General features: G+C 37.8%; 87 protein-coding genes, 7 tRNA genes and 3 rRNA genes (2 of these 97 running past the window's edge). 74 read left to right on the top strand and 23 right to left on the bottom strand.

What is annotated here, in order from left to right:
* The 12 genes from AC3B6B_RS08310 to AC3B6B_RS08365 form a co-directional block, all read left to right on the top strand.
* On the top strand, window positions 1-71 hold the 3' end of the coding sequence (locus AC3B6B_RS08310) for a WxL domain-containing protein (RefSeq protein ID WP_489758189.1). It extends 700 nt beyond the left edge of the window; 71 of the gene's 771 nt are visible here — the last part of the coding sequence; the start codon falls outside the window, past its left edge; the stop codon is at window positions 69-71.
* Window positions 72-110: 39 nt separating this feature from the next.
* Window positions 111-1,145, top strand: coding sequence for a DUF3324 domain-containing protein (locus tag AC3B6B_RS08315; RefSeq protein WP_489758190.1), 1,035 nt, complete (start codon window positions 111-113; stop codon window positions 1,143-1,145).
* A 16-nt stretch (window positions 1,146-1,161) separates the two neighbouring features.
* On the top strand, window positions 1,162-1,941 hold the full coding sequence (locus tag AC3B6B_RS08320; protein WP_489758191.1) for a WxL domain-containing protein: 780 nt from the start codon (window positions 1,162-1,164) through the stop codon (window positions 1,939-1,941).
* A 259-nt stretch (window positions 1,942-2,200) separates the two neighbouring features.
* The gene (locus AC3B6B_RS08325) at window positions 2,201-3,793 is read left to right on the top strand and encodes a helix-turn-helix domain-containing protein (protein ID WP_489758192.1); all 1,593 of its coding nucleotides are present in this window, start codon (window positions 2,201-2,203) and stop codon (window positions 3,791-3,793) included.
* Window positions 3,794-4,063: 270 nt separating this feature from the next.
* Window positions 4,064-5,341, top strand: coding sequence for a serine--tRNA ligase (serS, locus tag AC3B6B_RS08330; RefSeq protein ID WP_489758193.1), 1,278 nt, complete (start codon window positions 4,064-4,066; stop codon window positions 5,339-5,341).
* Between the two features lie 420 nt (window positions 5,342-5,761).
* A 16S ribosomal RNA gene (locus tag AC3B6B_RS08335) occupies window positions 5,762-7,328 on the top strand.
* A 96-nt stretch (window positions 7,329-7,424) separates the two neighbouring features.
* Window positions 7,425-7,498, top strand: a tRNA-Ile gene (locus tag AC3B6B_RS08340).
* Window positions 7,499-7,510: 12 nt separating this feature from the next.
* Window positions 7,511-7,583 (top strand) — tRNA-Ala (locus AC3B6B_RS08345).
* A gap of 108 nt (window positions 7,584-7,691) precedes the next feature.
* A 23S ribosomal RNA gene (locus AC3B6B_RS08350) occupies window positions 7,692-10,608 on the top strand.
* Window positions 10,609-10,681: 73 nt separating this feature from the next.
* Window positions 10,682-10,798: ribosomal RNA gene (gene rrf, locus AC3B6B_RS08355) — 5S ribosomal RNA — on the top strand.
* The 16S, 23S and 5S rRNA genes sit together here with 4 tRNA genes alongside, the layout of an rRNA operon.
* Window positions 10,799-10,807: 9 nt before the next feature.
* Window positions 10,808-10,880, top strand: a tRNA-Asn gene (locus AC3B6B_RS08360).
* A gap of 48 nt (window positions 10,881-10,928) precedes the next feature.
* A tRNA-Thr gene (locus tag AC3B6B_RS08365) sits at window positions 10,929-11,001 on the top strand.
* Between the two features lie 72 nt (window positions 11,002-11,073).
* Here the strand turns inward: AC3B6B_RS08365 and AC3B6B_RS08370 are convergent.
* The gene (locus AC3B6B_RS08370; protein WP_489758194.1) at window positions 11,074-11,511 is read right to left on the bottom strand and encodes a GNAT family N-acetyltransferase; all 438 of its coding nucleotides are present in this window, start codon (window positions 11,509-11,511) and stop codon (window positions 11,074-11,076) included.
* Window positions 11,512-11,680: 169 nt separating this feature from the next.
* Here AC3B6B_RS08370 and AC3B6B_RS08375 point away from each other — a divergent pair, with 169 nt between their 5' ends.
* From AC3B6B_RS08375 to AC3B6B_RS08400, 6 genes are all read left to right on the top strand, one after another.
* Complete coding sequence (locus tag AC3B6B_RS08375; RefSeq protein WP_489758195.1) at window positions 11,681-12,313, top strand: DNA-3-methyladenine glycosylase; 633 nt, start codon at window positions 11,681-11,683, stop codon at window positions 12,311-12,313.
* Between the two features lie 79 nt (window positions 12,314-12,392).
* Window positions 12,393-13,853 carry a peptide MFS transporter gene (locus tag AC3B6B_RS08380; RefSeq protein WP_489758196.1) on the top strand — a complete coding sequence of 487 codons (1,461 nt, stop codon included), beginning with the start codon at window positions 12,393-12,395 and terminating at the stop codon, window positions 13,851-13,853.
* Between the two features lie 166 nt (window positions 13,854-14,019).
* Window positions 14,020-14,102 (top strand) — tRNA-Tyr (locus AC3B6B_RS08385).
* A 5-nt stretch (window positions 14,103-14,107) separates the two neighbouring features.
* Window positions 14,108-14,179, top strand: a tRNA-Gln gene (locus tag AC3B6B_RS08390).
* A gap of 61 nt (window positions 14,180-14,240) precedes the next feature.
* Window positions 14,241-14,942, top strand: a complete 702-nt coding sequence (locus AC3B6B_RS08395; protein WP_489758197.1) for a GntR family transcriptional regulator — start codon at window positions 14,241-14,243, stop codon at window positions 14,940-14,942.
* 19 nt (window positions 14,943-14,961) lie between these two features.
* A complete protein-coding gene (locus AC3B6B_RS08400) occupies window positions 14,962-16,389 on the top strand; it encodes an O-antigen ligase family protein (protein WP_489758198.1) in 1,428 nt (475 codons plus the stop codon).
* 169 nt (window positions 16,390-16,558) lie between these two features.
* Here AC3B6B_RS08400 and AC3B6B_RS08405 read toward each other — a convergent pair whose 3' ends face one another.
* Window positions 16,559-17,272 carry a WecB/TagA/CpsF family glycosyltransferase gene (locus tag AC3B6B_RS08405; protein ID WP_489758199.1) on the bottom strand — a complete coding sequence of 238 codons (714 nt, stop codon included), beginning with the start codon at window positions 17,270-17,272 and terminating at the stop codon, window positions 16,559-16,561.
* Between the two features lie 79 nt (window positions 17,273-17,351).
* Between AC3B6B_RS08405 and AC3B6B_RS08410 the strand changes: the two genes are divergently transcribed.
* The 20 genes from AC3B6B_RS08410 (at window position 17,352) to dcuC (ending at window position 39,999) form a co-directional block, all read left to right on the top strand.
* Window positions 17,352-18,425: a glycosyltransferase family 4 protein gene (locus AC3B6B_RS08410; protein WP_489758200.1), complete on the top strand. Its 1,074-nt coding sequence runs from the start codon at window positions 17,352-17,354 to the stop codon at window positions 18,423-18,425.
* 27 nt (window positions 18,426-18,452) lie between these two features.
* Window positions 18,453-19,271 carry an NAD(+) synthase gene (gene nadE, locus AC3B6B_RS08415; protein WP_489758201.1) on the top strand — a complete coding sequence of 273 codons (819 nt, stop codon included), beginning with the start codon at window positions 18,453-18,455 and terminating at the stop codon, window positions 19,269-19,271.
* A gap of 12 nt (window positions 19,272-19,283) precedes the next feature.
* Complete coding sequence (locus AC3B6B_RS08420) at window positions 19,284-19,712, top strand: hypothetical protein (RefSeq protein ID WP_489758202.1); 429 nt, start codon at window positions 19,284-19,286, stop codon at window positions 19,710-19,712.
* 146 nt (window positions 19,713-19,858) lie between these two features.
* Window positions 19,859-19,944 (top strand) — tRNA-Leu (locus AC3B6B_RS08425).
* A gap of 407 nt (window positions 19,945-20,351) precedes the next feature.
* The gene (locus AC3B6B_RS08430; protein WP_489756232.1) at window positions 20,352-20,552 is read left to right on the top strand and encodes a cold-shock protein; all 201 of its coding nucleotides are present in this window, start codon (window positions 20,352-20,354) and stop codon (window positions 20,550-20,552) included.
* A gap of 91 nt (window positions 20,553-20,643) precedes the next feature.
* Entirely contained in the window at window positions 20,644-21,285 is a 642-nt protein-coding gene (locus AC3B6B_RS08435; RefSeq protein ID WP_489758203.1) for a glycoside hydrolase family 73 protein, read from the top strand.
* A gap of 65 nt (window positions 21,286-21,350) precedes the next feature.
* Window positions 21,351-21,926 carry a xanthine phosphoribosyltransferase gene (locus AC3B6B_RS08440; protein ID WP_489758204.1) on the top strand — a complete coding sequence of 192 codons (576 nt, stop codon included), beginning with the start codon at window positions 21,351-21,353 and terminating at the stop codon, window positions 21,924-21,926.
* A gap of 13 nt (window positions 21,927-21,939) precedes the next feature.
* Window positions 21,940-23,055, top strand: a complete 1,116-nt coding sequence (locus AC3B6B_RS08445) for an ATP-grasp domain-containing protein (protein ID WP_489758205.1) — start codon at window positions 21,940-21,942, stop codon at window positions 23,053-23,055.
* A 43-nt stretch (window positions 23,056-23,098) separates the two neighbouring features.
* Window positions 23,099-24,397: an adenylosuccinate lyase gene (gene purB, locus AC3B6B_RS08450; RefSeq protein ID WP_489758206.1), complete on the top strand. Its 1,299-nt coding sequence runs from the start codon at window positions 23,099-23,101 to the stop codon at window positions 24,395-24,397.
* Between the two features lie 330 nt (window positions 24,398-24,727).
* A complete protein-coding gene (pcrA, locus tag AC3B6B_RS08455) occupies window positions 24,728-26,974 on the top strand; it encodes a DNA helicase PcrA (RefSeq protein WP_489758207.1) in 2,247 nt (748 codons plus the stop codon).
* Between the two features lies 1 nt (window position 26,975).
* Window positions 26,976-28,976 carry an NAD-dependent DNA ligase LigA gene (gene ligA / locus AC3B6B_RS08460; RefSeq protein ID WP_489758208.1) on the top strand — a complete coding sequence of 667 codons (2,001 nt, stop codon included), beginning with the start codon at window positions 26,976-26,978 and terminating at the stop codon, window positions 28,974-28,976.
* Window positions 28,977-28,978: 2 nt separating this feature from the next.
* Entirely contained in the window at window positions 28,979-30,127 is a 1,149-nt protein-coding gene (locus tag AC3B6B_RS08465) for a CamS family sex pheromone protein (protein WP_489758209.1), read from the top strand.
* Window positions 30,128-30,176: 49 nt separating this feature from the next.
* Window positions 30,177-30,473: an Asp-tRNA(Asn)/Glu-tRNA(Gln) amidotransferase subunit GatC gene (gatC, locus tag AC3B6B_RS08470; protein ID WP_489758210.1), complete on the top strand. Its 297-nt coding sequence runs from the start codon at window positions 30,177-30,179 to the stop codon at window positions 30,471-30,473.
* A gap of 1 nt (window position 30,474) precedes the next feature.
* A complete protein-coding gene (gene gatA / locus AC3B6B_RS08475) occupies window positions 30,475-31,917 on the top strand; it encodes an Asp-tRNA(Asn)/Glu-tRNA(Gln) amidotransferase subunit GatA (RefSeq protein WP_489758211.1) in 1,443 nt (480 codons plus the stop codon).
* Window positions 31,917-33,347 carry an Asp-tRNA(Asn)/Glu-tRNA(Gln) amidotransferase subunit GatB gene (gene gatB, locus AC3B6B_RS08480; protein ID WP_489758212.1) on the top strand — a complete coding sequence of 477 codons (1,431 nt, stop codon included), beginning with the start codon at window positions 31,917-31,919 and terminating at the stop codon, window positions 33,345-33,347. The genes gatA and gatB overlap by 1 nt, the downstream gene beginning before the upstream one ends.
* 11 nt (window positions 33,348-33,358) lie before the next feature.
* Window positions 33,359-34,348 (top strand): diacylglycerol kinase family lipid kinase, encoded by a 990-nt coding sequence (locus AC3B6B_RS08485; protein ID WP_489758213.1) that lies wholly within the window; start codon window positions 33,359-33,361, stop codon window positions 34,346-34,348.
* A gap of 97 nt (window positions 34,349-34,445) precedes the next feature.
* Window positions 34,446-35,804: a 23S rRNA (uracil(1939)-C(5))-methyltransferase RlmD gene (gene rlmD, locus AC3B6B_RS08490; protein WP_489758214.1), complete on the top strand. Its 1,359-nt coding sequence runs from the start codon at window positions 34,446-34,448 to the stop codon at window positions 35,802-35,804.
* Between the two features lie 41 nt (window positions 35,805-35,845).
* Window positions 35,846-36,487 (top strand): SAP domain-containing protein, encoded by a 642-nt coding sequence (locus AC3B6B_RS08495; protein WP_489758215.1) that lies wholly within the window; start codon window positions 35,846-35,848, stop codon window positions 36,485-36,487.
* A 384-nt stretch (window positions 36,488-36,871) separates the two neighbouring features.
* Window positions 36,872-38,557: an adenine deaminase C-terminal domain-containing protein gene (locus AC3B6B_RS08500; RefSeq protein ID WP_489758216.1), complete on the top strand. Its 1,686-nt coding sequence runs from the start codon at window positions 36,872-36,874 to the stop codon at window positions 38,555-38,557.
* A 32-nt stretch (window positions 38,558-38,589) separates the two neighbouring features.
* Window positions 38,590-39,999: a C4-dicarboxylate transporter DcuC gene (dcuC, locus tag AC3B6B_RS08505; protein WP_489758217.1), complete on the top strand. Its 1,410-nt coding sequence runs from the start codon at window positions 38,590-38,592 to the stop codon at window positions 39,997-39,999.
* A 111-nt stretch (window positions 40,000-40,110) separates the two neighbouring features.
* Here the strand turns inward: dcuC and AC3B6B_RS08510 are convergent, their stop codons facing one another.
* From AC3B6B_RS08510 to AC3B6B_RS08540, 7 genes are all read right to left on the bottom strand, one after another.
* Entirely contained in the window at window positions 40,111-41,193 is a 1,083-nt protein-coding gene (locus tag AC3B6B_RS08510; protein ID WP_489758218.1) for a M42 family metallopeptidase, read from the bottom strand.
* A gap of 25 nt (window positions 41,194-41,218) precedes the next feature.
* Window positions 41,219-42,061, bottom strand: a complete 843-nt coding sequence (locus tag AC3B6B_RS08515) for a M55 family metallopeptidase (protein ID WP_489758219.1) — start codon at window positions 42,059-42,061, stop codon at window positions 41,219-41,221.
* Window positions 42,062-42,089: 28 nt separating this feature from the next.
* Window positions 42,090-43,694 carry a peptide ABC transporter substrate-binding protein gene (locus tag AC3B6B_RS08520; protein ID WP_489758220.1) on the bottom strand — a complete coding sequence of 535 codons (1,605 nt, stop codon included), beginning with the start codon at window positions 43,692-43,694 and terminating at the stop codon, window positions 42,090-42,092.
* 357 nt (window positions 43,695-44,051) lie between these two features.
* A complete protein-coding gene (locus AC3B6B_RS08525; protein WP_489758221.1) occupies window positions 44,052-45,656 on the bottom strand; it encodes a peptide ABC transporter substrate-binding protein in 1,605 nt (534 codons plus the stop codon).
* A gap of 217 nt (window positions 45,657-45,873) precedes the next feature.
* On the bottom strand, window positions 45,874-46,992 hold the full coding sequence (locus tag AC3B6B_RS08530; protein WP_489758222.1) for an iron-containing alcohol dehydrogenase: 1,119 nt from the start codon (window positions 46,990-46,992) through the stop codon (window positions 45,874-45,876).
* 24 nt (window positions 46,993-47,016) lie between these two features.
* Window positions 47,017-48,660 carry an acetolactate synthase large subunit gene (locus tag AC3B6B_RS08535; RefSeq protein WP_489758223.1) on the bottom strand — a complete coding sequence of 548 codons (1,644 nt, stop codon included), beginning with the start codon at window positions 48,658-48,660 and terminating at the stop codon, window positions 47,017-47,019.
* Between the two features lie 26 nt (window positions 48,661-48,686).
* Window positions 48,687-49,610 (bottom strand): AEC family transporter, encoded by a 924-nt coding sequence (locus AC3B6B_RS08540; RefSeq protein WP_489758224.1) that lies wholly within the window; start codon window positions 49,608-49,610, stop codon window positions 48,687-48,689.
* Window positions 49,611-49,901: 291 nt separating this feature from the next.
* On the opposite strand from AC3B6B_RS08540, the gene AC3B6B_RS08545 reads away from it, so the two are divergent.
* Window positions 49,902-50,351, top strand: coding sequence for a MarR family winged helix-turn-helix transcriptional regulator (locus AC3B6B_RS08545; RefSeq protein WP_489758225.1), 450 nt, complete (start codon window positions 49,902-49,904; stop codon window positions 50,349-50,351).
* A gap of 203 nt (window positions 50,352-50,554) precedes the next feature.
* Here the strand turns inward: AC3B6B_RS08545 and kduI are convergent, their stop codons facing one another.
* From kduI to AC3B6B_RS08560, 3 genes are all read right to left on the bottom strand, one after another.
* Window positions 50,555-51,400: a 5-dehydro-4-deoxy-D-glucuronate isomerase gene (gene kduI / locus AC3B6B_RS08550; RefSeq protein ID WP_489758226.1), complete on the bottom strand. Its 846-nt coding sequence runs from the start codon at window positions 51,398-51,400 to the stop codon at window positions 50,555-50,557.
* Between the two features lie 125 nt (window positions 51,401-51,525).
* Window positions 51,526-52,602 carry a mannonate dehydratase gene (gene uxuA, locus AC3B6B_RS08555; RefSeq protein WP_489758227.1) on the bottom strand — a complete coding sequence of 359 codons (1,077 nt, stop codon included), beginning with the start codon at window positions 52,600-52,602 and terminating at the stop codon, window positions 51,526-51,528.
* Window positions 52,603-52,640: 38 nt separating this feature from the next.
* The gene (locus tag AC3B6B_RS08560; RefSeq protein ID WP_489758228.1) at window positions 52,641-54,272 is read right to left on the bottom strand and encodes a mannitol dehydrogenase family protein; all 1,632 of its coding nucleotides are present in this window, start codon (window positions 54,270-54,272) and stop codon (window positions 52,641-52,643) included.
* Window positions 54,273-54,716: 444 nt separating this feature from the next.
* Between AC3B6B_RS08560 and AC3B6B_RS08565 the strand changes: the two genes are divergently transcribed.
* The 4 genes from AC3B6B_RS08565 (at window position 54,717) to AC3B6B_RS08580 (ending at window position 62,100) form a co-directional block, all read left to right on the top strand.
* On the top strand, window positions 54,717-55,385 hold the full coding sequence (locus tag AC3B6B_RS08565) for a GntR family transcriptional regulator (protein ID WP_489758229.1): 669 nt from the start codon (window positions 54,717-54,719) through the stop codon (window positions 55,383-55,385).
* 337 nt (window positions 55,386-55,722) lie between these two features.
* Window positions 55,723-57,135 (top strand): glucuronate isomerase, encoded by a 1,413-nt coding sequence (gene uxaC / locus AC3B6B_RS08570; RefSeq protein ID WP_489758230.1) that lies wholly within the window; start codon window positions 55,723-55,725, stop codon window positions 57,133-57,135.
* 300 nt (window positions 57,136-57,435) lie between these two features.
* Window positions 57,436-58,926: an MFS transporter gene (locus AC3B6B_RS08575; RefSeq protein WP_489758231.1), complete on the top strand. Its 1,491-nt coding sequence runs from the start codon at window positions 57,436-57,438 to the stop codon at window positions 58,924-58,926.
* Between the two features lie 39 nt (window positions 58,927-58,965).
* On the top strand, window positions 58,966-62,100 hold the full coding sequence (locus tag AC3B6B_RS08580) for an alpha-mannosidase (RefSeq protein WP_489758232.1): 3,135 nt from the start codon (window positions 58,966-58,968) through the stop codon (window positions 62,098-62,100).
* Window positions 62,101-62,307: 207 nt separating this feature from the next.
* Here AC3B6B_RS08580 and AC3B6B_RS08585 read toward each other — a convergent pair whose 3' ends face one another.
* The 4 genes from AC3B6B_RS08585 to AC3B6B_RS08600 form a co-directional block, all read right to left on the bottom strand.
* Window positions 62,308-63,333, bottom strand: coding sequence for a sugar kinase (locus AC3B6B_RS08585; protein ID WP_489758233.1), 1,026 nt, complete (start codon window positions 63,331-63,333; stop codon window positions 62,308-62,310).
* A 2-nt stretch (window positions 63,334-63,335) separates the two neighbouring features.
* The gene (locus tag AC3B6B_RS08590) at window positions 63,336-63,989 is read right to left on the bottom strand and encodes a bifunctional 4-hydroxy-2-oxoglutarate aldolase/2-dehydro-3-deoxy-phosphogluconate aldolase (RefSeq protein ID WP_489758234.1); all 654 of its coding nucleotides are present in this window, start codon (window positions 63,987-63,989) and stop codon (window positions 63,336-63,338) included.
* Between the two features lie 228 nt (window positions 63,990-64,217).
* Window positions 64,218-65,336 (bottom strand): DUF8462 domain-containing protein, encoded by a 1,119-nt coding sequence (locus AC3B6B_RS08595; RefSeq protein ID WP_489758235.1) that lies wholly within the window; start codon window positions 65,334-65,336, stop codon window positions 64,218-64,220.
* A gap of 168 nt (window positions 65,337-65,504) precedes the next feature.
* Window positions 65,505-66,506 carry a choloylglycine hydrolase family protein gene (locus AC3B6B_RS08600; protein WP_489758236.1) on the bottom strand — a complete coding sequence of 334 codons (1,002 nt, stop codon included), beginning with the start codon at window positions 66,504-66,506 and terminating at the stop codon, window positions 65,505-65,507.
* 427 nt (window positions 66,507-66,933) lie between these two features.
* Here AC3B6B_RS08600 and AC3B6B_RS08605 point away from each other — a divergent pair, with 427 nt between their 5' ends.
* Window positions 66,934-68,268, top strand: coding sequence for an RNA-directed DNA polymerase (locus AC3B6B_RS08605; RefSeq protein WP_489758237.1), 1,335 nt, complete (start codon window positions 66,934-66,936; stop codon window positions 68,266-68,268).
* 126 nt (window positions 68,269-68,394) lie between these two features.
* Here the strand turns inward: AC3B6B_RS08605 and AC3B6B_RS08610 are convergent, their stop codons facing one another.
* Genes AC3B6B_RS08610 through AC3B6B_RS08620 form a run of 3 tightly spaced genes read right to left on the bottom strand, consistent with a single transcriptional unit; the run spans window position 68,395 to window position 71,932 of the window.
* A complete protein-coding gene (locus tag AC3B6B_RS08610) occupies window positions 68,395-69,684 on the bottom strand; it encodes a PTS sugar transporter subunit IIC (RefSeq protein WP_489758238.1) in 1,290 nt (429 codons plus the stop codon).
* Window positions 69,681-71,090: a 6-phospho-beta-glucosidase gene (locus AC3B6B_RS08615; RefSeq protein ID WP_489758319.1), complete on the bottom strand. Its 1,410-nt coding sequence runs from the start codon at window positions 71,088-71,090 to the stop codon at window positions 69,681-69,683. The genes AC3B6B_RS08610 and AC3B6B_RS08615 overlap by 4 nt, the downstream gene beginning before the upstream one ends.
* Window positions 71,090-71,932: a MurR/RpiR family transcriptional regulator gene (locus AC3B6B_RS08620; RefSeq protein WP_489758239.1), complete on the bottom strand. Its 843-nt coding sequence runs from the start codon at window positions 71,930-71,932 to the stop codon at window positions 71,090-71,092. Before AC3B6B_RS08620 ends, AC3B6B_RS08615 begins: the two co-directional genes overlap by 1 nt.
* Window positions 71,933-72,758: 826 nt before the next feature.
* On the opposite strand from AC3B6B_RS08620, the gene AC3B6B_RS08625 reads away from it, so the two are divergent.
* From AC3B6B_RS08625 to AC3B6B_RS08645, 5 genes are all read left to right on the top strand, one after another.
* Window positions 72,759-74,738 (top strand): DUF262 domain-containing protein, encoded by a 1,980-nt coding sequence (locus tag AC3B6B_RS08625; RefSeq protein ID WP_489758240.1) that lies wholly within the window; start codon window positions 72,759-72,761, stop codon window positions 74,736-74,738.
* 97 nt (window positions 74,739-74,835) lie between these two features.
* Window positions 74,836-76,773 (top strand): site-specific DNA-methyltransferase, encoded by a 1,938-nt coding sequence (locus tag AC3B6B_RS08630; protein WP_489758241.1) that lies wholly within the window; start codon window positions 74,836-74,838, stop codon window positions 76,771-76,773.
* A gap of 1 nt (window position 76,774) precedes the next feature.
* Window positions 76,775-79,735 carry a type III restriction-modification system endonuclease gene (locus AC3B6B_RS08635; RefSeq protein ID WP_489758242.1) on the top strand — a complete coding sequence of 987 codons (2,961 nt, stop codon included), beginning with the start codon at window positions 76,775-76,777 and terminating at the stop codon, window positions 79,733-79,735.
* Between the two features lie 2 nt (window positions 79,736-79,737).
* Complete coding sequence (locus tag AC3B6B_RS08640) at window positions 79,738-81,051, top strand: hypothetical protein (RefSeq protein ID WP_489758243.1); 1,314 nt, start codon at window positions 79,738-79,740, stop codon at window positions 81,049-81,051.
* Window positions 81,032-82,912: a DEAD/DEAH box helicase gene (locus AC3B6B_RS08645; protein ID WP_489758244.1), complete on the top strand. Its 1,881-nt coding sequence runs from the start codon at window positions 81,032-81,034 to the stop codon at window positions 82,910-82,912. Before AC3B6B_RS08640 ends, AC3B6B_RS08645 begins: the two co-directional genes overlap by 20 nt.
* 268 nt (window positions 82,913-83,180) lie before the next feature.
* Here the strand turns inward: AC3B6B_RS08645 and AC3B6B_RS08650 are convergent, their stop codons facing one another.
* Entirely contained in the window at window positions 83,181-83,606 is a 426-nt protein-coding gene (locus AC3B6B_RS08650; protein ID WP_489758245.1) for a transposase, read from the bottom strand.
* Window positions 83,607-84,394: 788 nt separating this feature from the next.
* The gene (locus tag AC3B6B_RS08655; protein WP_489758246.1) at window positions 84,395-85,231 is read right to left on the bottom strand and encodes a hypothetical protein; all 837 of its coding nucleotides are present in this window, start codon (window positions 85,229-85,231) and stop codon (window positions 84,395-84,397) included.
* A 352-nt stretch (window positions 85,232-85,583) separates the two neighbouring features.
* On the opposite strand from AC3B6B_RS08655, the gene AC3B6B_RS08660 reads away from it, so the two are divergent.
* The 7 genes from AC3B6B_RS08660 to AC3B6B_RS08690 all read left to right on the top strand — a co-directional run bounded on the left by AC3B6B_RS08660 (window position 85,584) and on the right by AC3B6B_RS08690 (window position 92,293).
* Window positions 85,584-86,042, top strand: a complete 459-nt coding sequence (locus AC3B6B_RS08660; protein ID WP_489758247.1) for a NanQ anomerase/TabA/YiaL family protein — start codon at window positions 85,584-85,586, stop codon at window positions 86,040-86,042.
* Between the two features lie 2 nt (window positions 86,043-86,044).
* Complete coding sequence (locus AC3B6B_RS08665) at window positions 86,045-87,277, top strand: MFS transporter (protein ID WP_489758248.1); 1,233 nt, start codon at window positions 86,045-86,047, stop codon at window positions 87,275-87,277.
* A gap of 22 nt (window positions 87,278-87,299) precedes the next feature.
* Window positions 87,300-87,767 carry a YhcH/YjgK/YiaL family protein gene (locus tag AC3B6B_RS08670; protein WP_489758249.1) on the top strand — a complete coding sequence of 156 codons (468 nt, stop codon included), beginning with the start codon at window positions 87,300-87,302 and terminating at the stop codon, window positions 87,765-87,767.
* A 197-nt stretch (window positions 87,768-87,964) separates the two neighbouring features.
* Window positions 87,965-88,417 (top strand): PTS sugar transporter subunit IIA, encoded by a 453-nt coding sequence (locus AC3B6B_RS08675; RefSeq protein ID WP_489758250.1) that lies wholly within the window; start codon window positions 87,965-87,967, stop codon window positions 88,415-88,417.
* A 21-nt stretch (window positions 88,418-88,438) separates the two neighbouring features.
* Window positions 88,439-89,839, top strand: coding sequence for a PTS galactitol transporter subunit IIC (locus AC3B6B_RS08680; protein WP_489758251.1), 1,401 nt, complete (start codon window positions 88,439-88,441; stop codon window positions 89,837-89,839).
* A 24-nt stretch (window positions 89,840-89,863) separates the two neighbouring features.
* Entirely contained in the window at window positions 89,864-90,160 is a 297-nt protein-coding gene (locus AC3B6B_RS08685; RefSeq protein WP_489758252.1) for a PTS sugar transporter subunit IIB, read from the top strand.
* A 33-nt stretch (window positions 90,161-90,193) separates the two neighbouring features.
* Window positions 90,194-92,293, top strand: coding sequence for a BglG family transcription antiterminator (locus AC3B6B_RS08690; protein WP_489758253.1), 2,100 nt, complete (start codon window positions 90,194-90,196; stop codon window positions 92,291-92,293).
* A 226-nt stretch (window positions 92,294-92,519) separates the two neighbouring features.
* Here AC3B6B_RS08690 and AC3B6B_RS08695 read toward each other — a convergent pair whose 3' ends face one another.
* Together AC3B6B_RS08695 and AC3B6B_RS08700 are read right to left on the bottom strand one after the other, a co-directional pair.
* Window positions 92,520-93,461: an NAD(P)H-binding protein gene (locus AC3B6B_RS08695; protein ID WP_489758254.1), complete on the bottom strand. Its 942-nt coding sequence runs from the start codon at window positions 93,459-93,461 to the stop codon at window positions 92,520-92,522.
* Between the two features lie 155 nt (window positions 93,462-93,616).
* Window positions 93,617-94,507, bottom strand: a complete 891-nt coding sequence (locus AC3B6B_RS08700; protein WP_489758255.1) for a LysR family transcriptional regulator — start codon at window positions 94,505-94,507, stop codon at window positions 93,617-93,619.
* A gap of 195 nt (window positions 94,508-94,702) precedes the next feature.
* On the opposite strand from AC3B6B_RS08700, the gene AC3B6B_RS08705 reads away from it, so the two are divergent.
* From AC3B6B_RS08705 to whiA, 18 genes are all read left to right on the top strand, one after another.
* Window positions 94,703-95,566, top strand: a complete 864-nt coding sequence (locus tag AC3B6B_RS08705) for a phosphate ABC transporter substrate-binding protein PstS family protein (protein ID WP_489758256.1) — start codon at window positions 94,703-94,705, stop codon at window positions 95,564-95,566.
* A gap of 1 nt (window position 95,567) precedes the next feature.
* Entirely contained in the window at window positions 95,568-96,491 is a 924-nt protein-coding gene (pstC, locus tag AC3B6B_RS08710; protein ID WP_489758257.1) for a phosphate ABC transporter permease subunit PstC, read from the top strand.
* Window positions 96,488-97,372 carry a phosphate ABC transporter permease PstA gene (pstA, locus tag AC3B6B_RS08715; RefSeq protein ID WP_489758258.1) on the top strand — a complete coding sequence of 295 codons (885 nt, stop codon included), beginning with the start codon at window positions 96,488-96,490 and terminating at the stop codon, window positions 97,370-97,372. Before pstC ends, pstA begins: the two co-directional genes overlap by 4 nt.
* Before the next feature lie 4 nt (window positions 97,373-97,376).
* Window positions 97,377-98,174: a phosphate ABC transporter ATP-binding protein PstB gene (pstB, locus tag AC3B6B_RS08720; protein WP_489758259.1), complete on the top strand. Its 798-nt coding sequence runs from the start codon at window positions 97,377-97,379 to the stop codon at window positions 98,172-98,174.
* 11 nt (window positions 98,175-98,185) lie between these two features.
* Window positions 98,186-98,944: a phosphate ABC transporter ATP-binding protein PstB gene (pstB, locus tag AC3B6B_RS08725; protein WP_489758260.1), complete on the top strand. Its 759-nt coding sequence runs from the start codon at window positions 98,186-98,188 to the stop codon at window positions 98,942-98,944.
* A gap of 12 nt (window positions 98,945-98,956) precedes the next feature.
* A complete protein-coding gene (gene phoU, locus AC3B6B_RS08730; RefSeq protein WP_489758261.1) occupies window positions 98,957-99,610 on the top strand; it encodes a phosphate signaling complex protein PhoU in 654 nt (217 codons plus the stop codon).
* A 275-nt stretch (window positions 99,611-99,885) separates the two neighbouring features.
* A complete protein-coding gene (locus AC3B6B_RS08735) occupies window positions 99,886-100,950 on the top strand; it encodes a 2,3-butanediol dehydrogenase (protein WP_489758262.1) in 1,065 nt (354 codons plus the stop codon).
* Window positions 100,951-101,174: 224 nt separating this feature from the next.
* A complete protein-coding gene (locus AC3B6B_RS08740; protein WP_489758263.1) occupies window positions 101,175-101,519 on the top strand; it encodes a phage holin family protein in 345 nt (114 codons plus the stop codon).
* Window positions 101,520-101,540: 21 nt separating this feature from the next.
* Window positions 101,541-102,470, top strand: coding sequence for an HPr(Ser) kinase/phosphatase (gene hprK, locus AC3B6B_RS08745; RefSeq protein WP_489758264.1), 930 nt, complete (start codon window positions 101,541-101,543; stop codon window positions 102,468-102,470).
* A gap of 2 nt (window positions 102,471-102,472) precedes the next feature.
* A complete protein-coding gene (gene lgt / locus AC3B6B_RS08750; RefSeq protein ID WP_489758265.1) occupies window positions 102,473-103,306 on the top strand; it encodes a prolipoprotein diacylglyceryl transferase in 834 nt (277 codons plus the stop codon).
* 69 nt (window positions 103,307-103,375) lie between these two features.
* The gene (gene trxB / locus AC3B6B_RS08755; RefSeq protein ID WP_489758266.1) at window positions 103,376-104,314 is read left to right on the top strand and encodes a thioredoxin-disulfide reductase; all 939 of its coding nucleotides are present in this window, start codon (window positions 103,376-103,378) and stop codon (window positions 104,312-104,314) included.
* Window positions 104,315-104,486: 172 nt separating this feature from the next.
* Window positions 104,487-105,656 (top strand): alpha/beta fold hydrolase, encoded by a 1,170-nt coding sequence (locus tag AC3B6B_RS08760; RefSeq protein ID WP_489758267.1) that lies wholly within the window; start codon window positions 104,487-104,489, stop codon window positions 105,654-105,656.
* A gap of 226 nt (window positions 105,657-105,882) precedes the next feature.
* On the top strand, window positions 105,883-107,604 hold the full coding sequence (locus AC3B6B_RS08765) for a phospho-sugar mutase (protein WP_489758268.1): 1,722 nt from the start codon (window positions 105,883-105,885) through the stop codon (window positions 107,602-107,604).
* 223 nt (window positions 107,605-107,827) lie between these two features.
* A complete protein-coding gene (gene uvrB / locus AC3B6B_RS08770; protein ID WP_489758269.1) occupies window positions 107,828-109,840 on the top strand; it encodes an excinuclease ABC subunit UvrB in 2,013 nt (670 codons plus the stop codon).
* The gene (gene uvrA, locus AC3B6B_RS08775; protein ID WP_489758270.1) at window positions 109,840-112,686 is read left to right on the top strand and encodes an excinuclease ABC subunit UvrA; all 2,847 of its coding nucleotides are present in this window, start codon (window positions 109,840-109,842) and stop codon (window positions 112,684-112,686) included. Before uvrB ends, uvrA begins: the two co-directional genes overlap by 1 nt.
* A gap of 196 nt (window positions 112,687-112,882) precedes the next feature.
* Window positions 112,883-113,779 (top strand): RNase adapter RapZ, encoded by an 897-nt coding sequence (gene rapZ, locus AC3B6B_RS08780; protein ID WP_489758271.1) that lies wholly within the window; start codon window positions 112,883-112,885, stop codon window positions 113,777-113,779.
* On the top strand, window positions 113,776-114,804 hold the full coding sequence (locus tag AC3B6B_RS08785; protein WP_489758272.1) for a gluconeogenesis factor YvcK family protein: 1,029 nt from the start codon (window positions 113,776-113,778) through the stop codon (window positions 114,802-114,804). The genes rapZ and AC3B6B_RS08785 overlap by 4 nt, the downstream gene beginning before the upstream one ends.
* 36 nt (window positions 114,805-114,840) lie before the next feature.
* Window positions 114,841-115,343, top strand: partial view of a DNA-binding protein WhiA gene (gene whiA / locus AC3B6B_RS08790; protein WP_489758273.1) — the 5' portion only. The gene runs 448 nt beyond the window's last position; only the first 503 of its 951 coding nucleotides appear in the window; the start codon lies at window positions 114,841-114,843; its stop codon lies off the right edge, out of view.

Here is a 115,343-nt window from a genome sequence, read left to right on the forward strand (position 1 = left end):
CCACGGTTAATTGGAATCTGTCTATTGATCCGACGACAACACCAGCTCCAGCAGGCGGCGCCGGCGCATAGTATTAATAACTAAAAACTTCTAGTTTAGAGGATACGATTTTGCGAAAATTATTACGTCCATTGATTTTTTTAATGGCTTTAATAGGTAGTTTCTTTATTATTCATCCCGTATCAGCGGCAATTACTGGTGCAGCTGGTTTTTCCGTTGAACCTGAGGGCAGTCAAGGTGCTGCACAATCGGATTACTTTTTGTTAAATGTGGAATCTGGTAAGAGTTATCCACTAAACTTAAAGATTACTAATAGTAAAAAATATCCCATTGACGTGGTAGTAAAACCGACGGTTGCTGGGACGACTAATCAGGGTCAGATCAATTATGCTAATGTAACTAGTGTTCGTGACTCTAGTTTGAAGTATGACTGGACCAAAATGGGTCCAGTTAAGCAAAAAGTTACGATTCCAGCTAAGGGCTCTCAGACGGTTTCAGAAACCATCAATGTGCACGCACCCAAGTTTAATGGTGTACTGTTGGGTAGTTTTTATATCTATTCACCAACTATTAACCATAAGATGCATCATAAGAAGTCTAAAGGCATGAGTTTAACTAATAACTATTCTTATTCAGTTAGCACATTGTTTAAAGTTGGTAATGTTGATAAAGTGCAACCAGATCTGCGCTTAGTTCGGGTTCGGCCGACTTTATTAGGCATTCAGCCTGCTGTGAATATTAATTTGCAAAACTTTGAACCTAAGTACATTACTAATAATGATATGCGGGTCAAGGCGAAGATTTATCCGGCTAGGAGTAACAAACTACTCTTCCAGAATAGTCAAAAGCAAATGAATTTTGCGCCGAATTCTAACTTCAACTTTCCAGTTAGCTGGGGTAATAAGCCGATGAAAGCTGGTAATTACCAAGCTCGCGTGCGGATTAATACTTCAGGTAAGAGTTGGTATTTCAAGAAGAACTTTACGATTTCGCCAGCGGATGCTAACCGGTTGAATCGCAATAATCCGAATACAAAACGTAATTATTGGCCATTAATTATTACGATTATTGTCATTGTTTTACTATTGATTGGCGTATTATTCTATTGGTTCTATAAGCGAGGACAAAATCAAGCAACTAAATAGTTATGGGGGGGATAACTTGAAAGTAGCAAGATTTAATGTTTTATTAATAAGTTTAATTGCTGCCATCTTCATCTTTAGTACTCCCACTATGGCTGCGGATGATGCGAATGTCGTTAATCGACCGGCGGATGCTAATTCAGGCGCAGTAGAAGCCAACAGCTCAGCAAATGTTGGCTTTGCGCCAGGTAAGCTGGATTTACGAGTTCCTAATCCCGAGAATGTTGGTTTTCCAAATTTTGGTACGCAATATGTATTTACCAAAAGCATCTGGAAATATCGACCAGTAATCCAAGCCGGACAAACCGAAGCTAAACCGATGCTAGATAATACGATTATTGTGACTGATACTCGGGGGGCTGAGAGTGGCGGTTGGAATTTGAGTGTTTCTTGCTCTAAATTTCATAATACCGACACGAGTGTTGCTCCTGATGAACAAGTGCAGCCCATTTCGTCGCTAGATTTTACTAGTGCTAAAGTTGTACAAGCCAATGTAGATAGTGCCGATAATTTTTCCTTAGCGCAAGATTTTGATTCGAGCTCATCAGGAATTACTGGTTTGAATACTTTAACGGGTTCGCAGAATTATCCTTGGGTTTATCCGAGTGATGATATCAATGATCCTAATACGACAACCACTTTATTTACGGCACAAAAGGGGACCGGTTTAGGTTATTGGGGCTTATTCTTAACAGGAGCGCAGTTAGTAACTCCAAGTCAGAATGGGCAAGTTGCTGGTAATTTTAAAGCAACGTTAACTTGGACACTCAATGGTGGTAATCCTACGACACAAGCGTAAACTTCTCGTGTTAATTTAACTTAATAAATGAAAAAGGACATGTTTCATGTCCCTTTTTTGTATAGAACATTTTTTATAAAAATCTGTTTTAAATTATTTTTTATTGATTGTTTTTAGTAATAATAGTTGAAATCTGTGTTATCTTGGATTACATTAAAATTGGTTGTACATTATAATATTTATTATATAATGATTATTATTTGTTAATTTTAAATGCTTAAATCTTAAGTAATGAAATTAATTAATGGGGGGTATCACATTGGAAAAAGAACAAGACTTATTTTTGTCAGTTTCTGATATGGAGAAGTTACGCTTGTTTGAGCGGGTCAGACAATTAAAGATTATGGAGATTTCTTATCGCGATGATCTCAAAGCTCATCAAAGTCTAGATTTTGATATTAAAGATATTAATTTTCGCCAAGCAGCTGCACAAATGAATAAAAGTTACGGCAGTATCTATAATACTTACGATGGTATTATTCAAGATATGAAGGAATTATTGGGGAAAGATGATCCAACAATCGAAGAAATTTTTTCTGTTGACAATGATCAGTATCACTTTTTTTTAGTTTCCCATTCGGATGCTTACAACTTTATGATGGCGATTTTGGAAGATACTTGTCAGTCATTTGATGATTTTTATCAAGAGTGTGGCAATAGTAAAGCAACTGCTTTGCGCCATTTAAAACCGATGCGTTTATTTTTGAAAACTTTTAACGTACGAATTACTTATGAAAAGATGCGCTTTGTCGGGGAAGAAACAGATGTTAGATTAGCAATATCCGCAATGTTTTGGGAAGCAACGCGGGGATTTGCTTGGCCTTTTAAGACTATTTCTGAGGAAGAAAGCGAGTGGCTCGTCAATCAAGGCTTGGAGGCTTTTCAAGTAGTAGCGCAACCGAATCCGATGACTTTTCGGGTTTATCAAATTTATGCCACTGTCAATTGCTTACGGATTTATCATGGCCATTTTGTGGAACGCAATGCGAAAATCGACTGGGTACGTTATCCAAATCTGAATGTTTATGAAAGCTTCATGACCGAAGATAGTTATGAACGATTTGCGGACAGTGACTTTGCTAAAATCATTCAGTACTATCGAGATTTGACGCCCGCCCGTTTAATGAATGAATCTTATAATATGTATAATTTGGTTAACTGTTCATTATCCATTGTTCCTTGTGGTAATGAAAAAGCCGATGAAATTCTTGACCATATTCAAGAGTATGATACTAAGATTTACGACTTTGTGGGGGCATTCTTACAATCGATGCCTTATAATATTCAGCGACAATTTAATTTATCCGATGAAATTGTTAAGCTCTATCGCATTGCCTTGATGCGGGTCTTAATCGGGGGCTTGGCATTTGGTAATAGCTATTACCAAATGGTAGAAGTCTACACGGGAGAAAAATCAGGGCTATCCAGTATTGATTTGCCAGAGTTTAAGAAGACCATCCGGAATATTTTACAGCATTTATTTGAACAAAATGAATTTCAAGATTTTCAAGATAAAGTTAATTTGCTGACCAATGCGGTTTACAAGATTTTGCTTCGAGTCGTGGTCATGTTTTCTGATCATTTTGCAGTTCAAGTCTACCTCAGTATTGAAGAAAATCAGTTATACCGTTTTGATATGGTAGAAACAATTGATAGTTTGCCTTACGTGCAATTAGTTCAAGATCCTAATGATGCAGATTTGATTGTGACGACTTCGAGTCATTATACGTTAGATCCTACACAACATGACATTTATATCTTTAAGTGGGAACATGATGCTAATAGTGCCCAATATGGCCAGTTGATAAGTTTAATTCGGGATATTTGGACGGAGAAAAAGATCTCCAAATAAAACTTGCCTTTTAATGTTAGTTATATTACTATCAACCTAGATAACGTAGATATCTTACCGACTTTACAGAGAGCTAGTGCAGTGCTGAGAGTTAGCAGTTGGTGTTCCAATATCGTTTCAAACGGATAATGAATAAATTATACGGTCAGCCCCGTTATAGCTGTTAGAGCGTAGTGTGAAACACTAAAATTGGGTGGTACCGCGATGAAGAGTTGATTCGTCCCTTTAATGGGGATGAAGACAACTCTTTTTTATTTAAAGGAGGAAATTATGTTAGATTTAAAAGTGATTCGCAATAATCCTGATTGGGCGAAAAAAAAGTTAGCTGAGAGAAATATTGCAGGGGAAGAGATTGATCATTTACTAGACTTAGATGTTAAGCGCCGCCAAGTGATGGCGCAAACTGAAGATTTGAAAGCTAAGCGCAACGAAGTTTCGAAGCAAATTGCTCAAACTAAGCGACAAAAGCAAGATGCTACTGCCGCGATTGCTGCCATGAAAGAAGTTGGCGCGCAAATTAAAAATTTGGATGAGCAATTAGCAAAGCTTAATGACCAAACGGATTATATTTTAGTCCGCTTGCCCAACTTTCCCGATGATTCAGTGCCTGTTGGCAAAGATGAGTCTGCCAATGTGGAAGTTCGTAAGTGGGGCGAAATTCCGCACTTTGACTTTGAAGCCCAAGCTCATTGGGATATTGGTGAACAATTGGGAATTTTGGATTTTGAACGGGCTGCGAAAGTTTCAGGTAGCCGCTTTGTCTATTATTTAGGTGCCGGTGCGCAATTAGAACGGGCGTTATACAACTTTATGTTAGATGAGCATCAAAAAGATGGTTATACAGAAGTTATTCCACCTTATTTGGTCAATAGTGATTCCATGTTTGGTACTAGTCAGTTTCCTAAGTTTAAAGAAGACGTTTATACCATTGTTGATGAAGAACGGCCATTGACTTTAATTCCTACTGCTGAAGTTCCCCTAACTAACTATTATCGTGGCGAAATTTTGAGTGAAGACCAATTACCAACTTATCTTACGGCTTTGACACCATGTTTTCGTTCTGAAGCCGGTTCTGCTGGCCGTGATACCCGCGGTTTGATTCGCATGCACCAATTTAACAAGGTGGAAATGGTTAAATATGTTAAGCCGGAAGATTCTTGGGATGAATTAGAAAAATTAACCGCAAATGCGGAAAATATTTTACAGAAGTTGGAATTACCATATCATGTCATTACTTTGTCCAGTGGTGATGCTAGTTTTAGTTCTGCAAAGACGTATGATTTAGAAGTTTGGATGCCCCAGCAAAATATGTATCGGGAAATTTCGAGTTGTTCTAATTGTACAGATTTTCAAGCACGGCGCTCACAAATTCGTTATCGTGATAAAAATGGTAAGTTACAATTTGTTCACACCTTAAATGGTTCCGGACTTGCAGTTGGTCGAGCAGTGGCGGCCATTTTAGAAAATTATCAAAATGCTGACGGTAGTGTCGATATTCCTAAAGTTTTAGTTCCATATATGAATGGTAAAACTAAAATTACTAAGTAATATGTAGGCAATTGAATCCTAAGAGAAGATGAAATATCTTTTTTTAGGATTTTTTTATATCGTAAAAAAGCAGTCATACCAAGGAATAGAGCAATATGTAGCAAAAAAGAATAAAAAAAGATGGGCAAAGGGGTTGCAAAAGGGTAAAAAAGTTGATAATATATTTTCTGTTGTCAATGAGTCATGCGCGTCACTGTTAAGCAAATAAAAAAAACAGTTGACAAGCTCATGATAAGATGATAAACTAAATAAGCCGCTTAATCAAGTGGTAATCAACAAAAAGTTAAGTAGATCTTTGAAAACTGAACAAAGTTTCTTTAAAAGCCAAGTGCTGGGTTCTTGAAAAAGAACCTGTCAATTTAAAAGTAATAAAGAAGACAAAGAACGTTAGAGTTCTAAGTCTGAGTCAACAAACTAACAAAAAATGAGAGTTTGATCCTGGCTCAGGACGAACGCTGGCGGCGTGCCTAATACATGCAAGTCGAGCGAGCAGAAGTAACGGAATACCTTCGGGTAGGAAGATATGGACGCGAGCGGCGGATGGGTGAGTAACACGTAGGTAACCTGCCCTTTAGCGGGGGATAACAATTGGAAACAGTTGCTAATACCGCATAAAGTGCTTAATCACATGATTAAGGAATGAAAGACGGTTTCGGCTGTCACTAAAGGATGGACCTGCGGCGTATTAGCTAGTTGGTGAGGTAAAGGCCCACCAAGGCGATGATACGTAGCCGACCTGAGAGGGTAATCGGCCACATTGGGACTGAGACACGGCCCAAACTCCTACGGGAGGCAGCAGTAGGGAATCTTCCACAATGGACGAAAGTCTGATGGAGCAACGCCGCGTGGATGAAGAAGGTTTTCGGATCGTAAAATCCTGTTGTTGAAGAAGAACGTGCTTGAGAGTAACTGCTCAAGTAGTGACGGTATTCAACCAGAAAGTCACGGCTAACTACGTGCCAGCAGCCGCGGTAATACGTAGGTGGCAAGCGTTGTCCGGATTTATTGGGCGTAAAGGGAGCGCAGGCGGTTTGAAAAGTCTGAATGTGAAAGCCCTCAGCTTAACTGAGGAAGTGCATCGGAAACTGTCAAACTTGAGTGCAGAAGAGGAGAGTGGAACTCCATGTGTAGCGGTGAAATGCGTAGATATATGGAAGAACACCAGTGGCGAAGGCGGCTCTCTGGTCTGTAACTGACGCTGAGGCTCGAAAGCATGGGTAGCGAACAGGATTAGATACCCTGGTAGTCCATGCCGTAAACGATGAGTGCTAAGTGTTGGGAGGTTTCCGCCTCTCAGTGCTGCAGCTAACGCATTAAGCACTCCGCCTGGGGAGTACGACCGCAAGGTTGAAACTCAAAGGAATTGACGGGGGCCCGCACAAGCGGTGGAGCATGTGGTTTAATTCGAAGCAACGCGAAGAACCTTACCAGGTCTTGACATCTCCTGAAAGCTGTAGAGATACAGGGTTCCCTTCGGGGACAGGAAGACAGGTGGTGCATGGTTGTCGTCAGCTCGTGTCGTGAGATGTTGGGTTAAGTCCCGCAACGAGCGCAACCCTTGTTACTAGTTGCCAGCATTAAGTTGGGCACTCTAGTGAGACTGCCGGTGACAAACCGGAGGAAGGTGGGGACGACGTCAAATCATCATGCCCCTTATGACCTGGGCTACACACGTGCTACAATGGATGGTACAACGAGAAGCGAACTCGTGAGGGCAAGCAGAACTCTAAAAACCATTCTCAGTTCGGATTGCAGGCTGCAACTCGCCTGTATGAAGTTGGAATCGCTAGTAATCGTGGATCAGCATGCCACGGTGAATACGTTCTCGGGCCTTGTACACACCGCCCGTCACACCATGAGAGTTTGTAATACCCAAAGCCGGTGGGGTAACCCTTCGGGGAGCTAGCCGTCTAAGGTAGGACAAATGATTAGGGTGAAGTCGTAACAAGGTAGCCGTAGGAGAACCTGCGGCTGGATCACCTCCTTTCTAAGGAAAAATAAACGGAAAGCAGTTGGCAAGAAACTTTGTTTAGTTTTGAGAGGTCTACTCTCAGGGCACCAAGAGACAAGCGCGAAAGAAATCGGGCCTATAGCTCAGCTGGTTAGAGCGCACGCCTGATAAGCGTGAGGTCGATGGTTCAAGTCCATTTAGGCCCATAGAAATAGTACGGGGGTTTAGCTCAGCTGGGAGAGCACCTGCTTTGCAAGCAGGAGGTCATCGGTTCGATCCCGTTAACCTCCATTGACAGGAAACTGTCAAGGACATTAGTACTTTGAAAACTGAATATTATGAGAAGAAAGACACCGAGAATCGAGAGATTCGAAGAAAGTAAGAAACAGTAGTAAATAAGGTTAAGATAATAAGGGCGCACGGTGGATGCCTAGGTACTAGGAGCCGAAGAAGGACGCAACGAACAGCGAAATGCTCCGGGGAGTTGTAAGTAAACGAAGATCCGGAGATATCCGAATGGGGGAACCCGGCTAAGGTAAAGCTTAGTCACACTGCGACGAAAGTTGTAAGTGAGGAAGACATGGTGAACTGAAACATCTAAGTAGCCATAGGAAGAGAAAGAAAAATCGATTTCCTGAGTAGCGGCGAGCGAAACGGAAAGAGCCCAAACCAGAGAGCATGCTCTTTGGGGTTGTAGGACTGGGACGTGAGATAGTCGAAGATAGCTGAATCAGTTGGGAAGCTGAACCAGAGATAGTGATAGTCTAGTAGGCGAAATCAGAGACACTCTACCAGTATCCTGAGTACGGCGGGGCACGTGAAACCCCGTCGGAAGCAGGGAGGACCATCTCCCAAGGCTAAATACTCCCTAGTGACCGATAGAGAACAAGTACCGTGAGGGAAAGGTGAAAAGCACCCCGGAAGGGGAGTGAAATAGATCCTGAAACCGTGTGCCTACAAGTAGTCAGAGCTCGTTAAAGAGTGATGGCGTGCCTTTTGTAGAATGAACCGGCGAGTTACGATTGCGTGCGAGGTTAAGTTGAGAAGACGGAGCCGTAGCGAAAGCGAGTCTGAATAGGGCGAAAGAGAGTACGTAGTCGTAGACCCGAAACCAAGTGACCTACCCATGTCCAGGTTGAAGGTGCGGTAAAACGCACTGGAGGACCGAACCCACGTAAGTTGAAAATTGCGGGGATGAGGTGTGGGTAGCGGTGAAATTCCAAACGAACTTGGAGATAGCTGGTTCTCTCCGAAATAGCTTTAGGGCTAGCCTCGGAGAAGAGGATCTTGGAGGTAGAGCACTGTTTGGACTAGGGGCCCAACATGGGTTACTGAATTCAGATAAACTCCGAATGCCAAAGATCTTTCTCCGGGAGTCAGACGGTGAGTGATAAGATCCATCGTCGAAAGGGGAACAGCCCAGATCACCAGTTAAGGTCCCAAAATCCATACTAAGTGGAAAAGGAAGTGGAACTGCACAGACAACTAGGATGTTGGCTTAGAAGCAGCAACTCATTTAAAGAGTGCGTAATAGCTCACTAGTCGAGTGGTTCTGCGCCGAAAATGTACCGGGGCTAAGTATGGTACCGAAACTGTGGATGTGCATCGAAAGATGTACGTGGTAGGAGAGCGTTGTAAGCACGAAGAAGCCAGATCGAGAGGACTGGTGGAGAGCTTAGAAGTGAGAATGCCGGTATGAGTAGCGAAAGACCAGTGAGAATCTGGTCCACCGGATGACTAAGGTTTCCTGGGGAAGGCTCGTCCGCCCAGGGTTAGTCGGGACCTAAGATGAGGCCGAGAGGCGTAATCGATGGAAAACAGGTTGAGATTCCTGTACTGTTCAGTGTTGTTTGAACGATGGAGGGACGCAGGAGATGAATTGTGAGCATGCAGCTGGAAAAGCATGTCTAAGCAGCGAGTCTGGATATGAGTCAAATGCTTATAACCGCGAAGGATGAGTTGTGATAGGGAGCGAAATTAAAGTAGCGAAGCACAATAGTCACACTGCCGAGAAAAGCTTCTAGTGAGACACTGAATACCCGTACCGCAAACCGACACAGGTAGTCAAGGAGAGAATCCTAAGGTGAGCGAGAGAACTATCGTTAAGGAACTCGGCAAAATAGCCCCGTAACTTTGGAAGAAGGGGTGCTGGTGTAAGAGCCAGCCGCAGTGAAAAGGCCCAAACAACTGTTTATCAAAAACACAGGTCTCTGCAAAATCGTAAGATGACGTATAGGGGCTGACGCCTGCCCGGTGCTGGAAGGTTAAGAGGATGAGTTAGACTTCGGTCGAAGCCCAGAATTGAAGCCCCAGTAAACGGCGGCCGTAACTATAACGGTCCTAAGGTAGCGAAATTCCTTGTCGGGTAAGTTCCGACCCGCACGAAAGGCGTAATGATTTGGGCACTGTCTCAACGATAGACTCGGTGAAATTATAATACCCGTGAAGATGCAGGTTACCCGCGACAGGACGGAAAGACCCCATGGAGCTTTACTGTAGCTTGATATTGAGTTTTTGTGTAACATGTACAGGATAGGTAGGAGCCGTAGAGATCGGTACGCTAGTATCGAAGGAGGCGCTGGTGGGATACTACCCTTGTTATATGAAAGCTCTAACCCGCGCCGTTGAAGCACGGCGGGAGACAGTGTCAGGTGGGCAGTTTGACTGGGGCGGTCGCCTCCTAAACAGTAACGGAGGCGCCCAAAGGTTCCCTCAGAATGGTTGGAAATCATTCGTAGAGTGTAAAGGTAGAAGGGAGCTTGACTGCGAGACAGACAAGTCGAGCAGGGACGAAAGTCGGGCTTAATGATCCGGTGGCACCGTATGGAAGGGCCATCGCTCAACGGACAAAAGCTACCCTGGGGATAACAGGCTTATCTCCCCCAAGAGTTCACATCGACGGGGAGGTTTGGCACCTCGATGTCGGCTCATCGCATCCTGGGGCTGTAGTCGGTCCCAAGGGTTGGGCTGTTCGCCCATTAAAGCGGTACGCGAGCTGGGTTCAGAACGTCGTGAGACAGTTCGGTCCCTATCCGTCGCGGGCGTAGGAAATTTGAGAGGATCTGTCCTTAGTACGAGAGGACCGGGATGGACATACCACTGGTGTACCAGTTGTCTTGCCAAAGGCATAGCTGGGTAGCTAAGTATGGAAGGGATAAACGCTGAAAGCATCTAAGTGTGAAACCCACCTCAAGATGAGATTTCCCATTCAGTAATGAAGTAAGACCCCTCAAAGAAGATGAGGTAGATAGGTTGCGAGTGGAAGTGTAGTGATACATGGAGCTGAGCAATACTAATCGGTCGAGGGCTTAACCAAGGGTGTCGAGTAAGAACATAATATTCAGTTTTGAGAGGACTAAGGTTCTTTCAGAAGGTAAGAAGAGAGCAAGTGTGGTGGCGATAGCGAGGAGGAAACACCTGGAATCATGCCGAACACAGAAGTTAAGCTTCTCAGCGCCGAAAGTAGTTGGTGGGAAACTACCTGCGAGGATAGGTCGTTGCCATGCTGCTCTTATTCCGGTTTAGCTCAGTTGGTAGAGCATCTGACTGTTAATCAGGGTGTCGTCAGTTCGAGTCTGACAACCGGAGTTATAGTCGGATGTTTAACCGGCTTTTTTTATTAGTTTCGGATTGTTCGCCAGCTTAGCTCAGTTGGTAGAGCATCGGTATCGTAAACCGAGGGTCACAGGTTCGAATCCTGCAGCTGGCAGTATTATTATAAACAAAATAAAAAACGTTATATTAAGTTATAGCGTTTTTTATTTTGTCCATATTTATTTGATTAAACAGCTTTAACCATTTTATGGTGTTTGATACCAGCATCTAAAAATTGATTGCCTTCGACCTGATATCCTAAATTAGTATAAAAATTTTGAGCTTGATCTTGCGCATTTAAGACGAGAGTTTTAATTCCTTGCGTTTGAGCGTGTTGTTCAATCATCTGCATTATTTGACTGGCAAATCCTTGATGCCGAAAATTTTGGCGAACAGCAACTCGTTGAATATGCCATTGGGTTGGCGTTCCTTTTAAAACGCGCGCTGTGGCAATTGGCTGGTCGTTATGTTCATCGTAACCTACATAATATTGACAATTTGCTTCATCCTGATCAATTTCTAGATCAGCCGGAACATGTTGTTCTTGAATAAAAACTGTTTTTCTTAAAACTAAACTATCTTGATAAATTTGATCATTTAAATCGTCCGTGAATTTGATAATCATTTTTTCTTCCTTTCTTAACGCAAATTAGTTGACGAATTTGTTTTTTTAGCTCAATAATTTAATTGGATATTAAATTGCAAGACTTAATAATATTAGTTCTGTTTAACCATTGTGAAAATAGAGCTAATGTTTTTAATTTTACCATAAAGTATTTAGAAAGGAGGTTCTTATGAGTTCAATTACAGCATTTTTAACCAGTCAATCAACGATTCAATTAGCTCAAGATTTGTTAGGACATGAATTACAGTATCACTCTGCCTATGGTTTAACTGCTGGTTTGATTGTTGAGACAGAAGCATATTTAGGTACGCCGGATTCTGCTTCACATGCATATCGTGGTCATCATTCTCGCGCTAATCAAGCACTTTATCAAGATCCAGGAACCATTTATATTCATTCACAGCGCGGACATTACTTATTGGACATTGTTGTTCAAATGTCAGGACAACCAGAAAGTATTTTGATTCGGGCTCTGCAACCGACCAAGGGGTTAACTATTATGCGAGAACTACGGCAACAGACAACGACGACTAATTTAACGAATGGACCTGCTAAGTTGACCCAAGCGTTAGGAATTACGTCGCGTGATTTAAACCAAACCCCCTTGAGTTTCAAGACGCTGAGTTTAAGTGATCAACGAATTAAAACGCCCAAAATTATTAAAACTTCTGCGCGGATTAATGTTAGTCAACGTGGTAATTGGGCACAAAAACCTTTACGTTTTTTTGTTGCGGGTAATCCTTATGTTTCTAATTGTCGCAAAAAAGATTGTTTATTTACTAGTTTGGGCTGGAATCGCTAAATTGGGCATTGTTTTTTGACATTATCTATTAGAAAGATTAAAATGTTAGGGCATTGTTTAATATTTAGGGAGAATATTTATGGATACAAAAAAGGAAAAGACGTTCTTTGGTCAGCCTATGGGGTTAAAGACCCTATTTATGACTGAATTTTGGGAACGATTTAGTTATTATGGCATGCGGGCAATTCTGTTGTACTACATGTACTATGCGATCAAGCTCGGTGGCTTAGGCTTTAAGCAAGAAACTGCTGCGTCCATTATGTCTATTTACGGGTCATTGGTTTATATGACCAGTGTTTTAGGAGGTTATATTAGTGATCGTATTCTAGGTAGTCGGCGAACCGTCTTTTGGGGCGGGGTTTTGATCATGTTTGGTCATATCTTCTTGTCGTTGCCGCTAGGTTCTACCACGTTATACTTGTCGATTTTGTTCATTACAATTGGTACTGGTTTGTTAAAACCCAATGTTTCGGACATGGTCGGTGATTTATATAGTGCTGAGGATAACCGCCGTGATGCTGGATTTAGTATTTTTGTCATGGGAATTAACTTAGGTTCCTTAATTGCGCCCGCAGTGGTTAGTCAAGCTTGGAAGAGTTTTAACTTCCATGTTGGCTTTTCACTAGCTGCGATTGGGATGTTCTTTGGTTTAATCACGTATTATATTCAAGGAAAGAAATATTTACCAGCAGAAACGTTGAAACCCACTGATCCTATTACTGATGCTGAAAAAAGTAAACTTTATAAAAAGGTCATTGTCTTTGTCATAGCAATTGTCGTTATTGTTTTATTAATGATGGTCATGAAGTTAGCTAGTTTACAGAACTTTATTAGTTTAATCAGTATTTTTGGCATTATTTTACCAATTGCATACTTTATTATTATTTTAAGTAGTAAAAAGGTGACTAAGATTGAAAAATCGCGCGTTTATGCTTATATTGGCTTATTTATCGCTGCGGTAATCTTCTGGGCCATTGAAGAGCAAGGTTCTTCTATTTTGGGCTTGTTTGTTGCTAATAATACGCAATTGCATTTGGGGAGCTTTGAATTGAATCCAAGCTGGTTCCAAATGTTAAATCCATTCTTTATTATTATCTATACACCATTATTTGCTTCACTTTGGACTAAACTAGGTAAAAAGCAGCCTTCGTCACCGACTAAGTTCTGGTTAGGCTTAGTCTTTACCGGTATTTCCTATTTAGTTTTGGTTCTACCGTTAATGGGCGGTTCACACGGCAAAGTTAATCCATTATGGTTAGTTTTGAGCTGGGGCATTGTAGAAATTGGTGAAATGTTAATCTCACCAATTGGTCTTTCAGTTACGACTAAATTGGCGCCCAAAGCTTTCTCATCCGAAATGATGAGTATGTGGTTCTTAGCAGATGCTGCGGGACAAGCTATTAATTCCCAATTAGTTAGATTTTATCCACACCACGAAATGGCTTACTTTGGTGTAACGGGGTTAGTAGCAATTGCCTTTGCTATTCTCTTGATTTTCTTTACACCAAAAATCAAAAAATTAATGTCCGGAATCAATTAATAAAAGTTCACCTTTTGGTGAACTTTTTTCGTTTTTTAAAAGAATTATTGGTATAATATTCGTGGAATGTTTCGGAAGTTATCAATAGAAAAATAAAAAATTTGTTATAACCTCTTGCAAAATGGAACAAAATTGGTTATTATATTTAATGTCCTATTGATATGTTGGAAGGGTAGCGAAGTCTGGCTAAACGCGGCGGACTGTAAATCCGCTCCTTCGGGTTCGGTGGTTCGAATCCACTCCCTTCCATTGATTGGGTTATAGCCAAGTGGTAAGGCAATGGACTTTGACTCCATTATGCGCTGGTTCGAATCCAGCTAACCCAATAATTGACTGAAACGTTGGTTTCAGTCTTTTTTTATTTTTAATTTGAGGGGGGTAATCTCCGTGTCCGAAGTACCAATTTATGTTCAGATTCATAACCAAATGAAATCCGAGATTGCCCAAGGAAAGTGGCAAGTAGGCCAAAGAATTCCGTCAGAGCGCTGGTTAGCACAGCATTTTGCTGTGAGTCGCATGACCGCACGGCAAGCCATTCAGACCTTGGTTGATGAAGGAATCTTGTCACGTAAGGTTGGTTCTGGGACTTATGTTGCTAGTCAAAAAGTTCAAGAAAAAATGTCCGGAACGACTAGTTTTACAGATATTATGAAATCACAGGGCAAAAAGCCGGCTAGTCGCGTCGTCTCCTATCATCTTGCCGAACCAACGCTCAGTGAGAAAGAGCATTTACAATTAGCCGATAAAATTGATGTTTTACGAATGGAACGCATTCGCTTAGCCGATGGCGTGCCCATTTGTTTTGAAATCACTACTGTACCGTGGAATCTCGTTCGGGATTTAAGTCAACAGCAAATTACACAATCGCTGTATCACGCTTTAGAGCAAAAGGGCTTAAAGCTCGGACATGCTCAACAGAATGTGTCAGCAATGTTAGCCTCAGAAAAAGTAGCTGAGCTTTTAAAGGTCAAGCGGGGTGCTCCTGTGCTAAGATTACGGCAGGTTACCTTCTTAGATGATGAGCAACCGTTTGAATATGTTCGTTCACAGTATGTGGGTGAGCGCTTTGAGTTTTATTTAGAAAGATAAAAGATAATGGAGAATTATTGTGAAATCTAGTTCAATTCAACGTTTTAGTTGGTATTTAATGATTTATTTTTTAATACAACCAATTTTGGATGTGATTACCGGTTGGCAAATGAAAGTATTGCCTAACTTTAGTTTGACACTGGGCGTAGCGATTCGTGCAATTATGCTAGTTTTAATTGTTGGCTTTATTTTAAAAGTTGCGCACCAGCGTGATGATTGGCTGGATCGTTATGTGCCGTGGTTCTTAGGACTATTATTAGTATTAGTTGTGATTAATTTGGTGGTTAATTATTTCAATAAGCCCGCTTTTTCGTGGTTTACAGAAATTTCGGCGTGTTTTAAAAGTCTGCATTACTTAATTATTATTTTGGGCATGTACTACGCGTTTAAGAATTTATCAGCACAGCAATTAAAGCGTTCGGTGCCGGTTTTTGTTTATTGGGCACAAATGATGATTAACGTGGTCATGATTGTAGCAGTTATGACCAACACGGCTTTTCATACCTATCCCCAGGGAAAACTAGGAACGAGTGGTTGGTTTAATGCTGGCAATGAGTTAAGTGCAATTTTGGCAATTGCCTTTCCGATTGTTTTGCTATATGCGCTAGAAAAATCTCAGCAGCAGCATAATTATTGGTACTTTGGCGGCGTGATTCTATCCGTCAATTCTATTACAATGCTCGGAACGAAAAGCTGTTTCTATGGGATGATTTTAGCGCTCATTTCGGCTTTCTGTTTGCAGTTAATACGAATCTTTGTGACGCATGAAAAAAAAGCTGTCAATATCATTAATACGGTTCTAATTGCCGTTTTATTGGGGGGAGTTTTAGCAATTTATCCGCATTCACCAGTTCATGATAATAGTGTGATTCAAAATCGAATTATTCGCGAAAATCAACAAAATAAAAAGAAAATGTTGTCTGATAAAAAGCACAGAAAGCATATGGATCATTACGAGCGTTTCTTATTGCAAAATAAGGAATTAAGTAATCCGCTACTAGCGAAGTTATTAAGCGGCCGGACCAATTATTATCGCCTAAATAGTTATGAATATAAAAAATCTGCCTTGGCCCAAAAATTATTTGGGATGGGCTACGGGGGTAATTATCGTAAGCATCCGCGAACTGTGGAGATGGATTGGTTAGACTTCTTCTTCCAATTTGGAATTATTGGTTTTGTGATTACCATTTTGCCGTTAGTCGGCATTATCTTCTATTTATTGTTTGAATTCTGCCGTTACTTTTTCCAACCAAAAATTCAAACCAATTTATTATATTTTGTGGCCTTTGGCTTGGGAATTTTTATGTCAATCTTTTCAGGGCATGTTCTCAATGCGCCCGGAGTTAGCATGTATTTTGGTTGGGTCACAGCATACTTGTTGTTTGTCTTACAAAAACCCAAACCACAACATCTAGCTTCTCGAAAAACTAAAGTTATGTTTCCTTAAAGCTAAAACTTTTTCTAAGTAATCAAAAATTCCGTTCTTAAAAATTAATTTAGGAACGGAATTTTTTTGCGTCGTTGGCGTAATTTGAAAGGTAATGATGCTGTTACAAAAATTAAAAAGATATTATTAGGACACTATTAAGTGCGGAACTACTCAAAGATTTTTAGGGTTAATGTTGTTTCTTAACTAATTTTAAAAAGCGCGGTAAAGCTAAGAAACGTTTAAAACGACTAGGATGGCTTAATAAGCGATAGAGCCATTCTAAGTGCCAGTTTTGAATTAATTGCGGGGCGCGTTTGACCGTTCCAGATAAGACGTCAAAACTGCCTCCCACGCCAATCCAAATTGCAGGCGTCAGTTGGCGGTGGCGATAAATAAATTCTTCCTGTTTGGGAAATCCTAAAGCGACAGCCACGATATCAGGTTTAGTTTGTTTTATTTCTTGGACAATGGGTTGTTCATCTTGAAAATACCCGTCATGTGATCCGACAAGTTTTAGTTGGGGATATTTTTGGTGAATATTTTGGACGGTTTTAGTAATAATTTCGGGTTTAGCACCTAATAAATATACTTTTAGGCTACATTTATTGGCAATTTCTAGTAAACTAGTAAGTGTATCAAAGCCAGTAATTCGTTCGGAGAGTGGTTGATGCATCATTTGTCCTGCTTTAATAATCCCGATACCATCAGGAGTGATGTAGTCGGCTGTTTGAATTAATTTGCGATATTCTGGATGATCGTAAGCATAAACTGCAATCTCAGGGTTAGCAGTAACAATAAAGGTATTTTGATGATTAGTGATACGTTGCTGGAGTAACTTTATAAAATTTTGATTAGTAGTACTAATAAAAGGCAAATCTAAGATTTTAATTTGTTTTAGCAATTTTTCTAAACTCCTTTTTTAATACCTTTAGTTTACGATAACTAGATTTGTTTAACAATTTATTGTGAGGATTTAATTTATGAAAACTTTACACGTGAACGCCGGGAATGAAAATGGCGGCGGACGAACGATTATTATTAATATTCTACGGGGCTTGAATCAACGAGATATTGATTCGCAGCTCTTAGTTTTTGAACGGGGTCCAGTTTCTGATCTAGCAAATGAATGGCAAATTCCCACTACTATTATGAACCAAGATGGGCAGTTGGATTTGCGGGTGCTCGGGCGTCTCAAGAAGTTCATTAATGATAATCAAATTGATATTGTGAATACGCATGGCCCCCGGGCTAATTTTTTAATGAGTTTGATTTATAAACATGTGCATGCGAAGTGGATCATTACGGTTCATAGTGATCCTTATGTGGATTTTGCTGACAATTTCAAGGGGAAGTTAATGACTTCTTTAAATTTACGGGCCTTGAAAAAAGCTGAGCTATTGATGCCAGTAACTGCTAAATTTAAGCCAATTTTAGAACAAGTGGGGATTGCCTCAGACAAAATCAAGCCGGTCTTTAATACAATGTATTTTCGCGAAAAAGCGCCCCAAACGACGCGACAAGATCCGTTTACGCTATTGAATGTCGCTCGTTTGGTGCCTGTGAAAAACCAACAATTACTCTTAAAAGTTTTAGCAGAGCTAGATTTTGACTGGCGCTTAAAGCTAGTGGGCGATGGAACTTCGCGGCCCCAATTGGAACACTTAGTACAAGAACTAGATTTGGCACAAAAAGTCGAGTTTATTGGCTTTCAAGACAAGACAGAGCAGTATTACCAAAACGCGGACTTATTTGTCCTACCATCATTATCGGAAGGCTTTCCACTAGTTTTACTAGAAGCAGCTAATAATGGTTTACCCGTGGTCGCTAGTGATGCTGGTTCGGATGCGCAAGCTGTTCAACCGGGTCTGGGGTGGATTACCCCTATTAATGATTTTGAAAGCCTAAAACAGGCGTTAATTCAAGCTCATGACTTGTGGCAAAAAGATGAATTACGCGCTTTGGGCCAGAAATATTATGAATATTGTGCTGCCAATTTTTCTAACGAACGTTTGGCTCAAACAATCAGTGAAATTTATCAAACTGTGTTAAAGTAATTGTATTTGAGAAATGAGGTTTTAAGATTGCGTCCATTACAAAAAGAAATTATTGCTTTTGAAAAAGTTGCGCCCCAGATTGATCCTGAACAAGAAGTACGGCGGAGTGTGGACTTTTTAAAGCATTTTTTACAAAAAAATCAATTAAAAACATTAGTGTTAGGAATTTCTGGTGGTCAAGATTCGACTTTAACAGGTCGCTTAGCCCAGTTAGCTGTTAGTGAATTACGAGCAGAACAACCCCAATCTAGTTACCAATTTATTGCCGTTCGTTTGCCTTATGGGCAACAAGCTGATGAATCAGATGCTTTACAGGCTTTAGATTTTATTCAACCGGATAAGACTTACCGGGTGGATATTAAGCCAGCGGTAGATGCAGTCGTGGCTAGTATCACACCTAATGGCTTAGCCATTAGTGATTTCAATAAGGGCAATATTAAAGCGCGTCAACGCATGATTGTACAATATGCGATTGCTGGTGAAACTAAGGGCGTTGTAGTGGGAACCGATCACGCCGCGGAAAATATTACGGGTTTTTATACTAAATACGGTGATGGCGCCGCCGATGTTACGCCTTTATTTAGGTTAAATAAGCGCCAAGGCCGTCAATTATTGCAATACTTGCAAGCCCCGGCCAATTTATATACTAAAACCCCGACGGCTGATTTAGAGGATGGTCGGCCAGGTTTAGCTGATGAAGTTGCTTTGGGGGTAACGTATCAAGAGATTGATGATTATTTGGAAGGCAAAGAAGTCACAGCAGCAGCGGCCCAAAAGATTGAAAACTGGTATTTGAAGACTGCTCATAAGCGGCAGTTGCCGTATACAGTTTTTGATCAATTTTAAGGAGGCAAAGACATGGTTAATAAAGCACAACAGCGGGCGATCAAGTATGCACAAACGTTAAATGATGTTTTACAACGGACGCAGGAAATTCAAGAAGAGTTGAATCCTAAGTTTCAAGAAATTAAAACGGCTTTGCAAAAAAACGAATTAGAGCAAATGCAATCCGCTCATTACTTGGCAATTCAGGGTGATTTTCAGCATGGAACTGATGAATATGCTCAATTAACCCAACAATTAGCCGATTTAAGAGCTCCAGCACGTTTTATGGGCATTCATATGAATTTAGTTCAAGCCTATCAAGCTTATGTTCAAGCTTGTCAGCAAATGATTGATAGTATGAAAGATAATCGTACGGTGGACTTGGATCAATTTCAACAGTCTGAACAAGATCAAGACCAAGCAACGGCTGAGATTGCTAAGTGTTTACAGCGCTTAGGTTAAAATTTTTTGTTCCAGCTCCCAATTGGAGTTAGATGCCAGTTGCCTCATAAAAATAAAAGATTTGTGTTAATTGATGCTAATTTATTTTTGCCGCAGTTGCTTGCAAAATTTGCCCATTCATATTATGATGAATAAGTATTGTTTTTGCGGGCATGGCGGAATTGGCAGACGCGCAAGACTAAGGATCTTGTGGAGAATTATCTCCGTGGAAGTTCGAGTCTTCTTACCCGCATCTTAATTAAAGTAGCTACGGCTACTTTTTTTGTTGTCATATATGAAAATGATTGAACAAAAATCGCTTAATACTCAATTTTTGGCGAATATTTAAACAAGTGGCACTACGACAATTTGGATAAGAATATTATTCACTTTACTAGATTTTTTAATTTTTTGATTGCTGGTTTCTTAATGTGAAGAAGTGGTTCTTGTTAGGATCTAGGAGCGCAAAGCGCTGTTTAAAGTATGCTTTCCATATTAAAATAAATTTAATAAATTTAGCAAAACTTGATTGATTATCTTTTGTTAGCATGTTAATATAAAGACGTGTTTTTGAATGGTTATGGTTCGATGGTTCATGTGTAACTAACTTCCATATCGGCCACAAAGAAATGCAAAAAGTGTTTTGAGGAGGATGTTCACATGGAACATGGAACAGTAAAATGGTTTAACGCTGAAAAAGGTTATGGTTTTATTACTCGCGAAGATGGTAGTGATGTATTCGTACATTTCTCCGCTATCAACGGTGAAGGCTATAAGACTCTTGAAGAAGGTCAATCAGTTACTTTCGATATCGAAGAAAGTGATCGTGGACCACAAGCAGTTAACGTTAACAAAGACTAAGCTTAAACTCTTAGTGCTGACCAGCCCACGGGCTGGTTTTTTTTTACATAAATCTTGGGTGCATGTTATCATAATTATGAGAAAGATATCGGTGAAAAATTTGGCAAAAAGGCGTAGCCGGGCAACTCAGCAAAATAATTTTGCGAATGGCTTGGTGGCAATTTTAATCTTAGGTTGTGGATTTGTTTTAGCGGTCATAATGATTAATCATTGGCGACAAGAAGTTGTGAACTCGCAGCCGAATATTCAAGTACAGAATCAATTTCGGCAAAAACAGCAATTTATTAAAAAGTTAGCACCAGCGGCTGTGAAATACGGGCAACAGTATCATGTATTACCAAGTGTGACGTTGGCCCAAGCTGTTTTGGAAAGTAATTGGGGGCAAAGTAGTTTGGCTAGTGATTATCATAATTTGTTTGGCGTGAAAGATGACAATCCCCAAGAGTCGCAAGAACTGCAAACTCAAGAGTACCAAAATGGACAGTGGGTCACAGTGACCGCCCGTTTTAAGGTTTATACTAATTTTGAAGCATCCATTGCCGATCATGATGCATTGTTGGCAAACGGTACTACTTGGAATAAGCAGCAGTACCAGCACGTACTAGCGGCTGACAACTATGTCGAGGCGGCGCGAAGTTTGCAAAAAGATGGTTATGCTACAGATCCAGATTATGCTAAAAAACTAATCAAAATTATTCAGACTTATAATTTAGATGAATATGATACCAAATAAATTAAGGTATTTCACTAATGCAGTGATAATGGTAATCTTAAAGTAAAGCTTAGGGAGGCACCACAATGCGTGAACTAGAAGAACGAATCAAGCAGGACGGTCGAGTTTTAGGCCAAGATGTGCTCAAAGTTGACAGTTTCTTAAATCATCAAATTGATCCGCTGTTAATGCAAAAAATGGGTCAGGCTTTTTATCAGCATTTTCAAAAATTGCCGATTACCAAAATTTTAACTGTTGAATCTTCGGGAATTGCGCCCGCCGTTTTAACGGGCGTTGCTTTTCAAAAGCCAGTGGTTTTTGCTCGGAAGCATCGTTCTATTACAATGAGTTCGGATTTATATGTTGCGGATGTTTACTCCTTTACTAAAAAAGAAACTAATCAAATTAGTATTGCTAAAAAGTTTTTGACTGCTCAAGATCACGTTTTAATTGTGGATGATTTTTTGGCTAATGGACAAGCAGTTTCCGGCTTGACCACGATTATTCAACAAGCAGGGGCGACGTTAGAAGGAATTGGGATTGTCATTGAAAAGACTTTCCAAAAAGGGCGGCAGCTGATTGATGAACAGCAGATTCCGATTCTGTCCTTAGCTAGAATCAGTGGTTTTGAGAACGGAAAGGTAATTTTTGCAGAAGAATGAGGCAGAATTAAGCATGGAATTTATGGAACCGAACAGTAAATTAGGAATTATTCATGGTGGTAGTAGTGATCAGCAATTGGCCATTCAAGCGCAAAATATGGGCTTTCAGGTGACAGTTTTGACTGACCAGCCGAAGCAATGGACTAATGTTGTTAGTAAATTAATCGTGGGTGATTACCACAACTTAGAATTGTTAGAACGCTTGTTTCAAGCTGTGGATTTAGTTTTATATAATGATAGTCAGATCGAATTACCTGATCCGCAACAATTAGCCCAGCCGGAAAAATTAGTTCAAGGTACTGAAATTCTTGATTTGATGCAAGATCGTTATTTAGAACGGTGCTTTTTGAACGAACATAATTTGAATATTACTCCGTATGTCACGGTTGTGAATAAAGCTGACTTACAAATGGCTGTATCAGAAATTGGGTTTCCATGTCTTTTAAAACCGATTCAACGCGCGGTGGATCCTGATTTTCAAGAAACATTTTATAATCAAGCACAAATTGACAATTATCAATTGCCACAAGGCTCCTTTATTTTGGAATCATTGGTCGATATTCATCAAGAAGTCTTTGCCATGGTTACGAAAGATTACACGGGCGACATTAAAACTTATCCGTTGATCAAGGTTACACGCCCGCAAGGCTTGAAAACGGCTTTAGTTACGAAAACTGATGAAGTCGCTTTGAAACAAGAAGTGCAAGAAATTGCCCAAACCATTGGCAGTCATTTGCATTATCAAGGCTTGTTTGCGATTAAATTGTGTACTACCCAATCGGGAATGCTCTATGTTGAACGGTTATATCCGGGAACCGTGTTTTCCGCGCAAATTTTTGCAGCGGTGACGCAAACCTCTCAGGAAGAATTGTTAATCCGCAGTTTGTGTAATTGGCCCCTGCCCAACTTAACTCCCTGGATGAATGGCTGTGAGTTACAGGTGACTAAACAGCATTTGTCCACAGCGGTGGCTTTGATTCAGCAACATCCACAATGGCAATTAAAATTTAATCATCGTGACTATTCGTCTGCCACAGACCAAACAGAAGTTGGAACTTTAGTGGTTTTTGCGGAAAATGAACAACAATTACTCAATTATGTGAACGCCACAGAGTTGTGGCAGATTTAAAAAATAGTGGTAGCTTTACAACCAAGGGATAAAGGAGAAGTTCATGGTTATCAAACGGTATCAGAATCCAGCAATGGCCCAAATTTGGAGTGAGCAAAATAAATATCAGGCGTGGTTAGAAGTGGAGATTGCCGTTGGCCGAGCTTGGAATCGTCTCGGAAAAATTCCGGATGCTGATTTAGCTGCCATTGAACACAACGCTAGCTTTCAAGTAGCAGATATTATCGCCATGGAAAAAATTACGAAGCATGATGTGGTAGCTTTCACACGGACTGTTTCCAAAAGCTTAGGTCCAGAAAAAAAGTGGATTCACTTTGGAGTTACTTCGACAGATGTTGTTGATACAGCGTATGGCTATTTGTTAAAACAAGCTAATACTTTGTTGCGCCAAGACTTAGTGGAGTTGTTACACGTAGTGGCTCAAAAAGCGCAACAATATAAAACAACGGTGATGATGGGCCGGACTCATGGTGTTCATGCTGAACCCACCACCTTTGGCTTAATATTGGCCAATTGGTATTCAGAATTAAAACGCGATTTACAACGGTTTGATCATGCTGCTCAAGGTGTTCAAGCCGGGAAGATCAGTGGTGCGGTAGGGACCTTTGCTAACGTGCCTCCCGAAGTCGAACAAATGGTGTGTGCCCAGTTAGGTTTGACAGCGCAGGAAATTTCTACACAAGTGTTACCGCGTGATTTGCATGCTGAATATATCATGACATTGGCTTTGATTGGGGCTTCCTTAGAACGTTTTGCCTTAGAAATTAGACACTTACAACGCACTGAAGTGCGCGAAGTCGAGGAGCATTTTGCGCCAGGACAAAAAGGTTCCTCAGCGATGCCTCATAAGCGTAATCCGATTGGTTCAGAAAATATTACGGGTTTAGCGCGTGTTTTAAAAGGACATGTGTTTACCGCACTAGAAGATATTGAATTGTGGCATGAGCGGGATATCTCGCACAGCTCAGCGGAACGGATTATTTTGCCAGATTCCACGGAAATTTTGGACTATATGTTACAACGTTTTACTAAAATTTTAAGCAATTTAACCGTTTTTGAAGATAAAATGGCTGCTGATTTAAATGTTACGCATGGCTTGATTTATTCACAACGCGTGTTGTTGAAGTTAATTGATGCGGGGTTAAGTCGGGAGCAAGCCTATGATTTGGTGCAACCCAAGACGGCTCAAGTTTGGGAAGAGCACGTGGACTTTCGGCCATTACTAGAAGCTGATGAGCAAATTATGCAGTATTTGAGTCCCGCTGATTTAGATGAAGCCTTTGATTATCACTGGCATTTAAAACATATTGATGAAATTTTTACCCGGGTGGGCTTAAACTAGAGCGTTGTTTGACAAAAATTACTTGTTTGAAAATAAAAAATAATAAATCAAGGTTGGGGTCAATCAGCTTAATGATTGTATGTGATCATTAAGCTGATTGAATTGAAAAAGCCAGCAGTTCAGCTTGAACTGTCAGCTGACTTTTAGCCCAACCTCTTTGTTTGGCATTAACAGCTGCAGAAGATGCTAAATATCGGGAGTTAGACGCACTGAAAAATTTGTGGATAATTTTTGCGATTGTGTGATAGATATTCTTTTCGTGTGGCTGGATTGTCCGCAAGAGTTTGCTATAATTGAGACTGTAATTTAGAAAAGAAAAGGAAGAATTTAATGTCAGAAACAGCTATTTTACAGGGACTAAACGATAAACAAAAACAGGCAACAACGACAACAAATGGTCCCTTGTTGGTTTTGGCTGGAGCTGGTAGTGGTAAAACGCGAGTTTTGACGCACCGGATTGCTTATTTAATCGAAGAACAAGAAGTTTTGCCGTGGCACATTTTGGCGATTACGTTTACCAATAAAGCCGCGCGCGAAATGCAAGAACGGGTTCAAAAATTGTTAGGTGAACATGCACAGGGAGTTTGGGTCTCGACCTTTCATTCGATGTGTGTGCGAATTTTGCGCCGTGAGGCAGAAGCAATTGGCTATAGTCGCGCTTTTACAATTACGGGTTCATCAGAGCAATTAACTTTGGTGAAGCAAATTTTAAAGCAGTTAAATCTTGATCCCAAAAAATATGATCCGCGGGCTTTATTGAGTGTGATTAGTGGTGCCAAAAATGAGTTACTAACGCCTAAAGCTTATGCTCAACAAGCTAATAGTCCGTTTGAAAAAGTCGCTGCCCAAGTTTATGAACAATATCAGGCGCGCTTACAAGATAATCAAAGTATGGATTTTGATGACTTGATTATGCAGACGACGATTTTATTTGAGCAAAATCCGCAAATTTTAGATTCTTATCAAGAAAAGTTTCATTACATTCACGTGGATGAATATCAGGATACGAATGATGCTCAGTATCGCTTAGTTAGTTTGTTAGCAGCCAAATACCAAAACATTTGTGTCGTGGGTGATGGCGATCAGAGTATCTATGGTTGGCGCGGTGCTAACATGGATAATATTTTGAATTTTGAACAGGATTATCCTCAAGCACAAACAATTTTATTGGAACAGAATTACCGCTCGACCAAAGTGATACTACAAGCAGCTAATGATGTGATTGCCAATAATAATAATCGGCAACCGAAGAAATTATGGACAGATAATCCGCAGGGTGAAAAAATTGCTTATTATCGTGCTGCTTCCGAACGGGATGAAGCGTTGTATGTAATTGACCAAATTGTCAAATTACGCCAGGCGGGAGATTATCAGTTAAAGCAAATGGCCATTTTGTACCGGACTAATGCACAATCGCGAATTTTTGAAGATCAATTGTTAAAGGCGAACCTACCGTACAAAATTATTGGTGGGCACAAATTCTATGATCGCAAAGAAATTCGGGATGTTTTAGCCTACCTACAATTGGTTGCCAATCCTAAAGATTCTTTAAGTTTTCAACGAGTAATTAATGAACCTAAACGCGGGATAGGACAGGGCTCTTTGGCGAAGTTGCAGCAAGCTGCCGATCAAAAACAAATTAGTTTGTTAGAAGCAGCTTTCAATGCCGATACCATTACAGGCTTATCAGGTAAAGTTAAACTCAACCTGCAAAATTTTGCGCAGATGATTCACAAGTTGCAACAACCCAAGGCTTATGCCAATATGACTGATTTAATGCAAGCGGTGCTTGAACAAAGTGGCTATGTGGCTAACTTAGAGCGGCAAGATAGCCTTGAGGCTCAAACACGTTTAGAAAATATTCAAGAATTATTAACGGTGACACAAGATTTTGATCAAAATTATGAGCCAGAGGATGAAGCAGCTGATTTTCTGGTCGATTTTTTAGCAGAATTAGCGTTAGTGAGCAGTGAAGATACGGAAGCTGACCAAAGTGATCAGCTGACGTTGTTAACATTACACGCGGCAAAAGGTTTGGAATTTCCAGTAGTCTTTTTAGTGGGCATGGAAGAAGGAATTTTTCCTTTAAGTCGCTCACTGAATGATGCTGAGCAACTGGAAGAAGAACGGCGGTTGGCTTATGTCGGCATTACCCGGGCACAGGAACGGCTATATTTGACCAGTGCCTGGTCCAGAATGTTATATGGTCGTACCCAGAGTAATCCTCAATCGCGATTCGTTGACGAAATTACCCCTGATTTATTAGAACAAAAAGCTGTGCAACCGCAAGCTAATACGACGCAATACCCGTTTGATCAACGTCGCTCTATTCGTCGGCCACGTAAACCCCAACAACACCCACAAGCTCCGAGTGTGGCGAATCAAAGTGCTGCTGGTCAAGTTCATTGGCAAATTGGTCAACAGGTACAGCATAAAGCTTGGGGCATTGGGACGATTGTAAAAGTTACGGGACAAGGCGAAAGCGCCGAGTTAGATATTGCCTTTGAACAACCGACCGGCATTAAACGCCTATTAGCTGAGTTTGCCCCGATTAAAAAAGTTGAGTCAGGAGAATGATATGGATCAATCCACAGCTCAAGAGCAATTAACCAAATTACGCACACAACTGAATCAGGAGCGGGCAGCTTACTATACTAAAGATGCCCCCTTAGTTGAAGATTATGTTTATGATCAACAATATGAACAATTATTACAATTAGAACAGCAGTTTCCCCAATTAGTAACGCCAGATTCTCCTAGTCAATTGGTGGGTGATGTTGTTTTACCAGAATTTTCAAAAGTTAATCATGCCATTCCGATGTTATCAATGGGTGATGTTTTTTCGTTTGAAGAGCTGCAAACTTTTAATAATCGTTTAAAAATGGCTTTGGGTCATCCTGTAGATTATTGTGTGGAGTTAAAGATTGATGGCTTGGCGTTATCACTGCGCTATGAACAAGGAAAATTAGTCCAAGCTTCCACCCGTGGTGATGGTCAAGTAGGTGAAGACGTGACAGCTAACGTGCGAACAATTAGTGATATTCCACAGACTTTAGCCCAGCCTTTGGATCTGGAAGTTCGTGGTGAATGCTACATGTCCAAGGCTGCTTTTCAACAATTAAATCAAAAGCGTGATCAAAACGGCGCTAGTGCTTTTGCCAATCCGCGCAATGCTGCTGCGGGTAGCTTACGGCAATTGGATGCACAAGTCACGAAACAACGGCAATTAAGCACTTTTATCTACACTTTGATGCAACCGCAAGCTTTAGCTGTGAATAATCAAGCCCAAGCTTTGACGACAATGCAAGATTTGGGCTTTCAAACGAATCCTGACCATTTTGTCAGTCATGACTTAGAAGGCGTGCAAGATTTTATTGCTAAATACCAAGAATTACGGACTGATTTACCCTATGGCATTGACGGAGTAGTTTTAAAAGTCAATGATCTCCAAGCCCAAGCAACTCTGGGTAATACGGTCAAAGTTCCACGGTGGGAAATTGCTTATAAATTTCCCCCCGAGCAAGCTAAAACGCGGATTAATGAGATTGTCTGGACTGTGGGGCGGACAGGTGTGGTGACACCGACTGCTGTGATGGATCCTGTACAATTGGCGGGCACGACAGTGGCGCGGGCCACGTTGCATAATCCAGATTTAATTAAACAAAAAGATATTCGCTTGCATGACGTGGTATTGCTTCATAAAGCGGGGGACATTATTCCCGAAGTTTCGCAAGTTTTGGTTGATCAGCGTTCTCGTGATAGTCAACCATACGTCATTCCACAACAATGTCCTTCTTGTCAATCACAACTGGTGCATCTGGAAGAAGAAGTAGCTTTACGTTGCATTAATCCGATGTGTCCGGCGCAGGTGCAAGAGGGCTTAACTCATTTTGCATCACGGAATGCCATGGACATTACAGGTTTAGGCCCGAAAATTATCCAACAGCTGTGGCAAAAACACTTAGTACGTGATGTCGCTGATTTGTACCGGCTAACAGCCAGTGACTTGACGGAAATTCCGGGTTTTAAAGATAAATCCATTCATAATTTGTTAACAGCTATTGACCGCTCGAAAGCTAATTCCTTAGAACGCTTATTATATGGTTTAGGGATTCGCCATGTTGGTGCGAAAGCAGCGTTATTATTAGCACAAAATTTTCAAACTTTAACCGCGTTGATGGCTGCTTCCAAAGAGCAAATTGCGCAGATTGCAACTTTAGGGGAGATTATTGCGGACAGTGTGACTGTTTATTTCCAAAATCCGAAAGTGCAACAACTAGTTACAGAATTAGCCAAGTTACAAGTCAATTTAACTTATCAAACTGCTGGTGCTTCAAGTGATAATACCATCTTTAATGGTAAAACAATTGTCTTGACGGGCTCTTTGCAACACTATACGCGGGCGCAATTGACGACACAACTAGAACATTTGGGAGCGCATGTTACTAGTTCCGTTTCCAAAAAAACCGATATTTTAATTGCTGGTGCAAAAGCGGGTAGTAAATTAACAAAGGCTCGGCAATTAGGAGTAGCTATTTGGGATGAAAGCCAATTACAACAACAACTTGAGGAAGTGTAAATATGCCAAAAAATAAGATTGCGGGGATTATTACTGTCGTTTTGACAACGTTATTATTAGCTGGTTGTGGTAACTTAAATAATTCCACTTTGTCTTCACATAGTAATGAAAAAAGCAGTAAGATGACGACTACCGGGGCTTCGAAAACCGGACAATATAGTACCTTACTGAACAATGGCAAGTATCATACCAGCCCGATTACGGGTTTAACGGCTGATAGCGATAGTGATAATGATGGTAATCAAGCAGCCTTTGAAAGTGGCCTACTGGATATTTCGAAGAAGGAATTTTCTACTGACCGTTATTCTTTTCAAGAAGGTAAAATTATTTCAGCCAAAATGGCCCAGAATTGGTTAGATCGTAAATCAGCCAAAAATCCGACGGGATTAAATCCGGAAGATAATGGTTCACTAGAGCCCGATAAGCGCAATCCTATTTATCTGCAGCAATTATTGGAACAGGATTTTTATACACAAAATGATAAAAGTTATACTTTATCCGGTGTGACAATTGGCTTGGCAATGAATGATGTCGATTATTATACTAAGGAAAAGTATGGCGCTCAGTTTGAAACGAAAATTACCCCGGAACAGCGTTTGGCGCAGGGGAAGAAAATGGCTGATGAGATTGTTACGCGCTTACGCCAAAAAGCTAGTTTAAAAAATGTGCCTATTACAGTTGGTTTGTATAAACAAAATGTGAATGACTCGCTAGTCGGAGGGACTTTCTTTAGTTATGGTGTGAGTCAGCCGAAGCAAAAGCAAGTTGCTGACTGGAAAGCTATTAAACAACAAAATCAAGTTTGGCCGGTGGTTAATGATGAATCACCAATTAATAGTAGTGATGCCGATAGCTTCTCTAACTTTAAGAACCATGTGCAAAGTTATTTCCCTAATTTAAGTGGGGTAACTGCGCAAGCTCATTACCAGGATGGTTCTTTACAAGGATTAGCTATTACAATTACGACTCAATTCTACGGTGTGGCACAGATCAATAGTTTCACGCAATTTGTCCAAGATTCAGCTAATCGATATTTACCACAACAACCAGCCGTAGAAATTAAAATTCAAACCGTTCAGGATTTGCAGTCGTTGTTAACAAAAGATTATAATAGTAAACAGTATAGCAGTCATGTTTTGACTTCTTATTAAAGTTAGAGAGCTCATTTATTAAATATTGTGTTTATGAAGGGATGATTTAATGCTTGATAAAGAATTAGTGCGCCATGTGGCTGACTTATCAAAGTTAGAATTTGATGATGCCAGTTTAGAACATTTTACGGTGCAGTTAGACGACATTATTCGAATGGAAGATGAATTAAGTCAAGTGGACACGGCAGGAGTTGCGCCAACGACGCATATTGCACGGCAAGAGAGTACTTTTCGACTTGATGAGCCTCAAGAAGGTCCGGGTCGCGACACACTTTTAAAAAATGTTCCAGAACAAGAGAGTGGCTTTATTAAAGTGCCATCAATGTTAAATCAGGGGGACAAGTAACGTGAATTATTTTGATGAAACAATTGCGACGCTCCATCAAAAACTGGCTACGAAACAAATTAGTAGTCAAGAGTTAGTACAAGCAACTTTAGAAAATATCCAGGCACTGAATCCACAGTTGAATTCCTTTATTACTGTCAATGACGCTGCAGCCCAATTGGCACCAGTAGCGGTGGGTCCTGATGAAACCTTAAAGGGAATTCCGTTGGCCATTAAGGATAATATTTTAACTAAGGGCATGACCACGACTGCTGCTAGTAAAATTTTAAATAATTTTGTGCCAACTTATGATGCCACGGTGACGCAAAAAGCGTTTGAGGCTGGTTTAATTAATATTGGTAAAACCAATATGGATGAATTTGCGATGGGTTCTTCCAGTGAAACATCTTATTTTGGACCCGTTAAAAATGCTTGGAATACGCAAAAGGTTCCCGGCGGTTCTTCTGGTGGTTCGGCCTCGGCAGTGGCTTCAGGTCAAGTTATTGCTGCTTTAGGAACTGATACTGGTGGTTCCGTGCGCCAGCCGGCTTCCTTTAATGGTGTTTTTGGAATTAAACCGACTTATGGTCGCGTTTCGCGTTGGGGCGTGATTGCCTTTAGTTCAAGTTTGGATCAAGTGGGCGTTTTGTCACGCCACGTGGCTGACTCAGCTCAAGTTTTACAAGCGATCAGTGGTTTTGATCAACATGATAATACAAGTACCCAACAACCAGTGCCTGATTGGAACATTCAAGCTGATGTGCGTGGCTTAAAAGTTGCCGTTCCCGAAGAGTTTATGGGTGAAGGTGTCGATGAACAAGTCAAAGCGCAAGTTGAACGGGGCATTCGCATTTTAGAACAAAATGGTGCCACGATTGATACCGTCCAATTACCACATGCGCAATATGCGGTGCAAGTTTATTATATTATTGCATCAAGTGAAGCTTCTTCTAACTTACAACGCTATGATGGCATTCGGTATGGTTATCGAGCACAAGATGTTCATAACCTGGATGATGTTTACGTTAAGTCACGTAGTGAAGGTTTTGGTGATGAAGTTAAGCGCCGGATTATGTTAGGTAGTTTTGCTTTATCAGCTGGGTACTATGATGCTTACTTTAATAAGGCGGCACAGGTGCGGACATTAATTATGGATGATTTTAATAAAGTCTTTCAAGATTATGATTTAATCGTGGGACCGACCGCACCAACAACAGCCTTTGATTTAGGGAGTCGGATTGAAGATCCAGTAGTTATGTACATGAACGATATTTTGACTATTCCGGCCAACTTAGCTGGTTTACCAGCAGCTTCAGTGCCAGTGGGCTTAGCTGAAGGAATGCCAGTGGGCTTACAGATGATTGCCAAGCCTTTTGCAGAACAAACTATTTTTAATGCTGCCCAAGTTGTCGAAGATGAATCAGCATTTTTACAGCAACGTCCACAGTTAGGAGGCAATAATTAATGAATTTTGAAACGACAATTGGCCTAGAAGTGCACGTGGAACTCAAAACAAAATCCAAGATGTTTAGTCCCGCCCCTGTTTCCTATGGTGCTAGTCCCAATACGATGACTAATGTGATTGATTTTGGGATGCCGGGAACCTTGCCGACCGTTAATCAAAATGCTTACCGTCTAGGAGTTATGGTTGCTCTAGCTTTGAATGCGGAAGTTGAACACCATACGCATTTTGATCGGAAGAATTACTTTTATCCAGATAATCCCAAAGCTTATCAAATTACGCAAAAAGAAAAACCGTTGGCTCATGATGGCTGGATTGAAATTGAAGTTAATGGACACAAGAAAAAAATTGGTATTGAAGAAATGCATGTTGAAGAAGATGCTGGTAAAAATACCCATGCGGATGATGGTTACTCGTATGTTGACTTGAATCGGCAAGGTACACCATTAATTGAAATTGTGTCCAAGCCTGATATTGCTTCACCAGAAGAGGCTTATGCTTATTTAGAAAAATTGCGGCAAATTGTCCAATTTACTGGTGCTTCAGATGTCAAAATGGAAGAAGGCTCCATGCGGGTGGATACTAATATTTCTATTCGCCCCATTGGCTCAGATAAATTAGGCCAAAAAGTTGAATTAAAGAACTTAAACTCGTTTAGACATGTGTTAAATGGTTTAGCTTTTGAAACCAAGCGGCAATCCGAGATTTTAATGGCGGGGGGCTCAGTGGCGCAGGAAACGCGGCGTTACGATGAGGCCACAGCTTCAACGATTTTGATGCGGGTCAAGGAAGGCTCCGATGATTATCGTTATTTCCCAGAGCCAGATTTGCCAGATTATCATATTACTAGTGAATGGATTGAACAAATTAAACAAGCCATTCCAGAAATGCCTGATAAAAGACGGCAACGCTATATTGACGAATTGGGAATTCCAGAATACGATGCGGGTGTTCTAACAGATACCAAAGAAATGTCAGATTTCTTTGATCAAACCGTCGCTTTAGGTGCTGATGCCAAGCAAGTTTCTAATTGGTTGATGGTCAATGTCAATGCTTATTTGAACGAAAACGATTTGGATCTGGTGCAAACGAAATTGACGCCGCAAAACTTAGCGACAATGATTAATTTAGTTAAAGATGGCACGATTTCTTCGAAAATTGCGAAGAAAGTTTTTGCAGAAACGATTGCTAACGGAACCGAACCGAAGGCATTCGTTGAGGCTAAAGGAATGGTTCAAGAATCTGATCCTAACGTGTTGACACCAATTATTAATCAAATTTTGGATGATAATGAACAATCAATTATTGATTTTAAAAATGGTAAAGATCGGGCTATCGGCTTTTTAGTTGGTCAGATTATGAAACAAACGCGAGGTAAGGCTAACCCTAAGATGGTGAACCAAATTTTAAATGCAGAAATCAAAAAACGCTAAGAGGTTAATGAATGAAAGCTCGGTTGATTTATAATCCAACCTCGGGAAATGAAACAATTTTAAAAAGTGTTGCGGGCATTTTAAATGTGTTGGAAGAAGCGGGGTATGAAGCGAGTGCTTTTCAAACGACGCCAGAACCGTTATCGGCCCAAAAAGAAGCCCAGCGGGCAGCTTTAGCAGGGTTTGATTTAATTGTGGCTGCTGGGGGCGATGGAACCTTAAACGAAGTGGTGAACGGCATTTCACCATTAGATAAGCGCCCGCCCATGGCAGTGATTCCTGGTGGGACAACGAATGATTATGCGCGGGCTTTGAAAATTCCCCGCAATGATCCCGTAGCTGCGGCCCGCGTCATTTTAAAAAAGCAATTATTGCCAATGGATATTGGCAAAGCAGGCGACCACTATTTTATGAATATTGCTGGTGGAGGCTCCATCTCGGAAGTGACTTATGAAGTACCGTCAGAATATAAGTCCATTTTGGGGTATTTAGCTTACTTAGTTAAAGGCGCTGAGATGTTGCCCCGAATCAAACCAATTAACATGCATATTGAGTATGACGATGGCGTCTATGATGGTGATGTAACACTGTTCTTATCGGGATTGACGAATTCCGTTGGTGGCTTTGAGCAAGTTGCTCCCGATGCAGAATTGGGTGATGGTAAGGCATCTTTGTTAATTGTTAAAGGCGCCAATATTGCCGAAATTCTAGTGTTAATTGCCAAAGCTTTGAATGGCGGTAAGCATATTGATGATCCAAAGATTATTTATACTAAAACCAAAAAGCTTTTTGTTCGCCCCAATGATGATCAGCGGATTATGATTAATTTGGATGGCGAATATGGTGGTGACGCACCGATGGAGATCAAGGTTTTACGGCACCATATTCAAATTTTTGCCGATATTGATGCCATCCCGGATCACTCGTTAAATACAGAAACGCCTGATGAAAAGCAAGCTGAAGAACAGTTTGTTCAAGGTGTTAATTCATTAAAAGAATAACTATTAAAGTTGTCTCGAAGTTGTTAGACTTCAACTCAGCAAATGTTTTTGTTGGGGGAGACAACTTTTTTAGTCAAATTAGGTAAAAGGAAAAATTATGCAAACAACCAATTTAAAAAAGAATCAAGTCGTGACGTTGGAGATTTTAGATTTATCCTATGAAGGCTTAGGCGTGGCTAAAGTTGACGGTTACTCGTTATTTGTGGAAAATGCTTTGCCACAAGAGCAGGTTAAAGCAGTAGTCACGAAGGTAGGTCGCAAGTTTGGTTTTGCTAAAACTTTAGAAGTGTTACAAGCTTCACCAGATCGGGTGAGCCAATATGATCCCAAATATATCCAAACGGGTATTGCACCGCTCATTCATTGGCGTTACGAGCGGCAGTTAGAATTTAAACGGCAACAAGTGGTGAATAATTTTCAAAAGCATCATTTAGACATCGCCGTTCAACCGACCGTGGGGGCGACGCAGCCGCTAGGTTATCGCAATAAGGCACAGATTCCAGTACGGACGCTTCAGGGTCAAGCCACGACCGGTTTCTTTCGCAGTCGCTCCCATGATTTAGTGCCATTAGATGATTATTTGATTCAAGCGCCAGCAATTGATGCGGAAATTAATCAAATTCGGGACTTATTACGACAATTTGGTTTACAAGGCTACGATGAGATACACAATCGTGGTCAAGTGCGCCATATCATGGTGCGGCGCTCTGCAACAACTGGTGAGCTGTTGGTAGTGTTGGTCGTTATGTCTGATGAAATTAAACAGTTGCCACAGTTATGTAAAGCAATTATGCAAAATGCTACTGTTAAGTCTCTGTATTTAAATATCAATGCGAAGAAAACGAACGTGATTTTGGGTTCGAAGTTTGAATTAGTAGCAGGTCAAAGTTATATTACGGATCAAATTTTAGGAAAAGAATTTCGCATTTCGCCGCAATCTTTTTACCAAGTTAATCCGGAGCAAACGCAAAAATTATATCAATTAGCGATTGACGCAGCAGCTTTAACGGGACAAGAAATCGTTGTGGATGCTTATTCTGGGATTGGAACGATTGGTTTGAGTTTAGCCGACAAGGCGCAGCAAGTGATTGGCATTGAAGTAGTCAAACAAGCCGTGCACGATGCGCAAGTTAATGCCGCGATTAATCAAATTGATAATGCCCAATTTATTGTTGGTAAGACAGAAGATGTCTTACAAAAATGGGCACAGGAACAACGCCCAATTGACGTGTTAGTGGTGGACCCACCACGCAAAGGCTTAGATGCTAGCTTAATTGAGAGTATTCACAGCTTAAAACCCCAGCGTATCGTTTATATCAGTTGTAACCCAGCTACGCTGGCTCGCGATGTTGATTTATTACGTACGGATTATCAAGCCAAAACTAGCACTCCAGTCGACATGTTTCCAATGACTAAGCACGTGGAAAGTGTTACCCGGTTAGAGCGAATTAATTAATTGGGTTAGGTTCAAAAGTTCTGTATGAGGAGGAACAATGAATGGATCAACGACCAGAATTTAGTTCCCAGTTAACTAGTACAACTTTTTTGCAATATTATTGGTATAAGCAAGAATTACAATCTTTTTGTCGTCAATATCACTTACCGACTTATGGGACTAAGGCCGAATTAACCCAATATTTAGTCCAATTTTTATATGGAATACCAGTAGCACTGATTAAACCGCGACGTAAAGTTCAATCTAATAATTTAAAATGGCAAGATTTGCAGCCGACGACTAAATTGTTAGATAGTGGTTTTACCTTGAATAATGAAGCCCGAAAATTTTTTGCGCAGTATTTTGGAGTGGCAAAGTTTTCGTTTAAAAAGGCGATGGCTATTAAGCTGCGTTCTGTTCAGCTTGAGCAGGATCATGAGGCAACGGTTCAAGATTTAATTGATGCTTATCAATCTCCGTCTTGTACGGTTGCTACGGCTGAAGAGCAGACCTATCAATGGAATAACTTTGTAAAAGATTTTTGCCAAGATCCATTAACAAAAGATTACCAGCCTAAAATGAAAGTAGCCGCCATTTTGTGGCAACACGTTAAACAACGGCGGGGTTCTAAAAAATATCGGTCAAAATTATTGGCAGAATTTGCGGCGGAAATTAAGAATTATCAAAAGGCTGGAACAGCATAAAAGAGAAAAAATTGCGCCCTCAAAAATCTTTAACTAGGGTGTAACAGTTACTACGTCGATAAAAAATGTAAAGCAATGACACAAAATTTTGGCGTAAAAACTCTGGATTTATCAAAATAGAACTAATTAATTAAATTTAACAAGTAAATTTAAAGACCAAAGTCAGATAAATAAAGTTTGAGATGGTAGTTAATCTATTTCAAAGTTCATATTTATTTTGATTTGAGGTCTTTTTTGCTTTTATTAGATAAATACGTACTATATAATAGATAATACAATTTATAGTTCTGTATATACGAATTATATTCTGATTTTATACTGATATAGTTCTTGAATTAGTAGTATAATAAGATTGAATTATAAAAAATAAAGGAGATTGTTATCATGACAGTTGTTGATCAGCTTTTTATCAATGCACAGGTTTTTAATGTTTACTTAAAAAAATTTCAAAAAGTCAATATTGCCGTGAAGGACGGGCAAATTTATTGGGTAACGAAGGAACAGCCACAAGCCCAGCAAGTGATTGATTTAAACGATAAATTTGTGATTCCCGGCTTAGTTGATGCACATATGCACATTGAAAGTTCAATGACCACCCCTACGGCTTTTGGCGCCCAAGCTGCCAAATTTGGCACCACGACGATTGTGGCGGACGACCATGAAATTGCTAACGTGGCTGGATTGAGTGGCTTGAAAGAGTTTATGGATCAACCGAGCTTAATTGATATCTTTTTTGCTATTCCGTCCTCGGTGCCGTCAACTAATTCTCAGATGGAAACGACGGGAGGAGTCATTGATGAACAAGCAGTCAGTCAATTATTAGATGATCCGCGGGTGGTAGTTCTGGGCGAAGTTATGAACTTTAAAGGCGTAGTGGCGCAACCGGATTCTCTGATTAATAAGTTAATTGCCGTGTGTCGCAAGAAACGACCGACGATGCCGCTGGAAGGACATTGCCCCAAGTATTTAGACGAAGATTTAGCCCGCTTTATTGCCGGTGGGATTACATCGGATCATACTCAGCAGACACCCACGGGGATGTTACAGCGCATTGCTAACGGAATGTTTGTGGAGATTCAGGCCAAGTCGTTGAAGCCGGAGATCATTCAAACGATTATTGATCAGCAACTGTACGAACATGTTTGCTTTGTAACCGATGATGTAATGGCTGATGATTTACGCGAAGGCCATTTAAATAAATTGGTGGCACAAGCAATTAGTTATGGTCTCAGTCCAGAAATGGCTATTTATATGGCAACTTATACACCTGCTCGTCGTATGGGACTATGGGATCGAGGTGCGATTGCCCCGGGCCGGGTGGCCGATTTAATCGTTTTAGACGACTTAGCAACTTTTAAAATTAATTCAGTGTATAAAAATGGTCGCTTGGTTCAAGATATTAAACCCCAACCAGTGCATTTTAGTGAACAATTAAGCCATTCAGTACAAGCTAGTCCCTTAACGGTCAAGGATTTAGATTTAACAGTTGCCCAAGAAAATGGGCAAGTAACGGCCAATGTCATTGCAATTGAACCAACCAGTACCTTTACTAAATGTGAACCCACTACCCTCACAGTCAAAAACCATCACGTACAATGGCAAGCGGCTGGTTTAGCTTTATTAGTAGTGCAAGAGCGTTATGGGCACCATTATCCATTACAATTTGCTCTGATCAAAGGTGCTATTAATCAGCCCGGAGCAATTGGAACCACATGGGCACATGATCACCACAATTTATTAGTTTTGGGCACTGATTTAAAAGATATGGTCGTAGCACAAAATCAATTAATACGACAGCAAGGTGGTTATGTAGTAGCTAAAAATCAACAGATCATTGCTAACGCGCCACTACCAATTGGTGGGGTGGTATCTAATGCTCCGATTCCAGAACTGGGGCAACAACTAGCGGAGGTGCGTCAAGGAATGCAAAGCTTAGGCTATCATCATTTTAATGAAATTATGTCTTTGTCGACGTTATCGCTCTTGGTTTCACCGGCATTAAAGATCTCTGATCAAGGAATGTTCGATGTTAAATCACAAAAACCAGTACCGTTATTTCCGGCTGAATGATTAATATTTAGTTTTTATGGGGGATAGACTTAATGCAAACTATTCTAATCTTGTTAATTAGTTTAATCGCAGTCAGTATTTTAGTTTATATGTTGATTAAGAAGAACGATATTAAAATGACATTATTACTGTTGGGGCTAATTTTGATGTATGTTGCCCTTATATTGGGACAAAAAGTCAAAGTTACTGTGCCAACGGGAAATGTGTGGCTCAATCCGTTTCAATCATTAGCTGATCAATTTAGTAACACTTTGGTGGGTCCAGGATTTGTGATTTTGTTATTGGGTGGCTATAGTTCTTATATGAACCAAATCCAAGCTAATCAAGTAACGGTTGATGCCTTAAGTAAGCCCATTAAAAAGATTAAATCTGTGTATATCTTAGTACCAATTGTCTTTTTATTAGGCACCCTCATGTCCTTAGTTATTCCCAGTGCTGCTAATTTAGCCATTATTCTGTTAGCAACTTTATATCCAGTTTTAAGAACTGCGGGCATGTCCAGGTTTAGCGCAGCGGCTGTGATTGCTACTTCTGCGACCATTGTCCCCACGCCCTTAGGGGCCGATAATGTGGCTGTAGCAGCTCAGTTGCACTTACCGGTTAGTACCTATGTCTTTAAGTACCATGCTATTATCTCTATTCCAACTATTTTAGCGATGGCAGTCGTGCATTACTTTTGGCAAAAATATCAGGATAAAAAGTATCCAGAAAATTTATCTTATTCAGCGGAATTGGCGCAAAGTTCAGATCCCAACCAGGCCAAAGAGGTTCAACAAGTTCCAGATTATTCTGGGGGCTGGCGCTTGATTTATGGAATCTTACCATTATTGCCAATTATTTTATTATTAGTTGTCTTTTTTATCAATTTAGGACTGAAACATCAATTGACTTTAAGTGTTCAGGTCGTCTCAATTATGAGTTTTATAATTGCGGTTTTTGTTGAATTTTGTAAAAAGCGGCAAATAAAAAGTGTGCTCAAGGAGACTAATGCGTTCTTCAATGGGATGGGCAACGTAATGAGTGTGGTAGCTCTGTTAGTATCAGCACAGGTCTTTGTCCAAGGTTTGACTTCCATGGGCTTAATCAATCTGATCCAAACGATGATGCACCATTTAACAGGAGCTGGTTTTATCCTGCCAGTCGTTATGGTTATTTTTACAGCAGTAATTGTTTTACTAAGTGGCAGTGGTATGGCCTTAATCTTTGCGATGATTCCCTTAATTGTGCCATTAGCTAAAGCCGCTGGGATTGCGCCAATGGCATTATCGGTACCGATGCAATTAGCAGGTAATTTGTTTCGAGCAGTTTCGCCCGTAGCGGCAGTAGTCTTAATTGTTGCAGGTGAAACTCAGTTGGCACCTTTACAAATTATTAGACGCACTTGGGTACCAATGATTTTTGGTGTAATAATGATGTTGATTTTGTCGTTAATCATCTTGTAAAGCAATAATTGGAACAATTACAAATAAAAAATATCCATTAATTGAATTTCATTAGTATTAACTAACTCAGAACATTCAATCATGGATATTTTTTTAGAGGGATCTTACAATTTATTCGCCTTTAAAACTGTTAATTGTTGATTCATCAATTGATTCAATAATCTTGACGGCTAGTTTAACGGCGTTTTCAAAATCATCAAGATTGGCCCAGTTGAAAGCTGTGTGTTCATAGCGCACTGGGATGCCAATGACAATAGTTGGAGCCCCGCGATAGTATAAAATCGGAGCGCCATTAACACCGCCGCCGGTCCGAACCGAACGAGTATGTGGAATATGATTTTTGGTAGCTAAATCATCAGCGTATTGTTCAAATAATGGATTGGCAATAAAGGATGTGTCCATATCGCGGAGCATTGGTCCACGTTTGAGACCAGTTTGTGCTAACCAATCAGGCGTAAAAGTATCATCACATGGACAACCTTCAAAGACAATTGACAAGTCAGGGTCAATGTTACGCACAGTAACTTCAGCTCCGCGCGTTCCAACTTCTTCTTGAGTTGACAAAGCCATGGTTAAATCAACATTTAAATCTTGATCAGCTAAATCAGATAAAGTGGCAACTAAAGCAGCGGCACCAACGCGATTATCAAAGTCTTTGCCGAAGAACATGCGGGTGGTGTCAAAGTATTCGCAATCAGCATCCACCACAATCGGACAACCAGTGTTAATTTTGAAGTCATTAATAGTTTCTTCACGACTAGTGGAACCAACATCAACCGATAAGTCGGCAATTTGGGGCACAGCGTTACGTTCGGCGTCAGTCATAAAATGTGGTGGCTTAGTGGCTACGACACCTTTGATATATTGACCGTCTTGATTGCGAACCCGCACCCGCATGGCTGGAATATTAGTTGGAGCCCAACCGCCTAACGGTACGAATTTAATTAAGCCGTTTGGTCGGATGGCTTGAACAATAAAACCGACCGAATCGGCATGTGCATCCATTTGAATCATTGGGCGTTTGCCAGTATTTTGCTGGCGACTGACGTAACTATTAAACATTCCGTCAATTTTGGTTTGTCCAAAGGGTTTAGTTTGTTCTTGAAAATATTTAGCGACTTCCATTTCAAAACCGGAAGCACCATTTAAATTGGAAAAATGTTTAATTAGTTCAATTTCTTGATTTTCTTTCATTTGCACTACTCCTAATTAGTCTTGATTAGTCTTGAGTACCAGCTAACATAACAATGGCAATAATTTCATTTAACAGAGCTTTCATGGATGGGCATTGAACTTCCACTGTGCGCCCATCAACGCGTGTTACATCTTGCATTTGTTCAACGGCATCTGCCTTAGCAGTATTAGCTAATTGAATCTTTAAAGTTAAAGGTGTGCTTAATGGTTGCACAGCAGTATAAGGCGCCGGATTGTCAATTACTTCTTTGGCACCATTGATAATATCAGCTTTAACTTGTTTTCGCGGATAACTCATCGCGGAGAAGCGATTTAAGGATTTTTTTGTAACAACTACTTTAGGAGTCGGACACATTTTTTCGTCAACGAGTTGTTCTTTAAGTGCCGAGTCACCAATGACTAAAGTTACCGGAACACCCAATTCGTTAGCATAAGCGACATTAATAGTCGTTTCGTTTTGATATTGACCATTAATCCAGACATTATAAGCAGAACGGGCACTGTAACTATGATCCATATTGCCGTGTAATTTACCAATGCCTGAGTGGTAACCAACAAAGAAAATTTGGTCAAAGGAATCATCCAAGCCACTCATCATATAATCTTCACGCGGATAACCACTAATTAAAGAGATCCGGTCGTCAATATCTGATAAATAGTCATAATCTAAGTTCGTACCTCTGGCGTGCGAATCAGAAATCAAAATTTCATCAATTTGACTGTTGTTCGTTGCTTGTTGAATGCCTTGGAGAGTCCAAGCAACTTGTTCGTTATAAAGCTTCCGGAACTTGACAGTATCGTGATCGTCCATGTTCCAATCAGTAATACCTGCTAAACCTTCGACATCAGTAGAAATATAAATTTTCATAATTGAATTTACTCCTAATAGTTATTTTTTATTTCATGTAGGCATTTTTATAATATGGGAAGCCCATGGGACCCATGACAACATTCTTTAATTTTGGATTAATTAAATAGACCATTGAGATATAATACATAGGAACGACGGGCGCTTTTTGAACCACCATCTTATTAGCAGCTTGCAAACTATCCCAGCGTTGTTGTGGTTGTGTAGCATATTGTCCGTTAGCATTGTCGACTAACTGATCATATTGACTATCGCTGAATTTGCCTTCATTGTTCTTGTTGCCGGTCTTTAAGAGGTTCAAAAAGTCAGTAGGGTCATTAAAGGTTGGTGTCCAACCATTAATGACGGCATCAAAATCTCCGGATTGACTGGAGGATAACCGACTATTAAATGGGACTGATTTGACCGAAACTTTGAGACCAGGCAGATGCGTCTGCAGTTGTGACTGTAAGAATTCATCGACTTTCTTAGTTTGATCATCGTTGCTGGAAAGAATGGTGAAGTTAGCCGATTTGAGTCCCAATTCGCTCAACCCACTTTGCCAGAGTTGCTTAGCTTGTTTAACATCATATTGGTTTAATTGCCCTGCTTCTTTGGAGAAATCTTTACCAGTCTGTTCGTTTTTAAAACCTGTTGGCACAAAGCCAGAAGCTGGAACCGATTTATCTTGTAAAACTTTGCCGGTCAGTTGTTGGCGATCAATAGCCATGGACATGGCTTGGCGAATTTTTTCATTACTAAATAATTTGCGTTTAGTATTGAATTCCAGATACATAGTTCCCGGAAGTTTACGAACATATAATGATTTGCTCTTAGCGTGATTTTTAATCTCCTGCCCGGTTAAAGGCACCATTGCCAATTCTTTGGATTCAAATTGGTAAGCACCGGTATCCTGACTTTTAATAACGGAGACTTTGATTTTGTTCAAGTGGACGTGCTTTTTATCCCAATAATGGGGATTCTTGACATAGGACCAAGTGTCACTAGTGCCATCCCAATCTTTTAAGACAAACGGTCCATCATATAAAGTATGTTTGGCATCGGTACCGTATTTCTTACCTTGAGCTTGAACATACGGTTTATACAATGGGAACGAAGCACTCATCGCTAAAACGGATGGGAAGTACGGCACGGCTTGATTTAACTGAATTTGCAGTTGATACTTACCAGTGGCTTTGATGCCGAGGTTACTCGGGGCTAACTTACCACTATTAACTTCTTTATAGTTTTTAACGTTTTCCAAAAAATAAGATTGCTGTGATTTAGTTTTGGGATCAACAGTCCGTTGCCAACCATAAACAAAGTCTTGCGCGGTCACAGGCTTGCCGTTGCTCCAGTGACCATTATGTCTCATGTTAATCGTATAAGTAGTTTGATTGTTTGACAATTTCGGCTTACTCGTGGCTAATGCTGGAATAATTTCACCTTTTTTATTGAAATTATATAAGCCTTCATTGACTTGCTCGGCAACTTCGGCAGATTCATTATCCATCGCCAGTGAAACATCGGCAGTGCTTAACTCTGCGGAAGTCCCAATGGAAATGTCTTTTTTGTTGGTGGCATTATTATGACCGCAACCAACAAGGCTTAGGCTACTAAGTAAGGTCAAACCCATTAAATAGATTTTCTTCATGAACATCCCTCCTTAAATAATTTAGAAATTAATTTTATTCTAATTCGACATTAATTTAATTGCAAACTAAAATTAAAAATGAATGTAAAAAGTTTTTAAAAATTAAATTCAGAAATTTAAAAAATAATAATAATAATTTGGCTAATAATTTTTTGACTAACTGACTGAATATTCATGCCTAGACGACCTTAATTCGGCATTATGTTTCATAAAAAAACTGCGTTTCAGCTAATCGGATTGGATAATCAACAATCTTGATTGTGTGCTAAAACGCAGTTAAATTAATTAAAAATAGTCTTGATTATTAATAACTTTTGGTCAATTGGTAATTTTATTTTAATTAACCAATGAATTTAATTAGTTCATGATGGCATTTTTGTAATATGGAAAGCCCATAGGTCCCATCACAATACCTTTGAGTTTGGGGTTAATCAAATAAACAAGAGATAGGTAATACAAGGGAACGACCGGCGCTTTTTGAACAACTAGTTTGTTGGCGGCTTGCAGATTATTCCAACGTTGTTGTGGCTGCGTAGCATATTGATTATTAGCAGTCTTGACTAACTGATCATATTGACTGTCGCTAAATTTGCCTTCATTATTTTTGTTACCTGTTGTTAAAAGATTTAAGAAATCTGTCGGATCGGCAAAAGTTGGTGTCCAGCCATTGATGACGGCGTCGTAATTGCCCGCTTCACAAGAGGCTAGGCGACTGTTAAACGGGACTGGTTTGACGTTAACTTTGAGTTTGGGTAAGTGGGTTTGTAATTGTGACTGCAAAAATTCGTCCACTTTCTTAGTCTGATCATCGTTACTAGATGTAATAGTGAAACTAGCCGATTTCAATCCCAGTTCGCTGAGTCCACTTTGCCATAATTGTTGCGCTTGCTTGACGTTATATTGGGTTAATTGTCCAGCCTGTTTGGCAAAATCTTGATGAGTTTGCGGATTTTTGAAACCGGTAGGAACGAACCCCGTGGCCGGTACTGATTTATCTTGTAAAACTTTGCTAGTCAATTGTTGGCGATCAATGGCCATGGCCAGGGCTTGGCGAATTTTTTCGTTACTAAAGAGTTTACGCTTATTGTTGAATTCTAAATATTGCGTGCCGGGTAACTTGCGGACATATAAAGCTTTACTTTGGGCGTGATTTTTAATTTCTTGACCAGTTAAAGGCACCATGGCTAATTCTTTAGATTCAAATTGGTAAGCACCAGTATCCTGACTCTTGATCACAGAGACTTTAATTTTGTCCAAGTGGACGTGCTTTTGATCCCAATAATGCGGATTTTTGACATAAGACCAAGTATCGCTGGTGCCGTCCCAGTCTTGGAGAGTGAAGGGACCGTTATATAAAGTATGTTTGGAACTGGTACCGTATTTTTTACCTTGGGCTTGGACATATGGTTTGTAAAGAGGGAAGGAGGCGCTCATGGCTAAAACTGATGGAAAATATGGTACGGCGTGTTCTAGTTGAATTTGCAGTTGATACTTGCCAGTAGCTTTAATGCCAAAATTTTGTGGGCTCATTTTGCCGGAATTAATTGCTTGATAATTTTTAACATTTTCTAAAAAGTAAGATTGCTGTGATTTGGTTTTGGGATTGACAGTTCGTTGCCAGCCATAAACAAAATCTTGGGCGGTGACAGGTTTACCATTACTCCAGTGGGCGTTATGGCGCATGTTAATGGTATAAGTAGTTTGATTGTTCGATAATTTAGGCATTCCGGTGGCCAGTGCGGGGATAATTTTGCCTTTTTTATTGAAGTTGTAAAGTCCCTCATTGACTTGTTCGGCCACTTCGGCAGATTCATTATCCATGGCTAATGAAACGTCGGCGGTACTTAATTCAGCTGATGTTCCAATGGCGATTTCTTTTTTAGCATCTGCATTCTTATGACCACAACCGACTAATCCAAAACTGGTGAGTAAAGTAAGGCCAATTAAAGCTATTTTTTTCATAAGTAGCACTCCTTTAACTTTAAATTAATGCAATTCTAATTTAAAACTAATTAAAAAGCAAGGAGTTAGTCGCGAAAACTTTGATATAACAATGTTGATTATTGCAGCCTAAAATTAAAATGCTTTTAAATTAATTTTAATTATTAGCTATATAAGATCAAAAAAATGCTCGGAAATCATGTTAGATTGCCGAGCATTGCTGAAATTAATTAGAAAATTAAAGTAATTGAGTATAAATATCACAGACATCTTGTTGAGTTAAAGTGATGGGGGAATTAATCATTAATCGTTGTTGATTGTCCATCACTGATTGGGCAAACTCTTGGCAAGTTGGTTCAGTCATGCCAATTTGACTTAAACTTTGATTGGGTAAAATTTGATCAATTAGTTTTTCTAGTTCAGAGAGCGTAGCTTTAGGAGCAACAGGTAGAATCGTTGCTAAAATATTTTCTAAAGCAGATAAATCAGCTCCCAATTCTTGATATTTTCTGAAGGTGCCACTAAATACTAAATAATTGGATTGGCCATGAGCGATATGATAAGTTGCCCCAATCGGGTATGCTAGGGCATGAACGGGGCCGCAACCAGCATTGCCGAAGGCTACACCGGCCATAGTACTGGCTTCTAAAAAGTCTAAGAGTAATTGACCTTGAGGTGTTTGCCCGACTTGTTGTTGGATAATAATTTGATTGTAACCTTGAATAATTGTTGTCATAGCCTGCACAGAAAACAGTTTACTAAAGCTAGTAGCTTTGGGTGACAAGTAAGATTCAATTGCGTGGACTAACGCATCAATGGAACTAGTAGCGAACACTTTATAAGGCATAGTTTTCGCTAATTGTGGCACTAGATAAACTTGATCGGCATACATTTGCGGGTAGGCTAAGCCAACTTTAGTTTGTTTAGCTAAAAAGTTGAAGACGGCAACATTGGTAACTTCGCTGCCGGTACCAGTGGTCGTTGGCACAATAATCAATTGCCGCTTTTTAGTTAAATTAGCGCCATTTGCAGCAATTTGCTGCATATTAACTCCAGTACCGTAAACCAGTAATTTAGCATTATCAATCACGGAACCACCGCCAATAGCCAGAATGCGATCATAATCTTTGGTATTGACTTGTTGTAATAGTTGATCGGCCGCTTGATCAGTGGGTTCACCCTGAATATAATTTTCGAGATAAACCACGTCGAGTGGAAGTTGATCGAGGTCCAAATGGGGTTCAATAATATACTGATTAGTTAAGAGCAAATCATGTTGACCCACTTGTAATTCTTGAAATAAAGTGGGTAAATCAGGCACACTAGTAATTGCGGGTTTGATACTAAATTCATTCATAAAACTTTGCCTACTTTCTGTTTATTAAAGAGAAATCGTAACTTGACCGAGTTTGTCAATTAACTTCATATTTTCGGAGTAATCAACGGGACAAACAATAACATTGACTTGTTGATTATTTAAGCTAGCTTGTAAGGTTTGCACTAAATCTTGCCGGCTTTGGACTAGATGAGCATTGGCACCAAATGATTGGGCGTAACTAATCAAATCGGGATTTTTAAAATCAACCTCGGAGTGATGACCTAATTCCATATCCATCTTCCATTTGATTAAGCCGTAAGATTGATCAACCCAGACTAAGTTGGTCATTGGGACTTGATAACGTACGGCAGTTTCGAGTTCTTGCGAGTTCATCAAAAAGCTACCATCGCCCATAACCGCTAAAATATTTTGGTCAGGACAAGCAAGTTTGGCACCAATAGCTCCTGGTAAAGTCCAAGACATTGTCGATAAACCATTATCAATTAACACAGAGTTTGGCATGTAACTTTGATAGAGACGGGCCATCCACATTTTGACAGCACCAGTATCTACTAACACAATGCCTTGGTCATCGACGGCTTCACGAGTAGCAGTGACAATTTGTTGGGGAGTGAGGGGAACTTGACTTTCTTGTTGACCAAAAGTTAATTCAGCTTGCACAGCTTCTTTGATCGTAGTTTTTAAGGCAGGTACTTGAAAGTTAGTGAGCTCAGCCTGTAATAACGGAACAGTAGCTTTTAAATTACCGATTAAATTTTGACTAACGGTATAATGCGCATCAGTATCTTCTTGAAAATCGTTCAAATGAATAATCTGTTTGTCACCCTGTGGATTAATCCGGCTAGGATCAAATTCTGATAGTTCATAACCAATCGTAATGATAACGTCGGCTTGATCGTAAGCAAAGTTTTCATAGTCGTGGCGCATGAAACCAATGACACCGAGAGCTGATGGTAAACGATCATCAATTGCTCCCTTTCCCATAAAAGTGGTGGCTGCTGGTAAATTAGTTTGTTTGATGAAATCATTGACGACTTGACTAGCGTGATCGCGAATGACCCCCATGCCAATTAAGGCAATCGGATGTTGAGCTGTTTTGATAATAGCAGCAGCGGCCTTTAAATCGGTTGTTTGTGGGATAGTTTGATTAGCGGGAGTGGAAGCAGCTAAAGGAATGTTAGGCACGGCCTTTTGTGGCTCAATATCCTGGGGAATGCCCACATAAACTGGACCGGGGCGACCATTGACAGCTTGATTAAAGGCTTTGTTGATGATTTCTGGAGCGGCCTGAGCTTCATAGATGTTTTCGGACCACTTGGTCACTGGCTGAAACATAGTTCTTAGATCAATCACTTGGTGCGATTCTTTATAAATCCGATTCAAACCACCTTGGGCAGTGATTGCAATCAGTGGTGTCGAGTTGGTTTGGGCGTCAGCAACACCTAAAAGTAAGTTAATTGCGCCCGGTCCTAAGGTAGCGGTAGCAACGCCTGGTTGCCCTGTTAAGCGGCCGTAGACGTCAGCCATAAATGAAGCACCTTGTTCATGGCGAACCAAAATAAATTGAATTTTATCTGAATCATGGATAGCATCGACGATGCGAATATTTTCTTCACCCGGGATACCAAAAACATATTTGACGCCCCGATCTTCTAAAACTTGAACGATTTGTTGTGCAATATTCATTGGAATAAACTCCTTTATTGATTAAATTAAATGCCTAAAAATACGATAATAAAACCTAAGGTGATGACTGATAAAACGGTACTTAAGAACAGTGTTGAAGCCATCTCGCGCTCGGCTAAGTGATATTGGTTAGCAAAGATTGTACAAATAGCAGCGGTAGGGATGCCCAAGGAAACTAGAGATTCTTTTAATGTCTGCGGTGCTACTTGGCACCATTTCATGAGTAGATACATAATTGCGGGGATAATCACGATTTTAGTTAACGTGTTGCCCCAAACCGGTAATGATAGTTTAGGCTTTTTCTCAAAGAGCACAATTCCTGAAGAAAAGAGTGCTAAACCACCAGTAGCTTGACCTAAGACAGAGAAGCAACGTTCCCAATCAGGAGAAATAGTGAGGCCACACATGACTAAGATAAACGCCAAAATTGGGGCCCAGACCACTGGTTTTTTTAAGGCATTTTTTAAGTTAGTGCCTAAGCTGATCTTTTGATTAGAATCACTTGAAAGTAAAATTACGGTTAACGGCACTTGAATAATGTTCATGACTAAACCACCAATTGAAACTAAAAGGGCGCTTTTGTCTGGAAATAAAGCTCCCAAAACAGTGGGACCCACGAAGGGAATTGCCGGTCCAGTAATAGCTAAAGTTCTCAGTGCTGCAAGTGAGAGGCTATTTTTAAACAAGTAGCGTAATACTAATAGGACAATTACATAACCGCCAACCATTCCGATAAAAATCCATAATGCAACTTGCACATTTTGCAATAAAATGTGGCCATTAGTGGCTACAATGCCGCCAAATAAGCTGAGCGGCAAAGTATAACTCATGACTAATTTGTTAATTTCAGTCGCACTGTTACCGTTAAAATCTTGGCGAAAGCCGGCATAATAGCCCAGCATTAAAGTGACAACTACAGGTAATAAGGCGCTAATTAAAGTAGAAATCACTAAGGTCATCTCCTTTTGTTTGTAAAAGTTAAGTAGTGAACGTTCACAATGAAACAATAGTTCTTTGTGAAAAAATTGTCAATCACTTTTTGCAAAAAATATTTAATTTAATTAGTGAAATAGTATTCAAAAAAATTGCCAATTACTTGTAACAAAAGTGGTTAGCTAAATTCACATTTGGCTGTAATTTTTTCTTTAAAAAATTTCAAATTAAGTGAGCTAATTCAAAAATCTGTCAATAAATCGTGAAAAATCTGGTAAACTAAATTTAAAGGTAGGTAATTAAAAAAGATGACTGATAAATTTTATCCGGGAGATTTAGCACAATATTTTTCTGTGATTCACCGGGCATTTTTACGAGATACACATGCGGCCTATCAACAATTACATTTGAATGCCACGAGTGCTTATATTTTAGTTTTGTTATGTAAAACCGGCTCCCAAAGTCAAAATGATATTGCCAAAACATTATTGATTAGTAAGGGCCAAATTACCCGGGAAATACAACGTCTAAAAGCGCTGGAATATGTAACACAAGAAGTTTCCAATCAAAACCATACGCGAAATATTATTTCGATAACTAAAGCAGGACAGCAGGTTTTGTCACAGGTGCAAGTGATTCGAAATGATTGGTGGCAGCAACAAATTACTCAAAACCAAATTACGGAACAATCGCTGTTTGAACCCACTTTGAAGCAAATTACCCAAAAATTAATTGCACGTTCACAAAAAGAAAAGTAATTAAAAAAGTCAACTTCAAAAGCTTGCCATAATTGGTAGACGTTTGAAGTTGGCTTTTTTGATTTAAAGATAGTTAAAATAAAGTTCCTATGATCCAGAATTAATGAAAAAAGTTATTGCTAATTTGTGTAAAGATTCAGATGCTAATTGTTTACAATTGTATTATTGCAATACTTTCTTACAAAACGTTTTATATTGCTCAATTAACGTAAATCATGCATTTTAATTTGATCCATATCATCATACGTTTGATTTTCGCCACACATAGCCCAAATAAATGAATAGTTTTCAGTTCCAACACCGCAGTGAATGGAGTAGCTAGGATTAACAACAGCTTGTTCGGATTCTAACCAAATATGTTTTGTATTAGCAGGTGTCCCCATAATATGCATAACACGTGTATCTTTTGAGGCAAATTCGCAATAAAAGTAGGTTTCCATACGCCGAGCGTGAGTATGAGCAGGCATTGTGTTCCAAGAGCTTCCAGGTTCAAGAACTGTGTAGCCCATTTGTAGCTGGCAGGTCTTCATTTGCGATGCATCAATATATTTATGAATAATCCGCTTGTTCATATGTTGTTGATCACCTTTAGGCAAAGCAAGAGAATCTGCATAAGGCAGCTTTTTATTGGGATAAGCATGATGGGCTGGGGTAGAAACTACGTAAAACTTAGCAGGATTATTTGGATTACCTGACGCAAAGATAATTTGCTTAGTGCCCATTCCAATGTAATAACCATCATGAGGGGCAATATTTTCCTGTTGACCATCAATGGTGATTGAACCGCTACCACCAATATTAATAAAGCCCAGTTCACGGCGTTGCAAAAAATATTGAACGCCCAATTCTTTGCTTAGAACGATTTCTAAAGGTTTATTGGTAGGATAAACGCCACCAAAAATCATTCGGTCATTGTAAGTGTAAGTTAGATGAATCTCTCCGGGAGCAAAAATTTTTTCGGTTAAAAATTCCGTTCGCATTTGTTCGGTATTGTAATGGTCTATATCTTGTGGACTATGTGCATATTGAATTTTTAGGTCTGGTATCATAATATTTTCTCCTTAATAATTTTTATAAAATTAATGATTTTGAGTTTTGGGTTCTGAAAATAGCAAAAAGTGGTGAATAGTAATCCTTAAGAATTGTCTATCCACCACTTTTAGTAATCAGTAAATTATTTGTGATCTTTATTAATTGCTTCCCATAAGCCATTGAGATAGGTAATCCCCAAAGCACGATCATATAATCCATATCCAGGGCGTCCTTGTTCACCCCAAATATCGCGACCATGATCCGGTCTGATATAACCATCAAATCCCGTATCGTACAAAGCTTTCATAATTTGATACATGTCTAGAGAACCTTCAGAAGACAGGTGCGGTGATTCATGAAAATCACCGTTGTTCCCCATAAATTTAATATTACGTGCATGAACGAAAGGCACACGATCTTTGGGAACAAATTCTCTAATAATGGCAGGAACATCATTGTTAGGATTCTCACCTAAACTGCCTGTACAAATAGTAAAGCCGTTATATTTTGATTCATATAGCTGTTCAATGGTTAACATATCGTCCCGGTTTTTAAAGATCCGCGGTAGTCCAAATAATGGGCGGGGAGGATCATCTGGATGCATGGCCATACGAACATCATATTGTTCACAAACAGGAATGATAGCATCTAAGAAATATTTCAAATTGTCAGTTAACTTTTGCGTGTCCACGTCTTTATATAATTCGAAGAGATGCTTAACTTCCGCTAAACGCTCAGGTTCCCAGCCGGGTAAGATATAACCGTTGGAGTCTTTTTGCACAGCAGCTGCAATTTCATCGGGACTACCTTCGACGTATTTTTGCTCAAAAGCTAAAGCATGAGAGCCATCTTTTAATTGATAATGAAGGTTAGTTCGTACCCAATCGAAGATGGGCATAAAGTTATAACAAATAACTTTGATACCATAGTAAGATAAATTTTTAATGGTTTCTTTGTAGTTCTCAATATACTTATCTCTAGTTGGTAAACCAATCTTGATATCATCGTGAATATTAACCGATTCTATCACTTCTAATTTTAACCCAGCAGCTTCGACTTCGTCTTTGAGATTTTTGATTTTGTCTTTTGGCCAAACTTCACCTACGGGCACATCATATAACGCTCCAACTACTTGAGTTGTTCCGGGTATCTGACGAATATCTTGTAACTTAATTGAATCATCATCAGAACCAAACCAGCGAAAACCCATATTTTTCATTTATATCAAACATCCTTTGTCATATTATATTTTACAAATTAATAACTTTTATTAGTGACTGTTTCATGCAACGTTTTTCTAATTGCTCCTTGGGAACTAATCATTTCTGTAAAGTAATTTTCAACTTTATCGCCCAAGCCAATTTTGTATAAATTGTTACCAAAAATACTCTGATTCTCTAAAATTGGTTTTAAAGCTTGATGAACATCATTATTTTGGCTACCTAATTGAATTTTAACTAAATAGTGTTTTAAAGTTTCCAATAATGGATCACGACTTTGTTCGAAAGCTTTGCCTTGGTCATCAAGTCCCATTAAATAACGACACCAACCAGCTATGATGAACGGGATAAATTCCAAATCCCGCGGATCACGATCAGGGTCATCAATGTAGCGTTGTAATGTCACACCATAACGAATTGGAATTTTTTGGGAAGTATCACTAGCAATCCGTTGTGGAGTATCTGGAATATTTTTATTTGGTAAACGCTTATTAATTAATTCATCGATGAATTGTTTGGGATTGATAATTTTAGGATCTGGAACGACTGGTAAGTCCTCACCATAACCTAAATTTTTAATTAAGGCTTTTAAATCAGCATCAGTTAATTCACTAGAAATGGAATTAAAACCTAGTAAGCAACCAAAAATTGCTAGTGCAGTATGCAGTGGATTTAAACAGGCCGTAACTTTCATTTGATCAGCATCATTTACCGTTTCACGATCCGTTAAAATTACACCCGCTTGCTCCAGAGGAGGACGACCATTAGGAAAATTATCTTCAATCACAAGATAATGGGTTTCTTCAGTATTCACAAAAGGAGCAATATTAGTGTGTTTGGGTGTGTGGATGATGTTGGTATCTTCAAAACCCTCTGCTTTTAATTGTGCTGCTACCTTTTCGGATGGATTAGGAGTAATTCGATCAATCATCGTCCATGGAAAAGATACTTTCTGTGGATTTTTTAAATAGTCAATAAAACCGGAATCCACAAATTTGTTATTTAACCAGCCGTTGGCAATTCTTAAAATTTCAGTTTCTAATTTTAGGCCATTTTGTGAGAAATTATCGGTACTAACCATGGCTATCGGTAGTTGGCCGGCTTGATAACGAGCCAGTAGTAAATGAGCCACAGCGCCCATATTAGTAGTGGGATTACTTGGACCATTTTGAATATCTAATTTGGCCTCTGGTGTTAATTCATCATTAATATCGGTTAAAGAATAGCCTTTTTCTGTAATAGAAAAGGTCGCTAATTGTAGAGATGGTTTGGTGAAAATATCAGTTAATTGTTCCCAGCCACTTTGATTATTTTGATTAAAATACAATGCTTTGGCGACACTGGCAAGAACTTCTTGTTCTAAACTTTCATCAGCTTTCATGGTAACGCTCAAAATCCGATTATGATATTTGTCGTAAACTTGGTCAATTACATTTTCATCATAAGTTTCTGCCACAATAATACCACTATTAAGTTGATCTTGATTTAATAAATCTTGGGCAATTTTAGCATGAAAGCACCGAAAAAGATTACCACCACCAAAATGCACCCAAGTTGGCTTGGCTAAAGTGTTATGGGTAATGGTTTGAGAATCATAATTTGGTGTTTTGATATTTTTTTCAATAAATAAATGTTTGTCTGTGAGATAATCATCTAATAATTTAACCATATTAATCACTCCTTTAATAATAGTAAAAAATTGCTTTTGGTATACTAATATATCACTTACTTTTTCTACTAATGTATTCGTTTTATGTATTGTTGTCAAGCCATATGAAAGTTGATTATCAAGTTATCTGGTAACGAAATTTCACATCAATGTTTATTTTTATCATAATTCTTGTCAAAAATAATTTATGATTATTGTGGTTTTATATATAATTATAATAAATTTTTTGTAGGATTCATTTAAGCATTAAACGGTATGTGATCAAATCTCAATTTGAAAATTTAATGTAACTTTTTATCTACAGTGAGATTAAAATGATGTTAAGATTATTATCGATAGTGAAGTATTTACTTATTAAGTAATGAGTCGGTTTAGGTATTAATGCTTATTTTGAGATACGAATTAATTTGGACTTGTTTTATTTTTAGAATAGGAGTTAAAGAATTGATAGCAATTCAAACGATGAAAGATCAAGTGTATAACATTATTTTGCATAGAATTATCAATTTATACTACATTCCTGGTCAAAAAATCTCGGAAAAAGATTTAAGTAAGGAGTTAAAAGTTGGTAGAACCCCCATTCGAGAATCTATCTTGCAATTAAGACAAGAGGGCTTGGTTAATGCAGTTCCACAATCGGGTACGTACATTTCAAAAATAAATTTGAAAATGGCTAAAGATGCTCGTTTTATGAGAGAAAGTGTGGAAGTTAAGGTTATTAGTGAAGCTGTGAAAGTTTTGAAAGATTCGGATTTTACTTTGCTAAAACAAAACATTGAGCGGCAGACATTGGCTGAAAAAGAAAATAATAAATTAGAAAAATTTTTTAACGAAGATGAAGCTTTTCATCATTATTTTTATACCATTACTTCTCATGAACAATTGTGGGTATGGTTACAACTGATTAACATGAATTTAAATCGATTTAGATTTTTACGTTTAAAAAATAAAGATTTATCTTGGGATTCATTAATTAACGAGCATTTAGATTTAGTTAATGCATTAGCGGCTAAAGATGAATCTAAGTCAGTCAAATTGGTTTCTTTGCACTTGCATAGAATGTTAGATGAAGAGCCCAAATTACTCAAAGCTTTTCCAGAATATTTTGAATAGCAGAAAAATTATTGATTAGGTGAATAATTTTAAAAAACTGTTTTTATTAATTCTATATTAATTCTATTGGATTATTAAAAACAGTTTTTTTATGCTTTGAAAGATCACTTTGTTTAGTAAATCGGTCTAGAAAGTGATGTTAAAAAACAACTCATAATCGAAATACCATCTTCTGAAATTGTATAAATAAAGAAATGATTAGTCCTAAGCAAATTACTTGACTATTGACAGATTGATTTTTGTAAGATATTATGAAACCGTTTTAAAGATATACTAATATATTACAGCTTGAAATTGGTAAACTTTCTGACGTTTGATTTTTGAAGGAGGATTAACAATGGTTTTATTGAATAAAGATTTTTTGTTAACAAATGATTTTGGAAAAAAATTATTTCATAATTATGCCGCTAAAATGCCGATTATTGATTTTCATTGTCATTTAGATCCTAAAGAAATTTACGAAAATAAAAATTATCCTAATCTAACTAGAATTTGGATCAATGATGGTTCAGCTGGAGACCATTATAAATGGCGTTTAATGAGAGCCAATGGTGTGCCAGAAGAATTAATTACCGGTGATGGTGATGATTATCAGAAAATGTTGGCTTGGGCTAAAACTATTGAAAAGGCAATTGGTAATCCATTGTATGAGTGGACCCACTTGGAATTACAAAGATTTTTTGGAATAAAAGCTCCTTTAACCAGTAAAAATGTTCAAGAAGTTTGGGATAAAGCCAACAAAATGTTAGCAACTGCTGATTTTAAGCCACGCAATTTGATTAAAAACTCGAATGTCAAAGTAGTATGCACGACTGATGACCCTGCGTCTGACCTCCATTATCATGAATTGTTAGCAAAAGAAGAAAAAAGCAATGGTTTTAAAGTTTTGCCAGCAATGAGACCAGATAAAGCCTTTGATATTCAAAGTAGTTCTTATAAAGATTATCTTCAAAGTTTAGGAACTGCAGCTAACGTGACGATTAATGATTTTGCTAGTTTAGTTACAGCTTTAGAACAGCGGTTTGAATACTTTTCAAATCATGGCGGAAAATTATCAGATCATGGTCTAAATACCTTCCATTTTGTGAAAGTTAGTGCAGAAGAATTAGATCAGATTGTTGCTAAGAGACTTACAAATCAACAATTATCAGCTACTGAGGTTGATGCTTATACTACAGGCTTAGTGGAAGCTTTAATGCGCTTAAATAAAAAATTTAATTGGACGATGCAATTTCATATTAATGCGGTGCGCAATGCTAATAAACCAATGTTTCAAAAGGTTGGTCCGGATGCTGGCTTTGATTCTATGGGAACTCAACCCGATATTGCTGGACAAATGATGAACTTATTGAGCGATATGCAGAATGAAGATAATATTCCTAAAACAATTTTATATTCTTTAAATCCGAACGATTGGATGCAGTTAGCAACCGGTATGGGCGATTTCTATGAAGGCAATGTGCAGAAGATGCAATTAGGTTGTGGCTGGTGGTTTAACGATACACGTGAAGGAATGATTAACCAACTCAATACGATGGCACAGCAAAGTTTATTAGCCAATTTTGTTGGAATGTTGACAGATTCACGGAGCTTTTTATCATATCCACGACACGAATATTTCCGTAGAGTTTTGTGCAATTTAATTGGTGAATGGGTAGAACGCGGCCAAGTTCCAGAAGATTACGATTATTTGGGGAAAATTGTCGAAGATATTTCTTATAACAACGCTAAGACGTATTTTGATTTTTAACAATCTAATCATTAGCTATTGAATTTTAAGTGAAATTTGTGTTTTGAAAATTAAGTTGAATGGTCAAACTGCTAAAGCTTGGGTTCAGATTTTAGCGACTAGTAGTTGAGATTTTTTCAGTTTAACTTTTGTTTTTAAATGAGATCAAGATTTAAAAAAGATTGTCGTTAACAATTAATTGTAATCGCTTTTTTGTGTTTTGAACGAAAAGTACTCTAAATATTTAGGAAGGAAACTAAATTAAATATGAAACTTTCTGAGAAAATTTCAAAAAGAATTTACACTCCACGAAAGATTAATATGTGGACATCTTTAGGGTTTGGAATTAATGATTTTGTCGGTGGTGGTGGAATGACCATCATGGGCGCGTGGTTACTGTATTTCTTTACCACTTTTTGTGGGTTAACTGCGACGCAAGGTGGTATAATCATGGCCACTGCTCGGGTGCTCGATGCCATCTTAAGTTTATTCGCTGGTGCTTTGACCGATAATTTTTATAAAACTAAGTTGGGTAAAAAATATGGTCGTCGTCATTTTTGGTTAATCTTTGGTGCACCATTTCTATTTATTTTTGCCATCATTTGGATTCCTAAAATGAACTTTTGGTATTACATGTGTATTTACTGTGCTTATGATTTATTATCTAGTTTTTTGTTAATACCATGGGAAACTTTACCTACAGAAATGACTAAAGATTACAATGAAAGAACTAAATTGTCATCTACAAGAATGTTCATTTCTGCTGGTGGAACTTTTTTGGCTACATTTATTCCGGGACAATTATTCAAGATTTTGGGTCAAGATTCTCCAAGTCCCTTCTTTATTAATGGTTTAATTTTTGCAATTATTTTTGTGATTGGAATGTTTATTTCAAGCTTTTCTACTTGGGAAAAACCAGTTAGTGAAGTGGAAGCGGAAGCTAAGGCTGCTAAGCTTAATTCTGATAATACTAATGAAGGTAATAGCATTAAGAAAATGCTTAAGGAAACCTTTGGTGGTTATGTTGATGCCTTAAGAATCAAAGCTTTTCGGCAACACTTATGTATCTATCTATTTTCATTCACAGGTAAAGATGTTTACAATACAGTCTTTACGTACTTTGTTGTTTTCTGTTTAGGTGCTACAGCAACATTATCTGCTAATTTGTTATCGCTTTCGATCGTTGGTGTTTTAATTCCATTAATTGCGGGACCGGTTATGATTAAGTATGGTCCACGAGTACTTTATAGCTTTTCTTATATTACTATGATAGTGATGCTTGGAGGCTATTACTTCTTGTTCAAATCTAATATTAAAATTGTAGGAGTGATGGTAATTGTCATCTATATAATGTCCTTTATTTATCAGGCAGCACGGGCTACATTGGAGTTTACACCGTGGAATGTTTTCCCATTTGTTCCGGATTTAGATGAAATGGTTACAACTGAAAGTCACTCAGGAGCTTTTGCTTCACTAATGAATTTTGCTAGAAAATCAACTGTTGCATTGTCAACAGTGGTCGTAGGAATGATTTTAGATCACAACGGCTTTGTTAAGAACAACTTACACCAAACTATGCAAGCACAAAATACGATTGCTAATATTCTTTTGTTTGGTGCTGGTGGGTTATTGTTAATTGCGTTAATTATTTCTTGGACGTTTCATTTAAATAAAGATACCCATAAGATCATTACGGACGAAATTGAACGTTTGCGTAATGGCGGTTCCAAGGATGATGCTACAGAATTAACCAAAAAAACTGTTAAAGATTTGACTGGTGTTTCCTATGAAAATGCATGGAAGAAAAGATAATTTTTAATTGGCTTTTGGGCAATTGTTGAGGAGATAATTATGATTTTTACTGTTGAAAAAATACAAAAAATTGCTGATGATTTGGGAGAATATCGCTATAAAAATAGAAAGCATATTTCTGGTTGGAAATGTTTGAATGCTTCTCCTCAAGTAGGAAATGAGATCCCTGATGACAATCAAAATTGGAAGGAAATTGTTTTAGGCCATATTTGGAGTGGAATTGATCAATATTTTTGGATTAAGTCTCAAGTAGAAATTCCAAATAGTTCTGATGACCAGGTTTTGTTATTTGATTTAGGCTTGTTGGGAAATTTAAAGCATACTGGCATTGAAGCACAACTTTATATCAACGGTGAGATGTATCAAGGAATTGACGCTCATCATAAAGAAGTTTTTTTAGATCAACAATATAAGGGTACTGTGATTCAGTTAGCTTTAAAGTTATGGACGGGCTTGCCAGGGAGAAAAGGCGATTCTTTAGATCCAATGTTGCACATTTTTAAAATGGCCGATTTAGTTTCTTTGGATAAGCAAGTAGATAATCTGTATTTCTTAGCTAAAAATGGTATAGAGACTGTTCAACTATTAAATGATGATGATCCCCGCAGACAAAAATTGTTGAATTCTTTGGACTTTTCCTTAAAAAAGCTAGATTGGTCCAATCCAGGTTCTGATGAATTTTATAATAGCTGCTATCAAGCTCAAGAAACATTAGAACAGCAATTACAATCTCAAAAAGAAGATAAAGACAATTATACGGTCAACGGCATTGGACACACGCATATTGATTTAGCTTGGTTGTGGCGTGTTAAAAATACTAAAGAAAAAGGTGCTCGTTCTTTCAGTACAGTGCTTAAATTAATGGACAAATATCCAGAATATACATTCTTAGCATCAACGCCACAACTATATGATTATATTAAACAGGATTATCCTCAGTTATATGCTCAGATTAAGTCAAAAGTTGCAGAGGGACGTTGGGAACCTGAGGGTGCAATGTGGGTGGAAGCCGATTGTAATATTTCTTCGGGAGAGTCTTTAGTTCGTCAAATTTTCTATGGAACTAGATTTTTTAAGAAAGAATTCGGTAAAACATCACATACTCTCTGGCTGCCAGATGTTTTTGGTTATTCTTGGGCTTTGCCACAAATCTTAAAAAAATCTGGGATTACAACTTTCATGACAACTAAATTGAGTTGGAATGAATTTAATCGGATGCCCCACGACACCTTTTTGTGGAAGGGGTTAGATGGAACTAAGATTTTAACGCATTTCATTACCACTCCGGATCCCAATGATAGTAAAGGTCCATTTTATTACACTTATAATGGAACGATGACTCCTGAAACGGTTAAGGGAATTTATAAGAGTTACCAAGATAAAGATGTTAATTCTTCGTTGTTGTTGGCTTACGGCTATGGTGATGGCGGTGGTGGTACAACCCGGGATATGATAGAAAATATTCGGGCCATGAATCAATTGCCAGGTTTACCGAAAATTACAACTAATGCCACTGGCAAATATTTTAAAGAATTGCACCATAATATTGATAATGCTCTACAAAATGGTCAATATGTTCATACTTGGGATGGAGAATTATATTTTGAATATCATCGGGCAACATATACTGGCCATGCAGCTAATAAAAAAAATAACCGTAAAATAGAAATTCTCTTGCGTAAATTAGAATTATTAGAAGTTATTATGATGTTGAATAATGATAGTTGGCAATACCCATCTGAAATTCTTGAACAGTCTTGGAAATTACTTCTGAAGAATCAATTTCATGACATTATTCCAGGATCAGCAATCCATTCGGTTTATGAAGATAGTCAAAAAGATTATCAACAAATTTATGATAACTTGTCATTGTTATTGAAGGATATTTCTGGTAAATATCAAACTCATCCAAATGAATATTCTATTTTTAACTCTACAGCTTGGAGTATGAACGATCTTGTCACAATTTCTGAACCTAATAGCGGTTTGTTTTACGATGAATCAGGTCAGCAATTAGTTAGTCAAAGAGTTGGTGACAGTTATTTGGTGGCGACACCAAATATCAGTCCGTTTAGTAGTCAAAAAATTAAATTTGTTAATCAGTCAAAGGAAGCTTCCGTTCAGCAGTATGATGAAGCTCAAGTTAAAGATAATGTCTTGAAAAATAAATTTTATCAAATCGCATGGAATGCTGATGGTCAATTATTAGAAATATTTGACATTCAAAATAATCGCCAAGTTTTGGCTCCCCATGAATTAGGAAATGTTTTAGAAATTTTTGAAGATCGACCGCGCGAGTATGATGCTTGGAATTTGGATATTTCATATAAAGAAAAAAAGCAGGAATTAAAAGCTAACAAAATAGAAATTATTTCCCAAGGACAATTATGTACGATTGTAAGATTTTATTATCACTTTAATCAATCTAGTTTGAAACAAGATATGATTGTTTACAATAATCAACAGCGGATTGATTTTAAGACGCATGTTGATTGGCATGAACGGCAAAGAATTTTAAAAGCATCATTTTATACCAATGTTAGATCGACGGAAGCCACTTATCAAATTCAGTACGGTAATGTTAAGCGGCCAACTAATTGGAATAATAGTTGGAATATGGCAAAGTTTGAAACTGTTGGTCATCAATGGGCTGATTTGTCGGAATACGGCTATGGTATTGCCTTAATGAATGAAAGCAAGTATGGTTATGATATTTTTGACAATAAGATGAGCATTTCACTGTTAACTGGAAGTGTTAGCCCAGATAAAACAGCAGATATTGGGGAACATGATTTCACATATAGTTTATTGCCACATCGAGGAAGTTTTGTAGCTGGCAATGTCGAAAAAGAAGCTTGGCTATTAAACGATCCATTAACTGTTTTCCAGGGCACCGATTTGAATAAGGATTCTTTAATTAATATTTCTAATTCAAATACTGTGTTTGTTGATGCTGTGAAGAAAGCCGAAGATAGTGATGATGTAATTGTTCGACTACACGAGTACGCTGGTGGTTCGGAGCAAATTTCTTTAACGCCACACTTTAAAGTCAGTTCAATTAGCGAAACTAACTTAATGGAAGAAAAGGAAGCTTCACTTTCACTGGCTGCTGATGATACGGTTAAGTTAAGCTTTAAGCCTTATGAAATTAAAACTTTGCTGTTGAAACGATAAAGTTTGACTTCAAGTATCAAGACGTTCGTATCGAATACGAACGTCTTTTTTAGTGCAATAGATTGGCATTTGAACTGACGTTATTAGAGGTAACATTGAAGAAAAGAAAAAACTAACTGGATCAATTTACTGATCTAGTTAGTGAATGAATCGTTCTTACTAATTGATAACAATTTTATTTAAGTGAGTGAAGTTGCTATTCCTAAATTATCTAACGACCCGCATGCCATCTTGTTGGTTCATAACGGACATGATTTCCGAATCTGTGACTAAGTTTAAGTCGCCACTAATAGTGAGTTTTAAAACACTAGCAGCGAGTGCATAGTTTAATAATTTTTGAGTATTAAAATCATGTATCAACCCATGAATTAAACCAGCGGCAAACGCATCGCCACTAGCCACGCCTTCCCAGACATGCATGTGATAACTAGGAGTCTCTAACACCCCATTTTGATTGACTAAAAGAGCCATCCATTGAGAATCTTCGACAGAATGAACGTTTCTTAAAATGCTAGCCACAGTTTGACAGTTAGGATATTTTTTCATAATTTGCTGCATACCGTGAATAAAATCAGCTTTTTGATCAATACCATGAGCCATATTACCATCAAAAGCCTTAATGCCTAGAGCGGCCTCAAAGTCTTCATCATTAGCTAAACAAATGTTTACATAAGGCATTAATTGATTCATCGCTGTTTGCGCAGCTTCTTTACTCCACATCTTAGCGCGATAATTCAAATCGCAAATGACGGTAATGTGATTTTTTTGACAAAAATCTAAAGCAACAAGTAAAGTTTGGTATATTTCTGACGAAACTGCTGCTGTGATACCAGAAAAATAAAAGTAGTCAGCATCTTTTAAAATATCTGGCCAATGATATTCGTTAGCCTGAGAAGTGGCAAAAGAACTATTTTTACGATCATAAACAACACTAGTATTGCGAATGCTGGCACCTTTTTCAAAGAAATATATTCCTAAACGCGGGCCACCTACCATAATATTAGTCGTGTCTACACCATAGCGGCGTAAGGTTCCCAAAGCTGCCTGCCCGAGGGCATTATTCGGAACTTTGGTAACAAATTGTGAGTGATCACCTAAAAGAGCTAAAGATGTAGCAACATTGGCTTCAGCTCCACCATATAATCCAGAAAATTGATCAGTTTGAATAATTCTTTGGTTTTCAGCCGGTTTGAGCCTGAGCATTATTTCGCCAAAGGTGACTATTTTTTGCATTGTTAATCACATTCTCCTTGAATACGCAAGATTTCTTGATGATAAGCTTCAGCCCGCTTTTTAACGGAAGCAAAATCTTGTTGACGAGCAGCACCAGTTAAATCACTACCAGTTCCAACTATCACGGCGCCTGCTTTAAACCAACTACTCATGTTGTCTAAGTTGACACCACCGGTAGGCATGATATTGACATAAGGTAAGGGAGCTTTAACGGCTTTGACAAAATCCCAGCTAACAGTACTTCCGGGAAAGACTTTAACAACTTCGGCACCATAACGCATGGCAGTTTGAATTTCGGTAATTGTCATACAGCCCGGCATGTAGGGGATTTGGTATTCGTTACATAATAGAGCAGTTTCTTTGTCAAAGGCAGGACTAACTATAAATCTGGCACCTGACATGATAGCAATCCGAGCTGTAATAGCATCTAAAACAGTTCCTGCACCAATAATGACATCCTTATCAAGAGAATACTTTTTATTTAATTCGGCAATAATTTGATCAGCTGCGGGAGCTGTAAATGTTAATTCAATTGATTTGACACCACCATCAATACAGGCTTCCGCGGTCTTATAAGCTTCATCTTTGGAATCACCTCGAACAACGGCAACAATTTTTGCAGTTTTTAATGCTAATACAGTCTCAGTTTTTTGCATAATGTCCTCCTTGAAATATTAATATATTACTTTTACCACAATTATGGTAAACCTTTACTTCGTTAGTTTCAAGTGTTTTGAAGACTATCAATTAATGAATAGTTATGGTCAGAACTAAAAAAACTCCTTCAAAATAATTTTCTTCAATCGAAATGTCTTTGAAAGAGATTTATTGATTTGAAACGGTCAATTTAAACGTGATTTGCTATTGTAATTAACCTTAAGGTGTTAAAGCAAATGACTATTATTATAACTGCGAATAAAATCTTTAAAATAAGGTAATGAAAAAGTGACCTTGCCGCGCTCAGGGATTGTGATTAATTGCGAATCTTTTAATCGCGCACGATAAACAGAGAGGTAATTCTTGGGCTTGCCCAATGTGGTTTGAACAAAACTAATCGGTACAATTTTTTGTGTATAACTAGCCATAGCTTGTAAAAATTTTTGATCAGTGGGAGACAATTCAGTGTAGAGTTTTTCATAAGAATTACGGTAAAGGTCTTGTTTAGTGGCAGATAGAGTTTGTTCAATTACTGTTTGGTTAATAACGTCTTTACTGAAGCGCCAAGCATAATAACCAACTGTTTGAAACGCGTAAGGATATCCGCCAGCACTTTTTGCTAGCAATTCTAAGTCTAGTGGGTCAATTAATTTATTTCCCTGTTGAAAAGTCATCTGGTATTTATTGATCACATCATCTTGCGCTAATTGGCTGAGGTAAATGCGATTACTTCTCAATAAAAAGGTTAAGACTTGATCGTTTTGCAATTTGGATAGACGATTAGGTAGTCCAGTCATTAATAAAGCTAAATTATATTCTTCATCAATCAACATTTGGTACATGGAAGCAAATGCTCGGACATCGGAACTGACTTCCATCTCATCTATTTCAATTAAGACGAAGATATTCCTTTTCTTAAGAGAACTCAGCATTTGTTCTAAAATTCCTTTATAGTCAATTACTGGCGTTGAGCTGTTACTTTTAAATGTAATACCAAACATACTAAAATTTAATTCTGCAGAAAAATGTTTCAAAACTTGTTTCCAATTAATACCCTCAATTTTTTGTAAACCCAGAATTAATTGCATTATTAAATTATCCTGGCTGAGAGTTAATCTGAGACAATACCAGTTTTTTAGTAACTTTAAATTTTGTTCAACATTAAGTAAAAAAACAGTTTTGCCTGATCCGCGAACACCATAGACCAAGGAAGTTTGGTATTTGCCATCTTGACTAGTTAGTCCAGCCAAATAATCATGTAGGATGCTTTCTTGGTTTAAAAGGATTGTGGGTAAACGGCCAAAACTAGGAACAAATGGATTTTGAGATATTTGGGTATTACTCAAGCTTAAAACCTCCAATTTTATACTTTCTTTATACTTCTAATTTATATTTTATACTTCTTTTATACTTAAGATAAAAGGTATTTAACTTGGATGTACATTTTGTTCTATTAAAAATTGACCAAAAAAATAACCTGCAGCCATCTTAGCCACAGGTTATTTGGTTTGACGTTAATTTAGATAAGCGATATCTTCATCATCTTGAACTTTGAAAGTCCGATAATCAGTTTCTTGCAACAGTTCCGGTGTTAAACGAACGCAATTAATGCGTTGATTGCCATAAGTGGAGTAGTAGTAACTGCGTGATTCTGCACAGATGTAAGCACTGTAACAAGTGTAATCAAAGGTATCATCAGTGGTTACCACAATTCCGCGCGGAATGCTGACAGGTTCTAACATATGATGAGCGAGGCTGACACCGGCAGCTTCATCAGCAGCTTGTTCGACATTTTGCTTCATAAAAGCAGTCCGGACAAAGCGACTGACAGGTGTGTAGTCACCAGGTAAACCGAAAGTACCAGAACCTTGACTAAATGGCTTGAGAGTCTTGCCTAAGAAGTCCACATCTTCATGTTGCTTAGGCGTGACAGATAAGTAATTACGTAAGTTAGTTTCATGCCAGTGGTAATCAGGACTATTAGTCATGACACCAATTGAATTATCAATCAAATGCACGCCGTCAGCTTGAGGTTCGACGATTAAACTAGCTCCGGTCGTATCGGAGAAGATATAGTGCAGTGGTGACACAACTTTCAAAGTTGGATTGGCATCATTTAAAATGGTAATTTGTTCTTGGAATAATTGTTTGATATCAGCTAAGTTAGCAGCTTGTGACAAAATAACAGAAATCACTTTGTCAGGGGAAACGCCCCAAGTATTAGCAGCAGCTTCGTCGTGATAGCTACAATAACCAGGAAAATAAAGGGTGCCACCCATCACGCCTTGATCATTAACACCATCAAAGGTAATTGGTGCTTGATTTTCTAAAGTCCCCATACCTAAGAAGGCATGCTTACTAGTAACCTGTTGGTCACTGCTGTAAGCCGAAGCAAACGTTTTGTTCTGCGGAACGAAGACGACTTCTTGAGCCATCTCCATCATAAAGTCCATGGTGCGCGAAAAGAAGTGTTTCTTATCTTTAGTTTCCATGGTAAAACTACTACAACCGATCATGTTATCACTCCATATTCAATTAGTTGGTAAGCATTATAAGCGTGTCAAAGAGAGAATGCAATCGTCAATTTGAAATAATTTTACAACCTTAATTATACTTGGTACAACTGCAATTGAAATTCATAGTTAATGAATTTCAATTAAAAAGCATGACCGTTTTATAGTATAATTACTTGATAATTTCTTTTGTTAGATGGAAAGAAGGATACATATTGTCAAATAAAAGAGTTTCCGTTATTGATGTAACTTATAAAGAAGCTGAAAATTTTTTCTTAAAACCTGAATCTTATATAACCATAGACTTACCAGTTTATTTTGATTTTAGTAATGTATTAAAACAAGTTACAAAAAAATTTAAAAATGAAAATACCACGATCTTAAACTTGTGTAATAAAAAAAGCTTATTAATACTGATGTTAATTACACAATGCTTCTTAATAAAGATGGTTTATATGATTGGCGCCCTATAAAAATTGTTAATCCATTTTGCTATGTAGATTTAGTTAAATTACTTACAAATGAAGAAAACTGGAATGAGATAATTAAAAGGTTTATAGATTTTAGGAGTGATGAAAATATAATTTGTATCAGCTTACCTGTAATTTCGAAAAGTGAAGAAAATGATAAAGCAGAAACAATTTTAAATTGGTGGGAAAATTTAGAACAGGCGTCTATAAAATATGCTTTGAATTATAAGTATTGTGTTAAAACTGACGTTACTAATTGCTATGGTTCGATCTATACCCATAGTATTGCTTGGGCAATAATGGGTAAGGAAAAAGCTAAAGTAAATAGAACAGATGATTACCTAGGAAATAAAATAGACCATTGTATACAAAGAATGCAATGTGGCCAAACGAATGGTATTCCTCAAGGAGGGACTGTTTTTGACTTTATTGCTGAAATAGTTTTGGGATATTCTGATCTGCAATTATCTCACAAACTGAATCATGAAAAAATTTCTGATTTTAAAATCATAAGATATAGAGATGACTATAGAATATTTACTAATTCCAAAGATTTAGCCAATCAAATAATGAGATACTTATCAGATATTTTAGCTGATTTAAATATGCATTTTAATTCAAAAAAAACCATGATTACTACAGACATAGTTGGAACCGCTGTCAAACCTGATAAATTGTTTTGGACTAAACAACGTTCGTTGATTCAATTCAAAAAAGGTAAGAAAAAAATTTATAATTTATCTATACAAAAACATTTATGGCAAGTCTATGAATTGGCTAAGAAGTACCCTAATTCAGGTAGTGTTAAAGTTGCATTGCAAGAATTCACATATAGAATATCTAAAGATGACAGTTTTACTAATGAACAATTAGATAAAAACTTTTTTGCGTTAATTGGAATATTAGTTTCTATAATTGAAATTTCACCTAATTCGATTCCTCAAGAAGTATCTGCCATTAGTATTATTTTAGATAAATGTAAAGGAGAGATTAAGGTAGGAGATGTTATTAAGCAAATATTGAAGAAGTTAAAGGACATACCTAATACTAGCTATATAAATGTTTGGTTACAGAGACTTAGTATAACAGATAGTATTTGTAATGAAGAAAGTGAGCACATTGATAAAGATCTTTTATGTCAATCTGTTAAAAAAAATACGTCTATATGGAATTTTAAATGGCTTAATGATGAAGAATTTAAATGTGATAGCATTATTAATGCGAAAAAGCTACACGGTTTGTCTTCATCTGTAATACCTTATGATGAAATTAAAGTTTTTAACGACAATTATTAGTATGTAATTTTGTATGTTGGACTTATAAATAAACAAGCTGAAATCAACTTCAAAACATGTATAGTATTTTTGAATATTGCTTTCAGCTTGTTTTTGTGTAAAATTATTTCTGATCTGTAACTCTTTTTATATTTGTTCTTGTTTAGCGAGCAAATCCAAATCAACTTTGCGAATAAATGGATAGTAAACAATCGTTGATAAGATAATGATAATTAATTGCCATAGAGCTGTTTTCCAGCCACCAATTAAAAAGCCTGAGATGATGGGCGGCGTGGTCCAAGGAACCATCACTCCAGAAAACAACGGTAAGACTCCCCACGCCATTAACCAATAGCTGGCGGCACCAACAATCATTGGAAAGGCAATAAAGGGAATAATGAGATATAGATTTAAGACAATCGGTGTTCCAAAGATGACGGGTTCATCAATATTGAAGACATTAGGCAGGATAGATAATTTACCTAATTCTTTGAGCATGCTTGACTTGGCAAAAAAGGTCATATAAATGACCATGCCGACGACGATCCCGGCTCCCGTCATGCAGAGATAATTATCCCAAAATTGCTGGGTAAAAATGTGACCACCATTCGCAATCGTTAACTTTTTGCCAGCATCGAGTAATGCTTGGTTGGCCGACATATTAGATTGGAGAATGGGGGCTAAAATAGCACCACAAATTGCACCACCGTGCACGCCACACCACCAAAGCAAAGACATGACCATCGACATGATTAAGACACCACCAAAAGAATCGGTGACGCCTTGCAGGGGCGTTTGAATAACAGAATAAATAATTTCAGTAAAACTGATGTTGGCAGTAAATTTAAAGATCGCGTAAACAATACCGGCAACGATTAAAACAACACCTGATGGAATTAGGGAAATAAATGAATTAGAAACTGCTGGTGGAACACCAGCTGGCATTTTTATTTGCCAATTTTTGCGGATGCAAAAGCTGTACAACCAGCCAGCCGCTAAACCAACGATGATAGCAGTGATCATACCTTGACCAGCAGTCCAATCTTTGGAAATAGCATTGGTAACCACGACGCCTTTAGCAGCCTTAATTTTGAAAGGCATGAGTAAGATAAAAGCTCCTAAGGCGCTTAAACTGCCGGCAAAGGCGGTTTCAATTTTGTCATTTTTTAAATAAACATAGGTAATTCCGGTTACCGCAAAGAAAGACATAAGGGCAAACGAACTAGCATAAATTTGATTGAAGACGTTAGCTAAACCACAGTTGGTGATGGCTTTGGCAACTGCTGGAATAGGAATGTTGGCTAATAACAGAAAAAGTGATCCGACAATTAGAAACGGTAAAACAAACATCATGCCATCTTTGAGAGCCTGAATAGCTTTAGTATTAGTAAACTTTACGACAAGGGGAACTAACTTTTCATTGAGAAATTTTTTCATTTTTGCGCCTCATTTTTAACTCCAAGACAAGCACCATTGGTGGCAATGATATTTTTGTACCAATAAAATGATTGCTTTTTATAGCGCTTGAAAGTTTGAGCATCGACATAAATAAAGCCATAACGTTTTTCAATTTCTCCAGTCGATGCACTAATTAAATCAATCGCGGACCAAGGGGTGTAACCGAGCACGGCAACACCGTCCAGTTCAATGGCTTTGAGCATTTGGGTGATATGCTGTTGTAAATAGTTGATGCGATAGTCATCATTAACTTGACCGTCAACTAATTGATCATAAGCACCAAAACCATTTTCTACGATAAATAAAGGTTTTTGATAACGTTCATAAACGACGTTTAAGATATAGCGTAAACCAATCGGATCAATGGCCCATCCCCAATCACTTTTGGGGACATTGGGATTAGCAACTTCGGTAAAATCTTTGGTGGCGTTAAATTTGGCAGTGGTTGATTTGTAATAACTAAAACCAATATAGTCCACAGTTCCGTGCTGAATTGCAGCTAAATCTTGTTCTGTAATATCTAAGTTGAAATGTTTACGCTCCCATAATTTGTTAACGTAAGTAGGATAAGAACCACGAACTTGTACGTCACTAAAGAAAAAGCGCCGGTCCATCGCCTTGACACTGGCCATGACATCTTGGGGCTGACAAGAATACGGGTAAATGGGACCAAAGTGGAGCATACATCCGATTTGCAACTGTGGATTGATTTTTTTGGCGGCTTGAACAGCTAAGGCACTAGCAACGAATTGATAATGACTGATTTGATACATGGTTTCTTCGGCATTTTCATCAGCTTGATATAAGACACCGGCGCCAGTCCAAGCGTTGAAGGGATTATCAATATCAATCAGGTTATTAATTTCGTTAAATGTCATCCAGTATTGAACTTTATTAGCGTAACGGTTGAAACAAGTGGTAGCGTAGTGGACAAAAAAGTGAATCAGTTTACGATTACGCCAGCCGCCGTACTCTTTAGCTAAATGGTAGGGCATTTCAAAATGCGAGAGGGTAACCACTGGCTCAATACCATATTTATGGCATTCGTCAAAAACGTGGTCGTAAAACTCTAGCCCCATTTCATTAGGATATTGTTCATCGCCTTGCGGAAAAATGCGTGACCAAGCAATACTTAGCCGAAAACATTTAAATCCCATTTCGGCCATTAGTTTAATATCTTCCTTATAATGATGGTAAAAATCAATTGCTTGGTGGTTAGGATAGATTGCGTCATCTAAGACACCAGCAGTGATTTGACGAGGATGCTTGACGTCGCCTTTGGTCATGACATCAGTGACACTAACACCTTTGCCCGCTACATTCCAAGCACCTTCGTATTGGTTGGCAGCAACGGCGCCACCCCATAAAAAATTATTTTGCAAAATTATTTTCCTTCCTTTGACTGATCAACTTGGTGTGAGATACATTGGACTGATTGATAATTGGCTAACATTTTAAAAGAAACCAGAACATCAAAGAGATACTGTAAGGCAGCCACGTAGACCACGTTACTTAAATCCAGTGTTCCTTTGGTAGTCATAATGACAATTGTTTCATCACAAAATTGGCAAATTGAGCGTTGCGTGCTATCACAAACAACTATGGTGCGATAATTTTGTTGGCGCAATTGTTGAGCAACTTGATACATTTGCTCATTGTTGCCCGTGTGTGTCAAAATAAAAGCGACTATTGGTTTTTGATTAGCTTGAGCCGTATTAGTGTGCATCGGATTGGGCGCATTATAGGCATTGGCATTACAACCAACTTCTTCCAATTCCCAACAAAAACCCCGCGCTAATTCATAATTTAAACCTTGGCCGTAAATTTCAATACGCTCAGCTTGTTGAACCAGCTTAATGACGCGTAAGATAGTTTGGGCATCTAGTAAACTGTTGGTATATTCAATAGCGCGTTGATGAATTTGCTCCACGCGTTGAAAGACGTCCGTGATAGATACACTAGTATCCAGTGGTTTGACATCTAAGTCTTCCCGTAATTTGATAATATTGGGCAGTTCTGAAGCAAAATGATACTTGAATTGAGAATAGCCACTAAACCCCGCCTTTTGACATAAACGAACCACGGTTGCTGCACTGGTATAACTAGCCTTGGCTAGTTGATTGATGTTTAATTCCAAAATTTTTGTAGGATTGTGGATAATATACTCTAAGACTACTTGTTCCTGTGCTGTTAAATTAACAATTGCTTGCATCTCATCTAAGATCATAAAATTTCAAGTTCCTTTCCAGTCGACATGGAAGAGAGGCTGCAGCTTTAAGACAACCTCACAAGTATTATAAGAGGGTAAAAATAGCGATTCAATGCTTATTGGTTATATTGGTAATCGTTTTCAAAAAAGGTACGATTTTTATTTTAAAATTGGAAGATAATTTCAAAAAAAGGCTGAGACACAAAAGGATTAGTCGATGAATGTAACCTAATCTCTTGGCCTCAGTCTTTTGTGCAATAAAGAATTAAACTAAAATGTTGGTTTTGATGTTGAAAAATCAATTGATTGACTGGTTAATAAGAAAGTAATGATTAAAAATGGAGGGATTACTGCACCAAAGCATACACAATAAAAAAGCTAGTCATTAAGATTAGCTTTCGGTTAGTCACTACAATCCTAATTAAGTATGTTCAGTACTACTTTCAAATTGGATTAGCGACTAGTTATAGACATATGGTTTTTTAAATAAAATAATTTGTGGATTTATACAAGATTTATTCGACGTCTCGAATAAATGGTATGAACTCACGACGAAATTTTTTCTGTTGCTAAATCTTTAAGGGTACAAAAACATATACCATTTGTTTACAACAATTAATAAATAATGGTAAATATGTACTGTAATAATAGCTTGTTTTATATGATTTGTCTATATACCATTTAGTTTACACTAAATTTGATTTGTAGCATACAAGAGCCTCCTTGACTTTTGATTTTTAATAGGTAATATTAGATTAAAGGTTATGAGGACTTTAACATCTTTTATTGATATGATATCACTTTTATGGACTTATATAGCAATCAAAATCGAGGACCTGATTTTATGCGAACAGAAGAAGAACCGATTATTAGAAATTTAGATGGTACTGGTAAAAGACTGGTCATACCTGTTTATCAGCGAAATTATGATTGGCAACGAGCTAATTGTCGGCAATTGTATCAAGATTTGTTAACAGTTATTAAAGAAAAACAAAGCAATCATTTTTTTGGCAGTATTGTCCAAATTCATGACGAAGGCTCGTCTGGTGATGAGGTTATTATTGATGGCCAGCAACGAATGACAACGGTTTATTTACTATTATTAGCAATCGTTAATCTTTTAGATGCAAAAAAAGTTGAAAGTCATGATTTACAATTGTTACCACGAATTAGAGAGAGTTATTTAATTGATAAATATGCACCTGAAGGAGCACGTTTAAAACTTAAACCGATTTATGATGATGAATTGGCGTTACAAAAGCTAGTAACAGGACAAGTCGGTGACTATATTAAAGCGTCTAATGTTACAACTAATTACTTATATTTTTACGATACTATTTTACAAAATAAAGTCGATATTGATGAACTATTTGCAGCTATTAATAAGTTACGGATTGTTAAGATAACTCTAGATCCACGCGAAGATAATGCTCAATTGATTTTTGAAAGTTTAAATTCAACGGGAGTAGATTTAACCGAAGCTGATAAAATTCGTAACTATGTTTTGATGAATCAGTCCCAAAGACTGCAAGAAAAATATTATCAACAATACTGGCACAAAATGGAGCAATTAACGCAGTATCAAGTGTCTGATTTAATTCGTGATTTTTTGACCTTGAAGTTAAAGCGTGTTCCTAAAATTAATCAAGTTTATCCTGAGTTTAAAAAATACGTTCAAAAATCTAAGCTTGAAATTGAACCAGTTTTACAAGAATTGACGCAATTGGCTAAATTTTATCAAGCAATCGTTGCTGCTGATACGCCCGATGATACTGTTAATACTATTTTAAACCGGCTTAACGTTTTGGAAATGAATGTTACGCGGCCATTTTTATTAGCAGTATTTGCTGATTGGCAACAGAATAAATTGACGGCTACTCAAATTGTGGCAGTTTTACAAACGATCGAAACGTTCATTTTTCGGCGACTGATTTGTGACTTATCAACAAATTCACTCAACAAAGTTTTTGCCACTTTATATAATGATATTACTAAGTTGGCTGCTAGTGCTGAACAGTTTGTGCCTGTCCTTAATTATATTTTACTGAATAAACAGGATTCAGGACGCTTGCCAAATGATCATGAATTTTCTAATGCTTTAGCAACTAAAGATATTTATCGCATGCAATCTAAAAATAAGCGTTACTTATTTAATCGGTTAGAAAATCAGAATTCACGTGAACGGGTTAATGTGCTGGAAAATATGAATAATGGTACTTATACAATTGAACACATTATGCCGCAAACTTTATCTACGACTTGGAAGAAGGAGTTGGGAACCAATTATCAACAAATTCACGATCAATGGCAAAACCGATTGGCTAATCTAACGTTAACGGCCTATAACAGCAATTATAGTAATCGCTCTTTTGCAGAAAAGAAGACCATGCCAGATGGGTTTAATCACAGTGGTTTTCGAATGAGTGAGTTTATGAAAAACTGTGATCATTGGACGGAAAAAGAATTATTGGAGCGAAACGATTTATTAAAGCAGCAGGCTTTAAAATTATGGTCTTATCCAACAACGAATTACGTTCCACCGGTTAAGATATATGAACAACATACTATTGATGAAGATTATCAGTTTACCGGTAAAAAATTAGTATCCTATACTTTTCAAGGTACGACGTATCCAGTTAAGTCTTGGCGGGAAATGTATCTTGCTATGATTCATAATTTTATGGAAATTGATCCAACCCCTGTTTATAAATTAGTCGCTAGCAAAGCTACTAAAGGTTTGGGATTGCATTTTACTAGTGAGCCTGTTTCTGGAACTAAAGAAGTCACAGATGGAGTTTATGTCAACGTTAATACTGATACTTGAAATAAAATTCACATGTTGCGCAAACTATTTGATCTGTATCAGGTTGATATGGATGAGTTAGTATTGGAAATTAAATGAAAATATATTGGAGATTACTATGATTACAGACAATCAGAAATTTAATGATCAATTAGAGCCAAATTCTGCTTTTTTGAAAGAACTAAAGGAAAAGTTGCCAGAATTTTTTGACAAAAATGGAGCATTTGACTTAGGTAAATTTAAAGATGCTATTTCCGAAAATAATATATCAGAATTAACTGATGGCTATCAATTAAATTTTATTGGTAAGGATTATGCTCGTCGTCAAGCTGGCGAAATGCCAACTAGTGTGGTTGTACCTGACGAAAAACAAAATAATGGTGAAGGTAAAGATAGTCATAATTTGTTTTTTACTGGTGATAATCTTGAAGTATTAAGACATTTGCAAGCTTCATATTCTAATGAAATTGATGTCATTTATATTGATCCACCGTATAACACAGGTAATTGCGATTTTGTTTATCCAGATAGTTTTGAATATTCAGATGATAAATTAAAAGAGATGTTTGGGCTTGATGATGATCAAGTTGAACGCTTAAAGAGTATCCAGGGTAAATCAAGTCATTCAGCTTGGCTAACTTTTATGTATCCTAGATTAGCTTTGGCTAAGAGATTGTTGTCTGAAAAAGGAACTATATTTATTTCTATTGATGATAATGAACAGGCAAATTTAAAAGAAATATGTGATGAAATATTTAGTGAATATAACTTTATTAGTAATATTATATGGAATTCAAGAAAATCTGTTTCTAATGATGCAATAGTTTCTTTAAACCATAATAGTACGTTAGTTTATTCAAAAAATTTTGGAGTATTTAACAAGAATAAGGCTAATTTCAAATTACAAATGTCTGAAAAAGGATTTGAAAACCCAGATAATGATGTACGAGGTCCTTGGAAAGCAGATCCATTTGATTCTCCTGGAGTTCGACCGAACTTAACTTTTCCAATAATTAATCCTAATACAGGCGAAAGTTACCTTCCTCCTCAAGGACGTTGTTGGAGAACTGGTCAAAAAGAATTTGATCAATTAATGGCTGATAATCGAATTATTTTTGGTAAATCGGGTAAATCTAAACCGCAGTTAAAACGTTTTTTATCTGAAGCAACAAGTAAAGGCTTAACTCCAAAATCTGTATGGGATGATGTTGGAACCGCTACAGACGGTACAAAAGAAATTCAAAGAATATTTGGAGATAAGGTTTTTGACACACCTAAACCAACGAACTTTATTAAGAAAATATTAGAACTAGGAACGTATAAAAATTCAACAGTTCTCGATTTTTTCGCCGGTTCTTCTACTACTGCCGATGCAGTGATGCAATTAAATGCTGAGGATGGTGGGTATCGTAAGTTTATTATGGTGCAATTACCTGAAAAAACTTACCACGTTAATAAAGATGGCCGTGAAGTGTCAACTAAAGGTGGAAAAGCTGCTTACGATTCGGGTTTTAAATCAATTGATGAAATATCTCGTGAACGTATTCGTCGTGCATCTAATAAAATTAAAGAAGATAATAGTTTAACTTTACCTGAAGATTTTGATGGTAATTTTAAGCATTATCGCGTTGTTAAGCCAACTAGGAAAACTCTAGAAGAAATTGAAGACTTTGATCCTAATAATGTTGATTTATTTGCTAATATGCTTGACTCATATTCAAGTGAAAAATTGAGAATTCCGGGAGATGCAACAGGCGCGCAAACTATTTTGACAACTTGGCTTGCTAAAGACGGTTATACTTTTGATGCAGAAGTGAAAGAGATTCAGTTCGACCAATATACTGCTCATCTTGTAGAAAATACTCGTTTATATTTAATTAATGAGGGTTGGACTTGTCAAAATACTAAAGAACTGATTAACAAATTAGGTTTACATCAATTGGATGTGCAAAGCGTGGTTCTCTTTGGATACTCTTTCAATATTGCAAGATTACGTGAATTAGAAATTGGACTAAAAGAATTGGATCAAACAGTTAGTTTGTTAAAGAGGTATTAGTATGAGGATTAAACTTGAGACGTTACAGCACCAAACAGAAGCATTAAATGCCATCAATCAATCGTTTCCTGGAATTGATGAAAATTCAAGTGATCTTGATGCAAATTATATCTATGCTAATCCTTTGGTTAAGGGACGTTACAATGATAATAAAAACATTGATATAAAAATGGAGACAGGGACTGGAAAAACTTACGTTTATACTAGAATGATGTATGATCTGCATCAAAAATATGGCTTATTTAAGTTTGTTATTGTCGTTCCTAGTCCTAGCATTAAGGAAGGCACACGTAGTTTTATTGAAAGTGATTATGCTAAACAACATTTTAATGAATTTTATGAAAATACGAGAGTTCAATTAAATGTAATTAGTTCGGGAGATTTTCAAACTAAGTCAGGTAGAAAAAATTTTCCTGCACAATTATCAGAGTTTGTAGAAGCAACACGCCAAAATACTAATCAAATTGAAGTTTTACTAATTAATGCAGGAATGCTGCATTCTAAATCAATGAAACGTAGCGATTATGATCAAACACTGCTTGGTGGAGAAACTTGTCCTATTAAGGCAATTTCATCAACTCGCCCAATTGTAATTATTGATGAACCCCATCGTTTTCCAAGAGACAAGAAATTTTATGCCGATGTTGAATTAATGAAACCACAATTAATTGTTCGATTTGGTGCAACTTTTCCTCAAACAAGTACTGGGCGTGGAAAGAATAAAGAAATTAAGACGGATTATTATCGTGGCAAACCGCAATTTACGTTAAATGCGATTGATAGTTTTAATAAAGGTTTAGTTAAAGGGATTGATATTTATTATCCAGATATTGCTAAGAATGAAGCTAATAATTTATATAGAGTTAAGTCTGTTAAGCCGAAAGAGTTGATTCTAACGCATAATGGTAAAGATTATTTAGTCAATGATGGTGAAAGTTTGGTTGACGTAGATGAAGAATTTACGGGGAGTATTGTTTACAAGGGTGGAACTAATCATGAACTGTCTAATGGTTTAAATCTTGATAAAGGAATGAAATTAATTCCTGGAACTTTTTCAGTAAATTATCAAGATGAAATAATTTCTGAAGCAATTGATCGTCATTTTGAAGCAGAAGAAGTTAATTTTATGCGTCCTAATGCTGAAGAAAATGCTGCTAGGATTAAAACTCTATCTTTATTTTTTATCGATAATATTAGTAGTTTTCGTGGTAGAAGCAACAATAAAGGATGGTTGGCTGAGCACTTTGAATTTATCTTAACTAAAAAGCTAGAGGCTTTAATTAAAAAATATCAGATGTCAATGAATGATCGAGAACGGGATTACTGTTCTTTTCTACAGGCAACATTGAAAAGCTTAAAATCAGATCATCAAGATGTTTACGCTGGTTACTTTAGCGAAGATCGTGGAAATTCTGATGCCGATATTCAGGCTGAAGTTGATGATATTTTGATGAATAAGGAAAAGTTATTAAGCTTTAAAGATCAAAATGGTAATTGGTTGACACGAAGATTTCTTTTTTCTAAATGGACTTTGCGTGAAGGTTGGGATAATCCTAATGTTTTTGTCATTGCTAAATTAAGAAGTTCTGGTTCTGAGATAAGTAAAATCCAAGAAGTTGGTCGTGGTTTACGATTACCCGTTGATGAAATCGGTCATCGTTTGAATCAAGATGAGTGGGATAGTCGTCTCTCATTTTTAATTGGATACGATGAACAGGACTTTGCTCAAAAATTAGTTGGTGAAATTAATTCTGATGCGCCGATTAAGCTCAATCATGAGGAATTAACTCAAGAAATGATGGACTTAGTTGTTAAGGAACGTCGAAAATACGATAAAGAATTTAGTGAGGATAAATTATTATCTGACTTAGATAATCACAACATTATTACTAGATCAAATAAGTTTAAAGAAAAAGTTGAACTTGAAGGTCAAAAAATGTCAGGTTATGAAGCTTTTGTAAAATTGTATCCTGAAGTTAAGCATAAGACACAGATAGATAAAGGAAAAGTCGGTGATAATAATAAGAATAATACAAAAGTTAAACTACGCAAATCCAATTGGAATAAGCTAAAAGAGCTTTGGCAGCAATTGGCACAACGCCAAATGATTGTTTATGACGATCGAACTAATGATATAGCCAAAGATATTATTAGAAAAGTTTTTAAACAACCTGAATTATTTGTTTTTAAAAAGCTTCAAATAACTCATCAAAAGGTTCAAGCTGATAAAAATAGTGCAAGTTTAATCGATACTAAATATGATTATAGTAATGAGTACATCACAATGAATTACGGTAAGTTTTTGAAACAATTGGTTTTAGGAACTAACCTTGATGTCAATCTTTTGAATAATTTGATGATTGAATTTATGGCAAAGCGTGACAATGATAAACGGTATATTAATGAAGATACATTAGATAATCTAATTAAAGAATTTAATCGACGTTTCAACGATAGAATACAATATTTTTATAATTATGAGGAACTTAATTTTAGAGGCTCGACATCAATTTATAATCATCAAAAAGATTCTTTTGTTGATGAGATTCCAGCTAATGCTTTAGGAATTTATTCTTCAGATTCTATCGATGATCCAAAATATCTTTATGATAGACCTCCGCTTCGTTATGATAGTGCTGATCCAGAATTAAAGTTGTTAAAACGGACATATGGAAATAAGATCAAGGTTTTTGGTAAATTACCTAAATCAGCCATTAAGATTCCGCGTTATGATCATGGAACTACAACACCTGATTTTATTTTTATGATTGAGCAAAAAGATGGTCAAAATATTTATTTAATTGTTGAAACTAAGGCAAAAAATATGCGTGAAGGAGATAAAGTGATTCGATCTATTCAACAAAAATACTTTGATAGTTTAAAAGGATCTGGTGTTTACTATCAAATGGCAACAAATGAAAAGAATGTTGAGCAAAAATTGCATGAATTGGAGGATAATTAGTAATGACATTATTATTGGAATTAGTCAAAGAGGGAAAAATAGAAAAAACGGGTGCAAAACCAAAATTACCAATTAAATTAGAAGGAGTTAATGATGATAGTCTTGATGTGTACCGTATACCGTTAGATTTATTATTTTATAATGACAAAAATGGAAGAATAGCTACTGAAATGTCACATATTGATCATGAACTAGAGCCTGCTTCTGATAAGGTTAATCATTCTTATAATGATATGGTGTCAAAATTAATTGAAAATTCTAGTGGTAGTAAGTTAAAGAATACGCAGAAATCTATCCAAGACAATGGTCAGCAGGTATTTGGATATGTCCTTAATGATGGACGAATTATTGATGGCAATCGTCGCTTTACAGCTTTGAGAAACTTACACAAAGAAACTAATCAAACATATTTTTTTGAAGCGGTAATTTTACCATTTTCGTATGATTTAAAAATAGATCAAATCAAAATTAAGCAACTCGAGTTGTCTCTTCAAATGGGAATTGAAGAACGCGAAGATTATGATCCAGTAGATTTATCATTAGATATTTATCGTACAACTCAAGGATCTAGTGCAATTATGAGTGTAGAAGATTATGCCAGAGATTCTAGAATTTCTAAAAAAGAAGCTAAGGATTATCTTGGTTCCATTGAATGTATCCAAGATTTTTTCAAATACATTGGAACTGAATTGGATAATTACTCATTAATTAAAGAAACTGGAACATTTTCATTATTTAAAGAAATGTCTAGAGATTTGAATAATAAGCGTTTGTTTGGTAATAATGCAGATGATTTAGTTAATCGATCCAAAACAGAAAAAACTTGGTTTGCTATCATTTTATGTCAAATTGAAGCTGGAAATGGTGGTACCGTTGCATATGAATTAAGAAAATACCGTAAGCAAATAGTCAAAACTGGTGAGAATGATAATTTTAACCAAGAAGTTAGCGACTTAGTTGAAGATATTGAAGATGGGATGCAAGATTCAAATATTCATGACACTAAGGATTTAGCGAACGCTTTAAATGAAAATTCTGATTCTTTCAACGAACTTGGAGATAAATATAGTAATCGTATACAGGAAGGAAAGAATAATCAATCGGTTGAAAGCTTGATGAAGGATGTTCATAAATCAGAAATTTTATTATCTGAATTAAATGAAAATAATGGATTGAGAGGTTCTAATTTAAATTACGATCAATTCAGTAGAGAACAATTAGAATATTTAATGAAAGCAATGCGCAGGATTAAATTTGATAGCCAGGACTTATTTGACATTTATGGGGAGGAAATTGATGGACGTTCCAGAAATTAGTCAGAATCAAAATGGTGTTTTTTATTTAAATGATGATTCTAATGGTACATTGCAAAATAAGGTAGCACAGAGAGTCATTAATGATTATTCAGCCTATTTTTCTGATGTATATAAAATGGTATTTAAAAATGGATTGAATTATACACAACTTACTAATTTTGTTAATGACTTAAACCATAAATTGAAGCGTAGAAATTTACCACAGATTAATGAAAGTGAATCTTTTATAAACTTTGTTCATGAAAGTAGTTATGCAATTAAAGAACACAGTGACGCTGGACTAATGATTAAAGCTAAAAATCCTGAATGGGATAATGATTTTCAAGAATTTAAGTTTATCCTTGATAAGGAAATAGTTAGAAAGCTTTATCCGGAACAAGAAAGAGCGGCATTTTATTTAGCTGAAATGAAGCGTGCGGCTAATTTTTCTGTTCCTGGTGCTGGTAAAACAACGATGCTTTATGCTACTTATGCTTTTTTGTCAAGCGAACAACAGCAAAAAGTAAATAAAATTTTGGTGATTTGTCCACTAAATGCTTTTGCTGCATGGAAAAATGAATATTCCAAAGTTTTTGGATCTAAAAGAAATAATTTACATGTTTTAGATTTAAGGAATAGTAAATATAAAAATGATATTTTTTCTATTCAGTTGGAATGGAAAGATGTTGATTTAGTTCTTGTAAATTATGAATCTTTAGGAAGCAGAATTAAAATAATTAATCAATTGATTGATGAAAAAACTATGCTCATATTTGATGAGGTTCATAGGATTAAGGGAATTGGAAAAAAGCGTGCAAGTGACGCATTAAGTTTAAGTAAAAGTCCTAAGTATCGATATGTATTAACTGGTACGCCAATTCCTAACAGTTATAAAGATATTTATAACTTTCTGCATTTAATGTATCCTAATGAATATTCATCTTATTTTGGATGGAGTGAATCTGACTTAAGTACTATTGATTCAGAAAATGTTAATAAACGACTTGCACCATTTTTTTGGCGAACCAATAAAAAAGATTTAAATGTTCCTACACCATCTCCTGATTTCTTAATTAAAGTTCAGTCTTCTAGAGGACAAGAAGTGTTAACTCAAGCTATTTATAAGAATGAAACCAATACTTTAGCAAGATTTGTTAGGTTATTGCAAGCTTCTACAAATCCACAGCTTTTGCGTTATAACATTAATTATAAGGATTTAGGTTTAACAGATTCTGATGTTTTAGATAAACAACTTATTAAGGACGATGAGGAAAATGGTTTTAGTGATCCAACTGTATATCGACAATTCTCGTTGGATAATATACAATCTCCTAAGTTTGATGCAGGAATTCGGTTAATCGAGCGCTTGATTAATGAAGGTAAAAAAGTTTTGGTATGGGGAATGTTTGTCGGAACGATGATTAAAATCAAAGACACTTTAACAGAAAAGGGCTTAAAACCTGTTTTAATCTATGGTAAAACGCCAAAAGATCAACGTGACGATATGATTGAGAAATTTAAAAAAAGTGATCAACAGGTTTTAATTTCTAATCCCAATACTTTAGGGGAATCAATTTCTCTTCATAAAGAGGTTCACGATGCTATTTATTTTGAGTACAATTTTAATTTAACATTTATGTTGCAATCACGTGATCGGATTAATCGATTGGGATTAAAACCTAATGATTATACGCATTATTATTATCTGATGACTAATGGTGATGTTGCACATTCTGGTTTTATTGATCACACTGTTTATAAAAGGTTGAAAGAAAAAGAAAAAGTTATGCGCAATGCGATAGATGGTAAAATGTTGGTTCCTGAGTATACAAAAGATTATATCCAAGAAGTTAAAGATATTGTTAATGGAAAATATCAATAATTAGCAATTAAATATTAGCAATTAATCCTTAACTAAATAGTAAAAATCTTTCCTAATTTAGGAGGCATATCATTTGTCTCCAAAAATAAATTAGTTTTTATAAAAGGCAATTAGTTTATCAATGTACCAGTAATCTGTAAAATTAATAATTGAATAAATGATAGATTAAATCCCGAATTTGCGATAAGTATACTTTCAAATTGTTGTACATTTTTAAACTGAATGAATAATTGTACTTAAATAATTACAAATAAAAATACGCGTGGTGCTAATTAATTTTTCTCCAAGTATCTACAAATAAACATTGTTCCAATCGACTTTTGAATCCCGCTAAACAACGGGATCGATTACGTTCAATATCAAACATTTGATTCCATTTAGCAAAAACTGTCTCAATTTTTTTACGGCGCCGATTCAACAAAGATTGACTAACTTTGTTAGATTTTTGGTGCATATTTTTTCTAATTGATATCCAAAAATTAATTCCTTTTTGAGCCAATTCTTGTTTCCGTTTTTGACTTAAATAACTCAAGTCTGCCAAAATGTTAGGACAAGGATATTGATTTAAAAATTCAGGAATCATTTTGATATCGTGCAAGTTGGCAGTAGTAATGGTACAATCCACGACAATACCTTGATCCGTAATTTCAAAACTACCTTTGAAACCATAATACGGACTGGCAAAAACTATCAATAATCGTGTATTATGGTTTAACTTTCTGTTTCACGATTCCAGTTCTCATATTGAAATAAATCACCACACCTTTGGGTTAGACGATTAAACCGGGATCTTTCTGGTAAATCAAACAAATTTAATAAGTTTAATAAACGATAAAAACTACGTTGATTAGACATACCAATTTGAACCTGTAAACGTATTAAAGCCAATAATTGTACGTCGAATAGTTTAGCTAAATGAACATTTTGTAGAGTGAGGTTAAACTATCAATCCAATCTTGAATTAAAGATTGTAAGCTAGAAGATTATTGGTTAACCTTAAAGAGGTCTGACATGGCTATCATTTTCTTGTTAGAGGTAACTTAAAGTGTAGCCTAGTTAGGCTTTTTATTTCAACTAATTTTTAACTAGCACCACGCGTCTATAACACATAAACTTTTAAGACTTTGTTTGAGAATATTTATGTGGCTTAAATTCGGTGATTGTAACTCTAATAACAATCAAATTCTGTTACTACATGATTCTGGGAAAGATTCCAATAAGAATGATAGGCAATTGGACTTTAATGATAGAATCAAATTATTTTTATCGTCATTGACTGTGATAGTGGCGATAGGTGGATTTTTACTGCAAATTATCAAAATGGTTATATAATTTTCAAGTCATAGTCAAAATTGACCTACTTTAAAACTAGAATTAGATTTCTAAAATGCAGGACTAACTTTCAAGATTATAATTAAGTTGGTTCTTTTTTATTACGTTCATTTTAATGAGCTGAGAATTGATTATATTAGAATCTAACTTTTATTCTCTTCCCCGATCATCCGCAAAACCTTCATCTTGCTGTTGTTGAGCTAATTGGTTAGAACGGTAGTAATGCATATCTGTCCACATTCCCGCACCACTAGCTGCAAATAAGACGGGCGTTTGCTGGCCATCAATGTTTTCATTCATCATGTAGTAATATGTTCCATCACCAGCACTTTGGTACCAGCCACGTAAGTCAACAATTGGCGAAAGTGGTGCAGTATCAAAATTCGCGGTTTGTGGATCAATAGTAGATAAAGCAACCCAATTTTGCATGCGATTTTGTTGATCCGCATTTAAAGAACTTGTGCCCGTATTTAAAATTGCTTGGTCGTCAGCGGGGCGCACGCTGCCATCGTAAGCATAACCATCTTGACCATCGACACTAATCTTATTGTCCATAAAAGTAATGGATTTAACAGCATCAGAATCTTCATCATAACCATACCAAGTGCCCTGCATACTTGCTGGAAAATCGACTTTTTTAAATTCACTGTCACTCGTAGCTGGTTGAGATTGCGTTTTGGCAGTTGACGTTTGTTCATTTTGTGCAGTTGCTGCTTGAGGTTGTTCAGGATTAGGATTAGTCGTCCATAAATTGGCAGCAATTTTGGCTAGTTGCTGTCCGTGCATGTTCTTGGTTGTTATGATTTGCCATTGACTACCGGCAGCTAACAACTTTCCTGGTACCTTGTGACCATTGGTAGCATAGAGGGTTGTCGTTTTAGCAGTTGTAGTCAGTTTGGCAGCTGTTAGTGGTTGTTTATGCAATTGGCTACCGCCAATACTTAATAAGGTAGCACTAAGTAACATATAAATTGTTCTTTTCTTCATCTTAAATCCTCCTTAAATTATAAATAGCACTTTGTGTAATTAATTTCAAATGAAATTAGCAGTTCTCTACAGAATCTGAATAATTGATAATTTTTTCACAATAAAGTATTGCTTTTTAAAACCAAAGCGATTACAATTTCTGTGTAAAGTTAGTTAACCGTTTTAGTAAAAAAGAATAATTAATAATTATTTATTAGTTGCTATTTATTGACTTACTACACAAAAAAGTGAATTTAATTAATATTAAACGATTAACTAAAAATAATTAAGACAAACCGGTAGCTTAATTTGCTTTACATTAAATAAGTTAAGCGCTTAACTTTAGCTTGATTAAAAGGAGGTAAGTGTTGCCGTGTTATTAACAAAACTCAGCGATTATCAAGCCTGCGACTATCAAAAATTAGCTAGGGCCATTCAGTTTTTACAAGTAACAGATTTGACAAAGACGCCGTTAGGGAAAAGCCACCAACAAGGGGAGAGCTTTTATTGTCAAACATTGGAATATACGACTCAAAAAATTACTGATTTTGATTTTGAAATTCATCAACAGCGCTTGGATCTGCATTATCTAGTCGAAGGTACTGAAGAGATTGACATTGCGACGGATACCAATGTGCGACTATTAGGTGCTTATAATGCGCAACGGGATTTGCAATATGTTCAGCCACCGACAAATTATCAAAAAATAATTTTACATGCTGGTGATTTAGTTTTAATTGGGATGCATGAACCACACCGCACCAACGGTTTAGTTCATGAACCAACACACGTACGCAAAATTGTTTTGAAACTTGGCAGTGAGGAGGAATAAAAATGGCTGAGTCTGCAACTGGTAAATGGAATGCCAAGCAGATTTTAATTCTAGCAGGTATCTGGTTCGCTTTTTTAATTAGTTTTATTACGCGGCTATCGTGGTCAACAATTATGCCGGCGGTGATTGATTCGTTACATTTTACAGTGCAACAAGGTAATTCATACGTTACGGCCTTTTATATTGGCTATGCAATTACGGTTTTGCCGGGAGGGATGCTAGCTGATAAATTTGGTTATCGTAAATTGTTATTGACTGCGGTGGCAGGCAATTTGGTAGTGATGTTTGCCATGGTCTTTATGCGCGGTTATTGGGACGGGCTGATCTTACGTTTTGTCTTAGGTTTAGTTAGTGGTCCTGATTTATCAGCGTGTTTAGGCATTATTACAGAATGGTTTGATGGTAAGAAACGTGCCACGGCCACTGGAATTTTTAATACTTGCACCTCGTTTGGTTTAACCGTCATCAATCTATATGCGCCCACTGTTTTGGTTCATTATGGTTGGCGGGCAGCTCTAGCAGTCACGGCTTTGTTTCCGTTAGCAGCGTTAATTTTTTCCTATTTTACTTTAAAAGGAACACCACCATTTCCGCAACAATTTAAGGTGAAAACTAAAACTGGTCAAGTGAAAGAAGAATCAGCTTTGATGCGTTTGAAACACGCCATTAATAATCGCAGCGTTTGGTTATTAGCGTTGACCGGCTTATTTGCTACAGGCGCCAAGTGGGGCGTGACTAATTGGGCTAATTTATTTATTGTGAAAAGCTTGAAGTTTAGTTTGGTGAAAGCCGGTACCGCCATGTCCATCTTTGGGATTACTTCGGTAATTTCAATGGTCGTAGCGGGATGGATTTCTGATCATTCCAAACTATCGCGCCATCTTTGGGCAGCAATTTTTATGGCAATTTTCACACCCACAATTATTGGTTTTGCTTTAACGCCACACGGCAACTTAGCCTTGTTGTACTTTTGGACGGGTGCAATGGGTGTCGGAGCATTTATGTTTAGCACGATCACCAATAATCTGTCCGTGGAAGTGGCTCCCGCCGATCAACGTGGGACGGTTTCAGGCTTCATCAACGTCTTTAATCAAGTTGGTTCTTTTATCGCGCCCGTGATATTAGGCCAAATCTTGGCGGTTACAGGTAGTTATGTGACTTCGTATTTAATCATTGCCGCGTTTCCGTTAGTTGCGGTAGTAGCACTTTTATTTGTACGCGAAGAAAAAGAATAAAAGAATAGAGGAGAGAATAATTATGGAATTTGGAGCAAGTAAACAACATCAATTTAATACGACCGTTCAAAAACGGATTCAAACAGCTTTAGATTGGCTAGATGCTCGTTCAACCAAGGAATTGTTAGCTGAACCGTTGGGTAAAAAGCAAATTGCATCGGGCGTCGAATTACGATTTCAAGAATATGACACCCGAGACTATCAGACGATGAACTACGAAACCCATCGGGAACATATTGATATTCACTACATGATTACGGGTGCTGAATGGGTGCGCTTTAGTGATTCGGGAACTGCTAAACCCGTTAGTCCTTATGATCCTAAAGAAGAGATTCAATTTTTTAGACATCCTAAGATGCACGGTAAAGCTTTATTGACTGAACGACATTATGCAATCTTTTATCCGTCGGATTTGCATGCTGCTCATGGGATGGTTGCTAACAAAGTAGGACATAATCATAAATTGTGTGTCAAAATTGCTATTAATTAAGCATTTTTAGTTAATCGCTTAACCACAAAATAAATGAAGCATTATTGGATTACAATAATCTAATAATGCTTTTTTGCGCGATGGTGCAGTACTTGCACCAAGATTTCGGATGATTTGCACTATTGAAGCGCTTTTATGAATGGTTAAATAAAACGTGAACAGAAATAGCATTCAAAGAGAAAGGGGGGAAGTAAAAGTTGAATCTTTTGAGTTCTCAGTTAGTATTTGCGCAAGTTGAAGCAAGAACTTCATCTGAAATCATTCAATATTTGGCACAACAATTGCAAATGTTTGGCAAAGTACAACCAAATTTTTCTCAGGCGGTGCAAGACCGAGAGTTTAAGCAACCGACGGGGTTACCTAGCGGTAAAATTGCGGTTGCTATCCCACATACAGACGTTGAATACGTCAAGCAACCGGCGTTAGCTTTTGCGACCTTAAGGCGGCCTGTCAAGTTTCATAATATGGCCGTCACTGAACAACTGCTGAATGTGCAAATTGTGGTGATGCTGGCCTTGAAAAACCCGCATAGTCAGGTACAGATGTTACAAAAGCTGATGACTTTGTTTCAAAATCAAGTTTTATTAGAACAACTAGTTCAAATTCAAGACCAGCAACTTTTGTTTCAACAGCTTGTGGCAAATTTTTAGTTAATAATTGAGGAGATAGGTATGAAACCGATAATTAATTTCATTATGTATATTGTTGGACTTGGGCCAACGGTTTTGATTCCCATTATTATGTTGATTTTTGGTTTGTGCGTGCGGGTACCTTTTACTAAAGCTTTACGTGGTGGCTTAATGGTCGGTATTGGTTTTATCGGCTTAAATGCCACGGTTTCGATTTTGACCAGTGTCATGAATCCCGCCATTAAACATATGATTGCCGTGATGCATTTAAATTTACAAGTTATTGATGTTGGGTGGCCGTCTGCTTCAGCGATTGCTTACGGAACAGCAGTCGGAGTCAGTATGATTCCCCTCGGAATTGCGATCAATTTGATAATGTTAGTTACGAAAACCACTTCAACTATTGATGTCGATATTTGGGATTTTTGGCATTTTGCTTTTAGTGGTTCTTTGGTTTACGCTTTAACTAAAGATATTGTTTTGAGCTTGTTCTTGGCGAGCGTCAATATGATTGTCATTATGGTCATTGCCGATCGTACCGCTCCGTTATCTGAAAAATATTTAGGGTTACCGGGAATTTCTATTCCACATGGTTATGCCGGTTCCTTTGTTCCAATCGCCATCGTTTTTAATTGGATTTTAGATAAAATTCCGGGAATTAATAAGATCCATCTAGATGCCAAAGACTTTAACAAAAAGTTTGGCTCTTGGGGTGAACCAACCTTATTGGGCTTTATTATTGGACTGGTGATTGGTATTTTGGCTTATGGTTTTATTCCGGGCATGACGCTTGCTACTAAGTTAGGCAAAATTATGTTAATGGGGGTTACGCTTTCCGCCGTCATGATAATTACGCCAAAAATGGCAGCGCTATTATTACAAGGCGTCGTGCCTGTTTCTAATGCGATTCAGTCTTTTACGCAGAAAAAATTTTCCGGTAAACGCAAAATCTATATTGGAATGGACACGGCAGTGGGCATTGGTAGTCCGGTTGTTTTGGCCTGCGCGACTTTAATGATTCCAGTAGCATTGTTGTTTGCTTTTATCTTACCAGGCAATCAGTTCTTGCCAACCATTGGCTTAGTTGGTTTTGTCTTTATGTTTCCATTAATTGTTTCGATTACGCACGGTGATTTTTTCCGGTCCTTTATTATTGGTGCAATTAACGTGGTGATTGGTTTATGGATCGGGACGAATTTAGCCCCCTTGATTACGAAATGTGCTCGGGCGGCGCACTTTGCTATTCCCAAGGGTTCGTCATTAATCTCCAGTATTGATTATGGTTCCAATCCATTTCCGTGGTTATTTGTTCAAATTGCACCTTTCAAGTTCATTGCTTATGTCATCGGAATTGTCCTTATTGTTGGTTTGTGTTGGTGGAATCGCTCGAAAATCATTGCCGAAGAAAAAGCACTTGATCAAACAGAAACACCTACCAAATAATTTAGTTGAAGGAGTGTCTTTATTATGAAGAAAATTTTAGTAGCTTGCGGTGCTGGCGTGGTTACAAGTACGGCAGCCATGAATAAGTTAGAAGAAGAATTGGCTAATCGTGGTATTTCCAAGGATGATTATACTTTAGGTCAAGCTTCTGTGGCTCAAGTAGAGTCCATGGCTAGCGACTATGATTTAGCAATTACGACCACGCAATATGATAATGATGCTGTTAAAATTCCAGTAATTAACGGTTTGCCATTATTAACCAATATCGGTGTGGATAGCGTCATTGACGATATTATTGCTAAATTAGATTTAGGAAAATAACAATCGAAGTAAAACTTTTAAAGGATGATGGATGTGATTACTGGAGAGGTTGCAGCCACAGCGACAGGTTATCATAAATTATTGAATTATTTGCTGGTATCTTCAGGTTACGTTAGTTTAACAGAAATTATGACAATGTTTAATGTCTCGCGCAGAACAGCCTTTAATTGGTTGGCAGCCTTGAATCAGCAATTACAAAGCCAACACCTTGAAGAAATTGTTAATGTTCCTCGCTATGGATACCAATTAACTGATCATACCAAGCAAGTTTTAAAGCAGCAACCTAGTGTTAAGTTGGATGAGCGGGGGATTCACTTTAGTTCCAAACAACGCCAGACATTAATTATTTGGACATTGTTGGATAATTCTAAAGGAGTGTCTATTAATCAGTTAACACAGCGCTTTGCTTGTTCGCGCAATACGATCATTAACGACTTTAAAGTCTTGAGAACGCGCTTTCCAAAATTAGAAATTGTCAGTACCCATCAAGGTCACCAAATTCATGGTAATGAACGAGCAGTGCGCTTAGTTGTTTATGAATTACTACAAAATAACGATGCCACACTTTTTCAGTGTATTCAGCAATTAAACTACCCATTTTCACAATTTGAGAAACAATTAACTATTTGTCAGACAGCTTTAAAAATTAGTTTTTCGGAAAATGCGTTGCAACAATTAATTTATTTATTAATGTTTACTAAATGGCGTTATCAACAAGGAAAAAAGTTAGCCACTGAGCCCGGACAAGCGTGGTTATCTAAAAATACAACCGGGATTTTGCCGGCTTGTCAGAAACTATTGGAAACTATCTGCCAAGAAACTGTAACTAATAATGAAGTAGTCTTTTTAAGCAAAATCATGCTGTGCGCACAAGCAACCGCGGTTTGGTGTGTTAGCCCCAGATTATATGATAAATTAACACAAATTGCCCGGGAAATAATTTTTCGGTATAAACAATTAACCGGAAATCCGATTTCTGATCGACATTTTGTCGAAGTATTGTGTAACCACTTGTATGCGACTTATTTTCGAGTAATGTTTAGGATTCCATTTGTTTCGGATGAAATTGCAGATATCAAAAGAAATTATCCGCAGTTACTCAAATTAACTACAATTGCCTGTGCCCCGTTAGAACAATATTTAAAACAGGAACTGCCTGTTAATGAAATAGCATTAATTTGTTTATATTTTGGACCTCAAAGTGATGTCGTTTACCAAGACTGGTCGGTAAACAAAACGGATAAATATCAACTGGCCGCCTTGGCTGAGGTGTTAGTTGTGTGTTCCAGCGGTATTGGGACTTCTGTAATGCTTTATCATGAATTAATGCAAGCTTATCCGCTGATTAAATTTTCGCCACCACTCAAAATAGCAGATCTAAACAATATTTTTCAGGCTAATTATCAGGCTAAGTTAATTATTAGCGCGGCCCCGTTAGGGAAAAGTTCTTACCCAGTTCCCGTTTTAACTGTTAAAGCAATCTTAACAGAGCATGATTATGGTCAAATTGAAAATTATTTACGCACGCAAGTGCCACAAAAAATTGAGCACAATAGTAATGCTGTGAATCAACTGCTGACTATTATTAAGGAATACGCGGATGTAAAAGATGAGATGGGTTTACGTTCAAGTCTAGATAAATTTATTTTACCAGCTAATGATTTAGCCTTGACGGATACTTTACCTTCTTTAGCTAATCTTTTACCTGTGCAACATATTAAGCTGTTGCATCATTCGTGCAATATGCAGTGGCAAGCGGTATTACAATTAGGCTGCCAGTTATTAGAACGCGATCAAATTATCAATAGTTTTTATTTTTCTGATATTACCAATTTGATCAATAAATACGGACCGTATATGTTGATTGCAGATCATGTTTTTTTAGCTCATGCAGCCCCCAGTTCTCATAGTCAAACAGTCGGTTTGGCATTGGTGGTACTAGATCAACCAATAAAGATTTGTGCCCAACACCAAACAGTTGCTATTAATTGTTTATTTGTTTTATCACCGGGAACAAATCATGAACATGAAAAAGCGCTAACTGAATTAATTGATGTTGTGAAAAATCAGCATTGTGTTGAGAACTTAGTCAATGCTCAAACAAAGCAAGAGGTCAGAAATATTTTGATTTAGTTATTGAATGGATTAATTTTGAGCTTAATTAATAAAATTGGTACCGATATAAATTTCGTTCCGCATTTATATTGGTACCAATTTTTTTGAGAATTATTTGAAGTGTCTTCCCACGGTTTATTTGGAATATGTTCCAAATAAATAAGACTAGAACTGAATTGTTGGCTGTTTGAATAAGTTATTCATCCAATTAATTTGCTCTAGTCTCATCTTTAAGTTTCAAATACTAATCGTCTTTTGAATGGCGTTCACCAATTTGAAATTCTGCTTGGTGTTCAAACATATAACGCACAGATATTGGTTGACTACCTGTTAATTTGTAAAAATCATCGGTATAGGTATTCATTTTACCTTCACGAATGGCCTTGGCAAAAGTGACCATGCCATCAGATGAGAAGGGTGCTTCAGAATCTTTTTTAAATTGGCCATCAGTGGTTCGAGGGACACCCATGGCATCAAAGATTTGGTAATTTTCTTCATCACTAATGGCATGATATTGAATAGAATTGCCTGTGACGTCATTAGCAATATTGATAAAATCGCTGATGGTTAGTAAATCTTTACCATTGATGTTTAAAATTTGGTGGTGCAAATTATCATCTAATAAGGCATACGCAACGGCTTTGGCACAGTCTTTACGTGAAATATAGGCCATTTGACCGTCCCCTTGGCTATTGGCTAAATCTTGTCCTTGTTTAACAAAGGTAAAGTAGTTGGTGATCATAGCTTCAGCATATTGTGAATTACGTAAGAACAGATAATCAAGTCCACTCTTTTTTAAATAGTCTTCGGTATAAGCATGGTCAATTTTTTCGATACTAGGATTACTAGGGTCGCCGGCATTGACTAGTGAAGTATAAACAATTTTAGTTACACCGGCTTGTTTAGCAGCATCAATGACATTTTTATGAGCTTGCTGGCGTTTAGCACCCACAAAAGGCATGGAAATCAAAGCAAGGACGTCACCGCCAGTAAACTTTTCCACTAAACCAGCCTTAGAATTAAAATCAGTTTGGCGAACATCAATTCCTTGCTGTGCATAGTTGGCGAGCACGTTAGGATCATAACCACAAAAGATGAGTTGTTGTTTATTGGCTAATTGGATTAGTTCTTGCGCAGCTTGACTACCTAAATTACCATCGACACCTGTTAAGATTAACTTTTTCATGAATTTTTCCTTTCTAGATAAAGTGGAAACAAGCTTGTTAACTAACCGGATTAAATATCAAGCGGCGTCACTATACTTGCTTTCAACTTTTAATTAGCTTAATCATATGTGATTATTTGAGCAATTGCCAATATAAAAAATAACTAGGTTAGAGGTTAAACCTCTGCTGATATTGAATGAGCTTGGTGAATAATTTGTGCTAATTTAGCATGATTAAAATCTTTCCGATAAGCTAAGACGATTTTAAAATGATGATGAGTTTGGTTAATAGGCAATAATTTTAAGTTGGAAGTTTGGTTGGGCAGCGGGTAATTGTCCGGAAAAAAGCCGATCAAATGTTGCGTTTGAATCAAAAAAAGTTCTGTTTCTAAATCCTGTACTGTTGCTTTTATTTGAGGTGTAAAGCCATCTTGCTGGGCATGCTTTAACATTAGTTGATAAGATTTACCAATTGTCTGTGGAGCAAGCATGACGAGTGGATAGTGATATAACTGTTTCAAAGTGATTGCTTGGCAGTGATATAGAGGATGATCGCTATCAATAAGTGCACAGTATTTGCCTTGATATAAGGTAATGGTTTGCAATGAGGTCTCATTGTGAAATTCTGAATCAAAACTGATGGCTAAATCGTATTGACCATTATTTAAGTTATGAGCCACGTCTTTAAGTTGCTCTTTTTCTAATTCCAAAATTAAGTGTGATTGCTGCTTTAAAGTTTGCGTGATTTTGATTAAAAAATTTAAATCAATAAGTGAAGTATATTCTAGGCGAATACGTTGCTTGTCAGTACAAAAATCGGCCATGTCCTGCTCTAATTTTTGATACTGTTGACAAATTAAGACAGCTTTCGAGTAGAACAACTGTCCTGCAGCCGTAGGAACAATTGGTTGTACACTGCGATCAATTAATTGAACATTGAAATGATTTTCCAATGAACGAATTTGCTGACTAACACTCGTTTGTGCAATATGATTTTTTTGTCCAGTTTTCGTAAAACTGCCAGTATTTACTAGATCAATAAAATATTGCAATTTGTCTAAATTCATGTAAAAACCTCTCACAACCTTGGACTCAGGTCTCAATATTGTCTTAGTGATAAATTGACTGAAATTGGTTTTAGTTTAATCAATAATTAATTTAACTACAAGTAGCCTTAATTTTTCAGAAATTTACATATAATTTACACAATTAATAATAAAGTTTTACATTGGTTTGCTATACTGCTCCCGGAGGTTGAACCAATGAAAAAATTAAATTGGGGATTGCTATTGATCATGGCTGGTCTGCTATTAACTGGCTGTCGGCGTAACCATCAGGAACAGAGCATTACAGCAGTGGGTTCGTCAGCGTTACAACCTTTAGTGGAAGCAGCTGGTGATCAATATAATCGGTCTCATCCTAATTCTTTTATTACAGTTCAAGGCGGTGGGAGCGGAACCGGATTATCGCAGATTCAACAACGAGCAGTGGCGATTGGCAATTCAGATGTTTTTGCAGAACAAAAGACCGGGATTAAGGCTCACAAGTTAATTGATCATCGTATTTGCGTGGTAGCGGTCGTGCCTGTCGTTAATTCTCAGGTAACGATCAAAAATGTTACTTTGCAGCAACTACAAGAGATTTTTGCAGGTAAAATTACCAATTGGCAAACTTTGGGTGGCCCTAATTTGAAAATTTCAATCGTTAATCGGGCACCGGGAAGTGGCACTCGCATGGTTTTTGAACAACAGGTCATGCAAGGACTAACTAGCGTCAAAGCGCCCGAACAAGATTCTAGCGGAATGGTCCGTCAAATTGTGAAAAATACGCCGGGAGCGATTAGCTATGTAGCCTTACCGTATTTGACGCATGATTTACGAACTTTGAAAATTGACAATATCGCGGTCTCCGCCAAAAACGTGCAAACCAATCGTTGGAAAATTTGGTCGTATGAGCATATGTATACCACTAAAAATCCTAATGTATTAACTAGAAAATTTATTGATTATCTATTAAGTACTGCTTTTCAAGAGCGTGAAGTTAAGCAAATGCACTATATTCCAATCCAGTCCATGCAATATCAACAAGATGCTCACGGCAAAGTCACGAAAGTTAGGGGAAAGTAAAATGTCAGATTCCATTACGAAAAAGTTAAATCGACCTTCCGTATCTGCCAAATTAGAACAGCGGGGCAAGTTAATAACACAATGTTTAACTGTTTTGGTCGTCTTATTGGTTTTGGTCATTTTAGGTTTTATTGCTACTAAGGGGGTAGCAGTTTTTTTTCAGGATCATGGTAGCTTGGTGGATTTTTTAACAGGAAAAACTTGGAGTCCTGAGCAAACTAATGGACATCATGAACCGTTGATTGGGGCGTTACCGATGATTGTCGGCTCTTTTGCGGTGACCTTATTGGCAGTTTTGGTGGCTACGCCGTTTGCCATTGCAGCGGCCATTTTTATGACTGAAATTGCCCCGCATAAAGGTAAGCAAATTTTGCAGTCAGTGATTGAACTATTAGTGGGGATTCCGTCGGTTGTTTATGGCTTTATTGGTTTAGAAATCGTCGTACCCATGGTACAAAAAATTGCTGGCGGTAGTGGCTTTGGGATCTTGGCAGGAGCCATTGTGTTATTTGTCATGATTTTACCAACAATTACCTCAATGACGGTTGACGCTTTAACTGCAGTACCGCGTTATTACCGCGAAGCGTCACTGGCCTTAGGAGCGACCCAGTGGCAAACCATTGCCAAAGTAGTGTTAAGAGCAGCAGCACCGAACATTATGACGGCCATTATTTTTGGGATGTCGCGAGCTTTTGGCGAAGCCTTGGCTGTACAAATGGTGATTGGGAATGCTATTTTAATGCCTACTAGTTTGGTAGCGCCTGCTACGACGTTAACGAGTGTCTTAACGATGAATATGGGGAATACAATTATGAAAACAACGGCTAACAATGCTTTGTGGTCCTTGGCCTTGTTATTGTTATTGATGTCTTTGTTGTTCAATATGCTTGTCAAATATTTGAGCAAACGAGGTGCGTTGAAATGAATCCACAAAAAGTTAATAAAATTATGACAGTGATAATTTATTGCCTGTCGGGGCTGATCATTTTAATTTTGTTGGCGTTATTACTATATATTTTTATCAAGGGAATTAGTGTAATTAATTGGCACTTTTTAACTAGTCCAGCTAAAAGTTTTCAAGCTGGTGGGGGAATTGGGGTGCAATTATTTAATTCACTATATTTATTGGTCTTATCAATGGGGATTTCGCTGCCCTTCGCTCTAGGAGTGGCTATCTATTTGTCTGAATATGCGCAAAATCTCCGTTTAACGAATTTGATCCGTTCAGCAATTGAAGTGCTTAGTTCTTTACCATCAATTGTGGTCGGTCTATTTGGCTTTTTAGTTTTTGTAATCAATTTACATTTACAATTCTCAATTTTATCTGGTGCCTTAACGTTAATGGTGTTTAATTTGCCCTTATTAATTCGGAATATGGAAGACGCTTTACAAACAGTTAGTCTAAGCCAACGTGAAGCCGGCTTAGCGTTGGGCTTGTCGCGCTGGGAGACAGTGCTGCATGTTGTTATTCCGGAGTGTTTGCCCACGATTGTAACTGGCGTAATTTTAGCAGCGGGACGAGTTTTTGGCGAAGCAGCGGCTTTGATTTATACTGCGGGTCAAAGTGCGCCACCATTAAACTTTAGTAATTGGAATATCTTGAGTTTAACGTCACCACTTAATCCGTTGCGGCCCGCGGAAACTTTAGCCGTTCACATTTGGAAAGTGAATTCCGAAGGCTTAATTCCTGATGCACAGGCAGTTTCTTCGGGGGCATCGTTAATTTTAGTATTAGTAGTTTTAAGTTTTAATCTCTTGGCGCGTTATTTAAGTAAAAAACTATACCAGCATTTAACAGGAGAATAAGGTGATGGCAGAATTATTAACTTACACGGCTGCCTTAGCTGACCAGGCAGAAGTAGCGTTAGCGACTAAGAATTTGTGCGTCAGTTACGGTGCGAAAGAAGCTTTACACGAAGTGTCTTTACAATTTGAACGTTATAAAATCACATCGTTAATTGGGGCTTCTGGTTCGGGAAAATCGACGTTTTTACGCGCGCTCAATCGGATGAATGATACGGTTTTTAGTGCGCAAGTTCAGGGGAAAATTATGTATCGCGGAGTTGATATTAATGCTCCTAAAGTCGATGTTTACACGGTTCGTGAACAAATCGGCATGGTTTTTCAGCGTCCGAACCCGTTTGCGAAATCAATTCAAGATAATATTACTTTTGCTTTAAAACGGCGGGGGGTGACTGATCCACAAAAGTTGTCTGAAATTGTAGAAACTTCATTAAAGCAAGCGTCTTTATGGGAACAAGTCAAAGATAATCTGCATCAGAGTGCTTTATCATTGTCCGGTGGGCAACAACAACGCTTGTGTATCGCTCGAGCCTTAGCTTTGCAGCCAGATATTTTGTTGATGGATGAACCAGCTAGTGCCTTGGATCCGATTTCTACGGCAAAATTGGAGAATACGATGCAGCAACTAAAGCAAAAATATACCATTATCATTGTGACTCATAACATGCAACAAGCGGCGCGAGTAAGTGATTATACAGCCTTTTTTCATTTGGGAAAGATGGTTGAGTTTGACCAAACGCGTAAAATTTTTACGCGGCCGAAAGTGCAATTAACTGAAGACTATGTATCGGGGCATTTTGGTTAAAGGAGGAGTATATGACAGCAGATATTTTAACGGCGCAAAATGTACATGTGTTTTATGGTACGAATGAAGCGTTGAAAGGAATTAATTTAGCCATTAAACAGCACGAAATTACTGCCATGATTGGTCCTTCCGGGTGTGGCAAGTCAACTTTTTTACGCTGTTTAAATCGGATGAATGACCTAATTGCAAATGTTAATATTCAGGGACAAATCGAATTAAAAGGACAAGATATTTATGCGCCTACTATGAATACTGTTCAACTGCGAAAACAAGTTGGCATGGTCTTCCAGCAACCCAACCCGTTTCCATTTTCGATTTATGATAATGTGATTTACGGATTAAAATTGGCGGGGATTCGTGAGCGGCAAGTTTTAGATGAAGCTGTCGAGACTAGTTTAAAAGCCGCGGCTGTTTGGGACGATGTTAAAGACAAACTACATCAAAGTGCCCTGGCCTTATCAGGTGGTCAACAACAGCGAGTTTGTATTGCACGGGTTCTAGCAGTTAAGCCCGAAGTCATCTTATTAGATGAACCAACTAGTGCTTTAGATCCCATTTCAGCCACTAAGATTGAGAATATGTTATTGGAACTACGCCAGAATTACACCATGGTAATTGTGACCCACAGTATGCATCAAGCGTCTCGAATTTCTGATCAAACGGCGTTTTTTTATCAAGGTGAGTTAATTGAAATGGATCAAACTAAAAAAATATTTCTGAATCCACAACAGCAAACAACCGAAGACTATATTAGTGGACGGTTTGGCTAGAAAGAGGTTTTTATGCGGAGTGATTTTACAACAGAATTAAATAATTTACATGTTCGCTTTGCGGAGATGGCAATGATGGTGAATGAAGCTCTCAAAAAAGCGATGACCGCTTTTATGCAGAATGATTTAACCATGGCACAAGCAGTAATTGATAATGATCAATATATTAATAATCGTGAAGTCAACTTAGAACAAAAGTCATTTGAAATGATTGCTTTGCAGCAACCTGTGACGTCTGATTTGCGGATGATTGTAACTATTTTAAAGGCTAGTTCAGATTTAGAGCGGATGGGAGATCATGCGGTTCGCATTGCTCGCACGACCTTGAAACTTAAAAATAAAAATGCAGTTGGCCAAGTGAAACTACAGTTAGAACAACTAGCCCAACAAGTTGAAGTTATGTTTAATCAGGCATTAGATGCGTATTTAACCAATGATGCGCAAAAGGCAATAGTTGTTGCTCAGCAAGACGAACAAATTAATCAACTGGCTCATGAAATTGATCATCTTTGTGTGGCAGAAATGAAAGCTAATGCGCAAAGTATTGATGATGGAACTTCTTATTTATTAGTGGCGACCCATTTGAAACGCATTGGCGATTATGTCACTAATTTATGTGAGTGGGTCGTCTATCTTCAAGAAGGAAAAATCTGCGATTTAGGTTAACCAAAAGTTGCTGTAGGCGGGTTAGAACAATAGTTAAAAAATGTCATTAGAAAGTTTTAGACTAGCTGGTGGTGTTTTTACAGACTTTGTTCTAACCTGTTTTTGTTTTTTAGCAGAAAGATAAATTTTGTTAAAGAATTAACTTATTTCATCTAGAATTATTTTGAGCAAAGTGATATTATTTACATGTTGAATACGGTTGCATTAAAAAGCAAATAAATAAATTATGCAGCGATATCTGACATTTAGTTATTGAATAATTGGGAGGCAAAATCATGAAAGCAGCAAGAATCTATGGTAAACAAGATTTACGAATCGAAGATGTTGAATTAGATGAGCCAAAATCTGACCAAGTTCAAATCAAGGTGAAAGATATTGGTATTTGTGGCAGTGATATTCATATGTACCAAGAAGGCACTGGTATCCCATATAAGAAGCATCCGTTAACCGGTAAAACTGTACCAATTACTGAAGGACATGAATTCTCTGGTGAGGTTGTGAAAGTCGGCTCCGACGTAACGAATGTTCAAGTTGGTGATCATGTTTGTGTTGAACCTATTATTGCCTGTGGCAAATGTGAATTTTGCCGTAAAGGCTTGTACAACTACTGTACACGTGGTGTGGGTCCTGATGGTAGTTTGCAATTTATTGGTTTTTCCGATGATGGTGCCATGGCTGAATATGTGAATGTGAAAGATATTTATACGTTCAAGTTGCCTGAAGGCATGGACTATGAATTGGGTGCCTTAGTAGAACCGACAGCTGTCACTTATGAAGCAGTGCGTGATAGTGGTTTGATTGCTGGCCAAACAGTTGCTGTTATCGGTGCAGGCCCAATTGGCTTGTTAACAGCTTTGGTAGCTAAATATGCTGGTGCAACTAAAGTTTATATTGCTGATTTATCACCTGAACGTTTGGCTAAAGCTAAAGAATTAGGCTTTAGTGACGTTATTAACTCTGGCGAAGTGGACCTAGTTAAACATGTTTATGAAGAATTACCACAAGGAGTGGACGTAGTCTTCGAATGTGCTGGTGCGCAACCAACTTTAGACCAGGCGGTGCAATTAGTTGCTCCAGCTGGTGTTTTAGAGATTGTGGCTTTATTTAATGGCGATTATAAATTCGACATTACCACTTTACAGAACAAGGGTGCTGATGTGCATACGATTATGGGTTATGCCAATGCTTTCCCACCTTCCATTGGAATTATTAACCAACACCGCGACGTCTTCAAACAATTAGTAACTAAGAAGATTAGTTTGGATGATGCTGAAGAAGGTATTAAGTCATTGATGACTGATAAGTCACAAGTGAAAGTAATGATTTCTCCCGAACTTTAAAAAATAGTTTTTGACTAGCTGGTTTTGATTTGTTTCATACTATTGCCTGATGTCTATTAGGCGCAGTTGATACAAGTTGAGATCAGCTTTTTTTATTATTGCCATTTAAAAAATGATTGCTTTTCAATTGAAGCAAAAATGATTCGAACGTTGTTCAAACAGAACCACGGTGATGTATGTGGGATATGCTATAATGAAAAAATAATGTTAAGGAGAGCCGAGCTTTGAAATTAATTTATCAGACCGTGATTAATACTTTGCTATTTATGGCCATTGCCAAAGTCCTGCCAACACTGTTTTATCTGAGTGATTGGATTACTGCTTTAATTGCTGGTTTTGTTCTAGTTTTGTTGAATTTAACAATTAAGCCATTACTGAAGATTATTTCTTTTCCAATTACGCTACTGACCTTTGGCTTGTTTTCGATTGTCATTAATGCCTTAACTTTAGAGATCATTGCCACCTTAGTTCCAGGTTTTGTATTTCATAATTTTTTAGCCGCAATGTTGACGGCTGTTCTAATGTCATTTGCAAATTCATTTGTTGGTTATCATGTTTTTCAAAGATAAAGTTGAGAGAGGATTTAATTGATGGTAACAGTTCAAGATTTAATCGATCATACGAATATTCAAGTTTACAGTGGAGCAGAATTTTTAAGTGAACGCAATATTACAGAAAGTGAAATTTCTCGACCAGGATTGGAACTAACTGGTTATTTTGATTATTATCCGGCGGAACGGGTTCAATTATTTGGTCAGACGGAGACCTCTTATGCGCAATCAATGACTTCCAAGAATCGTTACCATATTTTACGAGAAATGGCGACTGATCAAACACCAGCGTTTGTTTTTTCTAGAGGCATTCAGCCGTCAACGGAGATGCAGCGTGCCGCGAAAGAACATCGTATTCCTATTTTGACGTCACCCTTAACGACCACTCGAGTTTCCAACATTATTACGCAATATTTAGAAAAGGTTTTGGCGCCCCGGAAAAGTATTCACGGCGTCTTGATTGATGTTTATGGCTTAGGAATCTTGATTAAAGGTGATTCCGGGATTGGCAAAAGTGAAACAGCCTTAGAATTAATTAAAAATGGTCATCGTCTAGTAGCGGACGATCGCGTCGATGTTTACCAACAAAATGAGCATACGATAGTTGGTGAAGCTCCCCAAATTTTAAAAAATTTAATGGAAGTACGCGGAATTGGCATTATTGATGTGATGAATTTGTTTGGCGCAAGTGCGGTCAGAACCTCTATGGAAGTGCAATTAATTGTTAATCTAAGTGCTTGGTCAGAAGATCAGAATTATGATCGGATTGGGACAGACAATCAAACGGAACGGATTTTTGATGTTGATGTACCTTCAATGGTGATCCCGGTCAAAGTCGGGCGAAATATCTCTAATATTATTGAAGTGGCTGCTATGAATTATCGGGCTAAAAAATTAGGATATGATGCTGCCGCCCGCTTTGAAAAACAATTAAATAATTTAATCAAAGAACATTCAGAAAGTGAGTAAGTATGAGTTTAGCTTTAAATCCAATTTTTGTGCAATTTGGCCCCTTTGAGATCCATTGGTATGGGGTCATTATTGCTTGTGGTGCGATTTTAGGAGTTTTGTTAGCTTTAAACGAAGCTCCTAAGCGGCAAATTATGAAAGATGACTTAATTGATCTAGTGCTCTGGGGAATTCCGTTTGCACTCATTGGTGCGCGTATTTATTACGTGGTGTTTCAATGGTCTTTTTATTCGAAATATCCGAGTGAAATTATTAAGATTTGGCATGGTGGCATTGCCATTTATGGTGGCTTGATTGCAGCTTTTATTGTGGCAATTATCTTTACTTATGTTCGACAACTGCCGTTTTGGCTAATCTTAGATATTGCTGCGCCGAGTTTATTAGTGGGACAACTGATTGGGCGCTGGGGCAATTTTATGAATCAAGAAGCTTATGGTGCAGTGACTTCGGCACATTTTTTGCATGCTTTACATCTGCCACCATTTATTATTCACCAAATGTATATTGCTGGGGCTTATCGCCAACCAACGTTTTTATATGAATCATTGTGGAACTTAGTCGGTGTGATTTTACTATTGAGTTTGCGTCACCGACCGCATTTGTTTAAGCAAGGTGAAGTCTTTTTAAGTTATGTATTATGGTATTCTTTTGGCCGCTTTTTTATTGAAGGAATGCGGACTGATAGTTTATACTTATTGAACATTTTAAGAGTTTCTCAAGTTTTGTCGTTAGTTTTGTTTATTGGCGCTGGTGTCCTAATATATTATCGGCGTAAAAAAGTGCAACCACCAGATTATTTGGCCGGAAGTGGCTTAAAATTTCCCTATCAACGTTAGTGTAAAGCACAATACTAGCTTTTGGTCAATTTAACTCTTATGATTATTATGTGATAAAAAGTAGAAAGTGTGGCTCAAATGCAAGAATATGATGTAATTGTAATTGGCGCGGGACCTGCCGGCTTAACGGCCGCTTTGTATGCTTCACGGGCTAACTTGAAAGTCTTAATTTTAGATCGGGGCATTTACGGTGGGCAAATGAACAATACTGCCGAGGTGGAAAATTATCCCGGCTTTGATTCCATTATGGGACCGGATTTAAGTGAAAAAATGTATCATTCAACTATTCAATTTGGTGCCAAGTATCAATACGGAATGGTGACGGATGTTGAGGATCATCAATCTTATAAAATCGTTAAAACCAGCGATGAAACTTTTAAGACGGGAGCTTTAGTGATTGCTACTGGCTCAGAGTATAAAAAAATCGGGGTTCCTGGCGAAGAAGATTATTCCGGTAAAGGTGTCTCTTATTGTGCTGTCTGTGATGGGGCTTTCTTTAAAAATGAAGATTTAGCGGTCATTGGTGGTGGTGATTCTGCTGTTGAAGAGGGAATTTATCTAACTCAACTAGCTAAATCAGTCACCATCATACACCGGAGAGACCAACTACGGGCCCAACCAATTTTACAAAAGCGGGCCTTTGCGAATGACAAAATTAAGTTTATTTGGAATGCCGACGTGGAGGAGATTCAGGGCGACCAAGCAAAAGTCACTGGTGTGAAATACCGTGATAAAATCTCTGGTGCCGAGCAAGTGCTACCAGCTAGTGGTGTGTTCATTTATGTTGGTATCCAACCTAATACACAGCAATTCAGTGACTTAAAGATTACTGATGAAGCTGGTTGGATTATTACGGATGATCAAATGCAAACCCCAGTCCCAGGAATTTTTGCGGTGGGTGATGTGCGCAAAAAGACTTTGCGGCAAATTACCACAGCAGTTGGTGATGGTGGCTTAGCAGGTCAAAATGTCTTTAATTATTTACAAACTTTGGCTGATGAAAAATAGCTAGTTTAGTTAATTATTTGAATTACAAGAGCAAGTCGCGTGGAAAAGTTTTTAACTTTTGTACGCGGCTTTTTTGGTATCAATTAGTATTTGTAGCTTTTTTGAGAGCAAGTACTTGCATTTAAAAACTATTACTGATACGATTCATTTGTGTTAGAAAGGAGTGGCGACAATGTATCAAAAGTATATGGACAATGAGCAATTTAATTTTCAAATTAATCGTTTTTTAGAACCGTATGAAAAGGACGTAGCAGTACAAAAGGTTATTGCACGAACAGCTTTGCAGATTAAAAGTCGTCAAGATTGGTATGAAACTTGGAATCAGCTAGCAATGAAGACGGCACAAAAAGCCACAGCAACTCAGCAAATGAAAGATTATGGCTTAGCTTCGACTTATTACCAGTTGGCAGATTTCTTTTTGACTGAGCAAGATGAACGCAAGCAAGCAACTTATCGAGGATATGTTGATAATTTTTACCACAGTATTGACACCACTAACTTGATTTTTGAAGATGTTCCTTATCAAAAAGGTATTTTGCCAGTAGTTCGAATCAATCATCCGCATGCGCAAAGAACTTTACTATTTCATGGTGGTTTCGATTCTTATTTGGAAGAAATGCTTCGTTTAGTCTTTCAATACGGTTTAGATGATCAATTACCAAATTATAATTTTGTTTTGTTTGAAGGTCCTGGTCAAGGACGAGCTTTACGTTCAGGGTTAGCTTTAACTTCTAAGTGGGAAGAACCCGTTGGGTATTTGCTTGATTATTATCAATTAGACTCAGCTGATTTATTGGGAATGTCTTTGGGCGGATATTTATCCGTGCGAGCCGCTGCTAAAGATCATCGAATTCGGCGCGTGATTGCCTATGATGCAATGTTGAATTTAAGTGATGCATTGGTAATGAAGTTGCCCCAAGCTAGCCAATATTTAGACCATTTAGATGATCCGAAAATTGCGACTAGTTTTAATGACTTTTTGGTTAAATTATCCAATAATAATGTTGATTTAGCTTTTAAAATGCAAAAAGGCATGGATATTACGTTAACTAAGCAGCCTGTTGATTTTGTAAAAGAGGCTTTAAATTATACCTTGAAGGGAGTATTAGATGAAGTAATAGCAGATGTATTATTAATAGGCGGGACTAAAGATTTATACGTTCCTGCAGCTGTTACTTTAAAAGAAGCAGCAGGTCTAGTTAATGCCAGATCTCTGACGGTAAAAATTTTAACGGAGGCTAGTGGCGGTGCTAGACATTGCCAAGTTGGAGATAAGAAATTGGCTTTTCAAATATTAACTGAATTTTTAAGTTCGAATAATTTAATGACGAATAAAAATTGAGTTGAATTAATTGCTTAAGTTAGCCACTCGAAAAGTAAAGGGCACCGAGATAAAAATTCAGCATCATTTTTTTAACAAAACTCCCAGTAGTTAAATGATTTCTTAAATATTTGGAACGGTCGCGTTTTTTCATTCAGAATAATTAAGTTGTCGTAACCACTTTTCTTAGTAGAACGGTATAATGAAACAGGAAGCTTTAAATAACTAACAAGGTGGAGGCTGAACCATGAGTTGGCAAGATAATTATCAAGTATGGGCACAATATCCGCATTTGGATCCGACTTTACAACAACAATTAACGAAATTAGCAACAGATACGAAACAATTGGAAGCCGCTTTTTATGAACCATTAGAATTTGGAACGGCTGGCATGCGAGGGTTAATGGGCCCAGGCATTCATCGGATGAATTTATATACTGTTCGCCAAGCAGCAGAAGGTTTGGCCAAATTGATGGATACTTTGACACCACAAGAAAAAAACAAAGGCGTGGTCATTAGTTTTGACTCTCGGTACAATTCTCTTTTGTTTGCACAAGAATCGGCGCGGGTTTTAGGTCAACATCAAATCCCAGTTTACCTATTTGACAGTTTGCGACCGACACCGGAATTGTCATTTGCCGTCCGGCATTTGCAAACTTATGCAGGCATTATGATAACGGCCAGCCATAATCCGGCCCCTTATAATGGCTTTAAAATTTATGGTCCTGATGGTGGGCAAATGCCACCGAAAGAATCAGATTTGATTACCAAATATGTGCGCCAAGCAGCCGATTTATTTCAAATTGCTGTGGCGGACTTACATGAATTACGGCAGCAACATTTATTAACAATGATTGGCGAAGATGTGGATCAAGCTTATCTCAAAGCTATTCAAGCAGTTTCAATTGACCGCCAGTTACTGGCTGATTATTCGCAAATGAAATTTGTTTATACGCCATTGCATGGAACGGGTAAAATGTTGGCGGGTCGCGTTTTTGAACAAGCTGGACTGAAAAATATGCAGTTAGTGAGTGAACAGGCGATTTTAGATCCCGAATTTGCCACGGTTCAATTTCCAAATCCGGAATTCGCGGAAACATTTAATCTAGCGATTCGCGATGGTCAAAAGAGTGCGGCTGATGTTTTAATCGCAACAGATCCCGATGCCGACCGCCTAGGAGCAGCTGTCTTGCAACCAGATGGCAATTACCAATTAATGACGGGCAATCAAATTGCTTGTGTTTTGTTGGAATATATTTTAAAGACTAAGCAACGCTTGCATCAATTACCTAAGAATGCGGCAGTGGTTAAATCAATTGTCTCTACCGAATTAGCAACGAAAATTGCCAATCATTATCAAGTCCAAATGATTAACGTTTTGACCGGTTTTAAGTTTATTGCGGAGCAAATTCAACAATTTGAACAAACGGGGGAACATCAATTTTTATTTGGGTTTGAAGAAAGTTATGGTTACTTGATTCAACCATTTGTCCGGGATAAAGATGCGATTCAAGCTAGTTTATTATTAGCTGAAGTGGCCGCGTATTATAAGAGTCAGAATTTGACTTTGTATGATGGCCTACAACAAATCTACCAACAATACGGTTACTTTAAAGAACAAACGATTGCGAAGACGTTTGCTGGTGTCGACGGTGTACAGCAAATGCAGACTTTGATGCAACAATTTCGTCAGCAGGTGCCCCAAACCATTAATGGGACCGCTGTTGTTAGTGTCCAAGATTTTCAAAGTGGTCAACAAATAAATGCCGATGGAACTCAAGCAACGTTGAATCTGCCCCAGTCCAACGTCTTGAAATTTATCTTAGCAGATGAAACTTGGATTGCGGTGCGACCATCGGGCACAGAACCCAAGATTAAAAATTATGTGGGAGTTTGTGCCGATACCCAGGCCACGGCTGATGCTAAATTAGCTGCTTACGCTCAAGTGGTTAATGCGTGGTATGACTAAGTTTAAAACTTTTTGACTGCGGATTAGTTTAAGGTTATATGTTAATGGCGAAAATATGTTCGGAGTGGTATGATATGAACCACTAGGTTAAAAACTTTATGAAGAGTCAAATTACTAAAGTAAGTTTATCCTTTAGAATTTGGCTTTTTTGACTTTAAAGATTTAAAGTGAGTCGCACTTGAGACGAAAAGAATGCTCGTATTGATGTTAAGGAGGACTCAGAGTGATTGATCGGATAACAGATAATCAATTTGAATTAGTTTCTAAGTATCAGCCGGCAGGTGATCAACAACAAGCTATTGATCAATTAGTAACAGATTTTCAAAAGGGTAATCGTACGCAGGTGTTAAAAGGAGCTACCGGAACTGGAAAAACTTTTACCATGGCCAATGTTATTCAAAAATTGAACAAACCGACGCTCGTGATTTCCCATAATAAAACGCTGGCTGGTCAGTTGTATGGTGAATTTAAGGAATTCTTTCCTCATAATGCGGTGGAATACTTTGTGAGTTATTATGACTATTATCAGCCAGAAGCTTATGTGCCTTCTAGTGATACCTATATTGAAAAAGACTCCAGTATTAATGATGAAATTGATAAATTACGTCATGCGGCGACTTCGGCATTACTAGAACGTAATGATGTGATTGTGGTTGCTTCCGTTTCGTGTATCTTTGGTTTAGGTGATCCGCGGGAATATCAACAAAGTGTCATTTCCTTGCGGTCGGGGCAAGAGATTAGTCGCGATGAATTACTCAAGAACTTAATTAATAATCAATTTGAACGTAATGATATTGACTTTCAGCGGGGCCGTTTTCGGGTACGCGGTGATGTGGTCGATATTTTTCCAGCGTCACGCGATGATCATTCTTTACGCATTGAATTTTTTGGCGATGAAATTGACCGGATTTTAGAAATGGATCCATTAACTGGGGAATTAATTGGCGAACGTCCGCAGGTTTCGATCTTTCCGGCAACGCATTTTATGACTAATGAAACACAAATGCAGGCCGCTTTAGAACGCATCTCTTTGGAATTGGACCAACGTTTAAAAGAATTAAAACAGGCTGGTAAATTGCTGGAAGCCCAACGCTTGGAGCAGCGTACTAATTATGATATTGAAATGATGCGAGAAATGGGATATACGTCAGGCATTGAAAATTATTCGCGACACATGGAAGGGCGTAGCGAAGGCGAACCGCCGTTTACATTACTTGACTTTTTTCCCGATGATTTTAACATTATGATTGATGAATCTCATGTGACGATGCCGCAAATTCGTGGTATGTATAATGGTGATCGCGCCCGTAAGCAGATGCTGGTTGATTATGGCTTTCGCTTGCCAAGTGCTTTGGATAACCGCCCGTTAACTTTAGCGGAATTTGAACAGCATGTTAATCAGATTTTGTACGTTTCTGCAACGCCGGGGCCTTACGAAATGGAACAAACTAACGAAGTGGTGGAACAAGTAATTCGTCCGACTGGTTTGTTAGATCCTGAAATTGAAGTACGGTCGATTATGGGCCAAATTGATGACTTAGTAGGGGAAATTAATCAGCGTATTGAGCAACACGAACGGACGTTAGTGACGACTTTAACTAAAAAAATGGCTGAAGATTTAACCGACTATTTAAAAGATTTGGGCATTAAAGTGGCCTATTTGCACAGTGATATTAAAACTTTGGAACGCACGGAAATTATTCGGGATCTGCGGTTAGGCAAATACGATGTATTGATTGGCATTAATTTATTACGTGAAGGCATTGATGTACCAGAAGTGTCCTTAATTGCAATTTTGGATGCCGATAAAGAAGGTTTCTTACGTTCCGAACGGCCGTTAATTCAAACTATTGGGCGGGCTGCACGGAACGTTCATGGTCATGTCATTATGTACGCTGATCATATCACCGATTCGATGAAAGTAGCGATTGAAGAAACTAAACGGCGGCGGCAAATTCAGCAACATTTCAATGAAGTCCATCATATTCAACCGCAAACAATTCAAAAGCCAATTCGCGCAGCGATTACGGCCTTAAAGACTGTTGATAATAGTAGCAGTCAAGAACAAGCAATTACGCAAGATCCGTTTGATTTTAATAATATGACCAAAAAGGATCAGACAGAACTGTTGACGCAATTGACTGATCAAATGAACCAAGCTGCCAAAAAATTAGACTTTGAACAAGCAGCCAATTTACGCGATACAATTTTAGAATTGAAAGCAGAGATTGATTAATGGTAAACGAAAATATTGTCATTCACGGTGCCCGTTCGCACAATTTAAAAAATGTCGACGTCACAATTCCACGCAATAAACTAGTGGTCATGACCGGTTTATCCGGTTCTGGTAAAAGTTCTTTAGCCTTTGATACTTTGTATGCTGAAGGACAAAGACGGTATGTACAAAGTTTATCTTCTTATGCCCGCCAATTTTTAGGACAAATGGATAAACCGGATGTGGATTCAATTGATGGCTTAAGTCCCGCCATTTCTATTGATCAAAAAACAACATCCAAAAATCCGCGTTCTACCGTCGGCACTGTCACTGAAATTAACGATTATTTACGATTATTATGGGCGCGTGTTGGGACTCCGATTTGTCCGAATGATGGAACACCAATTACAAGTCAATCAGTGGAACAAATGGTTGACCGGTTATTACAATTACCCGAACGTACCAAGGTGCAAATTTTGGCGCCAGTTATTCGTGCCAAAAAAGGCCAGCATAAAAAAGTTTTGGCCAAAATTGCAAAGCAAGGTTATGTCCGTGTCTTAATTGACGGTGAGCAGCATGAAGTTAATGAACAGCTAGAGCTCAACAAAAATCAAAAACACGATATTTCTGTTGTGGTGGATCGGGTAGTTATCAAAGAACAGATTCGTTCGCGGCTGTTTGATTCGATTGAATCGGCCTTACGGTTATCCGATGGTTATATGACCGCCGATGTGATTGGTCAAAAGGCGTTAGTGTTTTCAGAGCACTATGCCTGTCCTTTATGTGGTTTTGGCGTTGGCGAGTTGGAACCGCGCTTATTCTCATTTAACGCTCCGTTTGGTGCTTGTCCGGAATGTGATGGTTTGGGGATGAAACTAGAAGTTGATCCCCAATTGGTGGTTCCTGATCCTGATTTGACGATTGCACAAGGGGCAATTGTTCCTTGGAGTCCAGAGCATTCTCAATATTATCCACAGGTATTGGAACAAGTTTGTGAGCAGTTGCAAATTCCTCAAGATGTGGCTTTTGCCAAATTATCACCTGCACAACAACAAACCGTTTTATATGGTAATGATCAACAAGAAATTCATTTACACTTTGATAATGATTTTGGCAGTGTCCGTGATGTTGATACCTATTTTGAGGGGGTCATTCCTAATATTAAACACCGGTATGAAAAACCTTCCAGTGCTTTTATGCGGGAAGTGATGCGGAAATATTTTACAGAGTTACAATGTCCGCTTTGTCATGGGCAACGGTTAAATCAAAAAGCCCTTTGCGTTCAAGTCAATGGTCAAAATATTGCCGCTGTGTCCGATTTAGCCATCAAACAAGTTTTGCCGTTCTTTCAAAGTGTTAAGCTGTCGCCACAAAACCAGGTGATTGCACAACCAATTTTAAAGGAAGTTATTGATCGCTTATCTTTCTTACAAAATGTCGGTTTGGACTATTTAACTTTATCACGAGCAGCGGGAACTTTATCTGGTGGTGAAGCTCAGCGGATTCGTTTAGCCACGCAAATTGGTTCCAACCTCTCCGGGGTTTTGTATATTTTAGATGAACCGTCTATTGGTTTACATCAACGGGATAACGAACGTTTAATTCGCTCCTTAAAAAAGATGCGTGATTTAGGCAATACGCTCATTGTGGTGGAACACGATGAAGATACGATGCGGCAAGCTGATTATTTGATTGATGTCGGTCCAGGCGCTGGTGCTGCTGGGGGCCAGATTGTGGCAGCAGGAACGCCGGCAGAGGTTCAGGCGAACCCGCAGTCGTTGACAGGACAGTATTTAGCTGGTAAAAAATATATTGCCTTACCAGCACAACGGCGCGCAGGTAATGGGCAATATATTGAAGTAACTGGTGCGGCGGAAAATAATTTAAAAAAGATTGATGTACAATTTCCGCTAGGCAAATTTATTGCGGTGACTGGTGTTTCGGGTTCCGGCAAGTCATCATTAGTTAATACGATTTTACAACGCTCTTTAGCTCAAAAAATCAATCATAATTCGCAACGCGCCGGTCAATATCAAAGTATTACGGGTTATCAACATCTAAAATCTTTAATTAATATTGATCAAAGCCCGATTGGTCGCACTCCCCGGAGTAATCCTGCAACGTACACAGGGGTCTTTGATGATATTCGGGGCTTGTTTGCGCAAACTAACGAAGCCAAAGTGCGGGGTTATACAAAGGGCCGGTTTTCTTTTAATGTCAAAGGTGGTCGGTGTGAAGCCTGCAAAGGTGATGGCATTATTAAGATTGAAATGAATTTCCTACCAGATGTTTATGTTCCTTGTGAAGTTTGCCATGGAACCCGTTATAATTCAGAAACCTTGGAGGTAACTTATAAAGGCAAGACGATTGCCGACGTGTTGAAAATGACGGTAATGCAAGCTTTAGAATTCTTTGATCATTTACCAAAGATTAAACGGAAGTTACAGACTATTGTTGATGTGGGACTAGGCTATGTCCAATTGGGCCAATCAGCAACAACTTTGTCTGGTGGTGAAGCTCAACGGATGAAACTAGCTTCTGAACTATACAAGAAAGTCGATGGGCAAAACTTTTATATCTTAGATGAGCCGACAACTGGGTTGCACGTTGATGATGTCAAACGACTTTTGGCGGTTTTACAACGCTTGGTGGATCAAGGAAATACCGTTTTAGTGATTGAACATAATCTGGATGTCATCAAATCGGCAGATTGGTTAATTGATTTAGGACCTGAAGGCGGTGACTTGGGTGGTCAAGTTGTGGCCACAGGAACCCCAGAAGAAGTAGCTGCTAATCCGCACTCATATACTGGGCATTATTTGCAACCTGTGTTAGAACAAACACCACGGGCAAAAGACTTGGATTAATATCCAAGTTTTTTTAATACTACGGGCTAATTATTTAATCGATAAGAATTGTTAATTGATAAAATAATCTCTATAATAAGTTTGTTAATTTCAGTAAGAGTAGTTGAAGTTTAAATTTGCTAGGACCTGTCAGTAAAAATTTTGCTGTCAGGATAGATACTGCAACTTAGTGGCGAGTAAAGGAGCGGATGACTGAGTGACTGAGCAACAAAAAAAGACGGATTTAGTAATTATTTCCGGAATGAGCGGTGCTGGTAAGACAGTAGCGGTTCAGGCTTTTGAAGATATGGGTTATTTTTGCATTGATAATTTACCACCAGCTTTATTAGGTAAATTTATTCAGCTAGTTCAAGAAGCAGGTAATATGAACAAAATTGCTGTAGTCATTGATTTACGGTCACAGGTTTTTTATGATCAGCTTTTGAGTAGTTTAACGGGACTAGAAGATTACTCAACGATTCAAACAAAAATTTTATTTTTAGATGCGACTAATGAAGAGTTAGTGGCACGTTACAAAGAAACTCGACGCTCACATCCATTGGCTATGGAAGGACGCTTGATTAATGGCATTGTCAAAGAACGCCGTTTATTAAAGCCACTATACCAACGAGCGGCTTTAATCGTTGATACCACTAATTTAACACCGCGCCAATTACGCGCCGAAATTTTTCATCAATTTGATCAACAACAAGTAACGCCGTTTCATATTGTGGTCATGTCCTTTGGCTTTAAGTATGGTGTGCCTATTGATGCAGATGATATGATGGATGTGCGCTTTTTACCCAATCCGTATTATGATCCAGTGATGCGGCAACAAACGGGGCTTCAAAAAAATGTTGCGGCTTATGTTTTTAGCCAAACCGCAGCACAGCAATTTTATCAACAATATTTTACTTTAATGAAAACGATCATTCCGCAATATCAACAAGAAGGCAAAACAATGTTGACAATTGCCATTGGTTGTACTGGTGGCCAGCACCGTTCGGTCGCCATCGCTCAACGATTAGGAGAAGATTTACAACAATTAAATTATGATGTCAAAATTGATCATCGAGATATCAATCGACATAAGGAGTCGGTGAATCGTTCATGAGAGATACTACGAAGACTATCAAGGTTATTAAAGGGCGGAAGCCTAAAATCACGGTAATTGGTGGTGGAACAGGCTTACCTGTTATCCTACACAGTTTACAGCAATTAAATGCTGACATCACAGCCGTAGTGACTGTAGCAGATAATGGTGGCTCCTCCGGAGCTATTCGTAATTATATTAATGTGGTTCCCCCAGGAGATATTCGTAATGTGTTAGTTTCTTTGTCTAATTGGGAGCAATTACCGTTAGACGTTTTTCAATATCGCTTTAATAGTGATGATTCTTTTTTGGCGGGGCATGCGATTGGCAATTTGGTGATTGCGGCTTTATCAGAAATGTATCAAAATGATATTTTTGATGCAGTGCAACAGTTGGCCAAAATGATGGAGGTGGAAGGACACGTCTTTCCAGTATCTAATTCACCACTGACTTTGCATGCTGAATTTACAGATGGTACGCAATTAGCTGGTGAACACGAAATTACTTACGCAGGTAAAAATATTCAACGCGTCTGGGTGAGTGATACCAATAATCCCAAGCAAAAGCCCGCGGCAGTTTTGCCGGTCTTAGCAGCTATTATGCAGGCCGATGTGATTGTGTTAGGACCGGGAAGTTTATTTACGAGTATTTTACCGAATTTAATGATTAGTAATGTGCAGCAGGCTTTGCAACAAACTTCAGCAGAAGTGGTTTATATTTGTAATATTATGACGCAGATTGGCGAAACTGTTAATTTTACAGATGCAGATCATGTTCGGGTGTTGAATCGTCATTTGGGCGGGCACTATATTAACACCGTGTTAGTTAATGGTAAGCCAGTTCCGAGTGATTATATGGATCATGAAAAATACAATGAATATTTGGCGCAAGTTAAGTCGGATTTTGCAGGCTTACGGCAACAAGGCTGTCGTGTCATTACGGATGATTATTTATCGTTGCATGATGGCGGTGCCTTTCATGATGGTGATAAAGTGGCGCGAGAATTGTTAAACTTGGCTTTTCAAGCGGGCACTAGAAAACAATAAAAATGAGTTTTGTATGTAAAAAAGGTGGTATGTCTGATGGCTTCTTATGCCAGCACTGTCAAAAAAGAATTAACTAGTCTAGAAGTTCATCCAGAGCATGCGCGGGCCGAATTATCGGCTTTAATTCGAATGAATGGCAGTTTATCGTTAGTTGATCATCATTTTATTTTGGATGTTCAAACAGAAAATCCCGCGATTGCGCGGCGGATTTACGCGTTATTGCAACAGTTGTATACCGTGGAGGCGGATCTAGTGGTTCGTCGCAAAATGAAATTGAAAAAGAATAATCAGTATATTGTACGCTTGCGCCGGCAGGTGCAGCCTATTTTAGCCGATTTACGTATTGTAGAAGTTAATGGCTTTCAAATTCGGACTGATATCCCAGCAGATGTGCTGAATTCCAAACAACGCGCGCGGTCTTATTTGCGGGGGGCCTTTTTAGCTGGGGGAAGTGTCAATAATCCGGAAACTTCTAGTTATCATTTAGAAATTTATTCCTTATATGAAGATCAGAATCAGGGGATTTTGCAATTGATGAA

Source organism: Bombilactobacillus sp. ESL1197 (genome assembly GCF_058107145.1).

Coding starts and splice junctions, on each gene's coding strand:
- serS (WP_489758193.1), top strand. CDS start 4,064: ATGTTAGATTTAAAAGTGATTCGCAATAATCCTGATTGGGCGAAAAAA.
- AC3B6B_RS08370 (WP_489758194.1), bottom strand. CDS start 11,511: ATGATTATCAAATTCACGGACGATTTAAATGATCAAATTTATCAAGAT.
- AC3B6B_RS08375 (WP_489758195.1), top strand. CDS start 11,681: ATGAGTTCAATTACAGCATTTTTAACCAGTCAATCAACGATTCAATTA.
- AC3B6B_RS08380 (WP_489758196.1), top strand. CDS start 12,393: ATGGATACAAAAAAGGAAAAGACGTTCTTTGGTCAGCCTATGGGGTTA.
- AC3B6B_RS08410 (WP_489758200.1), top strand. CDS start 17,352: ATGAAAACTTTACACGTGAACGCCGGGAATGAAAATGGCGGCGGACGA.
- AC3B6B_RS08420 (WP_489758202.1), top strand. CDS start 19,284: ATGGTTAATAAAGCACAACAGCGGGCGATCAAGTATGCACAAACGTTA.
- AC3B6B_RS08430 (WP_489756232.1), top strand. CDS start 20,352: ATGGAACATGGAACAGTAAAATGGTTTAACGCTGAAAAAGGTTATGGT.
- AC3B6B_RS08440 (WP_489758204.1), top strand. CDS start 21,351: ATGCGTGAACTAGAAGAACGAATCAAGCAGGACGGTCGAGTTTTAGGC.
- AC3B6B_RS08445 (WP_489758205.1), top strand. CDS start 21,940: ATGGAATTTATGGAACCGAACAGTAAATTAGGAATTATTCATGGTGGT.
- purB (WP_489758206.1), top strand. CDS start 23,099: ATGGTTATCAAACGGTATCAGAATCCAGCAATGGCCCAAATTTGGAGT.
- pcrA (WP_489758207.1), top strand. CDS start 24,728: ATGTCAGAAACAGCTATTTTACAGGGACTAAACGATAAACAAAAACAG.
- ligA (WP_489758208.1), top strand. CDS start 26,976: ATGGATCAATCCACAGCTCAAGAGCAATTAACCAAATTACGCACACAA.
- AC3B6B_RS08465 (WP_489758209.1), top strand. CDS start 28,979: ATGCCAAAAAATAAGATTGCGGGGATTATTACTGTCGTTTTGACAACG.
- gatC (WP_489758210.1), top strand. CDS start 30,177: ATGCTTGATAAAGAATTAGTGCGCCATGTGGCTGACTTATCAAAGTTA.
- gatB (WP_489758212.1), top strand. CDS start 31,917: ATGAATTTTGAAACGACAATTGGCCTAGAAGTGCACGTGGAACTCAAA.
- AC3B6B_RS08485 (WP_489758213.1), top strand. CDS start 33,359: ATGAAAGCTCGGTTGATTTATAATCCAACCTCGGGAAATGAAACAATT.
- rlmD (WP_489758214.1), top strand. CDS start 34,446: ATGCAAACAACCAATTTAAAAAAGAATCAAGTCGTGACGTTGGAGATT.
- AC3B6B_RS08495 (WP_489758215.1), top strand. CDS start 35,846: ATGGATCAACGACCAGAATTTAGTTCCCAGTTAACTAGTACAACTTTT.
- AC3B6B_RS08500 (WP_489758216.1), top strand. CDS start 36,872: ATGACAGTTGTTGATCAGCTTTTTATCAATGCACAGGTTTTTAATGTT.
- dcuC (WP_489758217.1), top strand. CDS start 38,590: ATGCAAACTATTCTAATCTTGTTAATTAGTTTAATCGCAGTCAGTATT.
- AC3B6B_RS08510 (WP_489758218.1), bottom strand. CDS start 41,193: ATGAAAGAAAATCAAGAAATTGAACTAATTAAACATTTTTCCAATTTA.
- AC3B6B_RS08515 (WP_489758219.1), bottom strand. CDS start 42,061: ATGAAAATTTATATTTCTACTGATGTCGAAGGTTTAGCAGGTATTACT.
- AC3B6B_RS08520 (WP_489758220.1), bottom strand. CDS start 43,694: ATGAAGAAAATCTATTTAATGGGTTTGACCTTACTTAGTAGCCTAAGC.
- AC3B6B_RS08525 (WP_489758221.1), bottom strand. CDS start 45,656: ATGAAAAAAATAGCTTTAATTGGCCTTACTTTACTCACCAGTTTTGGA.
- AC3B6B_RS08530 (WP_489758222.1), bottom strand. CDS start 46,992: ATGAATGAATTTAGTATCAAACCCGCAATTACTAGTGTGCCTGATTTA.
- AC3B6B_RS08535 (WP_489758223.1), bottom strand. CDS start 48,660: ATGAATATTGCACAACAAATCGTTCAAGTTTTAGAAGATCGGGGCGTC.
- AC3B6B_RS08545 (WP_489758225.1), top strand. CDS start 49,902: ATGACTGATAAATTTTATCCGGGAGATTTAGCACAATATTTTTCTGTG.
- kduI (WP_489758226.1), bottom strand. CDS start 51,400: ATGATACCAGACCTAAAAATTCAATATGCACATAGTCCACAAGATATA.
- uxuA (WP_489758227.1), bottom strand. CDS start 52,602: ATGAAAAATATGGGTTTTCGCTGGTTTGGTTCTGATGATGATTCAATT.
- AC3B6B_RS08560 (WP_489758228.1), bottom strand. CDS start 54,272: ATGGTTAAATTATTAGATGATTATCTCACAGACAAACATTTATTTATT.
- uxaC (WP_489758230.1), top strand. CDS start 55,723: ATGGTTTTATTGAATAAAGATTTTTTGTTAACAAATGATTTTGGAAAA.
- AC3B6B_RS08575 (WP_489758231.1), top strand. CDS start 57,436: ATGTGGACATCTTTAGGGTTTGGAATTAATGATTTTGTCGGTGGTGGT.
- AC3B6B_RS08580 (WP_489758232.1), top strand. CDS start 58,966: ATGATTTTTACTGTTGAAAAAATACAAAAAATTGCTGATGATTTGGGA.
- AC3B6B_RS08585 (WP_489758233.1), bottom strand. CDS start 63,333: ATGCAAAAAATAGTCACCTTTGGCGAAATAATGCTCAGGCTCAAACCG.
- AC3B6B_RS08590 (WP_489758234.1), bottom strand. CDS start 63,989: ATGCAAAAAACTGAGACTGTATTAGCATTAAAAACTGCAAAAATTGTT.
- AC3B6B_RS08600 (WP_489758236.1), bottom strand. CDS start 66,506: ATGATCGGTTGTAGTAGTTTTACCATGGAAACTAAAGATAAGAAACAC.
- AC3B6B_RS08605 (WP_489758237.1), top strand. CDS start 66,934: ATGCTTCTTAATAAAGATGGTTTATATGATTGGCGCCCTATAAAAATT.
- AC3B6B_RS08610 (WP_489758238.1), bottom strand. CDS start 69,684: ATGAAAAAATTTCTCAATGAAAAGTTAGTTCCCCTTGTCGTAAAGTTT.
- AC3B6B_RS08620 (WP_489758239.1), bottom strand. CDS start 71,932: ATGATCTTAGATGAGATGCAAGCAATTGTTAATTTAACAGCACAGGAA.
- AC3B6B_RS08625 (WP_489758240.1), top strand. CDS start 72,759: ATGCGAACAGAAGAAGAACCGATTATTAGAAATTTAGATGGTACTGGT.
- AC3B6B_RS08630 (WP_489758241.1), top strand. CDS start 74,836: ATGATTACAGACAATCAGAAATTTAATGATCAATTAGAGCCAAATTCT.
- AC3B6B_RS08635 (WP_489758242.1), top strand. CDS start 76,775: ATGAGGATTAAACTTGAGACGTTACAGCACCAAACAGAAGCATTAAAT.
- AC3B6B_RS08640 (WP_489758243.1), top strand. CDS start 79,738: ATGACATTATTATTGGAATTAGTCAAAGAGGGAAAAATAGAAAAAACG.
- AC3B6B_RS08645 (WP_489758244.1), top strand. CDS start 81,032: ATGGACGTTCCAGAAATTAGTCAGAATCAAAATGGTGTTTTTTATTTA.
- AC3B6B_RS08655 (WP_489758246.1), bottom strand. CDS start 85,231: ATGAAGAAAAGAACAATTTATATGTTACTTAGTGCTACCTTATTAAGT.
- AC3B6B_RS08665 (WP_489758248.1), top strand. CDS start 86,045: ATGGCTGAGTCTGCAACTGGTAAATGGAATGCCAAGCAGATTTTAATT.
- AC3B6B_RS08670 (WP_489758249.1), top strand. CDS start 87,300: ATGGAATTTGGAGCAAGTAAACAACATCAATTTAATACGACCGTTCAA.
- AC3B6B_RS08680 (WP_489758251.1), top strand. CDS start 88,439: ATGAAACCGATAATTAATTTCATTATGTATATTGTTGGACTTGGGCCA.
- AC3B6B_RS08685 (WP_489758252.1), top strand. CDS start 89,864: ATGAAGAAAATTTTAGTAGCTTGCGGTGCTGGCGTGGTTACAAGTACG.
- AC3B6B_RS08695 (WP_489758254.1), bottom strand. CDS start 93,461: ATGAAAAAGTTAATCTTAACAGGTGTCGATGGTAATTTAGGTAGTCAA.
- AC3B6B_RS08700 (WP_489758255.1), bottom strand. CDS start 94,507: ATGAATTTAGACAAATTGCAATATTTTATTGATCTAGTAAATACTGGC.
- AC3B6B_RS08705 (WP_489758256.1), top strand. CDS start 94,703: ATGAAAAAATTAAATTGGGGATTGCTATTGATCATGGCTGGTCTGCTA.
- pstC (WP_489758257.1), top strand. CDS start 95,568: ATGTCAGATTCCATTACGAAAAAGTTAAATCGACCTTCCGTATCTGCC.
- pstA (WP_489758258.1), top strand. CDS start 96,488: ATGAATCCACAAAAAGTTAATAAAATTATGACAGTGATAATTTATTGC.
- pstB (WP_489758259.1), top strand. CDS start 97,377: ATGGCAGAATTATTAACTTACACGGCTGCCTTAGCTGACCAGGCAGAA.
- pstB (WP_489758260.1), top strand. CDS start 98,186: ATGACAGCAGATATTTTAACGGCGCAAAATGTACATGTGTTTTATGGT.
- phoU (WP_489758261.1), top strand. CDS start 98,957: ATGCGGAGTGATTTTACAACAGAATTAAATAATTTACATGTTCGCTTT.
- AC3B6B_RS08735 (WP_489758262.1), top strand. CDS start 99,886: ATGAAAGCAGCAAGAATCTATGGTAAACAAGATTTACGAATCGAAGAT.
- hprK (WP_489758264.1), top strand. CDS start 101,541: ATGGTAACAGTTCAAGATTTAATCGATCATACGAATATTCAAGTTTAC.
- lgt (WP_489758265.1), top strand. CDS start 102,473: ATGAGTTTAGCTTTAAATCCAATTTTTGTGCAATTTGGCCCCTTTGAG.
- AC3B6B_RS08760 (WP_489758267.1), top strand. CDS start 104,487: ATGTATCAAAAGTATATGGACAATGAGCAATTTAATTTTCAAATTAAT.
- AC3B6B_RS08765 (WP_489758268.1), top strand. CDS start 105,883: ATGAGTTGGCAAGATAATTATCAAGTATGGGCACAATATCCGCATTTG.
- uvrA (WP_489758270.1), top strand. CDS start 109,840: ATGGTAAACGAAAATATTGTCATTCACGGTGCCCGTTCGCACAATTTA.
- AC3B6B_RS08785 (WP_489758272.1), top strand. CDS start 113,776: ATGAGAGATACTACGAAGACTATCAAGGTTATTAAAGGGCGGAAGCCT.